Origin of the sequence: Vreelandella nanhaiensis, from assembly GCF_003990185.1 — a bacterium.
Taxonomy (GTDB): Bacteria; Pseudomonadota; Gammaproteobacteria; order Pseudomonadales; family Halomonadaceae; genus Vreelandella; species Vreelandella nanhaiensis.
This window is the reverse complement of record NZ_RZHF01000014.1, coordinates 1-115,343: the sequence shown is the minus strand read 5'-3', so window position 1 is coordinate 115,343 and position 115,343 is coordinate 1. Positions and strand designations below refer to the sequence as shown.

General features: G+C 55.1%; 109 protein-coding genes, 1 tRNA gene and 2 pseudogenes (1 of these 112 running past the window's edge). 40 read left to right on the top strand and 72 right to left on the bottom strand.

What is annotated here, in order from left to right:
* The 7 genes from fdnG to ELY38_RS09470 all read left to right on the top strand — a co-directional run.
* On the top strand, nucleotides 1-1,976 hold the 3' portion of the coding sequence (gene fdnG / locus ELY38_RS09500; RefSeq protein WP_222845137.1) for a formate dehydrogenase-N subunit alpha. The gene continues 487 nt to the left of window position 1, outside the view; 1,976 of the gene's 2,463 nt are visible here — the last part of the coding sequence; the start codon falls outside the window, past its left edge; its stop codon occupies nucleotides 1,974-1,976.
* Nucleotides 1,977-1,985: 9 nt separating this feature from the next.
* Nucleotides 1,986-2,918: a formate dehydrogenase subunit beta gene (fdxH, locus tag ELY38_RS09495; RefSeq protein ID WP_127061672.1), complete on the top strand. Its 933-nt coding sequence runs from the start codon at nucleotides 1,986-1,988 to the stop codon at nucleotides 2,916-2,918.
* Nucleotides 2,915-3,622, top strand: coding sequence for a formate dehydrogenase subunit gamma (locus ELY38_RS09490; protein ID WP_127061670.1), 708 nt, complete (start codon nucleotides 2,915-2,917; stop codon nucleotides 3,620-3,622). The genes fdxH and ELY38_RS09490 overlap by 4 nt, the downstream gene beginning before the upstream one ends.
* Nucleotides 3,619-4,545, top strand: coding sequence for a formate dehydrogenase accessory protein FdhE (gene fdhE / locus ELY38_RS09485; protein ID WP_222845136.1), 927 nt, complete (start codon nucleotides 3,619-3,621; stop codon nucleotides 4,543-4,545). Before ELY38_RS09490 ends, fdhE begins: the two co-directional genes overlap by 4 nt.
* Before the next feature lie 69 nt (nucleotides 4,546-4,614).
* A complete protein-coding gene (gene selA / locus ELY38_RS09480; RefSeq protein WP_246009114.1) occupies nucleotides 4,615-6,096 on the top strand; it encodes an L-seryl-tRNA(Sec) selenium transferase in 1,482 nt (493 codons plus the stop codon).
* Nucleotides 6,093-8,021 (top strand): selenocysteine-specific translation elongation factor, encoded by a 1,929-nt coding sequence (gene selB / locus ELY38_RS09475; RefSeq protein ID WP_127061666.1) that lies wholly within the window; start codon nucleotides 6,093-6,095, stop codon nucleotides 8,019-8,021. Before selA ends, selB begins: the two co-directional genes overlap by 4 nt.
* 22 nt (nucleotides 8,022-8,043) lie before the next feature.
* A tRNA-Sec gene (locus tag ELY38_RS09470) sits at nucleotides 8,044-8,139 on the top strand.
* A 215-nt stretch (nucleotides 8,140-8,354) separates the two neighbouring features.
* Here ELY38_RS09470 and ELY38_RS09465 read toward each other — a convergent pair.
* Both ELY38_RS09465 and ELY38_RS19395 read right to left on the bottom strand, forming a co-directional pair.
* Entirely contained in the window at nucleotides 8,355-8,540 is a 186-nt protein-coding gene (locus ELY38_RS09465; protein ID WP_422822324.1) for a type 2 periplasmic-binding domain-containing protein, read from the bottom strand.
* A 20-nt stretch (nucleotides 8,541-8,560) separates the two neighbouring features.
* Entirely contained in the window at nucleotides 8,561-8,731 is a 171-nt protein-coding gene (locus ELY38_RS19395) for a hypothetical protein (protein WP_246009113.1), read from the bottom strand.
* On the opposite strand from ELY38_RS19395, the gene ELY38_RS19390 reads away from it, so the two are divergent.
* On the top strand, nucleotides 8,730-8,930 hold the full coding sequence (locus ELY38_RS19390; protein ID WP_246009112.1) for an NADPH-dependent FMN reductase family protein: 201 nt from the start codon (nucleotides 8,730-8,732) through the stop codon (nucleotides 8,928-8,930). The two genes, ELY38_RS19395 and ELY38_RS19390, sit on opposite strands and share 2 nt — an antisense overlap.
* 244 nt (nucleotides 8,931-9,174) lie before the next feature.
* Here ELY38_RS19390 and ELY38_RS09455 read toward each other — a convergent pair whose 3' ends face one another.
* Together ELY38_RS09455 and ELY38_RS09450 are read right to left on the bottom strand one after the other, a co-directional pair.
* Nucleotides 9,175-10,485, bottom strand: a complete 1,311-nt coding sequence (locus tag ELY38_RS09455; RefSeq protein ID WP_127061662.1) for a DUF945 family protein — start codon at nucleotides 10,483-10,485, stop codon at nucleotides 9,175-9,177.
* 402 nt (nucleotides 10,486-10,887) lie between these two features.
* Complete coding sequence (locus tag ELY38_RS09450) at nucleotides 10,888-11,406, bottom strand: MgtC/SapB family protein (protein ID WP_127061660.1); 519 nt, start codon at nucleotides 11,404-11,406, stop codon at nucleotides 10,888-10,890.
* A 575-nt stretch (nucleotides 11,407-11,981) separates the two neighbouring features.
* Between ELY38_RS09450 and ELY38_RS09445 the strand changes: the two genes are divergently transcribed.
* From ELY38_RS09445 to ELY38_RS09435, 3 genes are all read left to right on the top strand, one after another.
* Complete coding sequence (locus tag ELY38_RS09445) at nucleotides 11,982-13,154, top strand: alpha/beta hydrolase family protein (RefSeq protein ID WP_127061658.1); 1,173 nt, start codon at nucleotides 11,982-11,984, stop codon at nucleotides 13,152-13,154.
* Between the two features lie 35 nt (nucleotides 13,155-13,189).
* Nucleotides 13,190-14,023, top strand: coding sequence for a penicillin-insensitive murein endopeptidase (gene mepA / locus ELY38_RS09440; protein WP_127061656.1), 834 nt, complete (start codon nucleotides 13,190-13,192; stop codon nucleotides 14,021-14,023).
* A gap of 502 nt (nucleotides 14,024-14,525) precedes the next feature.
* The gene (locus tag ELY38_RS09435; RefSeq protein WP_127061654.1) at nucleotides 14,526-15,956 is read left to right on the top strand and encodes a YfcC family protein; all 1,431 of its coding nucleotides are present in this window, start codon (nucleotides 14,526-14,528) and stop codon (nucleotides 15,954-15,956) included.
* A gap of 4 nt (nucleotides 15,957-15,960) precedes the next feature.
* On the opposite strand, the gene ELY38_RS09430 is transcribed toward ELY38_RS09435, so the two are convergent.
* Complete coding sequence (locus ELY38_RS09430) at nucleotides 15,961-16,863, bottom strand: LysR family transcriptional regulator (RefSeq protein ID WP_127061652.1); 903 nt, start codon at nucleotides 16,861-16,863, stop codon at nucleotides 15,961-15,963.
* Nucleotides 16,864-17,074: 211 nt separating this feature from the next.
* Between ELY38_RS09430 and ELY38_RS09425 the strand changes: the two genes are divergently transcribed.
* The 4 genes from ELY38_RS09425 (at nucleotide 17,075) to ELY38_RS09410 (ending at nucleotide 21,432) form a co-directional block, all read left to right on the top strand.
* Nucleotides 17,075-18,499, top strand: coding sequence for a M20 family metallopeptidase (locus ELY38_RS09425; protein WP_127061650.1), 1,425 nt, complete (start codon nucleotides 17,075-17,077; stop codon nucleotides 18,497-18,499).
* Between the two features lie 2 nt (nucleotides 18,500-18,501).
* Nucleotides 18,502-19,335 (top strand): tryptophan 2,3-dioxygenase, encoded by an 834-nt coding sequence (gene kynA, locus ELY38_RS09420; RefSeq protein ID WP_127061648.1) that lies wholly within the window; start codon nucleotides 18,502-18,504, stop codon nucleotides 19,333-19,335.
* A 76-nt stretch (nucleotides 19,336-19,411) separates the two neighbouring features.
* Nucleotides 19,412-20,656 (top strand): kynureninase, encoded by a 1,245-nt coding sequence (gene kynU / locus ELY38_RS09415; RefSeq protein WP_127061646.1) that lies wholly within the window; start codon nucleotides 19,412-19,414, stop codon nucleotides 20,654-20,656.
* Nucleotides 20,657-20,673: 17 nt separating this feature from the next.
* Entirely contained in the window at nucleotides 20,674-21,432 is a 759-nt protein-coding gene (locus ELY38_RS09410) for an alpha/beta hydrolase (RefSeq protein ID WP_127061644.1), read from the top strand.
* A 6-nt stretch (nucleotides 21,433-21,438) separates the two neighbouring features.
* Here the strand turns inward: ELY38_RS09410 and ELY38_RS09405 are convergent, their stop codons facing one another.
* From ELY38_RS09405 to ELY38_RS09370, 8 genes are all read right to left on the bottom strand, one after another.
* Nucleotides 21,439-21,831 carry a DUF2784 domain-containing protein gene (locus tag ELY38_RS09405; RefSeq protein WP_127061642.1) on the bottom strand — a complete coding sequence of 131 codons (393 nt, stop codon included), beginning with the start codon at nucleotides 21,829-21,831 and terminating at the stop codon, nucleotides 21,439-21,441.
* 30 nt (nucleotides 21,832-21,861) lie between these two features.
* Nucleotides 21,862-22,101, bottom strand: a complete 240-nt coding sequence (locus tag ELY38_RS09400) for a hypothetical protein (protein ID WP_127061640.1) — start codon at nucleotides 22,099-22,101, stop codon at nucleotides 21,862-21,864.
* A gap of 64 nt (nucleotides 22,102-22,165) precedes the next feature.
* A complete protein-coding gene (locus ELY38_RS09395; protein ID WP_127061638.1) occupies nucleotides 22,166-23,482 on the bottom strand; it encodes a S8 family serine peptidase in 1,317 nt (438 codons plus the stop codon).
* A gap of 209 nt (nucleotides 23,483-23,691) precedes the next feature.
* Nucleotides 23,692-24,483, bottom strand: coding sequence for a type I methionyl aminopeptidase (gene map, locus ELY38_RS09390; protein WP_127061636.1), 792 nt, complete (start codon nucleotides 24,481-24,483; stop codon nucleotides 23,692-23,694).
* Nucleotides 24,476-24,682, bottom strand: a complete 207-nt coding sequence (locus tag ELY38_RS09385; protein ID WP_127061634.1) for a ParD-like family protein — start codon at nucleotides 24,680-24,682, stop codon at nucleotides 24,476-24,478. Before ELY38_RS09385 ends, map begins: the two co-directional genes overlap by 8 nt.
* Before the next feature lie 111 nt (nucleotides 24,683-24,793).
* Nucleotides 24,794-25,597, bottom strand: coding sequence for a M48 family metallopeptidase (locus tag ELY38_RS09380; protein WP_127061632.1), 804 nt, complete (start codon nucleotides 25,595-25,597; stop codon nucleotides 24,794-24,796).
* Between the two features lie 19 nt (nucleotides 25,598-25,616).
* Nucleotides 25,617-26,654: a hypothetical protein gene (locus ELY38_RS09375; protein WP_127061630.1), complete on the bottom strand. Its 1,038-nt coding sequence runs from the start codon at nucleotides 26,652-26,654 to the stop codon at nucleotides 25,617-25,619.
* Nucleotides 26,655-26,750: 96 nt separating this feature from the next.
* Nucleotides 26,751-27,641, bottom strand: coding sequence for a LysR family transcriptional regulator (locus ELY38_RS09370; protein WP_127061628.1), 891 nt, complete (start codon nucleotides 27,639-27,641; stop codon nucleotides 26,751-26,753).
* Between the two features lie 119 nt (nucleotides 27,642-27,760).
* On the opposite strand from ELY38_RS09370, the gene ELY38_RS09365 reads away from it, so the two are divergent.
* Nucleotides 27,761-28,507 (top strand): sulfite exporter TauE/SafE family protein, encoded by a 747-nt coding sequence (locus tag ELY38_RS09365; protein WP_127061627.1) that lies wholly within the window; start codon nucleotides 27,761-27,763, stop codon nucleotides 28,505-28,507.
* 223 nt (nucleotides 28,508-28,730) lie between these two features.
* On the opposite strand, the gene ELY38_RS09360 is transcribed toward ELY38_RS09365, so the two are convergent.
* Complete coding sequence (locus ELY38_RS09360) at nucleotides 28,731-29,837, bottom strand: GGDEF domain-containing protein (RefSeq protein ID WP_246009111.1); 1,107 nt, start codon at nucleotides 29,835-29,837, stop codon at nucleotides 28,731-28,733.
* A 533-nt stretch (nucleotides 29,838-30,370) separates the two neighbouring features.
* Here ELY38_RS09360 and ELY38_RS09355 point away from each other — a divergent pair.
* Nucleotides 30,371-30,886 (top strand): tyrosine-type recombinase/integrase, encoded by a 516-nt coding sequence (locus ELY38_RS09355; RefSeq protein WP_246009110.1) that lies wholly within the window; start codon nucleotides 30,371-30,373, stop codon nucleotides 30,884-30,886.
* On the opposite strand, the gene ELY38_RS19385 is transcribed toward ELY38_RS09355, so the two are convergent.
* A complete protein-coding gene (locus ELY38_RS19385; RefSeq protein WP_246009121.1) occupies nucleotides 30,845-31,093 on the bottom strand; it encodes a group II intron maturase-specific domain-containing protein in 249 nt (82 codons plus the stop codon). The genes ELY38_RS09355 and ELY38_RS19385 overlap by 42 nt on opposite strands.
* A 470-nt stretch (nucleotides 31,094-31,563) precedes the next feature.
* Nucleotides 31,564-32,358, bottom strand: coding sequence for a 2OG-Fe dioxygenase family protein (locus ELY38_RS09345; RefSeq protein WP_127061621.1), 795 nt, complete (start codon nucleotides 32,356-32,358; stop codon nucleotides 31,564-31,566).
* A 263-nt stretch (nucleotides 32,359-32,621) separates the two neighbouring features.
* On the opposite strand from ELY38_RS09345, the gene ELY38_RS09340 reads away from it, so the two are divergent.
* Entirely contained in the window at nucleotides 32,622-34,490 is a 1,869-nt protein-coding gene (locus ELY38_RS09340; protein ID WP_246009109.1) for a putative bifunctional diguanylate cyclase/phosphodiesterase, read from the top strand.
* Nucleotides 34,491-34,660: 170 nt separating this feature from the next.
* Here ELY38_RS09340 and ELY38_RS09335 read toward each other — a convergent pair whose 3' ends face one another.
* The 5 genes from ELY38_RS09335 to ELY38_RS19055 form a co-directional block, all read right to left on the bottom strand.
* Nucleotides 34,661-35,188, bottom strand: a complete 528-nt coding sequence (locus tag ELY38_RS09335) for an SLATT domain-containing protein (RefSeq protein ID WP_127061619.1) — start codon at nucleotides 35,186-35,188, stop codon at nucleotides 34,661-34,663.
* A gap of 248 nt (nucleotides 35,189-35,436) precedes the next feature.
* The gene (locus ELY38_RS09330) at nucleotides 35,437-36,183 is read right to left on the bottom strand and encodes a S1 family peptidase (protein ID WP_127061617.1); all 747 of its coding nucleotides are present in this window, start codon (nucleotides 36,181-36,183) and stop codon (nucleotides 35,437-35,439) included.
* A 335-nt stretch (nucleotides 36,184-36,518) separates the two neighbouring features.
* Complete coding sequence (locus ELY38_RS19680; RefSeq protein WP_127061952.1) at nucleotides 36,519-36,596, bottom strand: YHYH domain-containing protein; 78 nt, start codon at nucleotides 36,594-36,596, stop codon at nucleotides 36,519-36,521.
* A 682-nt stretch (nucleotides 36,597-37,278) separates the two neighbouring features.
* Nucleotides 37,279-37,416 carry a hypothetical protein gene (locus tag ELY38_RS19060; protein WP_185858955.1) on the bottom strand — a complete coding sequence of 46 codons (138 nt, stop codon included), beginning with the start codon at nucleotides 37,414-37,416 and terminating at the stop codon, nucleotides 37,279-37,281.
* Between the two features lie 49 nt (nucleotides 37,417-37,465).
* Nucleotides 37,466-37,624: a hypothetical protein gene (locus ELY38_RS19055; RefSeq protein ID WP_185858954.1), complete on the bottom strand. Its 159-nt coding sequence runs from the start codon at nucleotides 37,622-37,624 to the stop codon at nucleotides 37,466-37,468.
* Between the two features lie 210 nt (nucleotides 37,625-37,834).
* On the opposite strand from ELY38_RS19055, the gene ELY38_RS09320 reads away from it, so the two are divergent.
* Complete coding sequence (locus tag ELY38_RS09320) at nucleotides 37,835-38,590, top strand: phosphatase PAP2 family protein (RefSeq protein ID WP_127061615.1); 756 nt, start codon at nucleotides 37,835-37,837, stop codon at nucleotides 38,588-38,590.
* A 116-nt stretch (nucleotides 38,591-38,706) separates the two neighbouring features.
* Here ELY38_RS09320 and ELY38_RS09315 read toward each other — a convergent pair whose 3' ends face one another.
* The 5 genes from ELY38_RS09315 to ELY38_RS09295 all read right to left on the bottom strand — a co-directional run bounded on the left by ELY38_RS09315 (nucleotide 38,707) and on the right by ELY38_RS09295 (nucleotide 43,492).
* Nucleotides 38,707-39,726: an SDR family oxidoreductase gene (locus ELY38_RS09315; protein ID WP_127061613.1), complete on the bottom strand. Its 1,020-nt coding sequence runs from the start codon at nucleotides 39,724-39,726 to the stop codon at nucleotides 38,707-38,709.
* 325 nt (nucleotides 39,727-40,051) lie between these two features.
* Nucleotides 40,052-40,972: a DUF389 domain-containing protein gene (locus tag ELY38_RS09310; protein WP_127061607.1), complete on the bottom strand. Its 921-nt coding sequence runs from the start codon at nucleotides 40,970-40,972 to the stop codon at nucleotides 40,052-40,054.
* Between the two features lie 97 nt (nucleotides 40,973-41,069).
* Complete coding sequence (locus tag ELY38_RS09305) at nucleotides 41,070-41,978, bottom strand: NAD(P)/FAD-dependent oxidoreductase (RefSeq protein WP_127061604.1); 909 nt, start codon at nucleotides 41,976-41,978, stop codon at nucleotides 41,070-41,072.
* Nucleotides 41,979-42,138: 160 nt separating this feature from the next.
* Nucleotides 42,139-42,507 (bottom strand): DUF3703 domain-containing protein, encoded by a 369-nt coding sequence (locus ELY38_RS09300; RefSeq protein ID WP_127061602.1) that lies wholly within the window; start codon nucleotides 42,505-42,507, stop codon nucleotides 42,139-42,141.
* A gap of 499 nt (nucleotides 42,508-43,006) precedes the next feature.
* Nucleotides 43,007-43,492 carry a DUF1440 domain-containing protein gene (locus tag ELY38_RS09295; protein WP_246009108.1) on the bottom strand — a complete coding sequence of 162 codons (486 nt, stop codon included), beginning with the start codon at nucleotides 43,490-43,492 and terminating at the stop codon, nucleotides 43,007-43,009.
* Between the two features lie 532 nt (nucleotides 43,493-44,024).
* Here ELY38_RS09295 and ELY38_RS09290 point away from each other — a divergent pair.
* The gene (locus ELY38_RS09290) at nucleotides 44,025-44,945 is read left to right on the top strand and encodes a ketopantoate reductase family protein (protein ID WP_127061600.1); all 921 of its coding nucleotides are present in this window, start codon (nucleotides 44,025-44,027) and stop codon (nucleotides 44,943-44,945) included.
* A 141-nt stretch (nucleotides 44,946-45,086) separates the two neighbouring features.
* On the opposite strand, the gene ELY38_RS09285 is transcribed toward ELY38_RS09290, so the two are convergent.
* From ELY38_RS09285 to ELY38_RS09245, 9 genes and pseudogenes are all read right to left on the bottom strand, one after another.
* Nucleotides 45,087-45,713 (bottom strand): glutathione S-transferase family protein, encoded by a 627-nt coding sequence (locus ELY38_RS09285; protein WP_127061598.1) that lies wholly within the window; start codon nucleotides 45,711-45,713, stop codon nucleotides 45,087-45,089.
* 155 nt (nucleotides 45,714-45,868) lie between these two features.
* Nucleotides 45,869-46,777 (bottom strand): annotated as a pseudogene (gene mmsB / locus ELY38_RS09280) (3-hydroxyisobutyrate dehydrogenase); the annotation flags it as partial.
* A 57-nt stretch (nucleotides 46,778-46,834) separates the two neighbouring features.
* Nucleotides 46,835-47,950, bottom strand: a complete 1,116-nt coding sequence (locus tag ELY38_RS09275; protein WP_127061594.1) for an enoyl-CoA hydratase/isomerase family protein — start codon at nucleotides 47,948-47,950, stop codon at nucleotides 46,835-46,837.
* A gap of 59 nt (nucleotides 47,951-48,009) precedes the next feature.
* Complete coding sequence (locus ELY38_RS09270; protein ID WP_127061592.1) at nucleotides 48,010-49,164, bottom strand: acyl-CoA dehydrogenase family protein; 1,155 nt, start codon at nucleotides 49,162-49,164, stop codon at nucleotides 48,010-48,012.
* 246 nt (nucleotides 49,165-49,410) lie between these two features.
* The gene (locus ELY38_RS09265) at nucleotides 49,411-50,403 is read right to left on the bottom strand and encodes a branched-chain amino acid ABC transporter permease (protein ID WP_127061590.1); all 993 of its coding nucleotides are present in this window, start codon (nucleotides 50,401-50,403) and stop codon (nucleotides 49,411-49,413) included.
* 2 nt (nucleotides 50,404-50,405) lie between these two features.
* Complete coding sequence (locus ELY38_RS09260) at nucleotides 50,406-51,293, bottom strand: branched-chain amino acid ABC transporter permease (protein WP_127061588.1); 888 nt, start codon at nucleotides 51,291-51,293, stop codon at nucleotides 50,406-50,408.
* 84 nt (nucleotides 51,294-51,377) lie between these two features.
* Nucleotides 51,378-52,592, bottom strand: coding sequence for an ABC transporter substrate-binding protein (locus ELY38_RS09255; RefSeq protein WP_127061586.1), 1,215 nt, complete (start codon nucleotides 52,590-52,592; stop codon nucleotides 51,378-51,380).
* Between the two features lie 137 nt (nucleotides 52,593-52,729).
* Complete coding sequence (locus ELY38_RS09250; protein WP_127061585.1) at nucleotides 52,730-53,479, bottom strand: ABC transporter ATP-binding protein; 750 nt, start codon at nucleotides 53,477-53,479, stop codon at nucleotides 52,730-52,732.
* Nucleotides 53,476-54,264 (bottom strand): ABC transporter ATP-binding protein, encoded by a 789-nt coding sequence (locus ELY38_RS09245; protein WP_127061583.1) that lies wholly within the window; start codon nucleotides 54,262-54,264, stop codon nucleotides 53,476-53,478. Before ELY38_RS09245 ends, ELY38_RS09250 begins: the two co-directional genes overlap by 4 nt.
* Before the next feature lie 373 nt (nucleotides 54,265-54,637).
* Here ELY38_RS09245 and ELY38_RS09240 point away from each other — a divergent pair, with 373 nt between their 5' ends.
* From ELY38_RS09240 to ELY38_RS09200, 9 genes are all read left to right on the top strand, one after another.
* A complete protein-coding gene (locus tag ELY38_RS09240) occupies nucleotides 54,638-55,066 on the top strand; it encodes a MerR family transcriptional regulator (protein ID WP_127061581.1) in 429 nt (142 codons plus the stop codon).
* Nucleotides 55,067-55,193: 127 nt separating this feature from the next.
* On the top strand, nucleotides 55,194-56,363 hold the full coding sequence (locus ELY38_RS09235; protein ID WP_127042620.1) for an isovaleryl-CoA dehydrogenase: 1,170 nt from the start codon (nucleotides 55,194-55,196) through the stop codon (nucleotides 56,361-56,363).
* A gap of 9 nt (nucleotides 56,364-56,372) precedes the next feature.
* Nucleotides 56,373-57,980, top strand: coding sequence for a carboxyl transferase domain-containing protein (locus ELY38_RS09230; RefSeq protein ID WP_127061579.1), 1,608 nt, complete (start codon nucleotides 56,373-56,375; stop codon nucleotides 57,978-57,980).
* Between the two features lie 11 nt (nucleotides 57,981-57,991).
* On the top strand, nucleotides 57,992-58,801 hold the full coding sequence (locus ELY38_RS09225; RefSeq protein ID WP_127061577.1) for an enoyl-CoA hydratase/isomerase family protein: 810 nt from the start codon (nucleotides 57,992-57,994) through the stop codon (nucleotides 58,799-58,801).
* A gap of 18 nt (nucleotides 58,802-58,819) precedes the next feature.
* Nucleotides 58,820-60,862, top strand: coding sequence for an acetyl/propionyl/methylcrotonyl-CoA carboxylase subunit alpha (locus ELY38_RS09220; protein WP_127061575.1), 2,043 nt, complete (start codon nucleotides 58,820-58,822; stop codon nucleotides 60,860-60,862).
* 11 nt (nucleotides 60,863-60,873) lie between these two features.
* Nucleotides 60,874-61,797 (top strand): hydroxymethylglutaryl-CoA lyase, encoded by a 924-nt coding sequence (locus tag ELY38_RS09215; RefSeq protein ID WP_127061573.1) that lies wholly within the window; start codon nucleotides 60,874-60,876, stop codon nucleotides 61,795-61,797.
* Between the two features lie 53 nt (nucleotides 61,798-61,850).
* Entirely contained in the window at nucleotides 61,851-63,590 is a 1,740-nt protein-coding gene (locus ELY38_RS09210) for an AMP-binding protein (protein ID WP_127061571.1), read from the top strand.
* Nucleotides 63,587-64,405, top strand: a complete 819-nt coding sequence (locus tag ELY38_RS09205) for a class I SAM-dependent methyltransferase (RefSeq protein ID WP_127061569.1) — start codon at nucleotides 63,587-63,589, stop codon at nucleotides 64,403-64,405. Before ELY38_RS09210 ends, ELY38_RS09205 begins: the two co-directional genes overlap by 4 nt.
* 42 nt (nucleotides 64,406-64,447) lie before the next feature.
* A complete protein-coding gene (locus ELY38_RS09200) occupies nucleotides 64,448-65,020 on the top strand; it encodes a hypothetical protein (RefSeq protein WP_185858953.1) in 573 nt (190 codons plus the stop codon).
* 17 nt (nucleotides 65,021-65,037) lie between these two features.
* Here ELY38_RS09200 and ELY38_RS09195 read toward each other — a convergent pair whose 3' ends face one another.
* Nucleotides 65,038-66,924 carry a monovalent cation:proton antiporter-2 (CPA2) family protein gene (locus ELY38_RS09195; RefSeq protein WP_127061565.1) on the bottom strand — a complete coding sequence of 629 codons (1,887 nt, stop codon included), beginning with the start codon at nucleotides 66,922-66,924 and terminating at the stop codon, nucleotides 65,038-65,040.
* 132 nt (nucleotides 66,925-67,056) lie between these two features.
* Here ELY38_RS09195 and ELY38_RS09190 point away from each other — a divergent pair, with 132 nt between their 5' ends.
* From ELY38_RS09190 to ELY38_RS09180, 3 genes are read left to right on the top strand one after another with little or no spacing between them, the layout of a single operon-like run.
* Nucleotides 67,057-67,347: a Trp family transcriptional regulator gene (locus tag ELY38_RS09190; RefSeq protein ID WP_127061563.1), complete on the top strand. Its 291-nt coding sequence runs from the start codon at nucleotides 67,057-67,059 to the stop codon at nucleotides 67,345-67,347.
* 6 nt (nucleotides 67,348-67,353) lie between these two features.
* On the top strand, nucleotides 67,354-68,769 hold the full coding sequence (locus ELY38_RS09185) for an anthranilate synthase component I family protein (protein ID WP_127061948.1): 1,416 nt from the start codon (nucleotides 67,354-67,356) through the stop codon (nucleotides 68,767-68,769).
* Nucleotides 68,766-69,428 (top strand): anthranilate synthase component II, encoded by a 663-nt coding sequence (locus ELY38_RS09180; RefSeq protein WP_127061561.1) that lies wholly within the window; start codon nucleotides 68,766-68,768, stop codon nucleotides 69,426-69,428. Before ELY38_RS09185 ends, ELY38_RS09180 begins: the two co-directional genes overlap by 4 nt.
* A gap of 88 nt (nucleotides 69,429-69,516) precedes the next feature.
* Here ELY38_RS09180 and ELY38_RS09175 read toward each other — a convergent pair whose 3' ends face one another.
* The 8 genes from ELY38_RS09175 to cysM all read right to left on the bottom strand — a co-directional run bounded on the left by ELY38_RS09175 (nucleotide 69,517) and on the right by cysM (nucleotide 79,799).
* The gene (locus ELY38_RS09175) at nucleotides 69,517-69,828 is read right to left on the bottom strand and encodes a hypothetical protein (RefSeq protein ID WP_222845134.1); all 312 of its coding nucleotides are present in this window, start codon (nucleotides 69,826-69,828) and stop codon (nucleotides 69,517-69,519) included.
* A gap of 118 nt (nucleotides 69,829-69,946) precedes the next feature.
* On the bottom strand, nucleotides 69,947-70,984 hold the full coding sequence (rluF, locus tag ELY38_RS09170) for a 23S rRNA pseudouridine(2604) synthase RluF (protein ID WP_127061557.1): 1,038 nt from the start codon (nucleotides 70,982-70,984) through the stop codon (nucleotides 69,947-69,949).
* A 36-nt stretch (nucleotides 70,985-71,020) separates the two neighbouring features.
* Nucleotides 71,021-71,566 (bottom strand): DUF924 family protein, encoded by a 546-nt coding sequence (locus ELY38_RS09165; RefSeq protein ID WP_127061555.1) that lies wholly within the window; start codon nucleotides 71,564-71,566, stop codon nucleotides 71,021-71,023.
* 73 nt (nucleotides 71,567-71,639) lie between these two features.
* The gene (ppc, locus tag ELY38_RS09160; RefSeq protein WP_127061553.1) at nucleotides 71,640-74,288 is read right to left on the bottom strand and encodes a phosphoenolpyruvate carboxylase; all 2,649 of its coding nucleotides are present in this window, start codon (nucleotides 74,286-74,288) and stop codon (nucleotides 71,640-71,642) included.
* 52 nt (nucleotides 74,289-74,340) lie between these two features.
* The gene (mazG, locus tag ELY38_RS09155; RefSeq protein WP_127061551.1) at nucleotides 74,341-75,162 is read right to left on the bottom strand and encodes a nucleoside triphosphate pyrophosphohydrolase; all 822 of its coding nucleotides are present in this window, start codon (nucleotides 75,160-75,162) and stop codon (nucleotides 74,341-74,343) included.
* Nucleotides 75,162-77,438: a GTP diphosphokinase gene (relA, locus tag ELY38_RS09150; RefSeq protein WP_127061549.1), complete on the bottom strand. Its 2,277-nt coding sequence runs from the start codon at nucleotides 77,436-77,438 to the stop codon at nucleotides 75,162-75,164. The genes mazG and relA overlap by 1 nt, the downstream gene beginning before the upstream one ends.
* Nucleotides 77,439-77,507: 69 nt before the next feature.
* Entirely contained in the window at nucleotides 77,508-78,902 is a 1,395-nt protein-coding gene (gene rlmD / locus ELY38_RS09145) for a 23S rRNA (uracil(1939)-C(5))-methyltransferase RlmD (protein ID WP_127061547.1), read from the bottom strand.
* Nucleotides 78,903-79,799, bottom strand: coding sequence for a cysteine synthase CysM (gene cysM, locus ELY38_RS09140; protein WP_127061545.1), 897 nt, complete (start codon nucleotides 79,797-79,799; stop codon nucleotides 78,903-78,905).
* Between the two features lie 91 nt (nucleotides 79,800-79,890).
* Between cysM and ELY38_RS09135 the strand changes: the two genes are divergently transcribed.
* Entirely contained in the window at nucleotides 79,891-82,614 is a 2,724-nt protein-coding gene (locus ELY38_RS09135) for an ATP-binding protein (protein ID WP_127061544.1), read from the top strand.
* A 4-nt stretch (nucleotides 82,615-82,618) separates the two neighbouring features.
* Here the strand turns inward: ELY38_RS09135 and acpS are convergent, their stop codons facing one another.
* The 12 genes from acpS to rpoE form a co-directional block, all read right to left on the bottom strand.
* A complete protein-coding gene (acpS, locus tag ELY38_RS09130) occupies nucleotides 82,619-82,996 on the bottom strand; it encodes a holo-ACP synthase (protein ID WP_127061542.1) in 378 nt (125 codons plus the stop codon).
* A gap of 3 nt (nucleotides 82,997-82,999) precedes the next feature.
* Nucleotides 83,000-83,848 carry a pyridoxine 5'-phosphate synthase gene (gene pdxJ, locus ELY38_RS09125; RefSeq protein WP_127061540.1) on the bottom strand — a complete coding sequence of 283 codons (849 nt, stop codon included), beginning with the start codon at nucleotides 83,846-83,848 and terminating at the stop codon, nucleotides 83,000-83,002.
* A 34-nt stretch (nucleotides 83,849-83,882) separates the two neighbouring features.
* Nucleotides 83,883-84,575, bottom strand: coding sequence for a DNA repair protein RecO (gene recO, locus ELY38_RS09120; RefSeq protein ID WP_127061538.1), 693 nt, complete (start codon nucleotides 84,573-84,575; stop codon nucleotides 83,883-83,885).
* Nucleotides 84,576-84,583: 8 nt separating this feature from the next.
* Entirely contained in the window at nucleotides 84,584-85,483 is a 900-nt protein-coding gene (gene era / locus ELY38_RS09115) for a GTPase Era (RefSeq protein WP_127061536.1), read from the bottom strand.
* Nucleotides 85,480-86,172, bottom strand: a complete 693-nt coding sequence (gene rnc / locus ELY38_RS09110; RefSeq protein ID WP_127061535.1) for a ribonuclease III — start codon at nucleotides 86,170-86,172, stop codon at nucleotides 85,480-85,482. The genes era and rnc overlap by 4 nt, the downstream gene beginning before the upstream one ends.
* A gap of 64 nt (nucleotides 86,173-86,236) precedes the next feature.
* Nucleotides 86,237-87,040 (bottom strand): signal peptidase I, encoded by an 804-nt coding sequence (gene lepB, locus ELY38_RS09105; RefSeq protein WP_127061533.1) that lies wholly within the window; start codon nucleotides 87,038-87,040, stop codon nucleotides 86,237-86,239.
* Nucleotides 87,041-87,054: 14 nt separating this feature from the next.
* The gene (gene lepA / locus ELY38_RS09100) at nucleotides 87,055-88,869 is read right to left on the bottom strand and encodes a translation elongation factor 4 (RefSeq protein WP_127061531.1); all 1,815 of its coding nucleotides are present in this window, start codon (nucleotides 88,867-88,869) and stop codon (nucleotides 87,055-87,057) included.
* A gap of 304 nt (nucleotides 88,870-89,173) precedes the next feature.
* Nucleotides 89,174-90,586 carry a DegQ family serine endoprotease gene (locus ELY38_RS09095; RefSeq protein WP_127061529.1) on the bottom strand — a complete coding sequence of 471 codons (1,413 nt, stop codon included), beginning with the start codon at nucleotides 90,584-90,586 and terminating at the stop codon, nucleotides 89,174-89,176.
* A gap of 64 nt (nucleotides 90,587-90,650) precedes the next feature.
* Nucleotides 90,651-91,130, bottom strand: coding sequence for a SoxR reducing system RseC family protein (locus tag ELY38_RS09090; protein ID WP_127061527.1), 480 nt, complete (start codon nucleotides 91,128-91,130; stop codon nucleotides 90,651-90,653).
* Nucleotides 91,131-91,159: 29 nt separating this feature from the next.
* Complete coding sequence (locus ELY38_RS09085; RefSeq protein WP_246009107.1) at nucleotides 91,160-92,074, bottom strand: MucB/RseB C-terminal domain-containing protein; 915 nt, start codon at nucleotides 92,072-92,074, stop codon at nucleotides 91,160-91,162.
* Nucleotides 92,075-92,172: 98 nt separating this feature from the next.
* Nucleotides 92,173-92,904, bottom strand: coding sequence for a sigma-E factor negative regulatory protein (locus ELY38_RS09080; RefSeq protein WP_127061524.1), 732 nt, complete (start codon nucleotides 92,902-92,904; stop codon nucleotides 92,173-92,175).
* A gap of 329 nt (nucleotides 92,905-93,233) precedes the next feature.
* Complete coding sequence (rpoE, locus tag ELY38_RS09075; protein ID WP_127061522.1) at nucleotides 93,234-93,833, bottom strand: RNA polymerase sigma factor RpoE; 600 nt, start codon at nucleotides 93,831-93,833, stop codon at nucleotides 93,234-93,236.
* A 344-nt stretch (nucleotides 93,834-94,177) separates the two neighbouring features.
* Here rpoE and ELY38_RS09070 point away from each other — a divergent pair, with 344 nt between their 5' ends.
* The gene (locus ELY38_RS09070; RefSeq protein WP_127061520.1) at nucleotides 94,178-95,254 is read left to right on the top strand and encodes a 3-deoxy-7-phosphoheptulonate synthase; all 1,077 of its coding nucleotides are present in this window, start codon (nucleotides 94,178-94,180) and stop codon (nucleotides 95,252-95,254) included.
* A 38-nt stretch (nucleotides 95,255-95,292) separates the two neighbouring features.
* Here ELY38_RS09070 and dinG read toward each other — a convergent pair whose 3' ends face one another.
* Complete coding sequence (gene dinG, locus ELY38_RS09065) at nucleotides 95,293-97,419, bottom strand: ATP-dependent DNA helicase DinG (protein ID WP_127061518.1); 2,127 nt, start codon at nucleotides 97,417-97,419, stop codon at nucleotides 95,293-95,295.
* Between the two features lie 5 nt (nucleotides 97,420-97,424).
* Nucleotides 97,425-98,699, bottom strand: a complete 1,275-nt coding sequence (gene rhlB / locus ELY38_RS09060) for an ATP-dependent RNA helicase RhlB (protein WP_127061516.1) — start codon at nucleotides 98,697-98,699, stop codon at nucleotides 97,425-97,427.
* 145 nt (nucleotides 98,700-98,844) lie between these two features.
* On the opposite strand from rhlB, the gene ELY38_RS09055 reads away from it, so the two are divergent.
* Nucleotides 98,845-99,093: a hypothetical protein gene (locus ELY38_RS09055; RefSeq protein ID WP_127061514.1), complete on the top strand. Its 249-nt coding sequence runs from the start codon at nucleotides 98,845-98,847 to the stop codon at nucleotides 99,091-99,093.
* Nucleotides 99,093-99,926: an exodeoxyribonuclease III gene (gene xthA / locus ELY38_RS09050; protein WP_127061512.1), complete on the top strand. Its 834-nt coding sequence runs from the start codon at nucleotides 99,093-99,095 to the stop codon at nucleotides 99,924-99,926. The genes ELY38_RS09055 and xthA overlap by 1 nt, the downstream gene beginning before the upstream one ends.
* 33 nt (nucleotides 99,927-99,959) lie before the next feature.
* Here xthA and ELY38_RS09045 read toward each other — a convergent pair whose 3' ends face one another.
* From ELY38_RS09045 to ELY38_RS08990, 12 genes are all read right to left on the bottom strand, one after another.
* A complete protein-coding gene (locus ELY38_RS09045; protein ID WP_127061510.1) occupies nucleotides 99,960-101,027 on the bottom strand; it encodes a hypothetical protein in 1,068 nt (355 codons plus the stop codon).
* A gap of 4 nt (nucleotides 101,028-101,031) precedes the next feature.
* On the bottom strand, nucleotides 101,032-101,787 hold the full coding sequence (locus tag ELY38_RS09040) for a TonB family protein (protein WP_127061509.1): 756 nt from the start codon (nucleotides 101,785-101,787) through the stop codon (nucleotides 101,032-101,034).
* Entirely contained in the window at nucleotides 101,784-102,191 is a 408-nt protein-coding gene (locus ELY38_RS09035; RefSeq protein WP_126951575.1) for an ExbD/TolR family protein, read from the bottom strand. The genes ELY38_RS09040 and ELY38_RS09035 overlap by 4 nt, the downstream gene beginning before the upstream one ends.
* Nucleotides 102,184-102,726: a MotA/TolQ/ExbB proton channel family protein gene (locus ELY38_RS09030; protein ID WP_127061507.1), complete on the bottom strand. Its 543-nt coding sequence runs from the start codon at nucleotides 102,724-102,726 to the stop codon at nucleotides 102,184-102,186. The genes ELY38_RS09035 and ELY38_RS09030 overlap by 8 nt, the downstream gene beginning before the upstream one ends.
* 1 nt (nucleotide 102,727) lies before the next feature.
* Complete coding sequence (locus ELY38_RS09025; RefSeq protein ID WP_127061505.1) at nucleotides 102,728-104,086, bottom strand: MotA/TolQ/ExbB proton channel family protein; 1,359 nt, start codon at nucleotides 104,084-104,086, stop codon at nucleotides 102,728-102,730.
* Nucleotides 104,083-104,868 (bottom strand): DUF3450 domain-containing protein, encoded by a 786-nt coding sequence (locus tag ELY38_RS09020; protein WP_127061503.1) that lies wholly within the window; start codon nucleotides 104,866-104,868, stop codon nucleotides 104,083-104,085. Before ELY38_RS09020 ends, ELY38_RS09025 begins: the two co-directional genes overlap by 4 nt.
* A gap of 231 nt (nucleotides 104,869-105,099) precedes the next feature.
* Nucleotides 105,100-105,510, bottom strand: a complete 411-nt coding sequence (locus ELY38_RS09015) for an NUDIX hydrolase (protein ID WP_127061502.1) — start codon at nucleotides 105,508-105,510, stop codon at nucleotides 105,100-105,102.
* A gap of 37 nt (nucleotides 105,511-105,547) precedes the next feature.
* The gene (nrdF, locus tag ELY38_RS09010) at nucleotides 105,548-106,519 is read right to left on the bottom strand and encodes a class 1b ribonucleoside-diphosphate reductase subunit beta (RefSeq protein ID WP_126951570.1); all 972 of its coding nucleotides are present in this window, start codon (nucleotides 106,517-106,519) and stop codon (nucleotides 105,548-105,550) included.
* An 87-nt stretch (nucleotides 106,520-106,606) separates the two neighbouring features.
* Nucleotides 106,607-108,790 (bottom strand): class 1b ribonucleoside-diphosphate reductase subunit alpha, encoded by a 2,184-nt coding sequence (gene nrdE, locus ELY38_RS09005; protein WP_246009106.1) that lies wholly within the window; start codon nucleotides 108,788-108,790, stop codon nucleotides 106,607-106,609.
* A complete protein-coding gene (gene nrdI / locus ELY38_RS09000) occupies nucleotides 108,772-109,209 on the bottom strand; it encodes a class Ib ribonucleoside-diphosphate reductase assembly flavoprotein NrdI (RefSeq protein WP_127061500.1) in 438 nt (145 codons plus the stop codon). The genes nrdE and nrdI overlap by 19 nt, the downstream gene beginning before the upstream one ends.
* Before the next feature lie 9 nt (nucleotides 109,210-109,218).
* Entirely contained in the window at nucleotides 109,219-109,440 is a 222-nt protein-coding gene (gene nrdH, locus ELY38_RS08995; protein WP_126951568.1) for a glutaredoxin-like protein NrdH, read from the bottom strand.
* A gap of 228 nt (nucleotides 109,441-109,668) precedes the next feature.
* Complete coding sequence (locus tag ELY38_RS08990; protein ID WP_127061498.1) at nucleotides 109,669-111,858, bottom strand: PhoX family protein; 2,190 nt, start codon at nucleotides 111,856-111,858, stop codon at nucleotides 109,669-109,671.
* 270 nt (nucleotides 111,859-112,128) lie between these two features.
* On the opposite strand from ELY38_RS08990, the gene ELY38_RS19590 reads away from it, so the two are divergent.
* From ELY38_RS19590 to ELY38_RS19670, 4 genes and pseudogenes are all read left to right on the top strand, one after another.
* Entirely contained in the window at nucleotides 112,129-112,296 is a 168-nt protein-coding gene (locus tag ELY38_RS19590; protein WP_340148034.1) for a prepilin-type N-terminal cleavage/methylation domain-containing protein, read from the top strand.
* A pseudogene (gspG, locus tag ELY38_RS19675) lies at nucleotides 112,235-112,569 on the top strand (type II secretion system major pseudopilin GspG). Before ELY38_RS19590 ends, gspG begins: the two are co-directional and overlap by 62 nt.
* Nucleotides 112,566-112,847 carry a pilus assembly FimT family protein gene (locus ELY38_RS08980; protein WP_127061497.1) on the top strand — a complete coding sequence of 94 codons (282 nt, stop codon included), beginning with the start codon at nucleotides 112,566-112,568 and terminating at the stop codon, nucleotides 112,845-112,847. The pseudogene gspG and the gene ELY38_RS08980 overlap by 4 nt, the downstream one beginning before the upstream one ends.
* Before the next feature lie 375 nt (nucleotides 112,848-113,222).
* Nucleotides 113,223-113,360 carry an autotransporter-associated beta strand repeat-containing protein gene (locus ELY38_RS19670; RefSeq protein ID WP_127061944.1) on the top strand — a complete coding sequence of 46 codons (138 nt, stop codon included), beginning with the start codon at nucleotides 113,223-113,225 and terminating at the stop codon, nucleotides 113,358-113,360.
* Nucleotides 113,361-113,787: 427 nt separating this feature from the next.
* Here ELY38_RS19670 and ELY38_RS08970 read toward each other — a convergent pair whose 3' ends face one another.
* Both ELY38_RS08970 and ELY38_RS08965 read right to left on the bottom strand, forming a co-directional pair.
* Nucleotides 113,788-114,399, bottom strand: coding sequence for a superoxide dismutase (locus tag ELY38_RS08970; RefSeq protein ID WP_127061495.1), 612 nt, complete (start codon nucleotides 114,397-114,399; stop codon nucleotides 113,788-113,790).
* A gap of 212 nt (nucleotides 114,400-114,611) precedes the next feature.
* Nucleotides 114,612-115,343 (bottom strand): electron transfer flavoprotein subunit alpha/FixB family protein (locus tag ELY38_RS08965; RefSeq protein WP_127060764.1); only part of this gene is annotated, 732 nt, incomplete at its 5' end.

Genomic DNA, 115,343 nt, shown 5'->3' with positions numbered 1-115,343 from the left:
TGATGCGTGCGCACTTCAGCCGTTACACCCTTGATGTGGTCTCCTCGGTGTGCGGCACGCCCCGTGACAAGATCCAGCACGTCTGGGACATGGTCGCTGCGACCGTTGTGGACGACAAGACCATGACGATTCTCTACGCACTGGGGTGGACGCAGCACTCGATCGGCTCGCAGATCATTCGCACCGCGGCGATGCTCCAGTTGCTGCTTGGCAACATGGGTATGCGCGGGGGCGGCGTCAACGCCTTACGCGGCCACTCCAATATTCAGGGGCTGACCGACCTTGGACTGCTCTCGGATTTGTTACCTGGGTACATGACGCTACCCGAGGCCGATGAGCAGGATTACGAAGCCTATATCCTTGATCGCTCACGCCCGGACCTGCTGCCTGGTGAAGTTTCCTACTGGCGCTATTACGAGCGTTTTCATGTCAGCCTGATGAAAGCTTGGTTCGGCGATGCAGCCACCGAAGCGAACAACTGGTGCTATGACTGGCTGCCCAAGCTAAGCGAGACACTGTATGACGTGATTCATACCTTCGAGCGGATGAGCCATGGCGAAATCACTGGCTACATTTGCCAAGGCTTCAATCCGCTGGCCGCCTTTCCGCACAAGGCCAAGACCAGTGCGGCGCTTTCCCGATTGAAGTATCTGGTGGTCATTGACCCGCTGAGAACAGAGACCGCCGAGTTCTGGAAGAACCATGGCGAATTCAACGACGTGAACACTGCCGAGATCGACACTGAGGTATTCCGGCTGCCCACCACCTGCTTCGCCGAGGAAGACGGTACTATCGTCAACAGCTCGCGCTGGCTGCAGTGGTTCTGGGCAGCGGCACCGCCACCGGGCGAAGCGCTTCCCGATACCGCCATTTTAGCTGGCATCTTCTTGCGGATACAGCAGATGTATCGCAACGAAGGCGGCGCCTTTTCGGATGCACTGCTCAATCTGAGCTGGCCCTATCGCTACCCCGCAGAGCCCAGCCCCAACGAACTGGCCCGGGAGTACAACGGTTGGGCACTTGAGGACGTCTATGACGAGCAGCGCAATCTTGTCTGTCGGGCAGGGGAACAGGTCGAAGATTTCGGCATGCTGCGTGCCGACGGCAGTACGGCGAGCGGTTGCTGGATCTTTGCCGGCTGCTGGACCGACGAAGGCAACCAGATGATCCGCCGCGACAACTCTGACCCCTACGGCGTTGGTCAGACGCTGGGCTGGGCCTGGTCATGGCCGGCCAACCGGCGCATCCTCTACAACCGGGCAAGCGCACGTCCCGACGGCACGCCGTGGTCCGAGCGCAAAGCAGTCGTCTGGTGGAACGGCAATCGCTGGGTGGGTAATGACGTTCCCGACTTCCCGGTGGAATCTGCACCGACGGTAGCTCAGGGTCCCTTCATCATGAACCAGACGGGTCGAGGACAATTCTTTGCCCGTGACCGTATGGTCGAAGGGCCTTTCCCGGAACATTACGAGCCGTTTGAAACACCGATCGCCAATAATCCGATGCACCCCAGCAACCCATTGGCCAAGAACAATCCAGGGGCGCGGGTTTTCGAGCAGGATCGGGCCAATTTCGGCAGCTTCGAGGAGTTTCCGTATGCGGCTACCACCTATCGCCTCACCGAGCATTTCCACTACTGGACGATGCACAACCGCTTGAACGCCATCGCCCAGCCGGAGAAGTTCGTGGAGATTGGCGAAAGCCTGGCCAACGAACTGGGCATTGCCAAGGGCGACCGGGTCCGTGTCAGTTCTAAGCGCGGCTATATCGAAGCGGTAGCGGTGGTGACTAAGCGCATCCGTCCGTTGCAGGTAGCGGGTCGGACGGTGCACCAGATAGGCATCCCGCTTCACTGGGGCTACCTGGGGGAAACCAAACGGGCTCACCTGACCAATACCTTGACGCCATCCGTGGGTGACGCCAATACCCAGACGCCGGAGTTCAAGTCGTTCCTGGTGCGTGTGGACAAGCTTTAAGGAGGCGAGATGAGAGGCGATCAGATCAATCTGCAGAATATAGTCAAACGCTCAGCAACTCAGGTGCCATCGCCCCAGGAGCGTGACGATGGGGTCGAAACGGTCACCAAGCTGATCGACGTATCCCGCTGCATCGGTTGCAAGGCATGCCAAGTTGCATGCTCCGAGTGGAATAACTTGCGTGACGAGGTGGGTGAATGCGTGGGTGAATACGACAACCCGACCGACCTGACGCCCAATACCTGGCAAGTGATGCGCTTCAACGAGCACGAGAACGAACAAGGCAACCTGGAGTGGCTGATCCGCAAGGACAACTGCATGCACTGCGCCGAACCGGGCTGCCTTGAGGCGTGCCCCGCGCCCGGCGCTATTGTCCAGTACGCCAACGGCATCGTTGACTTCAACTCCGAGCACTGCATCGGTTGCGGCTACTGTGTCGCTGGCTGTCCTTTCGATGTTCCGCGGATTTCGAAAAAGGATTCCAAGGCTTATAAATGCACACTGTGTTCCGATCGTGTCTATCATGGCCTGGAGCCGGCCTGTGTAAAATCGTGCCCCACCGGGTCGATCATGTTCGGCACCAGGGAGGACATGCTCGATCTCGCTGAGACGCGCACCGACTTTCTCAAGGAACGCGGCTTTGAAAATGCCGGTATTTACAACCCTCAAGGAGTCGGTGGCACCCATGTGATCTATGTGCTGCAACATGCCGACGAACCGGAGATCTACAACGATTTGCCCAAGGACCCGCGCATCAGCCCGCTGGTCGAGGCCTGGAAAGGTATACCCAAGCCGCTGGCCTCGGTGGCTATCGGGCTTGCGGCATTTGCGGGGTTCTTCCACTACCTCACCGCTGGTCCCAAGGAGACATCAGAAGAGGAGGAGGAAGAAGTGCACGCAGACGAGGAGCGTGACCAACAGTCCGAGGAGAAACGGCCATGAGCAAGCCGAAGCCACATGCCAAATCCGATCCGGGCATCCTGCGATATGACGCACTATCGCGCATCAATCACTGGCTCATTGCGATCAGCTTCGTGATGCTGGTGCTCAGTGGGCTGCCCTTATTTCACCCCTTTTTCTGGTCGTTGACCGGCCTGTTCGGCGGCCCGACGATGACGCGTATTCTACATCCGTATATTGGGTTGTTCATGACGCTATTTTTCGTGATCATGGCGATCCGCTTCTTCAAGGTGAGCCTGATCAAGCGTCATGACATTCAGTGGCTCAAGCAGATCAAGGATGTGCTGAGCAATCATGACGAGCGCCTACCGCCGGTGGGCAAGAACAATGCTGGGCAAAAGCTGGTCTACTGGATCATGGTGCTCTGCGTGCCACTTTTGCTGGTGACTGGCCTGCTCATCTGGCAGCCCTACTTCGCCGATGCCATCCCTATCACTCTACGTCGGCTGGCCGCCTTTGGGCACGCTTATGTGGCTTTCCTGGCGATCATTACCCTGATCATCCACATCTACTCGGGTATCTGGGTGAAGGGTTCGTTCACCGCCATGATCCGTGGCCGGGTCAGCAAACCGTGGGCGAAACATCATCATGATTTATGGTACGAGGAGGAAATGGAGAAGGAGCGCAAGGAGCGAGAGATGTCCAAGCCGCAGCACCAAATCATGACAGGAGAGGAGCCCAAGTGAACCACGCATATGGCAATGCCCCGATGGGCGTCATGGATCCCCCTTCCGTGGTGCTGCCCAAGCAAGAGCACTTTGCACAGCGCGCACAGCGCCTGTGCGACCTTTCCGAGCGTATCGAGCCGCTACGCGATTTTTTGGCCTTCATGGCACAACTCTCCCGGGCACAGCAGCGGGCTCTAGAGCGCAACACTCCGGCGTGGCTGCCCGAGCCAGATGCCTTTGTGCTGGCACTGGAGCACGGCATGCCGCCGCTGGGTACTCAGGCGCTTTGCCGCGACATCGATTTTCATAGTGAACTTACGGCGCTTCTCGATGGCCTCGACTTGCATATTGGCGAGGCGCAACGGCCGTTGCTCGACACCCTGCGTAAGTTGCCCAAGGAAGAGATCGACCGCCTCGCCCAAGAAGTGCTCGAGGCGCGCCCCGGCCCCGAAGCTAGCCGGGGGCTGATGCCTTTGATAGCGGCAGCGTTGCAGGTGGCCTGGCTGCGCCTGGTGCGTACTCTGCCCCATCCACCAAAACGTCCCACCGCCGAGGCCCGTTCGCTCTGCCCCTGTTGCGGCTCGCTGCCAGTGGCAAGCGTCATCCAGATTGATTCTAAACGCAGTGGGGTACGTTACCTGCAGTGCGGGTTATGCGCAACACAGTGGTATCTGGAGCGCTCCAAGTGCAGTGTCTGCGATCAGAGCGGCAAGCTTGACTACCTGAGTCTTGAGGACGAGGCCGGTGAGCGCCTGCTCCCCACCCAGGCCGAGACGTGTGGCGACTGTCACTCTTACCTTAAAATCATGCCATGTGAATTCGACGCGCATGCTGAACCCCTCGCCGACGACCTCGCCAGCCTAGCGCTGGATCTACTGCTCGCCGAGGAAAAACAGTATCGTCGCAGCGGCTTCAACCCATTGCTGATTGTTGGTGAATGAGGCCATCCCCGAGCGGCCATGGACGACCCGCTCCCGGCCATGCTATACCTTAGGAACTTAAAACTCGGCATGGATTTGAAGACGACAATGGACGTTCGACGCAGTCTGCCCGCCGTAGACACCCTGCTGGCACATCCCACCCTGCAGAAAGCCCAACTGCGTCACGGTTGGCGCCTAGTCAGAGAGGCTATTCGCCTAACCCTGGAGAGCGAGCGCTCGCGCCTCGCCAACACGACAGGGCGTACCGAGCATCAGCACGCTAACATCTCTCTCGAAACACTCACTGCCCGAGCGCTTGAACGCCTGGAACAGCTGGCACGACCCAACAGTCGCAGCGTCTTCAACCTGACCGGCACGGTGATCCATACCAACCTCGGCCGCTCGTTACTTGCCGAGCCTGCTATCGAAGCCATGGCCCAGGCCGCCCGTCATCCCACGGCGCTCGAGTACGACCTTGATAGCGGCGGCCGCGGCGACCGGGACCGGCTGGTGGAGCCGCTGCTCTGCGAACTTACCGGCGCCGAGGCAGCCACCGTGGTCAACAACAACGCCGGTGCGGTGCTGCTAGCACTGAGCGCCCTGGCCTGCGGTCGCGAGGCAGTCATCTCACGAGGCGAGCTGATTGAGATAGGCGGTGCCTTCCGCATGCCCGACATCATGGTCTCGGCCGGCTGCCGACTGCATGAGGTAGGCGCCACCAATCGCACCCATGTGCGGGATTTCCAGGCTGCACTGAATGAGAACACGGGTCTGATCGTCAAGGCACACACTTCTAACTACGCCATCACCGGTTTCACCAAGAGCGTGCCTGAGAGCGAACTGGCGCGCATTGCACACGCTCATGGCGTCCCCTTCCTGGTCGACCTGGGCAGCGGCGCACTGACCGACTTCTCTGCGCTTGGCCTGCCTCATGAGTCGCAACCTCGCGAGGCTATCGCCGCCGGTGCCGACGTCGTTACCTTCAGCGGCGACAAACTGCTGGGCGGCCCACAAGCGGGAGTGATCGTCGGTCGTCGTGAACTTATCGACACTATCAAGCGCCATCCCCTCAAGCGTGCCCTGCGCCTCGACAAGCTGACCTTAGCCGCTCTGGAAGCCACCCTGCGCCTCTACCGCGACAGCGACGCACCACAGCGGGACATTCCCACACTGGCAATGTTGACGCGACCAGAAACCGACATCGCGGCGACTGGCGAACGTCTGCTTGACTCCGCCCAGGCCCTGCTCGATGACATCGACGTCTCCCTAGCTCCCTGTTCAAGTCAGCTTGGCAGCGGCTCGCTGCCCGTCGACCGATTACCGAGCTACGCTCTGGTCTGGCGCCCAGTAAGCGGTGACCGCCACGCCAGGGAGAGGTGTCTCAGACGCATTGAGGCAGCGTTTCGTCAACTGCCCCGCCCGGTCATCGGCCGTCTTCACGATGGCGCCCTCTATCTCGACCTGCGCTGTCTACACCACCCTACGGACGAAGACGCTTTCGTTGCTCAGTTCACGGCGTTGAAGCAGCGCTATGAGAGCCTTCTCGATATGCCCCTGGGTGGCCAGCCATGATCGTCGGCACTGCCGGCCATGTCGACCATGGTAAGACCGCCCTGATCCAGCGGCTGACAGGTATCGATACCGATCGTCTTAAAGAGGAGAAGGCACGCGGGCTGACCATCGAAGCTGGTTTCGCTTACCCCGAGGTCGAGACGGGCATTGAGCTCGGCTTCGTCGACGTGCCCGGGCATCATCGGTTCCTGCATAACATGCTCGCGGGTAGTGCTGGCATCGATACGGCCTTGCTGGTGGTGGCCGCCGACGATGGTGTGATGCCCCAGACGATAGAACATGTCCAGATCCTTGACCTTCTCGGTGTCGACCGCGGTGTGGTAGCGCTGACCAAGATTGATCGAGTCGACGAAACACGGCGCCAGGAAGTCAGGCGAGAGATCATCAACCTGCTGGCAGGGACACGGCTCGCCAAGGCGCCGCTGCATGACGTCTCTAGCCATAGTGGTGAAGGCGTGGCGGCACTGCGCGACACGCTATGGACCCAGGCGGCCCAACAGCAGGCGTCCTCTCCTTATGGGTATTTCCGCCTTAGTGTGGATCGCGTTTTCGCCCTGCCAGGTGCAGGCTTGGTAGTGACCGGTACCGCACTCAGCGGCTGCATCGCCAAAGGTGACATGGTGCGCCTGGTACCCAACGGACATAAGGCCAGAGTCCGCCAGCTGCGTCGTCAAAACCACGAGAGCGAGCAGGCACGCCAGGGCGACCGGGTAGCGCTCAACCTTGCAGGAGCTGGCGTAGAACGGGATCGCATCAACCGTGGCGACTGGGTCGTCGCCGACACGCTGGAAACACCACCCATTAAGCGACTTGATATCCAGCTAAGGCTGCTCGACTCCGCCCCACCGCTCAAGCACTGGGCGCCAATCCATATACACCTAGGGGCAGCCCATCTCATGGGGCGGGTCTCGCTCCTCGAAGGGCAACGGCTCGAACCAGGCAAAAGCATGCTTGGCCAACTGGTCTGTGACAGCCCGGTACACGCCTGCCTGGGGGATCGCTTCGTCATCCGTGATCATGGCGGGCATATTACCCTCGGCGGAGGGATCGCACTGGACGGCGAACCACCCCGCCGCGGCCAGCGCGCCCCCGGGCGTCTGGCCTGGCTGGCGGCACTCGCTGAATGCGCAAGCGTCAACCCACCTTACGACCTTCATGAACCGCTGCGTGCCGCACTCGATCTCCACCCCGAAGGCCAGAACCTTAATAGCATGGCGCGCAACCTTAATATCAGCGTTCACGAGCTAACGCCGCTGGTCGAGGCATCCGCAGGCCAAGTCCTCGCTGCCGAGGGCGAGGTTAGAGCTTTCTCCCGAAAAGCCATTGAATCGCTTAGAGAGCGGATTATCCAAGTAGTCGCCGAAAACCACCAGGTCGAGCCCGCCATGCTGGGTACCGAGCGCGAGCGACTGAATCGCCAGGCCGCTCCCCGACTACCTGCTCCCCTCTTCCGTTGCCTGATCAAGCAACTGATCGAGACGGGTCAGCTTGATAGCAATGGCCCCTTCATTTCTCTGCCCGGCCATCGCGCAGCACTCAAGGAGCCCGACGAGGCGCTCTGGCAACGGCTTGAGCCCCTGCTGGCTGAAGCCCCCTTCCAGCCGCCCCGAGTTCGCGACCTGGCAGCAAACAGCGGGCTCGACGAACAGCGTGTTCGCCAGGTACTGACAGCCTGTGCTCGCCTTGGCAGACTCTATCAGGTACGTAAGGATCACTTCTACCTCGCCTCTGCGACACATGAAATGGCAGGCGTCGCGCGGGAAGTGATGGACGAACACGGCACCATTCGCGTCGCAGAATTTCGCAACCGCATCGGTACCGGACGCAAATTGGCCATCCACATTCTCGAATTCTTTGATAGGATAGGTTTTACGCGCCGAGTGCAGGATGAACGCTGCATTCGCCGCACCGCCCTGTGGAGCTAGGTAACGCACGGGATACGCTCAAGGAAGAGGATCGACCCCCGGTGGGGCGGCCAGACTTCAAATCTGGCAGGGGCTGCCAGCAGTCCTTGGTGGGTTCGACTCCCACGCTCTTCCGCCACCCTTCTTGCCCCTTCGCCCAGCCCCAGCCCCAGCCCCAGCCTCGCTATTTGAGCCGAATCAGACTCCGCCATGGAACACACGTCGACGGAGCATCAGGTCACGCAAGACATTAATTAGCGGTTTTGTGGACAACATTTGCTTGATAGCTATAAGCAAGCACAGCGGTGCTCCTCTGAAAGCTCAATAAAGATAACGGTATAAAATATAGAATTATTAAGATGAAGACTCCGATAGCCTCCTAGGCAGTTCCATTACCCAGTCCCGAAGTGGCAAAATTGTTGGATCGCTGCGGCAGCTTTCCGGGTAGGCCAAAAAGAATGCGCCGTCTGCCAGCTCGGGGCCAAAGGGTTGTAGCAGACGCCCTTCGGCCAATTCATCTTCAATCAGATGACGGCTCATCAGCATAACGCCCTGGCCACTCACAGGCGTGGGTAGATCAGATCATCAGGGCCGAGCGAACGGTCGGTATCGATAAGACCAACCCGCACAACCCTTACACTCCCAAGCTTACTGATCGAGAAAGGCACGCGGTCGTACTCACCGCTAGAAGGTGGCGTGAATATGTCGCCAGGCGAAGAGATGGCCCACATGAATTATCTGGAGCCAAGCCTTACTTTCGCACTGGAGTTTGTTGGTATTACTCGTATTCACTACACCGCTATCGAAGGCCAGGAAGCAGGTGGGGAAGTATTGACTAAGTCGATTGCGAAAGCGCGGCGTAATGTCGAACGGCTCGTTGGTGAGTTGCAGGTGGCGTTGCGAGACACAACAATACCTGAACCGGCTTAAATACGGGGAGCGGCATTCTGATTATCAAAGACAGAGTGTTATGTGCGGGTACCGCTAACTCAGGATATCCGCGCCTTTATGCTCCTCTGTCACGCTTTGAGCTAACAACATATCGCCCTCAGTATGTTGAGTACGGAATGGACGAATCTCCTTATTGTTTTTATACCTTATAATAACAACTCAGCATTTCAGGTAGTGCTTGATATGCTGAGTTGTGACAAGCAATTAATTTCTCTTAACCTATTTATATCACCTCTTCACCATTAACGGTAAGGCTGCCGTCTTGCCAGATCAACGTTTGCTCTTCCAGGTCCGAATCGATTAACAAGGAAAATGGCATGGGTATAAGCGAAAGAACCATCGGCGGAGGCGTTGTTACACTGATATCCAAGCTCAAGCGGTTTTGAAGATACTCTTGTGCCTCAGGTGTGCTCATAACGCCTTGCGATGCCTTAAGCTGATCGGGTAACGGCAAACGGCTATCCCACAAAGCGCTGTATAGCGCGTCCTTGGAAAGCTCTTTACCGTCAAAGCGAATATCCGCCGTAATGCGCGGATTGAAGTCAAGACCCAGCATGGGCAGAGTGACGTGTGCTTCCAGCGGCTGAAACGCTATTGAGGGGCTCGCAATCAAAACATCATATCCACTTTCGATAGCCTGGATCAGCAGTTCACGCTCTTCCTGCTCATCACCCCGTACTCTGGTCTCTTCGTACTCTGCACGCATGGCTTCCAGCGGTGCATAGGCTTCCTGGAGCGCCTGGAATGCTGGCATATCCCAGTTCTTCGCATCCATATCAAGTGACAGGCTGCCCATTGAGGTGCCGTCGGCGCCGATATCGGCCACCTTGAAACGGCCGCCTGAATTAACGATCTGGCTATCACCGACGGATTTAGACTTGGCTTCAAGCTCAACGCCGTCCATGTACACACTGATGCCCTGCGCCAAAAACTCAACTCTGGGTATTTCCAGGTATTGATGTATCAGGCTGGACGCTTCTTGTGAGCGGTTTTCAAAGCGCGGCGATACAACCCGCACCGAATTATTCTCGTTATTGATGACAATCTCTCGGGCCTGGCCGTCTACTTTCCAAACATCTCGATTTTCAAGATCAAGATCAACGACCAGATCCTGAAGGTTACCGTCGAGTTCAACACCACTTAACGAACCAGCCGTCAGTTGCCCAGTGATGGAGCTGCGAGAAGCAACCAGGTCAATGTTTATGTCCCCGCGTAGAAACTGCTCGTTGGGGTGAATCGTGCCAGTAACTGGGCTATTGATAACGCCGTGGTCCACTAGCAGGTTTACTTGGGCGTTGGCATTATCGACTCCTTCCATGCCGATCGTGGCGCTCGCCGTTGTCTTGAACAGCGATTTATCAATCGTTACATCGCTTGCGTACCAGGAAAGCGAGTCATCTAGTTGCGTAAAGGTTTGGAAAAGTGATTTTTCAACTTCATTACCTACTACCGCCTGTGCCCCTATATATCCCCCCACGCCGAGCACAACAACGCCAGTGGCAGTCAAGATTAACGTCTTAGTGGTTGCGGGCATGTCAATATCCTTTAATAACAATAATTGTTAATTATCCTTTATTTAAAAATAAAAACCACTGCTAACTCAGCCTTCTGGTAAGCACCAAGAGAATAAAACGATCACGGAGGAAGCTAACGTTTGTAATAAACAAAGCTTCTAGCAATACGATAAAGCGCTGTTGCGGCGGTTGTTGGAAAGAAGCCTTTTCTTAGCGACTAAGCCAAGCATTAAAACATGGAAAGGCTCTACTTAATGAATCGCTCATTACAAGAGCTCCGTTTAAACCAGGGCTTCGTAACTCTTTCCATGAAAACTGCTACTAAGTTATGTTGATTTTCGCTTTGGTGGATTACCCAATGAGTAACAGTGCCTGGATATAAGCTTTGGAACGCTACCCACCTACTTGGCAGAAAACCAACTTCATTTCAGACCAGAACTATCTTTACTCGATTCTGGGCGTACAGGCTTTTTCTTGGTTATTGAGCGTGAGAAGAAAGGCACCACGTAAAGCACCACCCAAGCCAGCAATGCACACACTACCGCTGTTTGCTCACGCCCAAGGCCAACGGCCATCCCTATAGCCGCTGTAAACCAAATGCCAGCCGCAGTGGTAAGTCCTGTAGCAAACAGGTCATTCTGCCGGGTGATGATACTGCCGGCACCTAGAAAACCAATCCCGCTAACAACCCCTTGAATGACCCGACTCATATCCGCATCAGAAATGCCCGCTTGCTGGGGAATTAATACAAATACCGCTGCCCCCATACAAACAAGCATGTGGGTACGTATTCCAGCCGGCTTACCGCTTTGTTCACGCTCAAATCCCAACAAGCCACCGAGCAGGGCCGCCATCAGCAACCGAATGATCACAACAATAAACTCACTCAAGTCATTAAAATCGGAAAATTCAGAAATAATGACACTGCGGATCACGTCCATTGTATCGGTCCTACTGGCGTAGTCATGACACTCCTCCAATGAAACTGGAACTTATGCTACTCGGTATGAAATCACGGTGCTTGGCATTAATGGCATAACCTCACTCACAAGCGTTGCAATAAGCATTTTCCTGTTTTAGTTCAATAAAAGATTAGTCGCGGCGTTTGATCATTGCCAACGGGAAGACAGAGCTACCCGTTACAAGCACTGCCTTTTGAAGCTTTACTCTAAAATCGTGCTAACCCAAACAGAAATTTTGCAAGGTTATCCTTAGGACGTTTAAGCCCATTTTGGAGCTAATACGCGAGACTTGAAATCGCAATTATCCCCAGCACCATCTTCGCCATTGACCGTACCTTTGACGTCAATTCACTAGGCAGCCCACATTAAGGCTCCTGAACTAATCCAGCCCCTAACTGAGAATCAGGAAATGGAAGCGGTAGGCCAATCCTCGCGTTTTCTACTACCTTGTTAGCAAAGTGTTGAATATACGTTTTAACGGGGGCGCAAAACGTCATGCCATCGGTGCATATGATGACAGGACAAACAATAAAGCCATAGTCAGGAGAAGCAGCATGAAGACGACAAAGAAAACCATTTCACCTTGCTACCCATTAGTTGTCACTGGTCAGCTGCTCAGACGCACTTATTGGCAAGCGCCGCTAGTACTGGCGTTTGGTGTTTCTGTCATTAGCTCCAATCCTGCTCAGGCTGAACAACTAGAGTCAAGCAGCTTGGCTGGCGCTGAAGATTCTGCGGAGGTGGCGCTCGAACACCCAAGCGAGCACCTCCTCGTCAGCGATTTTCCTGGCACCTCCAGGGATGCCGATCTGGCGGTTTGGCAGGAATATATTCCAGATATTCAGGATATCGAGATCACCTCATCGGCAGATGAGGCTAGTCAGCCAGCACTCTACTATGACTCTGGTTCTGACGAAGAGAAGCCACTTTTGATGGTGTTGCATAGCTGGAGCACCAATTATCTGCAGAACATTGACATTCCCTTGGGGGAGTTCGCCGTAGCCAATGATTGGGTTTTCATACACCCCGATTTCCGTGGACAGAATGATGGTCGCCCCGAATCGACGGCCTCTGAATTGGTTATGTCTGACATGGAAGATGCGCTTGAATACGCACGCGAAAATGCCAACATCGACGAGTCGCGAATTTACCTACTCGGCTACTCGGGTGGCGCCATGAATGCTCTGCACTTTGCCAGTCGTAACCCAGAGGTATTTGCCGGTGTCGCCGCATGGGTGCCTGTCTATGACCTATTAACGTGGTATCACTGGAATGCCGAGCGCGGTGAGAAGTATGCAGATGAGATCGCCGGTGCTTGTGGTGGAGAGCCCACTGAGGGCAGCGAAGCCAGGGATGAGTGTGTTCAGCGCAGTGTCAGTGCCCATCTGCCAGATGTAGAGGGCGAGCTTCGAGTGCTTTTGGCTCATGGCATCAATGATACGACCGTGCCGCCGGAACAGGCACTGCATGCTTTTAACGACTTGGCCGCCGAAGAGGACCGGATCTCACAGGATCTGATCGATCAGCTTGAAGAGAACCGCGAAGTGCCTGAAAAACTGGCCGAGCGTTCGACTCATGAGGAGCGCAATTTTAGGTACTTTGATGAAGCCGATGCAGCGGTGCTGCTCTATCTTCAATCGGGCCCTGCCGAGCTTGTACTCTTTGATGGCGAACATGAAATGCTTTACCGCCCTGGCCTTGAGTGGCTTGCTCGTCAACAACGTTAAGTGAGAAAACTTCATTAACAAGGATGCTTTTAGCTATGCCCTATTTTCGCTCTCCGCGACGTCTTTCAAGTGTGCCAGCTAGGCTCTTTGCCTTTATCGCCGCTTGTGGCTTATGGAATGTCAGTGCCATCGCTGCAGACGACTGGGCTGATATTACTGAACCGTTGTCCGGCGAGCCTCGCGTCATCGGGCATCATGGAGGGGGCTGTTTGGTCGGTGCCGAGCAGCTTCCCCCAGAAGGAAACGGCTACCAAGCGGTGGATCTGGACCGCAATCGTCACTATGGCCATCCAACCCTGATCGACTATATCCAAAGGCTCGGTGAGCGTGTCGATGAAGCCGGCTTTGGCCCTATACTGGTGGGTGACATGGCGCAACCGCGCGGCGGCCCGATGCCGTATGGGCATGTGAGCCATCAAAATGGGCTGGACGTGGATATCTGGTTTCGGCTTGACCTGCCTCTGCTGGAACTCAGCGAGCGTGAAGGGCTCGAACAGCCGATTCTAGTCGACTCAGCCATTAGTCGGGTTGACGAGCGTTGGGATAACCGTCATGCCACGCTGATTCGCCTTGCTGCGGAGGATCAGCGGGTGGCGCGCATCTTTGTTGATAGCGCGGTCAAGCGCGATCTCTGCGAGCGAGAATGGGACGATCGTTCCTGGTTACGCCGGGTCCGCCCTTGGCACTCTCATGATGAGCATTTACATGTGCGCTTGCGCTGTCCGCCTGGTGCCTCCGAATGTGTTGATCAGCCCGAACCACCGGCAGGAGAAGGTTGCGATACATTCTCGCCAACACCGCGCCCTGAGGTTTATCCAAGCCCAGGACGCACCCTGCCATCGGCTTGTGCTGCAGTTTTGACCCCCTAGCCTTGGCATATCTATAAAGCCCGCATCGCGGATGATGAACACAACCTGTATTTTATTGCCTTGCCTACATACACCTTGCATATCGAAAGTGTAGTGTAGGCAAGCTTTTCTAAGGGTTACTATTCTTCAGGAACCCAGCGGGATGGCATAGTGCCGCCCTCTTTTTCAACGCGACCATGTAGCCGTTGTGAACCGACTAGAAACGGCTTTCTTTCATCGTTCGTAGCCACCTTTTTATTGAAACGATTCTTATTGAACTGTCGTCCTCCAGCGCCCTATTGCTTGCCGAAAATAGAAAGCACGTTTGTTTTATTTACAATTGTTCGCCTTTAGCTTCCTTGGTAGGTTGATTTTCAAACAACGACACGATGGCAAAGCGGTTAACGACGCATGTTCACGACGCAATATCTGGCAACATAACCGGCCAAGACGCGCCCTAAGTACGCCTCTCTACGCAAGCCTTAACCATTAAAACGACAATCCTCTGAAAGTGGAGATCCTCATGTTCTCAAAGACCACACCAGGCGAGGCAGGCGCTGCGCGAGTCAAGAAAAAGCTGCCAATGCCGGATGTATTCATCATCCTGTTCAGCTTCATGATCCTGGTTTTGCTGGCCTCCTATATCATTCCTGCCGGTACCTATGATCGCAGTACCGCCAACGGCCTCACCCAGGTGGCCACCGACAGCTTTCGCTATATCGATGCTGAGCCGCTCAACGTCATGGACCTGTTTACCGCCATCCACAATGGGCTGGTGGCCGCGTCAACGCTAATCTTCCTTATCCTGATTGTTGGTGGCGTGCTGAAGGTCATTGAGTCTACCGGAGCGATCAGTGCCGGTATTTATCGCCTGCTCAGCTTGGCGAAAGGTCGCCAGAACGTGCTTATCTTTATTTTCTGCGCTACCTTCGCAACGCTTGCTTCCGTCGGTGTTGGTGCCAACCTAGCAATTGCCTTTATTCCTATCGGCCTGTTTCTCGCCCGCTCCATGAAGCTGGACCCTATCGTCGGGGTCGCCATTATCTTTTTAGGTTCTTACGCCGGTTTTGGCGCTGGCGTGTTCGATCCCACCGTGACAGTCACGGGGCAAACCATTGCTGAGCTTCCGTTGTTTTCCGGCTTTATGTTTCGCGGAGCGATTTTTGTGGTCTTTTTGGCCATCACCGCCGCTTACATTTGCCGCTACGCCAAACGTATCAAGCAAGACCCCGCCTTAAGCGTCATGGGGGCCGAGGTATTCGAAAGCGCTACCAACGACAACCGGCCGGACACCGAAACCACCTTTACCCTTACTCATAAGCTCGTATTGGCCCTGTTCGCCCTGTCGATTGGCTTTTTTCTCTTCGGTGCCTTCAACATAGACTGGGGCATTCCTCAGCTTTCTGCCACCTTTATCATGCTGGGCGTGGCAACAGCCGCCATCGGCCGGATTTCTCCCAATGCCTTTATCAAACGCCTGATGAGTGGCGCGGGCGAAGTCATGTATGGCGCCCTGGTGATAGGCGTGGCGGCGGCCGTTATTGTGCTGTTGAAACAGGCTCAGCTCATCGACACCCTGGTACATAGCGTGGCCACGTCGCTGGATGGGCACGGCAAGATTGTGGCGATGGAGCTTCTGTACCTGTTCAATTTAGTCTTCAACGGCCTGATCACTTCCGGCACCGGCCAGGCAGCGATCGTTATGCCGATCATGGTGCCCATCGGCGACATGCTCGAAGTCACGCGCCAATCGACCTTTATCACTTTCAAGCTGGGCGATGCAGTCACCAATATCATTACCCCGCTTTCCGGTACGCTGATGGCTTGCCTGGCCATCGCGCGTATCTCCTACGTTGAATGGTTCAAGTTCGCGCTGCCGCTGTTGGCTATGTGGGTCGTGGCGGGCGGCGTATTTGTAGCAATTGCCGTGGGCATTAACTACGGCCCATTTTGAGGTTCTACATACAGGCCGCCTTCAGCCGCTCTTCAAGAAAGGTTAAAAAAGCGTCGATATGCTCAGGCATATGGCGCTCTGCCATGACCTGAACCTGAAGACTACGCAGCGATAGCTGCGGCTCCTGAAGCGGTTTTAAAACCAGGCCCTCTTGCCGGGTCTTGCCGCTAACAGCCACGGCACTGCACAGGCCGATCATATTGGGGTGCTCACACACCATGGTGTAGGTGGCGCCCAATGAATCACAGGAAAAACTGGGCCGCACTTTGATGCCCGAAAGGCTGCACGCCACATCGAATAAATACCGCATGGTCGAGCCGTTCAGCGACATGGTCAGCGGGTAGTGGCTTAAATCTTCTACATACAGCGTCGCCTTATTTGCTAGTGGGTGATCCTGAGACATCAGCGCGCTGATGGCTGCGCTATGGCTCGAGATAATCTTGATGCCAATATCCGGCGAAAGGCTGAAGGTCAGGGCAATATCCGCCTCCCCCGTTTTGACCAGCTCTGAGGCGCGCCCGGAATCAACCACGTGTAGATCAAAATGGGTATCGGGATATTGGCTGATAAAGCTGGATATCACGCTGGGTAGAAAGTGCCAGGCCATCCCATCTGGGCAGGCCACGGTAATTTTCTGCTGTTGGCGTGTCATCACCTCCTGCATCTGGGCAATAACGTTACCCACTTCAAGCTGATTACGCAGCGCATAGGCTTGAAGCAGCTTACCCGCCTCTGTTAACTGCATGCCACGGGGCTGACGGTTGAACAGCTTGATACCCAGGCGCTGTTCAAGATTGGTCACCTGGCGGCTGACTGCCGAGACGGCCACGTGCAGCTCTTCAGCGGCAGCGGAAAGCGAACCCGTTTTCGCCACGCTGTGAAAGTAGCGCAAGTTCAGTTCCTGCATAGAGCCTCCAGGTTTATCTGCAACCGGCAGGCTTGTATAGAAAACCTAGCATTACCGTAAATGAAATCGCTGCAGAATATTTCTAACAATTAGAAAGATTAATTGAAATATTAATGATAGTCGCAAAGACAGGCAAGAATTACTCTCTAGGTACGTATTGACCACTACCCATTTTGCATTTCTCTAAAAATCACAACGCCAGAGGCAGCCCATGGAGTCATCGCAACATTCAGGACGAGAAGCCGCCCTACAGCTGGCGATTAACGCCCTGTCCGACGGCACTTTTTATGACACGCTGGCACGACGCGTGGCGCTTAAAACGATTAGCCAGGACCCTGCCTGCCGCGATACCCTGCTTGAGTACCTGACTCAGGAGATGTCGCCGCTGCTGGAGACGCTTGGGTTTACCTGCCAGATAATCAACAATCCCAAGCCTGGCCTTCCCCCCCTGTTGATCGGCCAGCGCATCGAGGACCCGGCGTTGCCTACCCTGCTGCTTTACGGTCATGGCGATGTGACCGATGGCCAGGACGACAAGTGGGCCAATAACCTCAACCCATGGGCGCTGACGTTTGTGGATGGACGCGTCTACGGGCGCGGCACGGCCGACAACAAGGGCCAGCACAGTATCAATCTCACTGCGCTTGAGGCCGTCATCAAGGCGCGCCAGGGTACGCTTGGGTATAACGTCAAAATTCTATTTGAGATGAGCGAAGAGATTGGCTCGCCGGGGCTGGAAGAAGCCTGCATAGCCCACAAAGAAGCGCTTGAAGCCGACCTGTTCCTGGCCTCAGACGGCCCGCGAATTCGCCACGATATGCCCACGCTTTTTCTAGGTTCGCGCGGCGTCGTGCAATTGAAGCTTACTCTTAACACCGGCAACGGCGGCCGCCACTCAGGCAACTGGGGTGGCGTTATTACCAACCCTGCAGTCGTACTGAGTAACGCCATCGCCACGCTGATCTCGCTTGAAGGCAGAATTCAGGTCGATTTTCTTAAAGCACCCGCTATTTCTGAGGACGTCTCCCGGCTGATTCGCGACCTGCCGGTAGGTGGTGGCAATACCGACCCAACCCTCAATCCCAACTGGGGCGAAAGGGAGTTGACTTCCGGCGAGCGCCTGTACGGTTCTAATACGCTAGAAGTGCTGGCCATGAGCGCCGGCAGTACGGAAAAGCCGGTCGGCGCGATTCCGGAAAACGCTGTCGCGGTGCTACAGCTACGGTTTGTGATAGGCACCGACTGGCAGGCAATACAAAGCAACCTGCGCCAGCACCTGGATGCCCACGGCTTTACAGATATACAGATCGACATGCTGGGCGGCTACGCAGCCACAAGGCTTGACCCTAACCACCCTTGGGTCAGCTTTGTGGCGGATTCGGTGGAAGAGAGCCTGAAGGAAGCGGCGTACATTCTGCCCAACCTGGGCGGTACTATTCCCAATCATTGTTTTTCCGAGGCGCTCAACCTGCCTACGGTCTGGCTGCCCCACTCCTACCCATCATGCAATCAGCACGCGCCCAACGAGCATCTACTTGAGAGTATTGTTGAGCAGGGACTTAAACTTGCCACTGGCGTATTCTGGGATTTAGGCGAACCACGGGCGCAAACACTAACAACCAACAAGGCTTGCTAACAATGACGACTCCCAACAATACCGTCGACAACGAAGCCATCCATTGGGACCAGGACATCAGCTACGGTCAGTATCTGGATCTGGAACCCTTGCTTGCCTGCCAGAACCCGGTATCAAAAGAGCACGACGAGCTATTGTTTATCGTCATCCATCAGGTGTCAGAGCTATGGATTAAGCTCTGCCTGCACGAGGCCCACGGAGCGGCCGCGAATATCCAGCAGGATAACCTCCCCCCGGCCTTCAAGATGCTCAGCCGGGTGGCCCGGATTCAGGAGCAGTTAATCAAGGCTTGGGAAGTGCTGGTGACCATGACCCCGGCAGACTACGCCAGCTTCCGGGATAGCCTGGGCCAAAGCTCCGGGTTCCAGTCTTACCAATACAGGGAGATTGAGTTTCTACTGGGCAACAAGAACGCCAAGCTGATCGAAGCGCACCGCGCAAAGCCCAAGCACTACCAGAAGCTGCAGGAATGCCTCAACGCACCCAGCATCTACGACATCGTGCTACAACTGCTCGCCCGCCGTGGGTTTGCAATCCCCCAGGATAAAATCGAGCGCGACTGGAGCATTCCGTATACGGCAAGCCCCGAGGTGGAAGCGGCCTGGGCCGAAATTTACCGCAACAGCGCCAAACACTGGGATCTCTACGAGCTTGCCGAGAAACTGGTGGATGTCGAATTCAACTTCCAACGCTGGCGTTTCAATCACATGAAAACCGTGGAACGCATTATTGGCTACCGGCGCGGCACCGGCGGAACGGCAGGGGTCAACTACCTGGTCAAGGCGCTTGACCTGCAATTCTTCCCGGAGCTTTGGAGCGTTAGAACAACCATTTAACGCCTAGTGCTTGTGCGGGCCCTATTTCATTAGCCCGTTTTGAAAGTGATGATCTTCGATTTTCTGGAGTAATGATATGAGCGCAAGCCTTAACGGTGTCAGCCTAACCAGCGTTCGTGAACGCGACCAAAAAGACCCGCTGGCTAACTTTAAACGCCGCTTCGCCCTGCCGGAGGGCGTGCTCTACTTGGATGGCAACTCCCTGGGCGCCCAACCTAGCACTGTCAAACAGGCCGTTGATGACACACTGAACCAGTGGCGCGATGAGCTGATCAAAGGCTGGAATCAGGGCTGGTTCGATGCCCCAGAACGTCTTGGCAATCTACTGGCCCCGGTGATTGGCGCACAAAGCGGCGAAGTCTGCGTAACCGACAATATCACCCTGAATATTTTCAAGCTTCTGGGATATATTCTGGGTCAGTGCCAGGATGACCGCCGAGCCGTGCTTTCCGAAGGTGGCAACTTCCCGACCGATGGCTACATTGCCCAAGGATTTTGCCGCGTAAGTGGCACCGAGCACCGTTTTCTGCCTGAAGGCGCAAACCTTGCAGAGCATCTGGAAGGCGTTGCGGTTGTCGTGCTTAGCCAAGTGAACTATCGCACCGGCAAGTTGCGCGATATGGCCGAAACCACCAAGCTGGTACATGCCCACGGCGCCGAGGTGATCTGGGATCTGGCTCATTCAGCAGGCGCCCTGCCCATCGACTTGAACGGAAGCGGCGCACGCTATGCGGTGGGCTGCACCTACAAGTACCTGAACGGCGGCCCCGGCGCTCCAGCCTTTCTGTATGTGCATAGAGACTATCAGGACGGTGGCTGGCAGCCCCTTTCTGGCTGGCACGGCCATACGTCACCCTTTGCGTTTGATGCCAACTATACCCCGGCAGGCGATATTTCCCGCTTTCGTACCGGCACGCACTCGGCGCTTATCTACTCGGCCCTAGAAGCTTCGCTTACCATGTGGGCTGAGGTAGACATGCAGGCCCTGCGTGAGAAAAGCCTGGCCATGAGCGACCTGTTCCGTGAATGCTTGAGCGATCTTTTTGACTCCCACGGCATCAAGGATATTACGCCTGCTGCCAGCGAGCGTGGCAGCCAGGTATCGCTGATAGACAAACAAAACGGTTACGCCATCGTTCAGGCGCTGATTGCTCGTGGCGTGATTGGCGACTACCGGGAGCCTGGGTTGATGCGCTTTGGCTTTACGCCGCTCTATCTGAGCTTTGAAGACGTATGGCAGGCCGCCAAGCATTTTCGTGAGGTGGTGGAAAGCGGCGAGTATCAAGACGCGCAGTTTCATGTCCGCGGTGCCGTGACCTAACCTAAGGAGCTAACCGCATGGAAACAAGCCAGGATATCGCCTACTCCCCCAGCCACTTCGCTCGGGACTTTGAAGCCACACTCACCCGTCAGGCCGCTGCCGGACGGGAGCTGGCTAAACGCTACTCGCCGATAGCACTGAGAGCAGGCGACGACCCGGCAGCTTGTTTCAACCTGTTTATACCTAAAGGCGAAGGCCCATGGCCGCTAATGGTGTTTATCCACGGCGGCTATTGGCAGGAGCTTTCTAACACCGCCACCGACTTTCTAGCCGAGCGCTATCTGGCACGCGGTATGGCCTTTGCCTCATTAGGCTACGGCCTGGCCCCAAAAACCTCTATTGAAACCATGGTGGCTCAGTGTATTCAGGGGCTTGAAGCAGCCTATCACGCGCTTACGGAAAGCGGCGGGGCATGGCCGATACTACTAGGTGGCCATAGCGCGGGCGCACAGCTGGCCTACTGGGTAGCCGCCAACGGCAACGTGCCAATTGATAAACTGGTGCTGGTTAGCGGTGTTTATGACCTAACGCCATTAGTAGGCACCTACGTTAACAAGCCGCTAGGCCTTGACCGGGAAAACGCACGCGCCCTGAGTCCGCAGTTTGCAGCGCTAGCCCAACTGCCGCCCTGCCAGGTGGTAATTGCTGAAAACGACCCGCCCGCCTTTCGCCAGCAGGGGCACGACTTTGTCGCCGCCCTTCGTGCTGCCAGCGTGCAGGCAAAGCTGCTTGATTTGCCTGCGTGCGATCACTTTGACGTGCTGGATTATCTATAGGCAGCTTTAACGGCCAGGCCGCACCACCCACCAGCTGGCCAGCACCAAGCTACCAAACACCGTATACAGTGCGATAAACACCCACTCCGGCGCGCTGTAGTAAAGCAGCCCCTGCAGCCAGTGCTGAATAAAAGAGCCTGAATAGGTAGCCCCCCCGGCCTGCTCACGCAGCGCCATTTCCCAGGTGGTCAAAGGGCAAATTGCCCCAAGCCACGCCTGCCCTATCACATAGCCAATGGCACCTAGGTGAATAACGCGAAAGGCTTTATTGCGCACCCACTGCCACTTCAGAAAATAACCCACGTAAATGAAAAGCAGGCCAAGCACGACAAAGGCCACGAAGAGCACGTGAATAACCAAAATGGTGTCGGCTAATAACAGTAGCGACTGCGCGGACATGGAAATTTACCTAACCCTCAAGCGTGGCGCTTACCAAGTCTCATTTGAACCGGGCTGGCCTATCTCGATCTGCATATCAGGGGCGATATCCACGACACCTTCAATGTGCTTCAACCGCTCGGCCGTGGCGTTATCCGCCGCACCGGTAATGCAGCCGATATCTTCAAGTAGATCCCTGATTGTCAAACCTTCAGCCTTTAGGCGTGCCGCTATATCGGTGATCGACTGATCGCTTGAGATGGTGATAATCCACAACTCGATCTTCTGCATCGTTATGTCTCCGAGGTGAGTTCCCTGGGCAGCCAACCGCCGCTACCCAGAGATTATCAGCGCATCAGGGCGCCTGTACCAGCCCCGCTCCTACGCGGGCCTCGGGAAAGGACAGGCTCTGTGCCGAGCCCACCAACCGCCGCCAGAGGTTCATACCACGAAGCGATGCATCCGACTGCGCCCAGAGAGCCGCACACCCCGCCACATGGGGCGTTGCCATGCTGGTACCGCTGATCGTCCGGTAGTTAATGGGCCGCGGCCATGATGAAAAGACATCGCGCCCAGGTGCGGCTATCTCAACCTTGCCATAGTTCGAAAAGCTCGAAGGTCGCAAGTTGGGGTCAAGCGAGGCCACCGACAGCATGGTGGGTGAATTGGCAGGCGAGCCGGTATTCAACCCCTCATTGCCTGCTGCGGCAACCACCAGGCAACCGTTGCGCAGCGCGGCCGCCCCCGCGTTGGTAAACGCCGCCTGCACCGGGCTTTGGCTGCCCAGGGACATCGAGATCACTTCGCAGCGGTTGGCTACAGCCCAATTTAGCCCGGCCAGTACGCTTGCCCCGGTACTGCTTCCGGAATTGGTCAGCACTTTACCCACCAGCACTTCGGCATCAAACGCGACGCCATAACCCGGGGTACTTCCGGACGCCACTCGGGGGCCACAGGCTGTGCCGATGCAGTGGGTGCCGTGCCCGTTGATATCCTGAACCGGCTGCCCGACAAATGAGCGGCTATCAAATGGCCTGCCTGCAAAATCGGGATGCCCCAAATCCATGCCCGAATCCAGCACGGCGACCTTGATACCGGCGCCGCTCCAGCGGCTTTGCGGCACCTTGCACCGGGCCAGCCCCCAGGTAACGCCAGTGGCATCGACCAGACTCTCCTCTTCGCTCTCTTCCAAGCCCCGGTCAACGCCAAGATCCTGTGCGATGGTACTCGCCGCGCGCAAGAAGCCCCGCAGGTATTCCGAGTTTTCCGCGAAGGCAAAATACTCGGGCTCGATGATTTCAACTGGGCTTTGCGCAAATACCTCGTCGTAAATGCTCATTCCATGCTGCTGCAAGGCATCGCCCCCTACAAGCGCAACACCCAATTCCGGAAACACCATGGCCTCAGCATCACCGGCATCTTCAAGGCTCACCGCCTGGTCTGCAAAATCACGTGCATCTGCTACCCGAAACTTGCGATCCTTTAGGGATTTAATCCCCTCCTCCAACAAGCCTTCCCGATAGCTGATCAGAAAGCGCCCGGTTTCTAGGCAGTGGCTACCTCGCTCCAGCGCCGTCAAAAGAAGCTGTTCAGCCCCGCACGAGACTGAATTGATCGACTTACCCGCATCAGAAGACTTGCCGCCGCCGTTACCTTTCGGTTTTGTCGCCATCCTGGTTCCTCTTTTGGTTCTTAAGTGGTACCGGCCGCCAGCGTGTGAACGCATCAGGCGACCAAAGAAGCAATGTATGGGTCCTATCAGGGGCCAGCACAGGTTAGTTGCATCCATGCACAAACAGGATGTTTTCAGCGTAACGTACTCAGTCAACTTCGCCAGAGTGATTTAGGCTTTTGTGATATGAGACAAGAAGAAGGGGCTAGTTACTGATTAGCTTCAGATTGGATACGCTCTTCATCGCGGAGTGTTAGCACCTCAACACCATTAGCAGTCACCGCTACCGTATGCTCCCACTGCGCGGATAATGTCTTGTCGCTGGTCACCACCGTCCAGCCATCTTTTTTGGTTTTTATCTTAGCCTTGCCCTGGTTAACCATGGGCTCAATGGTAAACACCATGCCTTCTTTTAGTACCAACCCTTTCCCCGGCTTGCCGTAGTGGAGCACTTCAGGTTCCTCATGCATTTCCCGGCCAATGCCGTGGCCGCAATACTCACGTACTACCGAGTAACCGTTCTGTTCAGCATGCCGTTGGACCGCATGGCCTACATCGCCTAGCGTTGCGCCTGGCTTAACGGCGCGGATGCCTTTCCACATGGCCTCATAGGTTTTATCGACCAAGCGTTTTGCAATGGGTTTTACATCACCTACCAGATACATCTTGCTCGAATCGGCAATAAATCCATTCTTCTCAAGCGTGATATCGACATTAACGATATCGCCTAATTTAAGCGCTTGCGTCTCAGACGGAATGCCATGGCACACCACGTGATTCACAGATGCATTCAGCACATACTGATAATCGTATTGCCCTTTACTGGCCGGGCGGGCTTTTAACTCATCAACGATATACCGCTCAGCCCAATCATTGATCTGCATGGTAGAAATACCCGGCACGATCAGCGTATCCAGATAGCTGAATACTGACGCGAGCAAGCGCCCGGCTTCGCGCATCAACTGCAACTCTTCTTCACTTTTAAGCACTACGTTAGCCACTGATTACCTTCCTTACCTCAACGTCCGCCTGCTTCATCTGTTCGCGCATGATGTCAGAGAAGGTCATGCCCGGGTTGGCCTCCGCCAGCATGCCGATTTTAATCCAATATTCCGCCTGCGCGTTGATCGAGCGCACCATGACCGAGCTGGCTTTACGAATGTCTTCGTGGAGCTGGTCGTTGATTTTGACGATGCCCATGGAATGCCTTTGATATATGAAACGTATATGGATCATATATCGACACATAGATAGGCGGCAAGCTGCCAGAATTTCACCAGGCGGTGTAAATTTTAATTAACGGGCCTTCAACTAAGCTGAACAGCTAGCGGGGGCGACCGTGCGATAAGTGGCCATGGCCTCTTCCAAGCCTTGCTGTAATGCCTTGATGCGAGATTCATGGGCGGGGTGAGTAGATAGGAATTCAGGTGGCTGACCACTTCCGGCCGCGGCCATGTTGCGCCATAGTGCTACACTCTGTTGCGGATCGAACCCGGCACGGGCCATGATGGCTAAGCCCATCAAATCGGCCTCTTCCTCATGGGTGCGGCTAAACGGCAGACTGATGCCGAGCTGGACACCGATGCCCAACGCCTGCATCAATTGCTGATGCCCCATATCCCCTTCTCCCATCAACCCCACGAGCATTAATACGGCTTTAATGCCGAGCTGTTGGGTAAGCCGTTCATTGCCGTGGTCAGCCAGCACATGGCTTACCTCATGCCCGATCACCGCCGCTAGCTGGGCGGGCGTCTCGGCCACATCCAATAAACCGCTATGCACACCGATGCGCCCGCCCGGCAGCGCGAAGGCATTGGGGGAAGGCTCTTCAAACACGACGACTTCCCATATCTCAGGAAAATCGAGGTCGGGATAGCTTACTTCAGCGGCGGATACCACTCTTTGGGCCACGCACTGTACCAAGCCATTAACGGCCGCATCGCGTGATATCGGCTGGTTGTCTAAAAGCTGCTCGAAGGCATCTTCACCCATTTGCGCCATCATGTTGTGAGGCACTAGCGCCAACTGGGAGCGCCCAGTTGGCGTCTTATCACAGCCTGCCAGGAATACCAGCTGCACTATAACCAACAGGCGTAACAGGTAACGTGTAGGCATCGGTGGTTCCACTTAAGGGTCAGGAAACGTGCAGCAAGCTATAAGGCGCTTCGCAGGCGTGTCGCTCATCGCGCTCATCAACGCTGCCAAGACCCAGGTGCCGATCATTATCATAAGCCACAAACAAGCGATCATGATCCAGTACCGCAAGCCCTTCGGCCTTATGCTCAAACTCCAGCGGCAGCCCCGCGGGCGTAGTCACCAGTGTGGGGCCGCGGCCCGCTCGAAAATCGCCCAGGCTGACTTCCCATAAGTACCCACCGATGCGCTCTTCCCCGGCTCTTTCAACCTCGAAGCTGTTCAGTAAGTAAAGGCGCCCATGATAGCGGTCATACTCCAGGCTCGACAGACCACAATCAAAACGAACCTCGGGATGGCTACATGGGTCGAAGGCGTAGTACTCGCGCATTTCATCAACGAACACCAAGTTGCCACTTTCGCTAATCTCGTAATGGGCACCCACGATACGGCTTACATAGGTGAATTCATCATGGGACTGCCCCTGCTCACGGATACCAAACAGCAGCAACCCATCGCCGCGTTCACCGGGAACCGCGGCCAGCCCTTCAATCTTGTAGTAGGGAAAACCAATCGCCTGATTGAGCTTGATACGAAGCTCCAGGGAACCCTCTACGCCATCGCGCGGGTCGGGGTCGACCACTTGCACCTTTTCAGGCTCGCCCAGCGGCCAGATCAGCAAGTGGTTGTAGTCATTAAGGGCATGGCTTTCAGTGTCGATACGATCAAAGCCGGTAGTGGCCAGAACATGGCGACCATCCGCCGTGAGCGATAGATCTTCATACTTGATGGCCTGCTTGATCAGTGGCGTGGTGAAGTACTCAAGCTGACAGTCATCCGGCCCCTGCTCGGCCATCGGCATGGCAAACATCGCCGAGCGCTCCTCCCCTGGGATCGGCTTATCACTGGCTAAAATGAGCCGCTTGCCGTCATAAAGCACCGCGGATACCTCAGCATTAACCAGCTTGCCTTGCTCATCGCGCAGCCCAGCGGGAAAACAATGAATCGTGCCTTGCTGCAGAATGGTCGCGTGCGTCATGGTGGAAGCTCCTCCCGACTGCTGAAAGTAAGAATCAGCTTACTAGAGCTTTGTATCAGGCGTCGAACGTTCCGAACACTGAGGGCGTCAGAGTGACTATTCGCCGCTGGCTCCCAAATGCGCCAGCAGACTTTGCATAGGCGCAGACAGCGCTTTCCAATTTCTGAAACACAGGCATAGCTGCCGACGCGCCCAAGCGTCGGTTAGCACGAGCGTTTCATAGGCGTGCCTTCGGCTGTAATGTCTGGCGACGCTCTGCGGCAAAATTCCGATGCCTATCCCGTGAGAGACCATCTCGCACACACCTTCGTATGTTTTCATGCGAATTCGAAAATCAAGAAGGCGACCTGCTGCACGTGCTTGGTCGTTAATATGATCCTGTAACGCGCTCCCCTGGGCCAAGCCTACGAAGGGTTGTTCAAGGACATCCATAAAACGGACCTTCGGGTATTGGGTTAGCGCGTGCTTCGGAGGGACGATTAAAGCCAAGTGATCCTTCATTACAGGTTGTAGCTGCAGGCCTTGCGCTTTAATAGCATCGGAAACAATACCCGCCTCTGCCAACCCGGAAGCAACGGCTCGGATAATATCAGCACTGGTACGTTCCTTGAGCTCAATTCGCAGACGAGGACGTTCGGCCAACCAGGGCGCAAGCCTGCTTGGCAGGAACTCGGTGAGTGCTACGGTATTGGCATAGAGGTGAAGGGTCCCACGTGCGCCAACGGCGAAGTCGTGCAGCTCGCCTTTCAGCATTGCCTGCTGGCGGAGGATCAAGCGCGCATGGTGCGCCAGCGCCTCCCCAGCTTCTGTGGTTACCACGCCCCTTGGCTGCCGTTCCATCAAAGCGACGCCAGCATCGCTCTCAATCTTACGAACCCGCTCACTGGCTGATGCTAACGCCAGACTGGCACGCTTGGCCCCAGCGGTAATGCTGCCTGCATCCACGATACACAGGAATAAGTTCAGATCCACCAAGTCGAGTCGCATGGACGTTCCTCACGCCAGCCTTCGGATTATCCGAAGGCTGGGCTGATAATTCCGCATTGTGCCGGGTATTATCCTGAGCTTCAATTCAGCTCTCAGTCGTTCCCCAACACGAGCCTTCTATGCACGATTCCATGATGTATCCTCTGTTTTTGGTGGGCACCTTCCTGGTAGCGGGCATGGTGAAAGGCGTCACTGGAATGGGGCTGCCTACCGTCGCGATGGGGTTACTGGGTATGGCAATACCACCGGCGAGCGCCGCTGCCCTTCTCGTTCTGCCCTCTTTAGTGACCAATGTCTGGCAGTTGTTTTCTGGCCCACCGGTAACGCAACTGGTACGCCGACTTTGGCCAATGTTGTTGTGTATCTGTCTGGGTACCATCGCTGGTTCCGCGTTACTGGTGCGCGTAGATCCACTCTGGTCCGGTTTTGGGCTCGGCGTTGCTTTGATGGTTTACGCGGGCTATGCGCTTATCGCCCCCGCCTTCTCCGTTTCCACGTTCTTAGAGCGGTGGCTTTCTCCGGCTATCGGATTGATAACGGGAGTCGTCACTGGCGCCACAGGTGTATTCGTGATGCCAGCAGTGCCGTACCTCGCCTCTCTGAATATGAACAGGGAAGAATTTGTACAAGCCTTGGGTTTGTCATTCACTACTTCCACGCTCGCACTAGCATTCGGGCTGTTCGCTTATGATGCTTTCCAAGTCTCACAACTAGGCACGTCCGCCCTGGCGATTATTCCTGCGCTGATCGGAATGTGGGCGGGTCAATATGTGCGGATGCGGATTAGCCCTAAACGGTTTCGTCAGTGCTTTTTGCTTTTCTTGATATTGTTGGGTCTTGAACTTGCTAGTCGTCCGCTTCTGTGAGCCGTAGCGGTATATATTAATTGGCGAGTTTACCTTACTCAGACCTGGTTAATTCTGCCAAGTAATAACACGCTCTAAGCTATAGGCGTATAGCAATTTTGATTAAGCTAAAGGCTTTTCCAGCTCATTCGCCATCAGGCTTAATCATGTCACCTAAACAGGCCGAGGCTCTGTAACGGCCATGAGCGGACACTAATAGATAGAAGCCAAATTTTTCTCCTGTTTATCCATCATCCATCCCTTTGCGACACATCACTACCCGGTTCCTGCCATCTCGCTTGCCAACGTAAAGCGCCTGGTCTGCTCGCATGATCAAGGCCTTTAAGTCGACATCTTCACTGTGTGCTATAGCGATACCGATGGTCACGCTTAGACACAACTCACTCATTTCTTCCTTTATCGGCAGCTCGGAGACCTTCGTCCTTAAGCGCTCCGCCACGATTAGAGCGTCGCCAAGGCCGGTGTCAGGCAGAGCAACCACGAACTCCTCACCACCGAAACGGCCTATCACATCCTTAGGACGAAGAGAGAGTGTACAAACCTCAGAGATTTCGGTCAGAACCCAGTCTCCATGACTGTGGCCCCAGGTATCGTTAATACTCTTGAAATGATCCACATCAATCATTAATAGGCAGAACGGCGCCTTTTCCAATCGCGAACTCTGCAATAGTGCCTCGGCACGCTTCATGAAATGGCTCCGACTATTTAGTCCCGTCAGAGCATCCCGCTCAGCGACCATGCGCAGCTGTTCTTCCAGCGATTTTCGATGGGCTATCTCCTTGAGCAGTTGGTGATTTCGATCACGCTCTTCGTGTAGAAGAGAAAATTGCTTGCGCTGCAAGCCCTCTAAACGCAGTAAGGTACAAAAGCCCACTACATTGGTCATAACCAACAACAACGCTAGGCGAAGCGTCTCCACCGGTGCAATCTCAGCAAACAGTACCGCAGATACCAGAAAGCCGGTGCTTAAATAGAAGCTGGCGAACGTTACCACTGTTAGCAAATTTGGGATTAGGAGATAGAAAGCCATGATAGCTACTACCACCGCCGTTACTTGCGTAGAGAGGCTTTCGGGGCGTAAAGGAACAATCAAAATGATGCCCGTCGCAAATATCCAGAGCGGCATAGCATGCAACCAGGCCTTGTGGGAATAGCCACCCCAGCGGGCAATAATGAACGCTAAGAGAAGGCAGAGACTAACCACCACGATGCGCATGGTGATTAATAGATAATATTCTCTAGTTAAGCCTAAGAGGTAAAAGTCCGAAATGGCAAACATGCCAAAGATCAAGGCCGCCAGAACCAACGAAAGCAAGGATTCAAATCGCACCCTCGCCTCGATGGACCTTCGATACATTGTTTCCCTACTAGCATCACTGAGCTGACCCGTCAGCCAATGTACTTGATACTGCTTTTCTATTGATGACAAGGCCTCAAACCTCTGTGTGAATCGGCGTTTTTATGTATTTCGTCAACGAAGCCTCTCAGTGTAACCTTGGCTGAAGAAGAGACTCTTGGGTAATCCACCACATTGTACGTTTTTATTCGTTATCTCTTTAGCACTTTGGAGCTCCAGATCGCTGAAGGCAATGCCAGATTCCGCAGTAGATACTGATCAGACTGAGGGGGCGGAAGTACGCGGCCCTCGTGCATCCATTTTATGATTGTCTGCTATAGGTCACACATTGACCGTAAATTAGCCTTATTACATGACGAGCGTGAATTGAGCCATTCTTTGGCCTCTACCCGATGGAGGATCATGCCATGAACGTTTCGACTGAAATCTCCTTTATACCTTAGAATAAACGAAAATAGATTAGGCAGAAGGCACCTCTGCGTTTACGCGATATCTGGGCCATACGTGTGCGCCTACAGCTTGCCAAAAAGACGAGAGACCTCGCCCTCTTCAATTTAGCCATTGATAGCAAATTACGGGGCTGCGACCTCGTCAATTTACGAATACGGGATATAGCCCATGGTACGTGTATATCCCCACGAGCCATTGTGATGCAGCAAAAGACACATCGACCTGTCCAGTTCGAAATTACTGAGCAAACTCGTATCGCTATTATCGACTGGATACAGCTTGCTCAGCTCCGAAGCGAAGACTTCTTGTTTCCCAGCCGAATCAATAGCGCAAAGCATCTCTCAACGCGCCAATATGCCCGTATTGTCAAATCTTGGGTTACCGAAATAGGTCTAGATGCGTCGTACAAAAGCTTCGCTGATATACCGACGTACGAAAAACTTAAGGGCAGTACAACTGCTCCTGGGTCACACAAAGCTGGAAAGGTTCTGGAGGTTCTGGAGGTTCTGGAGGTTCTGGAGGGGCAATCTTCATGCGTAAAGAAAACGACCGAATGGTATTTCTTCAGATAGCGGCCAAGAGCGGTCTTTTAGGCGACACTGATATAATGCGGAGCGCTGCGGTGGCCGGGCCCAGCCGCCCAGTACTTCCAGGGAACGTTTCACATCCACGAGGCTGAAGTAGCTGGCCCAGCCACGCAGAACCGGAACCAGTTCTTCGAGCACTCGTCGGAAGTTGCGCCCTCTGCCACCCTTGAGGATCTCGCGGACACGCTGCATAAGGTGTTGCAGGCGGGCCATCACGCGCTCGCCGACTCCTGACGTACACCTGCACGTTATCGGCGCAGCGGCAGAAGCGGTGGCCCCGGCACTCCAGTTCCTTGTCCTCGTCGTCCTGCAGGATATTGGCCAGCAGCGGGCTGACGGGGCAGGCTCGGCTTTCGTCCTCGATGACGACGCCGGGACCGTCTCGACGCTCACCGACCGGGGCTCAGGGTATTGCCCCTGCCCCTCTGGGTGAGTGACGGTATTAGCGCCAGGGTCTGTCTTCATGATCGATCCTCAAGACGTCATCGCCTACTCGCGGGAGACACCCTTGTCGTTGGCTAGCACTTCCCCTTGCCGGGCGTGCAGGGGACTTTCACCCCCAGCATCACCCTCAGGAACAGCGCCATGTCTGGCGCACAACCAAGACGCCCCCGGAGTTCCGGGGGCGTTGGTATTGCTAGGTTCTCAATTTACCGAGAGTGTTAGTCGCTCTCATTGAGGACCGCTTCCGGGAAGTGGCGACGCAATATCCGGTTCTGGAAGTCGTCCACGAAGCGGCTGTTGATGATGATAATGAACCGCTCGAAGGGTGCCTCGCTGTCGAGCTGTTCGATCCCGTCGACACTGTGGAATAGCCGGTCATCGCTCAGGTGAAGGATATCACCCGGATCGAGGGTGATATCGACCAAGGGTTGCGTGCCAGCCTTGTCTGCGTAGAGGTGGTTTTCACCTCCTGCCACGTTTTCTCGATTGAGGACCAGAATGCTCAGGGCCTTGCAGCCATCGGCATGAATCCCCTGACCCTGAAGGGGGTCGATGCTACCTTCCCCTCGAACCCCGGTGATCTGCATCAGAATGGGTTCGTGCGCACCGATACTCCACAGCTTTGCCCAGGCGCGAACGAAGGCCTTCACATCGGGGCGTGCCATGAATTCCCGAGTCAGCGGATCATAGTACCGCAGACGATCCGCCATGCTTTCCGCGTCGTTGAAGGCTCCCCCCTGGGCCATGGGGCATTGGCCCATATCCTCGACATCTCCCTGATCATTCAGGGCGAGCCATGACATCCGCTTCCATCGCTGGTTAACATAGGGATCGCGCGGCAGGTCAGCGGTAAACCCCTGCCAGGCGGTCAGATCGACTCGCTCCCGAATATCGGTTTTCGCCCAATCCTGATGCATGAGCGCCTCGGTCACTCCCGGATTCCAATAATCGACGAGTGAATCGGCAGGCATGGAGGTGAGGTCGAAACCGTGCTTGAGGGTATCGAGTTTCATGATGGTATTCTCCTGTCAACTGGGTGGAATTGCCTTGTGTTGCCGGTGTAAGAACGCGGTCAACAGGAGAGAAATGAAAAGAGTTGCAAAGGTATGTCAAAGAAATGTACTGAAAAAGAGTGTTTTTTTGAAAACAGGACCAGACCGTTGATGGCGTATATGTGTAGGTTATCTCCTACAAATAGATGTAGGATAATCACAATAAAATCCTTATTGTTGCCATTATAAGGCTCTTGACAGTGTTTTATCTTTAAGTGGATCCCATGACTGCCAGCGATTCCCGACATCACAGAGATCCGGAACGCCTGAAGGAGAACCGCAGGGAGTTTTCCGGTGCGCTCGTATTGAAGGTGTCAAAGACACCTTCCACTGATGGCATCGATTCGCATGATGCCGGCAAAGAAGAAGTAGAGTTAGTACGCCGCCAGTATCTGGAGAGTGAGCAGCGATTCCGCGCCCTGCTGGAGAGCCTGCCGAAGGTGGCGGTTCAGGGGTATGATCGCGATCGGCGAGTGGTTTACTGGAATGAGGGTAGCACTCGTCTCTATGGCTATACCGCTGAGGAAGCCCAGGGACAGTTACTGGAAGATCTGATCATCCCTGCCTTCATGCGTGACGGGGTGATCCAGGCGCATTGTGCCTGGATCAAGGAAGGGGTCGATATGCCCGCCGATGAACTCGAGCTCAAGCACAAAACCGGTGAACTGGTATCGGTCTTTTCGCAGCATCTGATGCTCAATGAGCATACCGACTCCCCCTTGATGTTCTGCGTGGATGTCGATCTTTCCGACCAAAAGCGCGCCCACCGTGACCTGGAATTCGCCACCCGTTTCGACAGGCTCACCCATCTCCCTAACCGCCAGACCTTCGAGGTCGACTTGGACAGTCTGTTGGATTCCTGTCGACGCCAGGGCAATGGCCTGGTAACCATCTACCTGGACATCGATCACTTCGTCGAGATCAATGATGCCCTTGGCTATGATCAGGGCGATCGCCTGCTCATTGAGCTGACACGGCGACTAAGAGAGTGCCAGCAAGTCACTGATCTGGTGTCCCGTGTCTCTAGCGATGAATTCGTGCTGGCCTTTCCCGATGTCCACTTGGCCCCCGATGTCAGACGGGTCGTTCATCATGTCCAGAATGTCTTTCGGGAACCTTTCGTCCTGGATGGTCGGGAGCGTCAGGTCACGGCCTGCCTGGGTGTGGCGCTCTTTCCCGAGAATGGTGAATCGTCACGTGAATTGATCCGTAATGCCGATGTTGCCAAGAATCGTGCCAAACTGGATGGTCGGGGTGCTGTACGTTTCTTCCAACAGAAGCTCCATGATGAGCTGGTTCGCCAGCACTATCTCTCGGCGCGACTCGAGGAAGCCCTGGATAACGGTGAATTCTCCCTCCACTACCAGCCCCTAGTCTCGGCGGCCAGTGGGCGAATAGAGCATCTTGAGGCCTTGATACGCTGGGAGCCTGCCGAGGGCCCTCCGATCTCGCCTGCCGAGTTTATCCCGCTGGCCGAGCGTTCCGGTGTGATCCATCGTCTGGGCGACTGGGTCATCGAAGAGGCTTGCCGCCAGCAGGTGGAATGGCGTGCCAAGGGATTTCACGAACACCGCATCGACATCAATGTCTCGGGTCGTCAACTGGTGCGTCCCGATGCCCTCAAGAGCTTCGAGGAGTCGCTGCAGCGTCACGGCTTAGGCCCGCGGGATATCGGCATCGAATTGACCGAGAATGTCCTGATCGAAGCCGAAGAGACCGTCCTCGAGGACCTGCGGCGCTTCTATCATCGCGGTTTTCGCATTGCTATCGACGACTTCGGGACCGGCTATTCCTCCCTGAGCTATCTCAAGCACTTTCCAGTCACCGCCCTGAAGATCGATCGATCCTTCATCCGCGACGCTCCCACACAGCCGAAGGATAGGGCCATCATGGAGGGTGCCATCTTCATCGGTCATCGGTTGGGATTGGAGGTGGTGGCCGAGGGCGTCGAGAACGCCGAACAGTTGTCATTGCTTCGCGAAATGCATTGCGACCTCGTCCAGGGGTTCTTCTTCTACCGTCCGATGCCTGCCAAGGAAATCGACCGCCTGCTGGGCGGTTTCGTGCCTGGTCACGAAGGGCTGTCTAGCTGAGCCTCGTCGTGATTTGACGTACAATCCCCGGGGTTGCCATACCCTGAGACCTTGTGAACGACCCCGATGCCCCTTGATAGCTGGGACTGACCCTGTGGCTCTGGCTGAATCGCCGTTATCGGCCAAAAGGAGACGTTCATGTAAACCCAATTAATCCAGAATAAAATACCTCAAGAAACAGCATCACCTGAGTCGTCCGCCTTATTTGCCATACACAAAGTTGAGAATTTTTTTCTACCTTGGATTAATGCTGATTCTGATAATGGGCACTCCTGCGCTTTTTTATTAGCTTCACTGTATTTTAATTCTAATTTAGTTATAACCTCCCAAGCTAACTCGTCACTCAATACACTTGCTTGATATTTACCTTTTGCCACCCGACATTCTCTTTCTATCTCTGAATACATATTGCCCACTTCAATATGAAGAGTCGATTTTTTCTGATAACTTAAATAAGTCTGAACACCTGCCAAAGTGGCTGCTAATAGTGATAACAGTGAAATTATTGCAGTTGAATAATCGCCAAATGAATCAATAAACGTTGAACTAATAAAAACATTTATCACAACTACTGGGATGCCTAGAATTAGGGTTAGACTTTCTTTTGAATTAGATGATTTGAAATGAGCGAATTTGCATGTTGCAGAATTCATCTCAATCCTTTCAAGCTCTTCTAAAACAGTATTTTTATTTTCCATGCCCCATCTCCATCTGTCTAACGGCTTATTAGGCGGCGTGCTCGACTCGATTCGTGGGAAATATACAATGGTTATTAGGAATTTTTTGGGAAGGCCGCGGTGGGTCGTGTGCCGTCGATTCCATTTATCAAAATAGCCTAAATTTCACCATTCGGCCAGAAGCGGACGTTGAGGCAATGCTGATATAACGCCCGCATTTGCGGCTGGTTTGGAGCGCAGTGGAAAACCAGTCCGGCAACATGCGCTTGTTATGTTTTATCATTCCAATGGTCTGCCCCTTCAAGTAGGACCTCGATTGTTTCTTTGTTCTTACCGGGATAAACCCCGTTTTCTTGTAGCAGAACCAATAATGGCTCAATTGACAATGCTGATGAGTAGCCTAGTTCTTCTGATTGATTATTCATAACTAAGGACTCAGTAAGTACGCCTAGTAAAAAACCATATTCGCTTATTACTGGCCCTCCACTATAACCACCTCGGCCCATGTTAGATATTATGAAGTGAGGGTGTGGGCCATTATACTTATCCACAACTGCATTTACCTCACCCTCCGATGCGAGTAAAACCGGTCTATTAGAAAAGGGAATAGGAGGGAACCCCATCAGTAAAACCTTAGAGAGCACCAATTCATCACCAATCCAGTCATCTAGATGTCCACCAATCTCTATATGATCAGTTTGCTCAAACCCTTCGGGTGAGCCCACAATGGTTGTTTTAATAAGGTAGTGGGAAAGGTCCAAGTTGGTTTTTATTATTGCTAAATCAATTTTTTCATCGCTGTGACAAATGACTTTTTCTATCTCCAGATTCTGGCCGCAATATTCTGAAACTATCTCTTCGATTTCACCGTCATTGATAACATGCGCTGCCGTAGCAAGCCATCCATCACCAATATGAAACGCTGACCCATTACTCAAGTCACCTGCTTCTGTCCTCACAGTAATTCGAACCATTGAGTATTTATAGGTTTGAAATAAGTGTCTGAAGTTGCTCACGATACTTCCTTAAAACATAACAGTGATTATACATCCTTCTACATAACCTGAATGAACCCGACGGCGCGTTCATTCAGGTTATGCCGCCTTTCATTCACGATCTATCCCATTTAAATTAAAAGAAATTAAGTATAAATAGGCAGCGTAACATAGATTATCGTGCCGGCTGCATAACACGGCTGAATCAGCATGCCGCTTTCGCCGGGAGGGCCGCTTTGGGTCGTTTTCGGACAATCGGGATTTCGCACATTCTTAAGATGCCAGTATTCCAAGATGGAAGTTAAGTGCAACGCGTGCGGCATGCCTAAGGCGATGTTTATGGCGTTGCAAAACATTTAGTGGCAGTGACGCGTGCCAGCTTTAGTGTCCCGATGGCAACCATTCTTATCGGTACCACCGCTGTGCGATACCACATCACCGCTATATGCAGCAGTGGACGCTGAAAGCTTATAGCTGCCTGTCGCCCTTTTCACTCACTTCTTGTGCACCTGCGCTCGTTCTATAGATAACGGCGAGTGCGCGTTAGAGGTTGCATCAGTGCTAAATGCTGAGACCTTCCGCGTTTAGATTAACGCATGGCCAGCCATCGTAGACGATCATATGCCTGCGCGCATCGCAGATATTCAGGCAGCAATACACCGAAACCAACGATATGCGGCATACGACAAAGTGGTTGAGCTGGCTTGAGCAAAAATATTGAGACGCCTTCCTTGGCCTTTCTGATTCCCTTCTCTTTACAAATCACATCCATGTCGTGACGCGTCCGTCATACTATTTAACGGCGATCCTAGCGTCACACCTACAGCGTAGTAATCGGAATAGATTATTTATGTAGGAAATCACTGACAGGTTTTGAAAGCATTTTCTTACAGCAGGCACAAAAAGCCCCGGTAAAGGGGCGTTTGCATATTCGTGTTATTACCTTCAGGTATTCCAGTCGCTGCCAGTCAGTAGCCAACGGCATGCCACTGTTTGCTTCTTCGATGAAATGCCATGGCACCCCACAGGATACATGGGCGCGTTGAGCACATACTGATAATCGAACTGTCTTTACTGGCCGGGAGCTTTTAACTCATCACGATATAGCGCTCGGCGCTAATCATTGATCCGCATGGTGAAAGTACCCGGCACAACTAATGTGTCGCGGTAGCTAATCACTGAGGCGAGCAGTTGACCGGTTTCGCGAATCACGCTCAGCTCTTCTTCACTTTTCCGAATTGGCTTACCTACCAATCACCTGCCTTACTTCAAGGTGTGCCAGCTACATTTGCTCGCGCATGATTTACAGGAAATCATGGTGCGCCTTGACATAGAAACCATCGATGAATAGCCACTCAACATCAAGATCATCCGTGAGTGCACGGAAAGCAGCTATCAGTTTGCCGGCCGTTGTCTTGATAAAGAATGCTTTCAACAGTGGTTCGCTGTTCGGTTTTGTCATGGATACTCTGTTGAAGCAGCATTAGTCTTAGCTTTGGCCTGTATTCATCCGTAAGCATTTATTAGGGGATGGCAGGGTCGCCGTTTGTTGGCGTCGGAATCTCTATTCTGTGAGGCAGTAAGCGGTTTTCCGTGCTGCTTGATAACATCGTCACAACAGGACCTGCTAAATCGACATTGCGCGTGACGTATCAAAGCAAAGGAGTTGCAAATGAAACACCATGAAAAAATTGGACGCGTTGGGCGCCAAAGCCTTTCCATACTGGCTCGGCTCGGCCGCCAAGAACTAGCAACGCTGCTAGGCATTGCGGTACTTTCAGGTGGAATTTGGGGGTTCATCGCGCTGGCTGATGAGGTCATCGAGGGTGGTACCCAGAGCATCGATGAGAGCCTGCTGCTCGCCCTTCGCAACCCCGCCGATCTTAGCGACCCGATCGGGCCAGGCTGGGTCGAGGAAATGGGGCGGGACTTTACCGCGCTTGGCGGTGTCGGCGTACTGGTACTTATCATGTTGGGCGCTCTGGGTTACCTGTTACTCGCCAGACGCTATCGCGCGGCACTCTTTGCCTCGATTGCGGTGCCTGGAGGCATACTGCTCAGCACGGTGATGAAGATGGGCTTTGACCGCCCTCGCCCGGACCTCGTGCCTCATGAAGCCATGGTCTATACGGCGAGCTTTCCCAGCGGTCACTCCATGATGTCTGCCGTGACCTACCTCACCCTGGCCGCGCTGCTCATCCGCGTACAGCCCGCGCTGAGGCTGAAGGCTTACCTTCTGATACTGGCGATATTGCTGACGCTGCTAGTGGGCATGAGCCGCGTCTATCTCGGTGTCCATTGGCCGACCGATGTACTTGCGGGCTGGACGGCCGGGGCGAGCTGGGCAGCGCTGTGCTGGATAGTGATGCGCTGGATGCAGCGGCGCGGGCAGGTAGAGTCAGAAGAGAGCTGGTCGGGCACCGAATAACCTAGCTTAAGCAGAGGCTGGGCAACACTAATACGTGTTGCCCAACCACCTGCAGGCTATGCAGCGTCATTTCCTGCTTGAGTAGCGCTACATTATGAGCGAAGCGCTATCAGGCGTCAGTTCTTCGAGCGCCGCTCGGCCAGGGCAACGATACCGATCAATGCGCCGGCCAGTACGGTCGTGGTCAGTACCGGGTGCATCGAGGCATTGGTGTACAGGCTAGTCTTGGCAACGTGGCGGGAGTATGGAGCGCGTTCGCGCATATCGGTAGCCGGTTCTTGCAGCGCAAAGTGGCGGCGATGCTCCGGCTTGTTGGTCTGCTGCTGTTCGATGATCTTCGCCGACATGATCTTGTCCATCAACCGTGGTGCGCAGTGTCCCAGCGCGGCCATGAGCCGTCCGCCGCCACCGACGTACATGTCACGGCGGGGATGCTCGGCGCAGTAAAGGATGCTGCGCGCGACGATGCGGGGTTCGTAAAGGGGTGGTGGCAAGGTCGGCTCCGTGTCCATGACGTTGCCGGCGTGTTCGGGGAAAGGCGTGGCGATGGTAGCCGGCTTGATCAACGTGACCGAAATGGGCGCGCCGACATGTTCGAGTTCCATGCGCAGGGCGTCGGTGAAGCCCTTGACGGCATGCTTGGCGGCTGAATACATGCCCTGATAGGGGATGGCTTGATCCGAGGCGACCGAGCCAAGGTTGATAATCGCACCGGCGTAGCCGTCTCGGCGCTTGCCCAGGTGACGTGCCGCCTCCAGCGAACCGTACACAACGCCCCAGTAAGTCGTGTCGAAGAGGCGGTGGTAATCTTGCTCGTCGATATCGAGCAGGTTGCCGAAAAGGGATACACCGGCATTATTGATCCAAGTATCGAAGCCGCCAAAAGTATCAATGGCGGTTTGCGTTATCCTTTGAACTTGCGCTTTATCGCCGACATCCACCGCGACGTGGACGGCCTCGCCACCGGCGAGGTTGATTTCGTCACAGAGCTTGCGCAATGTATTCTCGTCACGTGCTGCCAGGACCAGGCGTGCGCCATGCTCGGCGGCCATGCGCGCAGTTGCCAGACCGATGCCCGTGGTTGCGCCTGTGATGATCACTGTCTGGTTTTCCAAGCCTTTCAAATGCAGTGCCATTTCGCGCTCCTTGCTTGTATATGCGGTTTTCGGGAAGGGGCTGATGAAACCTGATTGCCAATTCGAACCGTTCTCTCAGGATAGTAGCTCTGCAAGAATTGCAAAATGCTGTGGCGCAATGGGCATGAGTCTCTCTTCAGTGCGAAAGAAGTGGAACGCAGCTATCAACTTTAGGCATATCCGTTACTACATTCGAACCTCAGGTAGGTGGTGATATTAGCCGCTGCCTGGTCGATGGCTAACATAGCCCCATGTTTTTAAGTTAATAAAGAGTGACTTTCTTTATACGTAGAGGCCAAACTGTGAGGCTGTGCCCGTTTGACCATTAACTCAAAGCGTGCAGACGATAGTGTAGAAAACGTTTTTTGAGCCCGAACACTATCGCACTCATGGTCGTTACAAGAGCGGCATCCACGCACCACCGCATAAAGCCTTGCCCAGCTAGAGCTAAATCGCCAATAACCAACCCCATACCCACTATTCCCATGCTTGGAATCAGGGCGAGCGTAATCATCACCCCCACCGTCATTACCGAGCGCTGGGCAGTGACGATAATGGGCCCAGCGATTGCACCGAAGCAGGAGATAAGCACCCCGGAAAAACTCAGCGAAGTCCAGTAATTAATCCATTGCTGATCGGCTAGGCCCGGCTTCTCTCCAGATTCCCAGAGCATGAGTATCATTGTGGCAAACGCTGCCCCCATGGCTAGCGCGAGATAACCGGCACCCGTCGAAATCAAACCGCTGGGGATTAGTTCCTTGGCGCGCGTGATCAGACCTAGCGGTAGCCGTAGCAGGGGTTCAAAAGCCGGAGCAATGATCATGGATCCCACAATAAGGTGTAGCGTATCGGACCATAGGCCTGCTGCTGTAATCGCCCCAGCCAGCGCCATTAGCATGAGGTAATTGACCGACAGGTTGGTATCCCTGCGCAGAAGGAAAGCCATGTCGTCCCAGATCGTTTCATTCGACTCTTTATTGATCAGCCGCTGATGTTCTGAAGAGAGCAGACTGGTGGGTTCGCTCAGACTGATCGTTCCGTCCACCGAGGCGTTGAGATCCGTCAGTGTGCCCAATAGTAAACGGGTTGCCTCGTCCGTGGCTTGAATGGTCAGTACGTCCCCAGGCGGAGACAGGGAAGCGCCCTTTTGCAAGGATATACTCACGACACCCTGCACTAGCTCGATCCGCTCAAGGATAGCGTCGATGGTTTTCGTTGGAGCGCTGACTTCAATGGTACGTGGCATCCCTGCCTCCTGTGATATCAATACTCTTGGAGTATAGGTATCCCCTTTAAACTCGCCACTCTTGCTTGGCACGCATTCGTCTAGGGCTACAACGAACTCAGCGACCCTGAAGCCGATTATGAATAGCGGTAGCAGCAATAGAGGCCTGCCCGGTGGCCACGGTAATCTGACTCAGATGATTGGTTATATCGCCTGCGGCGTACAATCCTTCAATTCCAGTTTGCATGTGTGGATTCACCACAAGATACCCCTGTGGATTTCTCAACGCCCCCATATTCGTACCTAGTTCACTGCGCACTTCGGTACCTAGCGCGCAATAAATCGCTGCGAACGAATGCTCTGTGCCGTCATCCATGCGCAAGTGGATGCGTTTGCTTTCATCGGTGTACATAGCGCTTACTTTTCCCTGCACTAGTGCAATGTCCGAGTGTGCCAGCCGCTCCATCGACACTTTATTCAGATAAGCACCGTCTTCGATGTCGATCAGCGTTAAGTCGGCGCTAAATCGCTTGATGAATATAGCTTCGTCAACGCCATGCTCTTCTCGGGCGATCACTCCGATACGCTCGTTGGTGAATTCAAAGCCATCACAGATGGGACAATAGTGAATCAGCCCCTCCTGCTTTACTGCCTGGAAGCCTTCGATCTCAGGATCGACATCAACTACACCCGTGGCAAGCAGTACCGTCCGTGATCGGAGTATTTCCGATTCGGTCACGACGTTGAACAGGTCATCTTCGGTGCGCTCAATTCGCGCTACCCGCCCAGGCATCACCCACCCTCCGTTTGCCTGCAGCTGCGCCCTGAGCTGCTCCAACAGGGCATTACCACTAATGCCTTCTCCGAAGCCGGGATAGTTGAAGGTGCGAGGAATAAGCGTGGCACGACTGGCCCCTGCATCGATAATGCGAATGTCTCGCAGGAAACGCTGTAGATTGATACCAGCAGCCAACCCAGCGGGGCCAGCACCGATGATCACGCAATCTAACGTGGCAGACTCTTCCATTTCAGTTTTCCCTGTATGCGATGAAGCCAAAATCCATTTAAGACCAGTCCGGTAGTCTCTCAGAAGCGGTGTTTTAGGTGGTTCTAATTTAACGCAGAGCGCACCGATGCCTTTACAAAACGGTGCGGCGTAGTAAAGGGCGTCCGTGTGACGAGCCTGGTTATACACTAGACTTGGCCTTTTCAATCAAAGTGGCCAACTCCGGCGAAATTGGCATTTTCTTGAACGGGCTGACATTGGCGCCACCCGTATTACCTTGTGGCACTAATCCAAATGCTGTTTTAGTCGCAGCGCCTACAATTCGGAAAACCTGACCTAATATTTCTTTGAGCGAGTTATTACGTGAGGCCCAGAGCAGCATCAATACATGGACCTTTACATGCCAGTACGTCGATTCCTGCCCAATGACGTGAGCCCGCTCCAAATAAAAAAATTCTTGCTGAATATTACCAATTGATCTTGCCCACGTGGCATTCGCCAACTCGGCCTCAACGTAGGGAGCTATTCGCTGTGAAAAACTGCGTTGCATAAAGGCCTCTTCGTAGGGGTATAACAGGTATTAGACTGCCCGCCCTATGATTGGATGAACGCGACAGACACCATTGCCCAACAAATGCAACCTACCAGTATTTTTTCAATCTTATGATACTGAGCATAAAAATTTATATTAGATTATTTATCCAAAATTCGCGCTCTTTTTGCGTTTCCCGGCACATCTGCTTTGGGTCCTGGCAGGGTGAAACTGAAAATTTCAGGCTAATCCACGTGTACTCCCCGTGTCACTCTAGGAGCCTAGAGATTCTGCTCCGCTGATTGCCAACTGTTACTGATATGTCATTTGGACTATAAAGCATCAAAGAGCGCCTATTGAATTCTTATAGCTTTGAAACAAATGAACACAGGGCCTTTATGCGCTTGTAGCCCTTATCAATTTATTCACTTCAGGGTATCGACCCCATCAACTGGTACAGCGAGCGGATGCAGGAGAACCAGGGGCATAGTGCCCCAAACCTGCAAGTGGTGCGTGGCTAATCCAGCCGTTGCCGAGGGGGGGCGTCCCGTCGGTTTGCCAGACACTCGCCGATCCATACGGTGCCGGCCCCCCACACCAGATGAACGGCAATCATTAGCCGGCGACGATTGGCCGGGTGACGGTTGGGCGGCGGGAGGATATGCAGCGCCGGAATCCAGCCGAAATAGCTCGCTGCCCATATCGCCACGCCGTAGCCGCTGCCGTAGACCAAAGGATGCGCGACTCGTTGACATGCGGCGGGGTACAGCGCCCCTGCGAAGGCACCATAGCCAAAGTGGCTGACAAGGCTTAGCTCGACGCGCTGCTCTTCATCCAATAGCGCATCCGCCTCCACTTTCTGCAGAAGGTTCTGGGTGATCTCACGCGGCGGCAACGGGTAGCGCTCTTCCCGAGGAAGCCGCCGATATAGCGCCTCCATGGCAAGGGTCATGGGAACGGTGGCGAGCAGGCCGCCGATGGCACCGGCCAAGTAGCGATTCATAGCTTCCTCCTTGAGACATATGTCGGCTTACATGGCTCACCATAGTCGCAAATGTAGCCCAGCGCCCGGCACAATGTGAAGCAGATGCCAGTACGGCCCTCCTTGCAGTTGCGTTAGCGACCACAGGCGATGTTGAACGGCACCGAAGCCAGATTGTCCGGCTTGATGAATTCGACGATGCTGAGGATAGGGGCAACAATCAATCACTACTATTTTGTAAACACCCTTTCAGGGAACCTTGGTAAAGTATAGCGGCCACATCGTTTTCACACAGCCTCGGTCGAAAGCGGGCACTGAGCTCAGCACCTTACGATTCTATTCTACTAACTGCTCGTATCTTCCACTTTGGTAGACGCTGTAACTCAAACGCTCACTAAAGTTTACTAAATATGATTACCCCTAACGCTAATAGAAGATATTTATTGTAGTTATTAGGAGTTAGTCCCTTATTACGATTCTCCTCACCGCCTTCATATCTTTGTAGAGAACAAGGTAAGCTGATCGGCAACTCCGCTTGCTGAGTAACGTTTCGATGACCTCACATTGGATTTTAGGCCCTGGCGCCATCGGCCGTTTATTGGCCCACTCGCTCTCCTCTCTAGCTGGCGTCACATTAATCGGCCGCCGCACACTGCCTGAGCAGCAAACAATAACGCCCCCCGAAGGCGAGCCACGTATCAAGCACTTAAACGTGATAACCACATCGCAATTGTTAGCCAATGCGCCAGCGCCGCCCGCTTTTGTGCATATCACCACCAAGGCGATGGCTGCTGAAGCGGCATTGGAAAGCGTGGCGGACGTTATTTCTTCGACTACCCCACTGGTGCTGTGGCAGAACGGTTTTTTGGCTCAGCCAAGGCTGACTGAACTCTGGCCGGGGCCAGTGCTGTGCGCTACCACCACAGAAGGTGCTTATTTAACAGGTGATGATGGCGTAGTACATGCAGGGCGTGGGCATACATTTGCGGGGGATTTGAATAACCGGCATGGGGAGTTGGCGCAGGTAGTGGTGGCAACGTTAACTCAGGCGGGACTTGCCGCTACAGCGGTGGATGATATTCGTAGCCGCCTATGGCAGAAGCTGGCGGTGAATGCGGCGATTAATCCGTTAGTAGCGCTGCATGGCGTGCGTAACGGTGAGCTGCATGACGCTGCTTACGCAGGCCGCGTTGAGGCGGTAGTTGAGGAAGTGGCGGCGATTATGCTGGCCGAGGGTATTCAAGCGCCCAACGGTGGCAGCGGCTTGGATGCTTGGCTGGCATTGGTTTGGGACGTTATTGAGAAGACAGCGAATAATAAAGCTTCAATGTTGCAGGATGTTGAGACCAAGCGGCTTACCGAGCGTGGAGCGATCTTGGGGCCGTTGATTGAGAGTGCTGAGCGGCATGGGGTGGGTTGTGAGGTGTTACGGGGGTTGGATGGTGAGCTGGCTGAGCTGGAGGCGGGTTTTTAGTTTTTAGTTTTTAAGTTTTATCGGGCTTGGGGCAGCTGGGCGCTGCCCTTTCGCGGGTGCCTCGCGGTGCTCGTTACCGCGCGCTACTTGTTCGTGCCTACCTTTAAACTTGAGCGGCTCGTAAGTGTACCCACCGCTAGATCAGGTAACGGGGATCATCACGATTTTTTTGAAGCTGGGGCGCTCGGTTAGCTGTTGATACCAGCGCTCCAGATTGGGGCGGGGTTGCCAGGTCAGGCCGATGTTCCATAGGTTGTAGACGAAGGGGGCCACGGCAATATCGCCCAGGCCAAAGACGTCGCCTGAAAGCCATACCTGTTTGGCGAGTGCGTTATCCAGCAGTTCAAACAGTTTTTCACAGGCTTGCATGCCTGCTTCAATCGCGGCGTGGTCGCGTTGTTCTTCAGGCGTTCTTACATAGCCCATCAAAATCACCCGGTGCGCGGGGGAAAGCGTGCTGTTGGCCCAGTCTATCCACTTTTCCGCCTGGGCACGCCTGGCAGGTTCTTCAATCCACAGTTTGCCTTGGCCATATTGGGCGGCCAGGTAGCGGATGATGGTGTTGGATTCCCACAATACACTTTCGGTGGCGTCGTCTTTGAGTAGCGGCACCAACCCGTTGGGGTTCATGGCCAGGTATTCGGGCGTGTTATTTACGCCGTGCTGAAGCCCTGCCTGGATCTGCTCAAAGGGTACATTCAGCTCGTCCAGCACCCAACGTACTTTTTTAACATTGGTGGAGTTATCGCGGCCCCAGAGGGTAATCATGGCGATCCTTATTGTTGGTGAATTTCAAGGACATAAAGTGTGCCTCGCGCCGGGTTGGGTGGCAAGTTGAGGCAGCCAGCGTCTGGCGCGGTGCATGTCGCGGGTGCCTCATTTGCTCATTCTTCAAGATTCGTTACCATGCGCTACAACACCATTCACGCCCTACCTTCTTTATCCTGATAGAACTGCATCAGGCTTGAGAAATCGAGGCGGCCATTGCCGTTCGCCTTGTGCTGGGTAAACAGCGCGCGCGCGGCCGAGCCCATGGGCACGGGGGATGCGCTTTGCTGGCTGACATCCATGGCAAGCCCCAGGTCCTTGACCATTAAATCAACCAGGAAACCGCCCTGATACCCCTTGGAGGCCGGGGCGTTTTCCATAACACCTGGGTAGGGGTTATACACGTTAAGCGCCCAGTTGCCGCCGGAGCTCTGCTTCATGATGTCGGAAAGCACGGCGGGGTCGAGACCGTTCTTTACGCCCATGTTGATCGCTTCACACGTACCCGCCATCAGAATGGAAAGCAGCATGTTGTTGCACGCTTTGGCCACCTGCCCCGCCCCGTGGTCGCCTGCATGGAAGATGTTCTTGCCCATCACATCGAGCAAGGGCCTCGCCTGTTCAAACTGCGCCTCACTACCGCCCACGATAAAGGTCAGCGTGCCCGCCTGGGCACCGCCTACCCCACCGGATACCGGCGCATCAATAAAGCCAATGCCCTTTTCAGCCCCAGCGGCGGCCACTTGGCGCGCGGTGTCGGCATCGATGGTCGATGAATCGATCACTAGCGCGCCCTGCTTGATCACATCGAAAAGCGGCGTATCGCCATCCATAAAAAGCCCGCGAACGTGCTGACCGGCGGGCAGCATGGAAATAACAAAATCGGCACCCTTGGCGGCTTCAGAAGCCGATGCCACCATTTCACAGCCGTGTGACCTGGCGGCCTCCAGAGCATCCTTGGAGAGATCAAAGGCGCGTACGCTAAAGCCCGCTTTTGCCAGATTAGCCGCCATGGGGCCACCCATATTGCCTAAACCAATAAACGCAACGGTCGTCATCTTTTTATCCTTATTAGTAGCTCGTTGGAAACAGGAGTCGTTGAAATAATCGTCCGTGGAACGTTATCTGAGATCGGAAAGCGGATTTTTCTCCCAGGGCGACGCCAGCAGTTCGTCTATAAAGGAGTGTTCTACCGAGGCCACATCCGGGTAGGTCCAGGCGGGCTGGCCATCTTTATCGACCAGCAGCGCGCGCACGCCTTCAGGAAATTCCCGGTGACGGCAGCACTGAACTGAAAGTGCCAGCTCTGCCTGGAACACCTCGGCAAGCGACATATACTTGGCGCGGGCTAACTGCTCATCGATTAATTTGATGGAAACCGGGCTGCCGTGGGCCAGCGTTTTCTGCGCTTTGCTAAACCATTTATCCTCGCTTTCAACCGCGAGGATAGCAGCCACCATTTGCTCAACGGTGTCGTGGTCGATCAGTTCGCGAATCTGTGGCAGGAAGTCATGCACGGGAGTTTCCAGTGCTTCGAAATCAGCCTTGGAGGCCTGCTCAAGCTCACGTAACGTGCGATTAACCACGCCGTGGGCATCGGTGTTTTCTCCCGTCCCCCAGGCGGCCTGGTGTAGCTTTTGCAGAAGCTCATCACGGCGGTGGCTGGCAATCGCACGGTCGGCCAGGCCTAGATGCAGCGCATCCAGCGCGTTGATCTGGCTACCTGTGACGGCCAGAAAACGCCCCGTGCCACCCGGCAGACGGTTTAGAAACCAGCTGGCGCCTACATCTGGGTAAAGGCCGATAGTGACTTCCGGCATGGCCAGCCGTGAGGTTTCGGTTACCACACGGTGGCTGCTGGCGCTTAAAAGCCCCATGCCGCCCCCCATGACGATCCCGCTGCCCCAGCAAATAACCGGCTTTGAATAGGTGTGCAGCCGGTAGTCCAGGCGGTACTCGGTTTCGAAAAAACGCTCAGGGAAGCTCGGGTCGCCCTGGCCGGTGATCGCCTTGTAGAGATTGACCACATCGCCACCGGCACAAAAGGCCTTGTCGCCTGCGCTATCCAGCAATATCGCGACAATGCGCTCGTCCGCTTCCCAGGCGTCTATTTGCGGCAATATGGCCTCGATCATTTCCAGGGTTAGCGCGTTGAGCGAGCGCTCGGCGTTGAGCTTGATCTCGCCAATGGCGTGGCCATCCTGGGTGGCGTGCTCGTTAAACAGTACGCTACTCATTCCATTATCCTTTATGCACGATATGTGATGACTCTAGGTGGCTATCACTATAGTTCGCACTATAGTTCGGCGGCGCCATCGGCAAGCACGCGGCGCGATATGATCAGGCGCATGATCTCGTTGGTACCTTCCAAGATACGGTGTACCCGGGTGTCGCGCACGTAGCGCTCCATGGGGTACTCCTTGATATAGCCATTGCCGCCGTAAAGTTGAAGCGCCTCGTCGCATACCTTGAAGCCTACATCGGTGGCAAAGCGCTTCGCCATGGCGCAGTAAGTCGTGGCATCGGCGTGACCGGCATCCAGCTTGGTAGCGGCCATCCTGACCAATTGGCGGGCGGCCACTAGCTCGGTCACCATATCAGCCAAGCGAAACTGCAGGGCCTGGAAATCCGCCAGGCGCTTGCCGAACTGCTTGCGCTCCAGCATATATTCCCGGGCTTTGTTGATCGCTTGCTGGGCCGTGCCGATAGAACAGGTGGCAATATTGATGCGCCCACCGTCCAGCCCCTTCATAGCAATCTTGAAGCCATCGCCCTCAACGCCCAGCAAATGATTGGCGGGTACACGTACGTCTTCAAAAGTAATCGTGCGGGTGGGCTGGCTGTTCCAGCCCATTTTGTCTTCCTTGCGTCCATAGCTGATGCCTTCTGCCTTGGCATCCACCGCAAACGCAGAGACGCCGCCTGCGCCTTCGCTCCCGGTGCGCGCCATCACCACTAGAAAGTCGGTGCTGCCTGCCCCGGAAATAAACATCTTGCTGCCGTTGAGCACGTAATATTCGCCATCACGCTTGGCGGTGGTTTTAAGCGACGCGGCGTCTGAACCTGCCCCCGGCTCGGTCAGGCAGTAAGAACCCAGCAGCTCACCGGTGGCGAGCCTGGCGCCCCACTTTTCGACCGCATCAGGCTTGCCAAAATCGGCCAGCATCCAGGTCACCATATTGTGAATGGTGAGATAGGCCGTCGTGGAGGTGCAACCCATGGAAAGCTGCTCGAAGATGATGCTGGCATCCAGCCGGGAAAGACCAAGACCACCCACGCTTTCCGGCGCGTAGAGCGAACAGAATCCCAATTCACCCGCTTTTTTAATCACCTCCACCGGAAAGAAGGCCTCGGCGTCCCACTGGGCCGCATGGGGTTCAAGCTCGTTTTGGGCAAAGGCTTTTGCCATATCGGCAAAGGCCACCTGGTCTTCACTCAGCTCAAAATTCATGATGAATCTCCGCGAAAAGCATGAGCACTTAGCGCTTGGGTAACACGTACCGTGCGGGCGCTCGCTATTGTCGTTATTAGTGGTCAATCAATGCCGTGCAAGTCGCAGCAGGCTAATTGACGTTTACGTTAACTTATCGCCTAAACCTCCACCACGCAACGTATTACCCCCTCTACCTTGGGCGTAGATACCCACCTCCGTCATAAAAAAGGCGCCCAAGGGCGCCTAGCAAGGAAAGCACTCAGCCTATTTGAAATTTTTGCGGTATATAGCGCCCAGTTCGCCCACAATACCGCTTCGAAAACTCAGCACGCAGACCACAAAGATAAGCCCCAACATCACACTGACCCAGTTGCCTAGAGGCGACTGCGAGAGGATGTGCTGAAGGCTGACCACCAGCCCTGCGCCCATAATCGGCCCTAAAAGCGTGCCCACACCGCCCAGTAGCGTCATCAGGATCACCTCACCCGACATATGCCAATGCGCATCTGTGAGGGAGGCCAGCTGAAACACCACGGTCTTGGTGGAACCGGCAAGCCCGGCCAGCGCCGCCGAGATTACAAACGCCACCAGCTTGTAGGCATCCACGTTGTAGCCCAGCGAAATCGCCCTTGGCTCGTTTTCTCGGATGGCTTTAAGCACCTGACCAAAGGGTGAATGCACGGTGCGCTGAATAAGCGCATAGCCGAATAGAAAAATCGCAAACACAAAGTAGTACATGGCCATATTGCTGCGCAGGCTGATGAACCCAAGGAGCTCACCTCTTGGCACGCCGTGCAAGCCATCTTCTCCGCCGGTAAACGGCGACTGAATAAACACGAAGAACATCAGCTGCGCCAGCGCCAGCGTGACCATGGCAAAGTAGATCCCTTGGCGTCGGATAGAGAGCACGCCGAACAGCACGCCAAGCAGCGTAGCCATCAGCGTACCCGCGATAATCCCCAGCTCGGGTGTAAGCCCCGGATAGCTTGCCAGCAGGTAACCGGTTGTATATCCACCGGTGGCCAGAAACGCTGCATGACCAAACGACAGCAGCCCGGCATAGCCCAGCAGCAGGTTGAAGGCGCAGGCAAATAACGCAAAGCAAAGTATCTTCATTAAAAACACGGGGTAGGCAATAAACGGAGCTACCAACCCCAGAACAATCAGCGCCAAATAGAACGCGTTGCGGCGCAGGTTGGCTCGGCGTTGACGCTTGGCCACTACCGAGGGCGCCTTGAGTACATGAGATTCTGTCATGACTATGCCTCCTTCCCGAACAGCCCTGCGGGGCGCAACATGAGTACCAAAATCATGACCAGAAAGATCACCGTATTGGCTGCTTCTGGGTAGTACACTTTGGTCAGCCCTTCAATAACGCCCATTCCCAGACCGGTAAGAATGGCGCCAAGAATCGACCCCATCCCGCCAATGACTACCACCGCAAACACCACGATCAGAAGGCTTGAGCCCATGGTGGGCGATACAGGGTATAGCGGCGCGGCCAACACACCCGCAAAAGCCGCAAGCCCCACCCCAAAGCCATAGGTCAGGGTAATCAACAGCGGTACGTTTACCCCAAACGCCTGCATAAGCTGAGAGTTTTCAGTACCCGCGCGTAGATATGCCCCCAAGCGGGTGCGCTCGATCATGAACCAGGTAAACAGGCACATGGCAAGGGCCGCTACCAGTACCCAGGCCCGGTACGTGGGCAAGAACATAAAGCCCAGATTCAGCCCACCCTGCAGAACTTCAGGGGTGGCGTAACGCGCCCCGGAAACGCCGAAAAGATTGACCAGCGTGCCTTCGAAAATAAGCGCTAGCCCAAAGGTCAATAAAAGCCCATAGAGGTGATCCAGATGGGCAATCCGGCGCAGCAGAAAACGCTCGACCAGCATACCCAGCCCGCCAATTACCAGTGGCACCAGCACCAGCGCCAGCCAGTAGTTGATGCCCAGATAGCGAAAACCTAAGAGCGCTGCAAAAGCGCCCAGCATGTACTGGGCACCGTGGGCAAAATTGACGATTTTCAAAAGGCCAAAGATGACCGCAAGCCCCAGGCTCAACAGCGCGTAGAACGCACCGTTGACCAGCCCCAGCGTCAGCTGGCCCATGAACACGGCCATGGGTACCCCGAATATCATCGTCATGCTACGACACTCCTTGCCGCTGGCTGGGCAGCCACCTTACGGCCACTGCCCGAGCGGTAATACGTGATAAAAGCCAGGGATCGCCTAGTTTTGCACCAGTTTGCACTGGCTCTCGGAGAGCGGACGATAGGCTTCTTCAGCAGGAATCGTGCTCAGGATTTCATAGAGATCCCACTCGCCAGTGGACTCTTCCGGGGTTTTCACCTGCGCCAAGTACATATCGTGAACCATGCGGCCATCTTCACGAATGCGACCGTTGCGGGCAAAGAAGTCATTAATGGGCTCTTCAGCCATCTGGGCACGCACGGTTTCAGGGTTGTCGGTACCCGCCGCTTCAACCGCTTTCAAGTAATGCATGGTGCTTGAATAGATACCTGCCTGCACCATGGTGGGCATGCGGCCAACCTCTTCAAAGTAACGCTCAGACCACTCGCGGGACTGCTCGTCCATATCCCAGTACCAACCGGTAGTGAGCAGCAGGTTCTGGGTGGCTTCAAGGCCAAGCGCGTGTACGTCGTTCAAGAAAATCAGCAAGCCCGCCAACTGCTGGCCAGACTGGGTGAGCCCGAACTGGCTGGCGGTGGTAATCGCATTCACCGTATCGGCCCCGGCATTGGCCAGGCCCACAATCTTGGCACCAGAGCCTTGCGCCTGAAGAATATAAGAGGAGAAGTCGCTGGTCGGGAACGGGTGGCGAACATTGCCGAGAATTTCACCACCGCTGGCTTCCACTACGCTGGTCACGTCGGCTTCAAGCGCATGGCCGAAGGCGTAATCGGCGGTCAGCAGGAACCAACTGTCGCCGCCCTGCTCAACCACCGCCTTGGCGGTGCCGTTGGCGAGTGGATAGGTATCGTATACCCAGTGAATATGGTTGGGGGTGCAGTGCTCGTTGGTCACACTTGACGCCGCCGACCCTGATACCAGGCCCAGGCTGTTGTTCTCTTCAAGCACCTTGGTCACCGCGATAGTCACCGATGACGCCACCAGGCCTGCGACCATATCCACATTGCGCTGGTCGATCCACTCGCGCACCGTATTGGCACCCACGTCGGCGCTATTTCTATCGTCGGCGCTAAACACTACGATAGGCGAACCATTCACGCTGCCGCCGAAATCGGCAATGGCCATTTCAAGCGCGGTCAGGCCGCCGGGGCCGGCCAGGTCGCGGTATGTGCCAGACATATCCGCCAGATAGCCAATGCGTACCTCGTTATCGCTTATCTCGGCATGAGCCGACATGCTGACGGCGGCTGCCATGGCAATACTTGCCGTGAGTGTTTTCTTGATTAACGTCATGTTCGTCTCCTGGCGCGATGGCCTTTGTTGTTGTGGTGCGACGTTGTAGTGCTGTGATCTGATCTTTTGGCGACCTAGATGTGTAGCGACCTGGCTTTGTGCCGATTTAATTTGTAGAAATATCGCGGTGTGGTGCGTTAAACCCCCAGCATGGAATTGAGATGCTCGCGCCGCGCAGGCAGCTGTACGGCGCTAATTTCCTCGACGATCTGCCCGTGATCCATCACGAAATGGCGGTCAGCCAAGGGCGCTGCAAAGCGGAAGTTCTGCTCTACCAGCACGATGGTCATGCCGCGTGCCTTCAACTGCATCAGCACCTCGCCCAGCTTCTGCACGATAACCGGCGCCAGCCCTTCGGTTATCTCATCAAGCAGCAATATGCGCGCTCCGGTACGCAGAATGCGCGCCATGGCCAGCATCTGCTGCTCACCGCCGGAAAGCCGCGTGCCCTGGCTTTTTCGTCGTTCATACAGGTTGGGGAACATGGCGTAAATCTCATCCAGACTCATCCCGCCGGAGCTCACCGTGGGCGGTAGCAGCAAGTTCTCATGCACATCCAGGCTTGCGAAAATGCCGCGCTCTTCGGGACAGTAGCCTATTCCCAGCCGTGGAATATGGTGCGGCTTCATGGAAAGCGTTTCCTGGCCGCTGATGACAATGGAGCCGGTGCGCCGCCCCACCATGTTCATCATGGCTTTCAGGGTAGTGCTGCGCCCTGCGCCATTACGGCCCAGCAGCGTCACCAACTCGCCCTGCTTTACATCAAAATTGACCCCATGAAGAATGTGCGACTCGCCATAAAAGGCGTGCAGGTCTTTGACTCTGAGCATTTCTCGGGCTTGATATTGGGCGTTTGGTTCAGTGGTCACGGCATTAGCAGTCATCATGCGCGCGCCCTCTCTTCAGCGGCGTCGCTGCCCATATAGGCCTCACGCACCAGCGGGTTATTCGAAACGCTCTGATAGTCGCCTTCTGCCAACACAGCGCCACGGGCAAGCACGGTGATCTGATCACACAGACGGCTCACCACGCTCAGGTTGTGCTCCACCATCAGGACCGTACGCCCGACGGACACCCGCTTGATCAGCGCCACAATGCGATCAACATCTTCCGCGCCCATCCCCTGGGTGGGCTCATCGAGCAGCATCATCACCGGGTCCAGCGCCAGCGTCGTGGCCACTTCCAGTGCGCGCTTGCGGCCATAGGGCATTTCAACGGTCAGTGTGTCGGCGTACTCTCGCAGACCCACCTCTTCAAGCAGCGCCAGGGCACGCTCATTAAGATGATCAAGCGACTTTTCCGATTTCCAAAAGTGAAAGGAAGTGCCCAACTGGCGCTGCAGGGCGACGCGGACGTTTTCAAGCGCGGTCATATGGGCAAACACGGCGGAGATCTGAAACGAGCGCACCAGGCCAAGACGGGCAATCTGATTGGATTTAAGCGAAGTGATCGGTTTGCCGCGATACAGAATTTCGCCCCGCGTAGGGGGAAGAAACTTGGTGAGTAAATTGAATACCGTCGTTTTACCGGCACCGTTGGGGCCAATCAGGGCATGGATATGCCCTTCCTGCACGCTTAGATTGACATTATCCACTGCCGTAAAGCCGCGGAACTCTTTGGTCAACCCTCGCGTTTCGAGAACTGGCCCGGGAGAGGTAGTGGGTCCACTCATTTAATGACAGGCCTCTTATTGTTTTTATCTTTTTGCTGCTGATCGTTAGTGGGCTGACGTTTTCCCAACCCTAGCTGCTTTTACAAAACCGTGGAGCAACGCTTTAATTATTGTTAGCTGGCAACCTATCTTTACCTTTACGTAAAGCTTAAGTGCAAACTAGCAATCTCTAGCGGGCAATTACAATTACAACTTTGGTCTACAAGATGTAACATTCAACTCAAATATTTCCTAAATATTATATTTAACAGTATTTTACCGATGAACAGATTTAGAATGTGCGAAACAATGATATCTTTACGTTAACGTCAACTTGTTTTAGCCTCATGGGTAGTGTTCCATGAAACTGCCCCTTTTCAAGAGAATCAGGCTAATGAGCAAAACCTACTCGATCAGCGAACTGGCCAGCGAGTTTGACGTCACCACGCGCAGCATCCGTTTTTACGAAGATCAGGAGCTGCTGCATCCGGCTCGCCGGGGCCAAACGCGTATTTACAGCAGCAAGGATCGTGTACGGCTAAAGCTCACCCTGCGCGGCAAGCGACTGGGCCTGTCGCTTGCAGAAATTCGCGAACTCTTTGAACTTTGGGATGAAACCAGAAGCGGCAGCGAAAAGCAGCTACATCTCATGCTCAGCAAAATTACTGAGCGCCGGGCAGCCCTTGAACAGCAAATGAAAGATATCACCATGGTGCAGCTGGAGCTGGAAAGCGCCGAGATTCGCTGCCGCCAAGCGCTTGAAGAGCTACACGAAAAACATAATGACGAAGAGCGCGCCAAGACGCCTTCGTCTGCCCCTTAATATTTCAGACGCGCATTAGCTATCCCGTTAACTATTTCATTAACCGTCTCATTAACTGTCTTACTGACTATTTAACTAACGTTCTTATTACCTCTCTAACAATGTCTCAATAAACAGGTGATTGATCATGTTTTCTCTCTACTCAGAACTCAATTTCGGCTTGGATGACGAAATGAACATGCTGCGCGAGCAGGTCAACGCCTTTGCCGCCAGCGAAATTGCCCCGCGTGCCGCAGAAATCGACCGAAACAATGAGTTTCCCAACGACCTCTGGCGCAAGTTTGGCGATATGGGGCTTCTGGGGATTACCGTTTCTGAAGAGGATGGCGGCAGCGGTATGGGCTATCTTGCCCACTGCATCGCCATGGAAGAAATCTCCCGGGCCAGCGCGTCTGTGGCGCTCTCTTACGGTGCCCACTCCAATCTGTGTGTGAACCAGATCAAGCGCAACGCTTCCCCCGAGCAGAAAGCCAAATACTTGCCCAAACTGATCAGCGGCGAGCACGTGGGTGCGCTTGCAATGTCCGAACCCGGCGCAGGCTCGGATGTGGTCTCCATGCAGCTGCGCGCAAAAAAAGCGGGCGACAAATACATTCTCAACGGCAACAAGATGTGGATCACCAACGGCCCTGATGCGGATGTGCTGGTGGTCTACGCCAAGACCGACCCGGAAGCGGGTTCCAAAGGCATTACCACCTTTTTAATCGAAAAAGGCATGCCGGGCTTCTCCACAGCGCAGAAGCTCGACAAGCTGGGCATGCGTGGCTCCAACACCTGCGAACTGGTATTTCAGGATTGCGAAGTGCCTGCTGAGAACGTGCTGGGCGAGGAAGGCAAAGGCGTGCGCGTATTGATGAGCGGCCTGGATTACGAACGCACCGTATTGGCCGCCGGGCCAGTCGGCATCATGCAGGCTGCCATGGATGTCGTGATGCCTTATATCCATGAACGCAAACAGTTCAATCAGTCGATTGGCGAGTTCCAGCTGGTGCAGGGCAAGGTCGCGGATATGTACACCACGCTCAACGCCTGCCGCGCCTACCTGTATGCCGTGGCTGCCGCCTGCGACCGCGACCAGACCTCACGCAAGGATGCCGCGGGCGTCATCCTTTACTGCGCTGAAAAAGCCACCCAGGTAGCGCTAGACTCAATCCAGCTGCTTGGCGGTAACGGGTATATCAACGAATACCCCACCGGGCGCCTGTTGCGCGATGCCAAGCTGTACGAAATTGGCGCGGGTACCAGCGAGATTCGGCGGATGTTGATTGGCCGTGAACTTTTCACCGAAAGCAAGTAGGGGCGCGCCATGAGCATGATTAACAGCCAGGTTAATCCCAGAAGCGATCTATTTCAGGCCAACGCGGCTGCGATGCTTCATGAGGTGAGCAAGCTGCGCGAGCTAAATGCCGCGATCGCCCAGGGCGGCGGCGCCAAGGCCCGCGAGCGCCATGAGAGCCGGGGCAAGCTGTTTGCCCGTGACCGAATCGACCACTTGCTGGATGAAGGTTCGCCCTTTCTGGAGTTTTCAGCGCTTGCCGCCCATCGGGTATATGAAACCGACGTACCGGCGGCGGGCGTGATTACCGGTATTGGCCGGGTATCAGGCATTGAGTGCGTGATTGTTGCCAACGATGCCACGGTCAAAGGAGGGACCTACTTCCCCCTTACCGTTAAAAAGCATATTCGCGCGCAGGAGATCGCTCGCAAGCACCGTTTGCCGTGTATTTATCTGGTTGATTCAGGCGGCGCCTTCCTCCCCCGTCAGGATGAAGTCTTCCCTGACCGCGACCACTTCGGGCGTATCTTCTACAACCAGGCCACGATGTCTGCCGAGGGCATCCCGCAAATTGCCGTGGTAATGGGCTCGTGCACCGCAGGCGGTGCCTATGTGCCGGCCATGGCTGACGAATCGATCATCGTTAAGGAACAGGGCACCATCTTTCTGGGCGGCCCGCCGCTGGTTAAAGCGGCCACTGGTGAAAGCATCAGCGCAGAGGCCTTGGGTGGTGCCGATGTGCATGCCAAAGTCAGCGGCGTGGCGGACCATTATGCCGAAAACGATATGCATGCCCTGCAGCTTGCCCGCGGCTGTGTCTCGCGCCTGAACTGGCAAAAGCGCGGCAAACTTGCCATGCAGGCGCCAGAGCCACCCAAGCTCGACCCCGCTGAGCTTTACGGCATTGTGGGCACCGACCTTAAAAAGCCCTTTGATGTTCGTGAAGTGATTGGCCGGATTGTCGATGGCTCAAACTTTGACGAATTTAAACGCTATTACGGTGACACCCTGGTCACCGGCTTTGCCCATATCCACGGCCACCCGGTAGGAATCGTTGCCAATAACGGGGTGCTGTTTTCGGAAAGCGCGGTAAAGGGCGCCCACTTTATTGAGCTGTGTGCTCAGCGCAAGATTCCTTTGGTCTTTTTGCAGAACATTACCGGCTTTATGGTGGGTTCCAAGTACGAGCACGAAGGTATAGCCAAGCATGGCGCTAAGCTGGTGACTGCAGTGGCGTGCGCCAAAGTGCCCAAGTTCACCGTACTGATTGGCGGAAGCTTCGGAGCGGGCAACTATGGCATGTGCGGCCGCGCTTATGACCCTAATCTTCTCTTCATGTGGCCCAACGCGCGCATTTCCGTGATGGGCGGCGAGCAGGCTGCGGGCGTCCTCGCCCAAGTCAAACGCGAGCAGTATGAGCGCGAAGGCCGTGAGTGGACTATTGATGACGAAGAGGCTTTCAAGCAGCCTACTCGGGAGCAGTACGAGCACCAGGGCCACCCCTACTACGCCAGCGCTCGGCTATGGGACGACGGCGTGATTGACCCGCTGCAAACCCGCGATGTACTGGGTCTTTCATTAGCTGCGGCGATGAATGCCGAGATTGAAGAGACGCGCTTTGGCGTGTTCCGGATGTAAGGGGTACCACCATGACGTGTTCGACACTGATGATCAAGAACGGCGTTGCGCGGCTCACGCTCAACCGCCCGGAGGTTCATAACGCTTTTGACGACAACTTGATTGCTGAACTAAACGAGCATTTAACAAAGCTACATCCGCTTGCTGACACGGGCGATGTACGGGTCGTCGTATTGGGCTCTGAGGGCAAAAGCTTTTCAGCTGGCGCGGATTTGAACTGGATGAAGCGCATGGTCGATTATGACCTGGAAGATAACCTTGCCGACTCGCGCAAGCTTGCTGAATTGATGCATCGCCTAGATACGCTGCCCTGCCCCACGCTCTGCCGAGTGCAGGGCGCGGCGTTTGGCGGCGCCGTGGGGCTTGCCACCTGCTGCGATATTGTCATTGCCTCCCAGCAGGCTAAGTTCTGCCTCTCGGAAGTTAAAATCGGGCTTTCGCCTGCCGTCATCAGCCCTTATGTACAGCGCGCACTGGGCGCACGCCAGATGCGCCGTTATGCACTAAGCGCTGAAGTCATGGATGCCCCAACGGCGCTTGAGCTGGGTCTGGCTCATCAGGTCGTGGAGCACGACGCACTCGACAGCGCCGTGAAGGCAATGCTCGACACTCTGCTGGCAGGCTCTCCCCAGGCGCAGCGGGCAACCAAAGCACTATTGGCGACCGTTAGCCAGTCTCCGGATAGTGACACCACGCGGGAACAAACCTGTCAGGTGATCGCCAAGCTGCGGGTGAGTCAGGAGGGCCAGGAAGGGTTGGCAAGCTTTTTTGAAAAACGCCGTCCTGCCTGGGACCAGCGTTCCGATACCCAACAACAATAGTGCTGCGGAGCCCCGTTTATGATTTCTGAAGTGAACAAGTTCGACACTCTACTGGTGGCTAACCGCGGCGAGATTGCCTGCCGAGTAATGCGCACCGCCCGCCGGATGGGGCTTAAAACCGTCGCGGTCTACTCCGACGCCGATGCCAATGCCCGCCACGTACGCGAAGCCGATGAAGCCATTCGCCTAGGGCCTGCCGCCGCGCGAGAAAGCTATTTGAATATCGACGCGGTCATTGAGGCCGCTAAACGTACCGGCAGTGGCGCTATCCACCCAGGCTACGGCTTTCTCTCCGAGAATGGCAGCTTCGTTAGCGCTCTGGAACAAGCGGGCATTATCTTTGTCGGCCCGCCCGCCTCGGCCATTGCCGCCATGGGCGATAAATCCGCGGCCAAGGCACGCATGGCCAATGCGGATGTGCCGCTAGTACCGGGCTACCACGGCGATAACCAGGATGATGCTCTGCTTTTTGAGGAGGCCGACAAGATTGGCTACCCGGTAATGCTGAAAGCCAGCGCTGGGGGCGGCGGTAAAGGGATGCGCGTCGTCGAGAAAAGCGAGGCCTTTCAAGCCGCACTCGAAGGCTGCCGTCGTGAATCCAGGGCGGCGTTCAGCGATGACCGAATGCTGATTGAAAAATATCTAGTGCAACCCCGCCATGTGGAGGTACAGGTATTTTGCGACTCCCACGGCAACGGTGTTTACCTGTTCGAGCGCGACTGCAGCGTTCAGCGCCGCCATCAAAAGGTTCTCGAAGAAGCCCCCGCTCCTGGCATGACACCTGAACTCCGCCAAGCCATGGGTAATGCGGCCGTGCGTGCCGCCCAGGAGATCGGCTATGTAGGCGCGGGTACTGTCGAGTTTCTTCTCGACGCTGACGGTTCGTTCTACTTTATGGAGATGAACACCCGCCTACAGGTCGAGCATCCGGTTACCGAAATGATCACAGGACAGGACTTGGTCGAATGGCAGCTACGGGTGGCCATGAATGAGCCACTACCCTGCACCCAGGACGAGCTGACGATTACCGGGCACAGCTTTGAGGCTCGGATTTATGCCGAAGATCCCGATCAGGATTTCTTGCCCGCCACCGGAAAGCTCACCCGCTTTACGCTGGATCTAGCAGGGGCAGGCTTACAGGCTGATCAGGTACGCCTGGATAGCGGCGTTGAGAGTGGTGATACGGTTTCCATGCACTACGACCCGATGCTCGCCAAGCTGATCGTACACGGCGTGGATCGCAACGCAGCGCTTGCCACCCTTAACCGCGCGTTGGCAGCGCTGGATGTTCAGGGCGTGGTTACCAACCGGGCCTTTTTGCAGCGCCTTGCCACCCACCCGGCCTTCAAGAACCTGGAGCTGGATACGCGGTTTATCGAGCGCCATGAGGCAACACTATTTGCTCCGCGAGATTACTCGCCAGAGGATTACGCCAGCGCCGCGCTGGTAGGCCTGCACCAGCTTACTCAAGAACGTGAAAGCGCCTCCCCCTGGGATCGCCACGACGGCTTTCGCCTCAATGCCCCCCATACGGTGCGTATTGCGTTGAATGACCCCAAGCTTTCTCAGTCGACCTCCGAGACTGAGTCCTCGTTGGTAATCGTAGAAGGTCGGCGTAACGCCGGTGAGCAGAATTGGCATTTAACCGTTAATGAGCAAACCTTTCGTGCCAGCCTGATTCCCTTAACCGGTGATGCGGTGGCCATCACACTTGACGGTCAACGCCGCCGTTTGCAGGCTCAGCAGGATGGCAATGCACTAATACTGGCTGACCCGAATGGTGAAATACGCCTGCTCTGGCAGCGCATGGATGCCGTTGACCACGGCCAGCATGAGGTTCAGGCAAGCTTTACCGCGCCGATGCACGGCACCGTGGTAGCACTACTGGTTGAAGCCGGGGCAAGCGTTGAAAAAGGTATGCCGCTAATGGTGATGGAGGCCATGAAAATGGAGCACACCATGTCCGCCCCAGCCAATGGCCAGGTGGAAAACTTTCACTTCAAGGCAGGCGACACTGTCAGCCAGGGTGATGTGCTGCTCGACTTTGCCCCCAGCGAATAAGGAGCTTAACCATGCCACTGCGCCAATCCAGCCTACCCCAGCGCATACGCCTGTTTGAAATGGCCCCCAGAGACGGCTTGCAGAACGAACCGGGGGCTATGGTGCCTACCGAAACCAAGATCGAGCTGATCCATCGGCTCGCAAAAGCCGGCATTCGCCATATCGAGGCGGCAAGCTTCGTCTCGCCCAAATGGGTACCGCAAATGGGGGACGCCGTTGAGGTCATGCGCGGCATCAGGCGCGAGCCCGGCGTGGTGTATTCAGCACTGACGCCTAATCTTCAAGGGCTTGAAAACGCCCTGGCCGCAGGCATTGATGAAGTCGCGGTGTTTGGCGCCGCCTCGGAATCCTTCTCGCAAAAGAACATCAATTGTTCAATTGCTGAATCTCTCAAGCGCTTTGAGCCGGTACTCAGCCGCGCCCAGGAAGCGGACGTGCGCGTACGCGGCTACGTTTCCTGCGTGCTGGGCTGCCCGTATGAAGGCGATATTGCCCCCCAAAGCGTAGCCCAGGTAGCCCGTGCCCTGCATGACATGGGCTGCTATGAAATATCGCTGGGTGACACGATTGGCGTGGGCACGCCGCTGGCCGCCAAGCGGATGATTGAAGCGGTTGGCCACGAGGTACCCGTTGATCAATTGGCCGCACACTTTCACGATACCTACGGCATGGCTATCGCCAATCTTTACGCGGTGATGGAAGAAGGCGTTAGCGTGATTGATGCGGCGACCGCAGGCTTGGGTGGCTGCCCCTATGCCAAGGGCGCCTCGGGTAATGTCGCCACCGAAGACGTGCTCTATCTTCTTGAAGGGCTGGGTATTGAAACGGGCATCAACCTTGAGGCTGTGCTGGAAACCGGCTATTGGATTACTAGTCAGCTAGGCCGCAAACCCGGCTCGAAAGTTGCCCTGGCCAGAGGCGGCTGCCCGAAATGAATCCCTAAATGCAGTCCATTCGATCAGACAATAAAAACATTCGGAGAGACATCATGGCACTACAGGCACCCACCCTATCTACCCAAGCACTATCTACTCAACCCTTGCCCAGCTATACCAGCAGCACGGCGGACAAACCGCTTCTTGGTATGACCATTGGCGATAAATTTGACCAGATTGCCGCCCAGTATCCTGATAACGATGCGCTGATTGTGCTGCATCAAAATATCCATTGGAGCTACCGCGAGCTTCATGAAGAGGTAAACCGCTGCGCGCGTGCCCTGCTGGCCATTGGCGTACAGCGTGGCGATCGGGTCGGCATGTGGGCGCCTAACTGCGCAGAGTGGACATTGACCCAGTTCGCAACGGCAAAAATCGGCGCTATTCTGGTCAATATCAATCCGGCCTACCGCACCCACGAGCTTGAGTACGCGCTCAACCAGTCCGGGGCGCGCTTTTTAGTATGCGCGGATAAATTCAAGAGTTCAGACTACCGCAGCATGCTTTATGAGCTGGCACCTGAGCTTCAAACCAGCACCGAAGGTCAGCTCAAATCACAGAAACTTCCCAAGCTTGAGTGCGTGATTAACCTGAGCGCTGAAAAACACAGCGGCATGTGGCGCTGGAGCGATCTGATGCAGGAGGCAAGCCGGGTTAGCCAAACCGATGTCAACGACCTGCAGGCCACACTTCAGTTTGATGACCCAATCAATATTCAGTACACCTCCGGCACCACCGGCTTCCCCAAGGGGGCAACGCTTTCTCATCATAACATTCTCAATAACGGCTTTTTTGTCGCCGAGAGCATGGGGTTTACCAGCCAGGATCGCTTGGTCATCCCAGTGCCGCTTTACCACTGCTTTGGCATGGTGATGGGCAACCTGGGTTGTATGACCCACGGGGCAGCGATAATTTACCCCGACGAAGGCTTCGACCCAGGTAAAGTGCTCAAGGCGGTACATGAACAGAAAGCCACCGCGCTCTACGGCGTGCCTACCATGTTTATCGCCGAGCTGGATCACCCTGACTTTGCCGCAACCGATCTCTCCACGCTGCGCACCGGCATCATGGCAGGCTCCATTTGCCCGGCAGAAATCATGAAGCAGGTCATTAGCAAGATGAACATGAAAGGGGTGCAGATCGCCTACGGCATGACCGAAACCAGCCCGGTTTCCACGCAAACCGGCGCAGATGACAGCATTGAAAAACGTGTTTCTACTGTAGGCCGCACTCAGCCGCACCTGGAAACCAAGATTGTTGACCCCGGCAATGGCGGTATTCTACCCCGTGGCGAGATTGGAGAGCTGTGCACCCGGGGTTACAGCGTAATGCTTAAATACTGGAATAATGAGCAGGCGACATTAGATGCCATTGATAACGCAGGCTGGATGCATACCGGCGACCTGGCCACTATGGATGACGAAGGCTACGTGCAGATTGTCGGACGTATCAAGGATATGGTGATTCGCGGAGGCGAGAACGTCTATCCCAAGGAAATCGAGGAGTTCCTGTATACCCACCCGGCAATTTCCGATGTTCAGGTAACCGGCGTACCTGACAAGAAATATGGCGAAGAGCTGGTGGCCTGGGTCAAGCTGAACAGCACGGCGGACGAGATCACCGGCGAAGATCTGCGCGAGTTCTGTAAAGGCAAGATCACCCACTTCAAGATTCCGCGCTATTTTAAATTCGTCGATGAATTTCCCATGACCGTGACCGGCAAGATTCAGAAATTCAAGATGCGTGAAATCTCGATTCAGGAATTGGGCCTGGGCCAAGAGTCCTCTTCATGAAGGCAGCACACCTGGCAGCACATTACCAACTGGGGCTTCGCGATGCTGAGGTGCTAGCGCAAATTCACGCCCACTACCCCGCGGGGCCCACGCTGCACCAACTTGCCCCGCTGGACCAACTGCATATTGGCGGGGTAAGCGCATCCAAACGGTTACTTGGCTTGCTGGACCCGGCGACTCACCCGTGCGTGCTGGATATTGGCGCAGGCCTTGGGGGGCTAATGCGCCAGGGCGCAGCGCTCGGCTTTCAGATGACCGGCCTGGATATCACCCATCGTTTTAGCGCGCTTAACAAGGCGCTAAGCGCACTGGCCGCACCCACGGGCTCGCCGCTTTATTGGTTAACCGGCGATGCCTGCGCTATGCCGTTTGCCGATAACAGTTTCGATGCACTGCTTTTTCAGCACAGCCTTTTGAATATGCCTAACGCGCACAGAGTACTGAACGAAAGTCGCCGGGTATTGCGTCCCGGCGGGAAACTTGCAATGCATGAAGTAGTGAGTGGGCCTAACCCAGGCACGCTGCGCTACCCGGTCCCCTGGGCGGCAACGCCTGAGCATTCCCACCTGAACGGCCATTCAGTCTTGAAAGTGCTATTGGAAGAGAGCGGATTTACTCTGGAGCATGACGTGAATTGGAGCGACATCGCCCTTGAATGGCGCGAGCGCCAGCGGGGCAAGGAGCAAACCACCCAGGCGCCCATACTCTCCCCACAGTGGGTATTTGGCGACCGTTTTCAGGAAATGGGGAGAAACCTGCTACTTAATCTCAAATCAGGTGCAATTAACTTGGTAGAAATACGCGCCTGTTGCTAAGCTTGTGGGGATAATAATTAAGGCCAAGGATGAGGAATACCCATGAAACGCTTGGCTGGCGTTATACTGTACGGCGCTATTGGCTCTCCTTTACTTCTCGCCAATGCTATCGCCAACGACACGCTACCCGTAGTGGCTTACGCTGCGCCCGATAGCGAACTCATGCAGCTGGAAAACGGCGTGGTGCTGGAAGGCAGCGACTTGAGCAGCCTGGATAGCTACACCTCGGGTTTTCGATTAACAGCAGGCTACAGCCCCTGGCAGCTTCCTCGCCTGGATATCGGTGCTGAGATTGCCTATCGCGAAAGCGAAGAAGTCCCGATTGCCTCCAGCATGTCCCCCCTGATCATGGATACTCTGAGCTTGGGTGGCGCCATCGTCGCCGGGATTCGTCTAGGCGCCTTTAGCATATACGCCAAATCGGGCCTGACGGAATGGCGTAGCGATACCGATCAACCGCAGGGTGCAAATGAAGGCGGCACTGCCTGGCTGCAAGGTTTTGGTGCCACTGTCACCATCAACCGCCTGATCACCCGCCTGGAGTACGAACGCGTTGATGCGCCAACATTGAGTCACCTCAACCATTTAAGCGCATCGCTGCATCTGCCGTTTTAGTTTGATTTCTACACCCTTTACCGTTGGCCTTCTTCAGGCGGCGTCCAGGTCGGCACATCCTCGCGACTGGGTTCTTGCCAGTCTTGATGCATGGCGGTGTTCAGCGACTCTTCAAGCTTCATGAACAGCTCGCCATAGCGTGGGCTAAAGCTGATACCGCCTTCGATCTCTTTCCAAGCCTCAAACAGCTCATCCTCATGGGCTTCTTCATTTTGCACAAACGACCAGGTCATCTGTTTTGCCCGCATGGGATGCACACCCATGGCAGTTAGCGCGTGACCGCCAAGCTCCAGCGCGGAGTGATAGGTTTCGCTGACCACGTCATCGGCCCCGGCTTCGCGTAGCTGATAACCATGGCCACGGTCAAAGGCGCGGGCTAGTATCCACACATTGGGATAGTAGTGTTTTACATGTCGGATCATCTGTACCGCGCGCTCACGATCATCAATGGCAACTACCAGCAGCCGGGCATTCTCAATACCTGCCCGCTCTAGAAGATCCGAGCGGCTGGCATCGCCAAAGTAGCTTTTGATATTGATGCGCCGGGAGTTCTCGATCTGCTCAAGCTCAAGGTCCAGCACGACCATCGGGATGTTATTAGCCCGTAGCAGGCGGCAGACAATTTGCCCAAACCGCCCGACCCCGGCCACGATAACCGGTGCCTGTTCTTCAATATCATCGGCATCACGGTCATTCTCTTTATCGCTACGATAACGTGGCAGCACCAGGCGGTCATAAGCGATAAATAAAAGCGGCGTTAAAAACATCGAAAGCGCCACTACCAGTGAGAGAATCTGCGCGGTTTCAGGCGGAATAACGCTGTTTTGTACACTGTAGGTCAGCAGCACAAACCCAAACTCGCCCGCCTGCGCCAGGCTCAGCGCAAACAGCCAGAAATTGCTTCCCTTGATTCTAAACAGCAAAGCCAGCGCTAATAAAACGACGGCCTTGACCACGATAACGGCGACCCCAAGGGCCAGTACGGTACCCCACTCGGCAGCCAATACCTCAAAGTCTATCCCCGCACCCACGGTAATAAAGAAAAGCCCCAATAACAGCCCCTTGAATGGCTCGATATTGGCCTCCAGCTCATGCTTGAACTCGCTATTGGCAAGTACCACACCAGCTAAAAACGCCCCTAATGCAGGTGAAAGATTCACCAGGCTCATCAATGCGGCAATGCCGATCACCACCATAAGCGCGGTAGCGGTAAATATTTCCCGCAGCCCAGCCCCAACCACATAGCGAAAAAGCGGCGGCCCGAGGTAATAGCCACCGGCAATAACGGCCGCAACGGCACCGATCACAACCGAGGCATGGGCCCAGCCGGGCAGGTGTGACACCAGATTGAAGCTACTATGGTCATCTCCGCCGCCAGCCCCCATTAATTCAGGCAGCGCCAGCAGCGGAATCAGTGCCAGCATGGGAATAACGGCAATATCCTGAAATAGCAGGACGGAAAAGGCGCTGCGTCCACCTTCAGTCTTGGCGAGGCCCTTCTCATTGAGGGTTTGCAGCACAATCGCGGTAGAGGAAAGCGCAAAGATCAGCCCTACCGCTAACGCCGTCTGCCAGACCAGACCCAGCCAGAAGGCGATAAGGGAACCGGCGACGGCGGTAATGACCACCTGCAGGCCACCAAGCCCGACCAACCGCACCCGCATGGCCCATAGACTTTTGGGATCAAGCTCCATACCCACCAAAAAGAGCATCATCACCACACCGAATTCAGCAAAGTGCTGAATGGTATTGGTCTCTTGCCCTACCAAGCCAAATACCGGGCCGATGGCAACGCCTGCCACTAGATAGCCCAACACCGACCCCAGCCCAAAGCGCTTGGCCAGTGGCACTGCAATGACTGCCGCCAAAAGGTAGATAAACGCTTGAATAAAATAGGCCGTCATGCAGCGCTCCTTGAATCAACGTAGCGGTATAGTAATCGATTAAACCGTTTGAATAACCCTTTGCTTGACTTCCCTGTCAATCTGGATATTGTACTAGTATGCTAGTACAAATCATTTTCTATCGGTACGCCTATGCCCCAGCATGACTCCTCTTTACACGACCCGGCTTCCCAGAATGACTACCGGGACGCGCTGATAGACTACCTGTTGAAGGTAGATAGCCCAGAGGCCATGAATGAGGCGCTTGAGCGCCTTCTGACCCCTGCGGAGTACCAGGAAATCAGCAAACGGCTGCAAATTTTCAACCTGCTAAGTGACGGCGTACCTCACCGCCAGATTGCCCAGATGCTGGGTGTTGGCATTGCCACCGTCTCCCGGGGCTCGCGCGCGCTAGGTACTTCACACTCAACACTGGACCGCTGAATCATGATGAACCAAGCAACAACCCAATCAGCTACCGGACCGCGCCCTTTTACCCTGCCGCGTAAGCCCCACTATGCCACACTGGCTGCAGACTGCGATTTTTTTGCGCTGTTCAAGAAAATAGAGAGGCAGTTCGACACCTGCTACATGCTGGAGTCGCTTGGCGAGGATAGCCATATTGCCCGTCACTCCATTATTGGCTTTGACCCTGAATACACGATTTATGCCAACGGCCAGACGTTGAGTATTGAAGACCGCTCAGGCAACGTCGAACACTATCCAAGCGATAACCCCTACGCGCTGCTTCGCAGCCTGATACCTCAAAATATCATTTCACGAAAATATGCGGGTGGGTTAAGCGGCTACCTTGGCTACGACGCAATGCAGTACTTCGAACCTACGCTTTCGTTAAAAGCCAGCGATGACTTCGATACGTTCCGCTTTGGGCTCTATAAAGACGGCCTTATTCTCGACAAGATGACCGGTGAGGTAACCTACTTTTATTACGACCATAGCCGCTTTGACTTCCTTCAGGCGCTTATCGATGCCGAAGATATCGAGAGCAACGATCTGAAAATTACCGCGCTTGGCGATACCATGAGTCAGACAGAGCACGCCGCGGCGGTCGCGAAGGTCAAGCAGGATATTATTGACGGCAAGGTGTTTCAGTGTGAGGTTGGCTTTAAAAAGCGCTTTCGTGTTGAGGGCGATACGGTTGCTCTGTATGACCAGCTGCGAACAATTAACCCTTCACCCCAGATGTACTACATGAAGTTTGGTGAACAGAAGCTGATCGGCGCAAGCCCTGAGCTTCTTTTTCGGCTACGCCAGGGTGAAATGGAGACCTTTCCTCTGGCTGGCACCACCACGCGTGGCCGTGATGCTCAAGAAGACACCCAATTGGCCAGGGCATTGTTGAACGATCCTAAAGAGATTGCCGAGCACAACATGATCGTTGACCTGCATCGCAATGATATTGGCCGGGTTGCCCAGTTTGGCACGGTAAAGGTGCGCAGCCTAATGGATATCAAGCGCTTTAGCCACGTTCAGCATATCTCCAGCGAAATTGTGGGCATTATCGCCGAAGGCGAAGATATGTTTAGTGCCCTTGCCAGCAATTTCCCGGCTGGAACGTTAACCGGCGCGCCCAAGATTGAAGCCATGAAAATTATTGATGATCTGGAAACCGATGGGCGTGGCCCTTATGGCGGAGCGGTGGGCCAGTTCTCGTTTAACGGTGACTGCACCTTTGCCATCCCTATCCGTACCGTGTTTGTGAACGGCGAGCGGGCTTATGTACAAACCTGCGGCGGCAACGTGTTTGATAGTAACGCGGCGGATGAGTACGAAGAGATTCGGCGTAAATTTGCCGGTACGCGCAAAGCCTTAGCCCCCTTTATGGAATCGGAGAGCCCGGCATGAAAGTGTTGATCATTGATAACTACGATTCGTTTACCTATAACCTTTATCAGTTTATTGGCGAGATTCTCACCACGGAAAAAAATCGCGGCTCGCTGGGTAGCTTTGAGATTGTGGTAAAGCGCAATGACCAGATTGAATTTGCCGATATTGTCGACATGGCGCCGGACCGCATCATTATCTCCCCTGGCCCCGGCTCGCCGGACGACCCGCGCTACTTTGGCATATGTGCCGAGGTCATTAAAGAGCTCGGCAAGACCACGCCATTGCTGGGCGTCTGTCTGGGCATGCAAGGAATTGTGCATGTGTTTGGTGGTCAGGTCGTCAAGGCGCCGTTACCCATGCACGGTAAGATCAGCCCGGTGGCCCACAATCAGCAGTCCGTATTCAAGGGCGTGCCCGACCAGCTTGAGGTTATGCGCTACCACTCGCTCATTGCTCACGCCGACTCATTGCCCGACTGTCTGCAGGTTACCGCCGCTGTGGGCAATTTGAACGCAGATGCGTTCGAGCAGCGCAGCTTTTGGAGTACTGCAGGCGAGTTTGAATTGATGGGGATCAAGCACCGCGACTATCCGATTCATGGCATTCAGTTTCATCCTGAATCGTTTGCGACGGAAGGGGGCAAAGAGCTTATCGCCAACTTCCTGCTAGCAGCCTAAAGAAGAATGGCAGTCTGGTTACCCTCACTATAAAAAATGCTGGGTATCACCGCCAAGTGATATCCAGCATTCCAAGGCAACCCATTCACTAGCTCTTTTTACCTTCTTCGCCTAATGTGAACGAGGGCGGATCGCTGGCGGGAAACGTATCATCAATGGTGTCATCCACCTCACTTTCCGTCCACCCATCGCTCATTCTATCGGCTGAGTAAACCGTATAATTGTCTGCAACGCTCCACTGCCCATCGGTATTTTTCAGATCGTGTCGTTCGATCCAGATACGGCTACCGTCTGACTTGAGTATCTCGACTTTTGTTTCTGCGCTTGCATCTGAAACGGTGCCTAATGCGCTTCCATCCTGCGTATAAACGGTGACATCTTGAAGCTCGCTTTGTGCCATCACAAGATCCTCTATTGATATCCAAGTATCAATACCTTAGTTGGCATCTTCCGGATAGAGCAAGGCCGTTGAGATAAATTTACCTTATCGCAACGTTCTAATTAAATATACGTTTCACTTAGCGCTTCGTCTTGGGCCTGGAAGCATTGCCACGGGCAGACGGTTTGCCTGACCCAGGCCGCCCTTTACCCGCTGGCTTGCTGCCGCGTTTGCTCTGATTGGCGGGCTTCCCGTTCGGTGCGGTTTTCGTCTTGGGAGGAGTCTTACCTGAAATGGCCAGTTTGCCTTTGCCACCTGCACGCGGTTTACCAGAAGCTGCCTTACCCGAGCCACTGGATTTCGCATTCCCACCTGAGGTGCCCTTACGCGCGTTCTGGCCGCTTTGAACACGCGGCTTGGCTTTCTGCCTGGAGGGCTTTTGCGCTACAGGAGCTGCCTCCGAGCTTTCGGTCAGCGCGACAATCGTATCAATCTCTTTGGGGGTTAAGTCCCGCCAGTCACCCAACGCTAGTCCCTTAAGGCTTACATTCATGATTCGGGTACGAATCAATTGGGTAACCTCGTAACCAAAGTACTCGCACATGCGGCGAATCTGTCGATTCAGGCCCTGCACCAGAGTGATCGTAAATACAAAGGTGGATACCTTTTCTACTTTGCACTTTTTGGTGACTTGACCCAGAATCGGCACACCCTTCTGCATCCCCTCGACAAACTCATCGGTGACCGGCTTGTTCACCGTCACCTGATACTCTTTTTCATGATTGTTATTGGCGCGCAGAATCTTGTTAACCAGGTCACCGTTATTGGTTAAAAAGATCAGCCCCTGGGAGTCTTTGTCCAACCGGCCAATGGGAAAAATGCGCGCGCCGTGCTCGACGAACTCGACAATATTATCTTTTTCGCTGGATTCCGTGGTACTCACAATGCCCACAGGCTTATTGAGCGCAATCAGGATGAGATCTTCTTCTTCCTGAGGCTCAATTTCCTGTCCGTTTACCTTTACCCGATCACCAGCAACGACCTGGTCACCTGTGGTTGCCCGGCGGCCATTAATCCAGACATTGCCCTGCTCCACAAACCGGTCGGCCTCCCGGCGCGAGCACAGGCCACTTTCACTAATGTATTTATTGATTCGGGTCGATTTTCGTAATGACATAACTCGCCGTAAGGCTAAAAGTGGTTAAAGGTACCGTTAAAAAGAGGAGCCCGGCTGTTTTAAAAAGGCGATTTCTTCGTCGGTTGATGTTCGCCCCAGCAGCGCATTGCGATGTGGGTAGCGGCCAAAGCGATCGATAATCGCCTTATGGCGAATTTCAAACGTCAGGTTGTTTTCCAATCCTGGCTGGTCAAACAGCTCAAGCGCTATGGCATGTATCGCCTTTGATTCGCTGTGCATATAGGGCATATACAAAAAGTTGCGCTCTTCGGGGCTTAGCGCTGTATCTGCTTTTGCAGCAAGCGCTTCCTGGGCTAACCCAAGCGCCAGCGCATCCCAGGCAAAAGCGCGCGCTTCACCGCGGTACATGTTGCGCGAAAATTGATCGAGCACAATCACCTCAGCCAGGCGCCCCTTTGCCGTATCACGCCAATGATAGCACTCACACTGAGCAACCTGGGCATGAAGTGCTCCAAAACGTGACACAATAGTACGGTCCATCTCGGGGTCTTTCTTGAACCACTGAGCAGGGGTTAGTTCGTTAAACCAGAAGTTCAGTACTGCTTGGGCATCTGGGTGCATAAGCCAGCTCCTTGCGCGTGAATGGATACTGCCAGCAGTGGCTGGCAGTATCATAACTTCAATGGCTAGGCATTTAGCCTGTATTGCGTAGTCCGGCGGCAATGCCCGCCATTGTTACCATTAACGCTCGGGAAAGATCGGCGCTAATCGCCCCGTCAGCATCGCGGTTACGCTGTAAAAGCTCGGCCTGTAGGCCGTGCAGCGGATCAATGTAGGGGTTGCGCACATCAATGGCTTGGCGAATCAGGGGCGTATTTTCCAGCAGCTCTTCCTGCTGGAGAATATCCAAAAGTACGCTTTCCAACCGCGCGAAGCGCTCGCGCAGTTCCTTGCCCAGCGCCTTTAACGAAGGCTCATCCACCAAGCGGTGCTCATAGTAAGCGGCAATCGCAGTATCGGCTTTGGCAAGCAGCATCTCCAGCATATCCAGATAGGTGCCGAAAAACGGCCAACAATTGCGCATTTCCTGCAGGACTTCCAGGCCGCCCGGTTCTTCCAGGCGGCGGGCAAACGCTTCACCGCTGCCTAGCCACGCGGGAAGCATCAGGCGAATCTGTGTCCAGGCAAAAATCCAGGGGATGGCACGTAGCGTTTCCACGCCGCCGTCCTGCCGCCGCTTGGCAGGTCGTGAGCCCAGCGGCAGACGTCCAAGCGCACCCTCTGGCGTTACCGCTCGAAAATAGGGCACGAAATCGGGGTTTTCGCGTACCACGCCCACATACCCTGCGTGGGCAATACTGGCAAGCTTGTCCATCTCTTCGCGCCAACGCGGCTCCGGTGCAGGAGGCGGCAATAGAGTTGCTTCCAGAACAGCGCAGGCGTAAATCTCCATGGAGCGCAGCGCAATATCCGGCTGGCCAAACTTGAAGCGTATCATCTCTCCCTGTTCGGTTACCCTGAGGCTTCCGTTCACCGAGCCTGGCGGCTGGGACAGGATAGCGGCATGAGCCGGACCGCCACCACGACCAACGGTACCACCACGACCGTGAAACAGGGTTAAATCAACCCCATGCTGCTCACATACGTTCACCAGCGCTTCTTGTGCCCGATACTGCGCCCAGGCAGCGGCCAGCTGACCGGCGTCCTTGGCGGAATCCGAGTAACCGATCATGACTTCCTGACGGTCATGAATCAGCGCGCGATACCCCGGCAACGACAGCAACTGTTCAATAACGTTGCCTGCGTGATCAAGATCATTAAGCGTTTCAAACAGCGGCGCAATGGGTAACGTGGCCTGGCCGCCCACCTCTTTCATAAGCAGCGCCACGGTCAATACATCCGAAGGTTCTGAGGCCATGGAAATAATATAGGTCCCTAATGCCTCTGCATGCTCCTGGGCAATCACCTTGAAGGTATCCAGCACCTCACGAGATTCAGCGGAGCACTCCCAGCGGCGGGGAATCAGCGGACGGTGTGAGGCCAGCTCTTCAAGCAAAAATGCCTGACGCTGGGCTTCGTCCCATTCCTCATAATGGCCAAGATCCAACGCGCTGGTCAGCTCTTCGATGACCTGAGCATGACGGCTGGCCTCTTGACGCAGGTCCAGTTTGGTCAGCGTAACGCCAAACACTGCCACACGGCGCAACGTGTCCAACAACGAGCCGTTAGCGATGGTATCCAACCCCATATCGCACAAGGAGCGGTAGCAGGCCAGCAGCGGCGCATAGAGCTGGTCGCGGGTTTCAATAATGGGCCCGCCATCGTAATTGCGGCCATCCAGTGCTGCCTTGGCCCAGTCGCGGGTCGCTTCCATCTTGAGCAACAGGCGTTTAAGCAGCTCACGGTACGGCTCGGCCACATCGCCCACTTCGGCTTTCAATGCGCTGTTAGCCTTCCACATGGAAAGCTCGGTTTTCAGCTGATCAAGATCACGCAGGTAAAGGTCAGCCGCCATCCAGCGCCCTAACAGCAGCACTTCCCGGGTCACTTTTGCCGTGACGTTGGGGTTGCCGTCCCGGTCGCCGCCCATCCAAGAGGCATAGCGAATAGGCGCGGCATCCAGCGGCAGGCGCTCGCCGGCGGTCTCCAACAATAGGTTATCCAAGTCGCGGTGGAAGTCGGGTACTGCCTGCCAGAGCGAGTTTTCAATCACCGCGAAGCCCCATTTGGCTTCATCCACCGGCGTTGGCCGTTCATGGCGAATTTCATCAGTGTGCCAGGCTTGGCTAATCAGCTCTTCTAACCGGCCCTGGGCACGCATGCCCCGCTCCGGGTAGTCACTGGAACCTTCAATAGCGGTCAGGCATTCATCAATGGCATCGTATTTTTGAATCAGCGTGCGGCGAATAACTTCCGTGGGGTGCGCCGTCAGCACCAGCTCGACACGCATGTTTGCCAGTGTTTCGACCAGCTTGCGCGGCGAATTACCCGCCTGCTGGGCACGCACCAGAAGCTCCCCCAAAGCTGGCTGGGAGCCAGGCTTGTAATCTTCTACTCGACGAAACCGCGCCCGATAGTGCTGCTCGGCGATATTGGCAAGGTTCAGGAACTGGTTGAAAGCGCGGGTAACGGGCAGCAGGTCCCGCTCAGGTAATTTGCGTAAATACTCGATCAGTTCACGCTGTTGAAGTGAATCCCCTTGACGCCCCCGCTTGGCGTGCGCACGAATTGTTTCAATTTTATCGACAAATGCCTGGCCCAAGTCGTCCGCAATCGTGCGGCCCAGGTTATCACCCAAAATACGTACATTATCGCGCAGCGATTCGTGCAGATCGTGACTCATCAGCATGGCCTCCTAGCGGGGTTGCATCTTTGTTAGGTTAATATCAGAACTATTATTCTTGGTCTTTAGCCGCCTGCCAGTGAGTTTCCATTTCATCCAGTGAGGCATCTTCCAGCGAGCGGCAGGCCGTATTTAACGCATGCTCTACATAACGAAAGCGACGCTCAAACTTGGCATTGGTGCCACGCAGGCACTGTTCCGGGTCAGCTCCCAGCGTACGGGCCAAATTGGTCACCGCAAACAGCAGATCGCCCACTTCTTCCTGGGCATGGCGCGTATCACCGGCTGCCAGGGCTTGCTCTACTTCGGCAAGCTCTTCACGAATTTTATCTACAACGCCCTGAGCATCGGGCCAGTCAAAACCGACCCGAGCGGCACGTTTGGAAAGCTTGGCGGCACGGCTAAGAGCGGGCAGCGTACGAGGCACGTCATCCAGCACGGAAGGCGCATCATCGGCACGCTTAGCGCGCTCTTCCGCCTTCAGTGATTCCCAGCGACGGTTAACCTGCTGGGTTTGTAGTTCTTCAGCGCTAACCCCCGGTGGCCTGCGCGAGTCAAGCGTGCCCTTGGGAAACACATGGGGATGGCGACGCAGCATTTTGGCCGTCAGCGTATGAACGATATCGTGAAAATCGAACCGCTGCTCTTCTGCGCCAAACTGGGCGTAATACACCACTTGAAAAAGCAGGTCGCCAAGCTCTCCGGGCAGCTCGTCGAAGGCACGTCGCTCAATGGCATCGGCTACCTCATAGGCCTCTTCCAGGGTATGCGGCACAATGCTTTCCCAGCCTTGCTGGATATCCCACGGGCAGCCCTGCCCGGGGTCGCGCAATACCTGCATCAGGGTCAGAAGGTCATCCAACTCATAGCGCATCAGGCGCCTCCATGGCGAGTATCTTTTTCTGGGTCTGCGTTTCGCAGGCGGCGCACCTCGGTCACGTTCGGCAGCTGCTGAATACGCGAGAAGAGCCGTCCCAGTGATTCAAGGCCGTCCACTTCCAGGGTAATCCGCAAACGGGCGATGCCCTCGTTTGTGTCGGTGAGGGTATTCACCGCGAGAACGTTTACCTTCTCATTGCCCAGAAGCCCCGTTACGTCACGCAGTAGCCCCGAACGGTCCCAGGCTTGAATCTCGATAGTCACCGGGTAGCGTGTATACGCCCGTTCGCCCCACTCCACTTCAATGATGCGTTGGGGTTCTTCCATGCGCAGCTGAAGAATATTGCTGCAATCCTGACGGTGTACGGTCACACCACGCCCTTGGGTAATAAAACCCACAATCGGCTCGCCTGGCACCGGCCGACAGCAGTTGGCCATGCTGGTTTTCAGATTGCCCACGCCCAGAACAGTAATATCGCTTTTAGGCGTTTTGCTGGGTAACCGTCGAGGTTTGGCAAGCAGCCGCTCCAACTGCTCCTGATCGTCGGTTTCCCCAAACAGCTGCTGCGCCTGGTGAAGCACCTGGCCGATACGTAAATCACCCGCTCCAATCGCGGCGTACATGTCATCGGCATTCTGGTAATTGACCGCCGCCGCCAGCTTGGGAAGATCCAACCCATCAACATCAAGACGGCGCATTTCACGTTCGAAAAGCGCGCGGCCCTCTTCCAGATTCTGATCCCGCGCCTGGTGCTTGAACCACGCCTGAATCTTGGCGCGTGCTCGAGAAGTACGCACATAACCAAGGCTTGGGTTCAACCAGTCGCGGCTTGGCCCACCTTTGGTGGCAGTCAGTATTTCCACCTGCTGGCCGGTCTTAAGCTTGTAGGTCAACGGAACGATACGCCCGTTGATCTTGGCGCCACGGCAACGATGGCCTATTTCAGTATGTACCCGGTACGCGAAATCGATGGGGGTGGCGACACGTGGCAGGTCGATCACGTGACCATCCGGAGTAAAGACATAGATACGGTCCGGGGCCACATCGCTTGAAAGGCCCTCGCGCAGGTCGCCAAAGCCACCCACTTCGTCCTGCCACTCAAGCACCTGACGCAGCCAGGCAATTTTCTCTTCGTAGCTGCGGCTTTTGGCGTTGGTGTCATGGCCTTTGTAACGCCAGTGCGCGCATACCCCAAGCTCGGCGTCATCGTGCATCGCAAAGGTGCGAATCTGAATTTCGAGCACCTTGTTTTCCGGCCCGACAACCGCTGTATGCAGCGACTGATAGCCGTTTTTCTTGGGGTTGGCGATGTAGTCGTCAAATTCGTCTGGCACGTGATGCCAGCGCGAGTGAACAATACCCAAAACGGTATAGCAGTCGGTGACTTCCGGCACCAGGATGCGCACCGCGCGGACGTCGTGAACTTCAGAGAAGTCGATTCCCTTTCGCTTCATCTTGCGCCAGATCGAGTAGATATGCTTGGCCCGCCCACTCACATCATGATGGGTAATATGCTGGGCTTCCATCAACGCTTTGAGCGTTTCCACAACATCATGGATATAGCGCTCGCGGTCGAGGCGTTTCTCGGCGAGTAGCTTGGCAATCGCCTTGTACTCATTTTCATGGAGGTAGCGAAACGACAGGTCCTCAAGTTCCCACTTGATTTGACCAATACCCAGGCGGTGAGCAAGCGGTGCATAAATATCGGCCACTTCCCGGGCGACCTGGAGGCATTTTTCAAGCGGTGCGTCTTTGACCTGACGCAGCGCACAGGTGCGTTCAGCAATCTTGATCAGCGCAACACGAACGTCGCCCACCATATTGACCAGCATCTTGCGCAGGTTTTCCTGCTGATTGTGCTGAGCCATGCCATGATTGGGGGCCAGGGGGTAGCTGATGGCGGCCATTTGCAGAACGCCATCAATCAAGTTGGCCACTTCGCTACCAAAACGTTTGCTCACAGCCTCAAGGCTTAACAGCCCTTCGCGTACGGCACGGTAGAGTACCGCCGCTTCCATGGTGGGCTGGTCAAGCTTCAGCTCGGCCAGAATGTCCGCCATTTCAAGCCCCATACGAAAGCTTGCTCCTGGCAATAGCCACACACGATGCGTTCGAGGGGCCTCTCGCTCCAGCCGTCTAGCCAGCTCGCAAGCTTCGATTAGACGCTCGGGCTCGCGTAAGCGCACATCTTCCTGCAGGCGCGTTAACCATTGTTGTATGTCTACCTCGCCGCCGTCCGTCAGCGGTTGGTCTTCACGCACTTTCACCATGACTATAACTCATCCGTTCAAGGTGTTAGCCCGTTACGACCAACACCGTGGCTTGATGCGATGGGCAGGCTAGCCCTCGTACTCGAACAGCATCAGCGTTTCCATATGTGCAGTGTGCAGGAACATATCAGCAACCGCCACTTGCTTGATACGATACCCTGCATTCACAAGATGCGCTGCGTCCCGGGCAAGCGTTGCAGGATCGCAGGATACATAAGCAAGCCGGGGCACCGGATAACGGCCAAGCGTCTGACAGACAATCTCGGCGCCGTTTCTGGGCGGATCAAGCACCAGTGCATCAAACGGGGCCTTCACATTCAGCAGCGCCTTGACCGTATCATTATCGCTCAAATCGGCCTGTTGAGCGCTGACCTCCACTTGATTACGCGTAGCGTTAGTCTTGATGCGCGCGACCATTGATGAGCTACCTTCAACGGCATGCACCCTGGCCCCTTTGCTTGCCAGTGGCAGGCTGAAATTCCCCATCCCGGCAAACAGATCCAGAACATGCTGGCCAGGTTCGGGCGCCAGCCATTCAACAACCCTGGCCACCATTAGTTGGTTGACCTCAGCGTTTACCTGTAAGAAGTCGCCGGGGGCAAAGGTAAGAGCGAGCGGCGCCTGCCCTTCTATTCGCAGCGTTTCCTGCAAAACTGGCGCAGCGCTGTACCAGTGCAGCTCAGCGGTTTCACGCCCCACCCAGGCACCCAGGCAGATTGACAGCCGCTCGGCAAAAGCCTGCCAACGCTTGGCATCCCCGGCATGCTCTTTTAGCTGGCGCACCAGCAGCACACTTTCAGAATCGGTGGCCAATAGCTCAATATGACCGACAAGCTTCGGTGCCTCAAGGGTAGTTATAAACGCCCGTAAAAGTGGCAAAAGCCTTTGTAACGGCGGGACCAGTACATGGCACTGCTCAATATCGACCAGTCGATGGCTATGGGCGGCGCGAAAACCCAGCAGTACGCTGCCCTGCCCATCAACTTTGACGCCCAGCCGTGCCCGGCGCCGATAGTGCTCGGTGCTACCCGCCAGCAAACCGATGGTATCCAAATGAAGGCCCTGACGGACAAACAGCTCGCGCAGTACTTCCTGCTTGTGGGCACGCTGGGCGTCAATATTCATATGTTGTAGCTGACAGCCACCGCATTGGCCAAAATAACCGCAGGGTGGTTCAACACGCTGCGCTGAACGGTCTAGCAGCGTTTTTACGTGGGCTTCATCAAAGCGCTTGCGATTAACATGTACGGCAACCTCAACGCGCTCACCGGGAAGTGCCCGATCAATAAACACTGTCTTGCCTGCCGCGTCATGGGAAACACCTCGGCCATCGTGGGCCAATCGTTCAATCACCAGCGCATCGCTCTGTTCTACAGCGAATGTTGATTTTGCGGTCGGCTTGCGCGTCAGTCCCGATTTGCCTGATGCAGCGCGCGAAGGGCGCCGTTTACCCAGCATGGCCATTTATAGCTCCGGGCCAAACAGGCCCATTGAGAGGTAGCGATCACCCCGGTCACAGACAATAAACACGATCACAGCGTTTTCGACTTGCTCGGCAATACGCAGTGCGCCCGCCAGGCTGCCACCCGACGATACCCCGGCAAGAATGCCTTCTTCACGGGCCAGACGGCGCATGTTGTCTTCCGCCTCTTGCTGGCCAATATCCAGCGTGACATCCACACGCGGGGCCTCAAAAATAGCGGGCAGGTACTCTTGAGGCCAGCGACGGATCCCCGGAATGCTGGCGCCATCGGTAGGCTGCAGGCCGACGATCTGAATAGCGGCATTCTGTTCCTTGAGGTAGCGCGAAACGCCCATAATGGTGCCCGTGGTACCCATGGAGCTTACAAAATGCGTCACTTCACCATTGGTTTGCCGCCATATTTCAGGCCCGGTGGTGCGGTAGTGCGCCAAGGGGTTATCCGGGTTGGAAAACTGGTTCAGTGGCTTGCCTTCGCCCTTGGCAATCATGGCATCGGCAATATCGCGCGCTTCTTCCATGCCGCCGGCCTTACTGGCTGAAATCAGCGTGGCACCGTAAGCCACCATCGCCTGCTTACGCTCTTCAGAGGCATTTTCCGGCATCACCAATACCATTTTGTAGCCTTTGATGGCCGCAGCCATGGCAAGTGCAATGCCCGTATTTCCCGATGTTGCTTCGATCAGCGTATCGCCTGGCTTGATATCGCCACGCGCTTCGGCTTCGTTGAGCATGGAAAGCGCGGGACGATCCTTTACCGAACCGGCAGGGTTGTTGCCTTCGAGCTTAGCGAGCAGCGTGTTGTTACGCCCGGCCGTAATCCGCTTCAAGCGCACCAGCGGCGTATTACCAACCACATCCTCTAGCATGGGATAATTCATCATACGTTCCTTATCGTTACCGTTATGCTGCATTATATCGGTGCTGCCTTACGCTGGACAGGCAACCACTTTGAATCAACGAGCTTCTTTCATGTCTTTAAACACGCGTTTGCTATTCGCGCTACTCGGCTTTCCGCTTTTGGTATACGCCATGATGGCTATCTTACTGATGGTTCAAAGCGCGTCCGCCGAGCGAGACGCCCTAAAAGAGCGCCTTGAGGATGCGGGCCAGCTATTGGCGCCAAGCCTTCAGATTGCCATGGCCGATGCCAACCCGCAGCGCCTGGAAAGACTTGCCCGCGAGCTACTTGATCACCACGGACTCAACGCGGTGAGCCTGTTCGACGAACAGGGCAACCGTTTGCTGGTATTGGGTCGCGCTGGCGCGCCTTCACAACGCCTGGCGCCCCCCCTTTCATCGTATGTGGAAGAAGAAGGCAACCTGTGGCGGCTGCTGGTGCCGCTCAATAGTGTTCTGATCGAAACCCCAAGCGCTTCCGGCACGGGCTGGCTGGAGGCTGAGGTAGACACCCGCCAGCTAACGCTTGAGCGTTATAAACTGCTTGCCAGCCTGAGCCTGGGCGGCATGCTGCTGGGACTGCTGCTCTTTCTTGTGGCGTTTGCCGTAAGCCGCTATATCACACGGCCAATTGAGGATGCCAACCAAGCTCTGTACCGTTTGTCCCGTGGCGACTATCGGCTTCATTTGACACCAGCCAAGCCGACCGAGCTTCGCCAGCTGGCGGTGCATGTCAATAGCCTTGCTGAGCATTTTCAACAGGCCCAGCACGATATGCAAAACCAGATTGAGCAGGCAACCAGTGAACTGCAGGAATCAATGGAAACCATTGAGGAGCAAAATATCAAGCTGGACTTGGCTCACCGCAGTGCTCTGCGCGCCAACGCCGTCAAATCGGAATTTTTGGCCAATATGAGCCATGAGATTCGCACACCGCTTAACGGCATTATCGGTTTTTGCCGCCTTTTGGGCCGTTCAGCGCTGAATACTCGCCAGCAGGAGTGGCTAGAGCACGTCCACCGCGCTTGCGATAACCTGTTAATGCTGGTCAATGATGTCCTTGATTTTTCAAAATTGGAGGCGAACCGCCTCACTCTTGAAGAAGTGGATATCGATATTGTATCGCTACTGGATGAAGTGATCGGCCTGCACGCGCCCGAGGCTCAGCGCAAACGCCTGCATCTGCTCGCCATGGTTTACGATGACGTCCCCACGCCTCTGACCGGTGACCCGCTGCGTATTCATCAGGTCCTGAGCAATCTAGTGGGCAACGCTCTGAAATTCACCCACGCGGGGGAAGTCATTGTCCGCGTGATGCTGGACACCCAGGAAGGCCAACACGTTGTGCTACGTATCAGTGTCAGCGATACGGGTATTGGCTTGAGCAAGGAACAGCAAAAGCAGTTATTCAGCGCCTTTACCCAGGCCGAACCCAGCCATTCGCGCCAGTTTGGCGGTAGTGGACTGGGGCTGACTATCTGTCGTCAGTTGATTGAGCGCATGGGCGGGGAAATTGGCGTGGAGAGTGAGCTTAGCCAGGGCTCGACGTTCTCCTTCACTCTACCTCTTCTGGCAAGCCAGAGCGGAGAGCGGCTCCCCGAGCTTACCTTGGAAAACCCCTTGATCCGTTTATACGAACAGCATATCCCTACCCGGCATGCGTTGGAGTATTTATTAGAGCGCTGGGGCGCCACCCCCATTTCTTTTACTGCCGAGGACCAGGAAGACCTGCTGGTGTTGGGCCTGGAGGAAGAGGAGTTTGCAGAAGAGCAACGCGCCTATTGGCAGCAGCTGATCGAACAGGCTGGCTGCCCCACCCTGATACTGGCCAATACAACTAGTTATGATTTGCCCCCCTGGAAACTGCCTTATGGCGGAGAAATGCTATGTAAACCCTTCACCCGTGTTCAGCTGGCCACCGCATTGCGCCATCTGTTTCAGCCAGTGCAAAAAGAGCCAGTTCCCATGGATGCGCCCTCATCCAAACCAGCCATTGCTGACGTCGTCAATATCCTGATTGTGGATGACAATGCCTCGAACCGTGAACTACTCAAGGCTATGCTTGAAACGGAGCAGCTTCGCATTACCTTGGCAGACAGTGGCCAGGAGGCGCTGACATTTGCGATGAACCATACGGCAGATATCGTGCTAATGGATATTCGCATGCCAGGTATGGACGGCGTTGAAACGACTCAGGCGCTTCGGCGTATTAATAACCAATGGTCACGCTGCCCGATTATTGCCGTCACCGCCCATGCATTAAGCAATGAACGCCAGCAGTGGCTGGCCGCTGGGCTGGATGACGTACTCATCAAACCGATCGATGAAGGCCAGCTTCAACAGCTGCTGCAGCGCTTTTTAGGCGTAGTTGCTTCACCCGGGCCCCACGCAGCTCTTCAAGTTCAAAAGCCTTCAAACGCACTACCTGCCACTGAAGCACTGCTCACCATTGATCTGGCATTGGGCACACGACTTGCCGGAGGCAAGGAAAGCCTGGCGTACCAGCAGCTTCTACGTCTGATTGATAGCCTGGATGAAACGGAGCAGAAAATAGCTTCGGCTTTTGATGAACAGAACCTGGAGGTGCTGATTGACGAGGTACATGGGCTGAATGGGGCGAGCCGCTACTGTGGCGCACCTGAACTTGCCTTGCTGGTGGAAGCACTTGAAACCCGGCTACGCACCAGCGATCTGAACCACGTCACCAGCCTGCTTGAAGAACTTTATAGCGCCATGCAGCGCCTGCGCGCCGAGCGCTCAAGGCTGCTTGATGGCCTTGGCAAGCAAACGTCCTAAGCACTTAGCGCTCTAGAACGACAAAGGCGACGGCATACTCAGCTTCATCACTTAGCGTGATATGACTAGCAGTGGCGCCGGATGCCTGCATTAGCCGCTCAGCTTCCTGGCTTAGCTTCAGGTAGGGTTTGCCGAGCGTATCATTGAGCACTTGAATATCGCCCCACTGCATTCCACCGCGAAGACCAAGCCCCAATGCTTTGACAAAGGCTTCTTTGGCCGCAAAGCGCTTTGCCAAGTAAGCCGTAGGCTCGCCTTTTAGCTGCCATACGGCATACTCATCGGCACCCAGAATACGTTTGGCAAAGCGAGGACCATGGCGCTCAACCGCTTGGGCAAAACGTACAACCCGGGCGATATCCGATCCGATTCCTACAATCACTGCTTAGTGGCCGCAGCAGTTGTGGTGATAATGACTATGATCGTGATCGTGATCGTGATCGTGATCGTGATCGTGTTCATGGTCGTGAGCATCCAGCGCGGCCATCAACCCGGCTTCCTGGCCGGCAATAATCAGGCTCTTCATCTCTCGCACGGCTTCTTTAAGGCCCACAAACAGCGCACGCGCGATAATCGCATGGCCAATGTTCAATTCGTTAACACCGGGCAGTGCCGCGATGGCTTCCACATTATGGTAGTGAAGCCCATGGCCTGCATTAACCACCAACCCAAGCGATACGGCCTGGGTGGCAGCCGCCGTCAGGCGTTCGTACTCGGCGTTGGCAGCCTGGCTACCCGGCTTTGCTTCGGCATAGGCGCCCGTATGAAGCTCAATGGTAGGGGCGCCCGCACGCTTGGCAGCCTCAATTTGCGCTTCATCAGGATCAATAAACAGTGACACGTCACAACCAGCGTTCCTGAGCCGCTCACATGCCTTGGCAATGTCTGTAAAGCCGCTTACGACGTCCAGACCACCTTCGGTAGTCAACTCCTCACGCTTTTCAGGTACCAAGCAAACATGAGCTGGGCGGATTTCTTCGGCCAGCGCCAGCATTTCCTCGGTCACCGCCATTTCAAGATTCATACGCGTATTGAGCACTTCCGCGAGCAACCGCACATCCCGGGGCTGAATATGACGACGGTCTTCTCGCAGATGTACGGTAATACCGTCAGCACCCGCCTCTTCTGCAACCAGCGCCGCCTGTACGGGGTCTGGATAACGGGTGCCACGGGCTTGGCGCAGGGTAGCAATGTGGTCGATATTAACGCCAAGTAAAATACGAGGAGGATGCATAGCGGTCTCCAATCCAAAAAGTCGTAAACATAAACTATGACTGACGCCGACGGGCCATGGCCAGCATGAGCTCCCGGGAACGCAGAGCATTAGACCCTAAATGCGGCGCCAGTGCGGCCCGCATAACGGATTTCAGCGCGTTCGCCAAGCCCACGTGCTCCCAATCACCTTGTTCAATATAACGCAGCGTACGCCCCTCAAGCCCTTGGGCTGAAGGTAAAAAGGCGCGGCTCTGGGAATCGAATCGGTAGCGGGTCTGTGGGTCAAGCACATGACCATCGGGCGTGCAAAAACGGGGGGTGGCTTCAAGCGCTTCAAGCAGTGCCCATTCATAACGACGCAGGCCCAAGGCACGCTCGGAAGGCTTAGGCAACGCTTCCAGAAGTACTGTATAAAAGGCAAAAACATCCGCCACAGGGAGCTCCAGCGGCAGTAGCCGTGTGGCAATTTCATTGGCGTAAAGACCGCACAGCAACCCTTCACCCGCCAAAAGCGCCGTTTGCCCGCGTGACTCCATCAGGGTAAGCCGCTTCAACTCACGCTCACCTCGCCAGCTGACAAACAGCGGTGTAAACGGCTGCAAACGTTGCCGCGACTTGGATCCCGGCCGCTGCCCGCCATGGGCAACAGCACGTATACGGCCATTATTGAGCGTTAACAGATCCACTAACGCGCTGGTTTCACGGTAAGGCTTGCGGTGTAGCAGGAATGCCGGCTCCGCTGACATGGCGGTGCTCAATCGAGATCGTAACCCAGGCTTTTTAAGGCGCGCTCGTCATCCGACCAGCCGCGCTTCACCTTGACCCACAGATTAAGCATTACCTTGGTGCCCAGCGCACGCTCCATATCCAGACGCGCTTCGCGACCAATGCTCTTGATCCGATCACCGTTCTCACCAATCAGAATCACCTTCTGCCCTTGGCGCTCTACCAAAATCAACGCGCTGATATGGGTGACTCGTTCGGTCTCGCGAAACTCTTCAATTTCTACCGTCATCTGGTACGGCAGCTCGTCACCCAACTGACGCATGACTTTTTCACGCACCAGCTCAGCGGCCATGAAGCGCAGGCTCTTGTCAGTAATCTGATCTTCCGGGAAGAAGTGAACGCTTTCCGGTAGGTACTTGGCGACCTCTTCTTCCAGCACCTCGACCTGAGTGCCGTGCTTGGCTGAAATAGGTACAACGGCTGCAAATTCACGCCGTGCACCTACTTCAGCAAGCCAGGGCAGTAAATCGCCTTTATCCTGCAGTCGGTCTACTTTGTTGACGGCAAGAATGACCGGCGCCTTTACATGCTCTAGGCGCTTGAGTACGGCCTGATCTTCATCGGTCCAGCGAGTGCGGTCGATAATGAAGACCACGCAGTCAACATCGCGCAGCGCCTGTGTAGCCGCCTGATTCATAAAGCGATTGATCGCTTTGTTGCGGTCTTTCGACATGATATGCATGCCGGGCGTATCCACGTAGATAAACTGCGTGTCATCGACCGTTTTAATACCCATTACCTGATGGCGCGTTGTTTGCGGGCGCCGCGAGGTAATTGAGATTTTCTGCCCCAGAATTCGATTCATGAGGGTTGATTTGCCTACGTTTGGCCGTCCGACGATGGCCACAAAGCCGCAGGATTGGCTCATGATTTGTCTCCTGGTTTTCTCTCAAGGTACGAAAGCGCTTCTTCGGCCGCCTGCTGCTCAGCATGGCGGCGGCTAGGGCCTTTACCGGTGGTATGCTCGCTTAGTAGATCAATGTAGCACTCCACGGTAAAGGTCTGGGCATGCGCCTCACCCTTTACAGAGACCACTTCATAACGCGGCAGCGCCGCCTGACGTGATTGCAAAAACTCTTGTAAGCGTGTTTTAGGGTCTTTTTGTGTATCTTGTAGCGAAATATTCTCAAGCCGTTCTGCATACCAGGACAGCACCCTTTCCCGGACAACATCCATACCAGCGTCCAAATAAATCGCGCCGATAATCGCCTCGACTGCATCCGCCAGGATCGACTCGCGGCGGTGGCCGCCGCTTTTCATTTCCCCAGACCCTAGGCGCAGGCATTCGCCAAAGGTCATTTCCCGGGCAAGCTCAGCTAGCGTCTGGCCTTTCACCAACCGCGCCCGGAGGCGTGACAGCTGACCTTCTCGCGCCTGAGGAAAACGCTGAAACAGGGCTTCTGCGATAACGAAATTAACAATCGAGTCACCTAGAAATTCCAGGCGCTCATTGTTGCGACCACCGTAGCTTCGGTGCGTCATGGCCAGTTCCAAGAGCGACTCGTCGCCAAAGGTGTGGCCGATTCGTCGGCAAAAAGCGTTTAAGGAATTACTCACAGGGCTCCTACGTCATTGACGTTAACTAAAGTGACATGACTAACCAGAACTAACTTATAGCAACTCATTCAATCCGCCGCACGCTGGCAAAGCTTGGCAGCCCGCCATCCCAGTGCATCCAGACAGCAAAGGCTCGGCCCACAATATTTTCTTCGGGCACAAAGCCCCAGTAACGGCTGTCGTTGGAGTGATCGCGGTTATCGCCCATCATGAAGTAGTGACCTTCAGGGACTTCCACTTCACCCATTTGCGGGCCAGGCGCACGCGGGTTGTTGTAAATGGCATGATTCGCGCTGCCCAGCCGCTCTTGCAATAATAGCTCTTGCGGCGCCGTTTCCGGCCCCTCTTCCACCAGCGTCTTGGCGACCGGCTCACCGTTGATATAAAGCTGCTTATCCTCGTAACGAATACGATCACCCGGCAGGCCTACCACGCGCTTGATAAAGTTGACCGAGGGCTCATCAGGAAAGCGAAACACCATTACGTCCCCGCGCTTGGGGTCATCGACTTCGAGAATACGATCATGCACAACCGGCAGGCGCAGCCCATAGGCAAACTTGTTCACCAGTATGAAATCGCCCACTTCTAGGGTAGGCCGCATTGAACCTGATGGAATCTGAAACGGCTCGACGATAAAGCTGCGCACGACCAGTACCACCAGCAGTACAGGAAAGAACGAACGGGCGTAGTCGACCGGCCAAGGCTCTTTCATAAGCCTTTCCCGCGTAGGCACACTCAATCCTTCTGTGGTAGCCGCTTCTGCATCGGCCAGGCGCTTGCGCCGTTTAGGCCGTAACCAGATTGCATCAATTAAATAGATGACCCCTGAAACAACAACGGCCAGTACCAGCAGTAATGAAAAATCCATGGAGGATAGCTTCCCTAGTCGTTAACCTTGAGCACAGCAAGGAAGGCATCCTGGGGAATTTCAACCCGCCCCACCTGCTTCATCCGTTTCTTACCGGCCTTTTGTTTCTCGAGCAGTTTCTTCTTACGACTCACGTCACCGCCATAACACTTCGCGGTCACGTTCTTGCGCAGTGCTTTTACCGTCGAACGTGCCACTACCTGACCACCAATGGCCGCCTGGATGGCCACGTCAAACATCTGGCGCGGAATCAGCTCTTTCATTTTCTCAACGAGCAACCGGCCACGGCTATGGGCATGATCACGGTGAATAATCACGGCCAACGCATCAACCTTATCGCCGTTGATCAGTACGTCCAGGCGAACCAGCTTGGCCATTTCAAAACGTTCGAAGTTATATTCCAGTGAAGCGTAACCCCGGGAAATGGATTTCAAGCGGTCGAAGAAGTCCATGACCACTTCCGACATTGGAAGCTCATAGGCCAGCTGAATCTGGTTGCCCAGGAACTGCATGTCCTTTTGGGTGCCGCGGCGCTGTTCACACTCAGTGATCACGTTGCCCACGAATTCCTGAGGCACCAAGATACTGGCCCGCACGATGGGCTCGCGCATTTCGTCCACGTCCGCCATATCCGGCAGTTTGGAGGGGTTGGAGACGTAGTTGACGTCACCATTCTTCATGGCGAGTTCGTATACCACCGTAGGTGCAGTGGTTATTAGGTCAATATCGTATTCGCGCTCAAGCCGCTCCTGGATGATTTCCATATGCAGCGTGCCCAGGAAACCAACGCGGAAACCAAAACCCAAGGCATCAGAGTTTTCCGGCTCATACTCAAGGGAAGCATCGTTAAGCGCGAGCTTCTCAAGAGCATCCCGAAAGTCTTCGTAATCATCGGCACTGACCGGGAACATCCCGGCATACACCTGAGGCTTAACCTTCTGGAAGCCGGGCAGACGGGGCACATCGGGCGTTTTGGTATGGGTGATGGTGTCACCCACGGGCGCGCCGTGAATCTCTTTGATCCCTGCAACAATAAAGCCGACTTCACCGGCGCGCAGGATGTTGGTCTCTTTACGCAGCGGGGTAAAAATGCCCACCTCGGTGGTGTTCCAGTCACGGCCCGTCGACTTGATACGGATCTTGTCGCCTTTACGCAGCGTACCGTCAAACAAGCGCACCAACGAAACAACACCCAGGTAGTTGTCAAACCAAGAGTCAATGATTAGCGCTTGAAGGGGTGCATCCGGATCGCCTTTGGGCGGCGGAATATCACGCACTAAACGCTCAAGCAGCGCATCAATACCGATACCGCTTTTCGCTGACACTTGGCAGGCGTCTGTGGCGTCCAGGCCGATAATTTCTTCAATCTCTTGCGCCACCTTGTCCGGGTCGGCCTGAGGTAAATCGATTTTATTAAGGACAGGCAATACTTCCAGGCCCTGTTCAATGGCGGTATAGCAGTTAGCTACCGATTGCGCCTCGACCCCTTGGGCCGCATCCACGACCAGCAGTGCCCCTTCGCAGGCATACAAAGAGCGCGATACTTCGTAGGAGAAATCCACGTGCCCAGGCGTATCGATAAAATTGAGCTGATAAACCTCGCCATCGGCCGCCGTGTAATCGAGCGTCACCGATTGCGCTTTAATGGTAATACCGCGCTCGCGCTCAATGTCCATGGAGTCGAGCACTTGCTCTTTAAGCTCACGCTGGGTCAGGCCACCGCAGGTTTGGATCAAACGATCAGAGAGCGTTGATTTCCCATGATCGATGTGCGCAATGATTGAGAAATTACGTATCTTACTGAGTTTACTAGGCTTTTCGGTGGTCATTAGATGGCTTATTCCGGGGTATGTACGCAGCCACGTACGTTGAATGATGTTGCATGGCTGCGCTCAATGGCAATTTTCGACCATTGTACCGTTCAATGTTGTCGCGTGCTATCGAACACGACGCACCTAACATCAAGCAGTTAATTCCGCTCCTCCCAAGCCTGCATATCGCTTTCACGCCAGCGCGATCTAGCGTCGTGGCCGCCCTGGCTATTTTCATTAAAAAGATAACGGATATTGTATAGGCGCGGGATAGAAACAGCAGTCCGGCGAGAACCGCCGGACTGGATAGGCACAGAGAGGATTATTCGAGGCGCAGAGCAATAAAAAGTGAGCGACCGCCGCGGTAAATTCGCAGTGGAATAGCACGGTCGCTGGGCAAGCCTTCCACGATGCTCAAAAGCTCATCCGCCGAGGAGACGCCGCGATGGTCAATACTCACCAACACATCACCTGCCAGCAAACCGGCCTTCGCTGCCACGCTATCGGGCTCGACTTGACGCACTACAACACCACCGTCGATATTCAAGCGCTCACGGGTAGCGTCATCTAACTCAGCGACTGAAATGCCCAGACGCACCTGTTTATTGCCGCCTTCGCCCTGCTTTGCAGTCTCTGAGTCCGGCCAGTGGCCAAGTTCAACTGTTTCAGTTACCTGTTCGCCATCGCGCATCAGGGTAAGCTCGACATCGCTACCTGGCGCCACACGGCCAATCAGGCGCGGCAGTGTGCTTGAACGATCAACTTCGTCGCCATTAACTTTAATAATCACGTCACCAGCGCGAAGCCCCCCTTGAGCTGCCGGGCCTTCAGGATCAAGGTCAGCGATCAGTGCCCCACCAGCGTTGTCCATTCCAAACGATTCGGCCAGATCACGAGATACCGGCTGAATCATCACGCCAAGCCAGCCACGATTAACATGCCCCTCTTCGCGCAGCTGGTCGGCAACGTCCATGGCCACATTAATCGGAATCGCAAACGAAAGCCCCATAAAGCCGCCACTGCGGGTAAAGATTTGCGAGTTAATTCCGACCACTTCGCCATTCAGGTTAAAAAGCGGACCACCCGAGTTACCGGGGTTAATCGCGACATCTGTTTGAATAAACGGAACGTAAGCATCACGCGGCAGCGTCCGGTTAATCGCACTCACGATGCCAGCGGTGACTGAATGGTCGAAACCAAACGGAGAACCAATCGCGGCGACCCACTCGCCCACTTTCAAGTTATCGGAGTTACCCAGATTCAAAACAGGTAGGTCAGTAGCATCAATCTTTAACAGAGCAACATCTGTTTGGGCATCGCTGCCAATCAGTTCTGCAGGCAGCTCCCGCCGGTCGTTCAAACGCACCAAAATTTCATCGGCGTCTTGCACCACATGCGCGTTTGTCATGATGTAGCCGTCATCACTGATCACGAAACCGGAACCCAGCGACTGGCGCTCCTCACTACGCCCTGGCCCTCGTCCAGGCGGCGTGGGGAAACTGTCACCAAAGAAGTGCCGAAAGATTTCCGGAATCTCCTGGCCACCAAACCCGCCCATGGAAGGTGCGCTGCTGCGCTGAATGGTACGACTGGTAGAGATATTGACAACCCCCGGGGCCGCCTCTTCAACCAGCTCAGTAAAATCTGGCAAATTATAAGCATGGGCTGTGTGCCCGACGAGTAATAGCGCCGTTAAACATAGCCAGAGTGTGGAAGGAAGAACCAAGCGCTTCATGCTAGAGCTCCTAGTAAAGCAGACATCAAACGAAGAAATGCAACTCATGCAAGCTGCAGGGCAATTAACTGACCAATCGAGGGCGAAAGCGTTCCGTTCGCCCTCTAAGCAAAAGTCTCAAGCCTATCAAACCGAATAACAGCACTGCAAAAAAGCTGACCGGCGCAAGCCAGGGGGCGACGCTCAACATCGTCACACCACCGGATAACAGAAGCGCCAACAGCAGCGGAAAAGCGTAGACAAGAAGTGCCAGCAGGGTTATTTCCGAGCGCTCCAGCGCCAAGGCGACGCTAGAACCCAGCGGGTATCGCTCACGACATTGGGAAGAATTATAAGAAGTACTGACTTCAACACGCTGCCGAGATTTTCGAGCCAGCACACCCATACCGCAACCGCGGCCTTGGGCGCACTGCTGACAAGCCTCTTTGACGGATACATCAACCAGCAATCCATCAGCGGTATAGCCCACCACATAACCCACACGCTGAATGGCATCACAGCGAGGACGCGCATCCGTGGTATTGTCTTGAGTTGATTGAGTCATTATCAGGTATCTTTGGATACTGGCGACGTTTATTCAAACTCAACCGAGTGAATAATACGCTGCAACATTGAGGGCGGAAGCTCGCCAATGCCGACCAGTTGCCAGCGCTGATCGTTTTCAACATGCTCTTCAACGGCGATGGATGAAACGCCAATTTGATGAACGCCACTCTTCAGCCCCTGCTCAGGCACCAGCGCGCTGCCTTGAGGCTCAGCAAATATACTGATGGTTGCCAAGCCATCGCTGTACAGACGCTGACGGGACTTGCCATCCGGGGAGGCAACTGGCTGGGGCATAAACCCTTCAGGTAACCAAGTAGCATGCCATTCGGGATCAGGGCCGCTGGGTATGGCATCTACCGTAATTTCGCCTGTATAGCGCTCAGGCTCATTTATCTGAGTAACCTGAAACGTTTCCAGAATACGGCCTACAGGATCACTTAACACATGTTTGAGTAAGAGCCCTGTCGTATTATCCAGCCACCACTCGTGGGTATACCGCTGCTGATCCTTGGGCTCAAAACGCAGCTTGATTGCATCGCGCCCGGCGACGCGCGCACCCTCTTCCAAAGCAATACCATAAACCCGGGAAGCATGCTCAGCCCAACCTTTCATTGAAGGAAAGATACCGCTCTCATCTGTTGCCCCCCATGCCAACTGACCTACTCTAGAGCGGCGTTCAACGCTGACCGAAGGGCCATCCAACTGTTGTACTACCTGTTGGCGAACGCCTTCTTGAATGCGGTGGGAAAGCGCCAGCGTGCGTACATCAACAGAATTGATAACTACTGCCCTGGCTTGAAAGGTATAGCAGTGGCTGGCCTGCAAACTAAGCTCTAACCATTGCTGTGGACTTTGAGGCGCCTCGACAGAAGCGCCTTCCTGACACATGTTATAGGTAGCGCTTTGTGCATATACGCTTAAAGGCAGCAGGCTAACGCTCATTACTGCGGCACATGCGATTAGCCTGTTTCGCCAAGTCACCATCATGCTGTTCATTCCTTCACTCAGCGATACCGTTTTATAATTCTGGACAATCGCGCTTAGCGCTGGCCCAACGGTTCAGTGACTGAAGACGAGCGCATCAAGGGCATCCAGCTGTCCCCATTACCGTAAGCAGCCGCTTGGGAGTGCTGCTCAAGATACGATTGAAGAAGCCTTATTTGGTCAACGTCAATAGTATTGTTCTGTTGCATGGTAGCACTTTGCGGGATGGTCACCGAGGAGAAACCTGGCTCGCTGACGTTCATTAGCCCGTTCTGCGCCTGCCCATTGAGACGGAAAGGGGTCGGCTCAAACATGGGCATACCGGAAGATGCCAGAGAAGCTGGCTGAGCCCCAAGACTTACCGGCTGCACCTGACCTGACGAAGCACTACCCTGCGTCGTCGCGGCCAGATCACTGCCCGGCTGCGAGGTTGAACCGCTGCTGCCAAAGAACTGCACGCCGGTTATCACCATCAGTGATACCGCTGCTGCAACTCCAGCCCCCCGTGCAAAGGAAATATGATTGGTACGTGGTGTAGCGTTCTCCTGGCTCTCAAAGGAGATTGGCGCAGGCTCATTTTGCAAGCGTGCCATGATACCAGCAGACAGATCGACGCTAACATCGACACTCTGTTCACGCTGCATCATGCTGCGCGCCAAGTGATAACGTCGCCACCTATCTGCCGCATCAGCGTCATTTGGTAGTGCCTTCAACACTCGGCGTAATTCCAGCTCATCGCTTTCGCCATCCATTAATGCTGAAAGCGATTCCCGTGTGTTTTGACTCATACTTCACACCCTCACACTGTGTTAAATGAAGTCCTACCGCAGTACAGCATATAAGCAGTGACCACTGTAATACTTCACAGGCTAAGACCTGATGACAACGCACCTTGTGCAGCGTCAATACTTGAGCAAATTACTCTTTAATAAGCGCTGTACATCCTATGGCGTTGTACATTGCGTCACGGCTGACAACTTGTTTCCACTCACCGGAAACATCCAAGCTGTATGACGCTTTACTTCCCAGACAGTTCACAAAAAATGCAAAAAGGTAATGATTTATGACCAGTCTTAGGTGCTGCTACAGAACAATCCTTGGCTCAAGCTATCGACCATTATTCATCACGACTGTTCCGCGCGGTGGTAACCAGAGGCCGGATATGTTCATCCACGGCTTCACGTGCACGGAAGATTCGTGAACGCACCGTACCCACAGGACACTGCATGACTTGAGCAATATCTTCATAAGCGAGCCCGTCGAGTTCGCGCAGCGTAATCGCTGTCCGCAGGTCGTCCGGCAGCCTTTCAATCGCTTCAAACACGGCGGCTTCAAGCTGGTCGCGGGCGATAGCAGCTTCCGGTGACTCTGCATCGGCCAATCGACCGCTTTGATCGACAATTTCAGCATCAACAATATCCAGATCACTACCCGGCGGCCGACGGCCCCGAGATACCAGATGATTTTTTGCTGTGTTGATGGCAATACGATACATCCAGGTATAAAAAGCGCTTTCCGCACGGAATTTACCCAATGCACGATAGGCTTTAATAAACGCTTCCTGCGCCACGTCCTGTACCTCAGAGTGGTCATGCACGTAGCGGCCAATCAAACCGATAATTTTATGCTGGTATTTTTTTACCAGCAGGTCAAAAGCGCGTGTATCGCCTTTCTGGGCACGTTCGACAAGCTGTTGGTCCGTTTCACGAGTGCCCATTCACACGCTCCTCCAGCTCAATCGACTGGCGTTGAGCTCAATTCCTATTAGCCCTTTTAAGCGGGCCTTAACAGCAAGCAGCATAGCGTCCCTTGGGCATAATTAATGACATTGATGACTGGGGCTACGAACACGCCGCCCCGTTAAAAAAGTTCAGAACACTAAGTGTTACGCGTTCTGTGTGACGCATCAAGCGCTTAGCCTGCACTTGATAAAGCGTACTTGCAAAACCCAGGGGCTGACACTATTTAACGCCTCCAAGTTCCTCAATAATTGATTTTTAGTGCCGGGTCACGCCATAGTAGGTGCCAATTTTCGCTCATCGCGCAAGCATAGGTAGCAAGATGTCAGAACAGCAGGTCCATAATCTTAACGTCCTGGCTCAGGATGTACTTACCACCCCCGAGGCTCTCAAACAGGCGGTCCCTCTGACCGACGACGCCGAGCGCACAGTCATCGAAGGGCGTAGCACTATCCAGAACATTCTGGATGGCAAGGATCCGCGCCTGCTAGTCGTGGTGGGCCCCTGCTCCATCCACGATGTAGAAGCCGCCCTGGACTATGCTCGTCGCCTACGCACCCTGGCCGACCAGGTTAGCGACAGCCTGTATATCGTGATGCGTGTTTACTTTGAAAAGCCGCGCACAACCGTTGGCTGGAAAGGACTTATCAACGACCCGCACCTTAACGACTCTTTTGAGATTGAGGAAGGCCTGCATATCGCCCGCAAGCTGCTGGTTGATCTGGCTGAGCTTGGCCTGCCGCTGGCCACAGAAGCTCTCGATCCCATCTCACCGCAGTACATCCAGGACTGCATCAGCTGGTCAGCCATTGGAGCGCGTACTACCGAGTCCCAGACTCACCGCGAGATGGCCTCGGGCCTCTCATCGCCCGTTGGTTTCAAAAACGGCACCGACGGCAGCCTGGACGTGGCGATCAACGCTCTCCAATCCGTCGCCAACCCACACAATTTCCTGGGCATTAACCAAGCAGGCCAGGTGGCGATCATTCGCACCCGTGGCAACGCCTATGGCCATGTGGTGCTGCGCGGCGGCAACGGCAAGCCCAACTATGACAGCGTAAGCGTTACGCTGGCCGAGAAAGAGCTCAAGAAAGCCAACCTCTCCGCCAACATCATGATCGACTGTTCACATGCCAACTCCAACAAAGATCCTGCGTTACAGCCGCTGGTACTGGAAAATGTGACCAACCAGATTCTGGAAGGCAATACGTCCATTATCGGTCTGATGGTTGAATCCAATATTGGCTGGGGCAGCCAGAAAGTACCGGCCGACCTTAGCCAGCTGCAGTACGGCGTTTCGATTACCGATGCGTGCATCGATTGGGATACCACGGTAGAAGCCTTTCATCGCATGAACGATAAGCTAGCGCCCGTACTGGCCAAGCGTATCGCCAACTAATGGAAAGCCCCCATGGCAGCTCTGCCATGGGGGTAAGCTTACTGAATTTCTCTTCGAAATGGCGGCAGCGCATCCAGCAGTGCCTGGCCGTAGCGCCGGGTAATCACGCGCCTATCGAGCAGCGTAATGGTCCCCCGGTCACTCTCCTTGCGAATCAACCGCCCACAAGCCTGCACCAGTTTGATGGAGGCATCGGGCACGCTGATACGCATGAAGGGGTTGCCTCCCTGGCTTTCGATCCATTCAGCAAGCGTGGCACCCACCGGGTCATCAGGCACCGCGAACGGCAGCCGGGTAATCACCACGTGGGTTAAATAGTCGCCGGGGAGATCAATGCCCTCGGCAAAGCTTGCCAACCCGAAAATGATACTGCCCTTACCTTTATCTACCGCTGCACGATGTCGCTCGATCAGCTCACGCTTGGGTAGCGCATCCTGAGCGAGCACGCGCTCCTTGATGGCGGCAGGCAGACTTTTTTCCACGGCACGCAATTGTGCGCGCGACGAGAAAAGCACCAGCGCGGCCTCTTTATCGGACAACTGGGTCACAAACTGCGCTATCGCATTTTCATGGGCATCGCGGTCACTGGGGTCGGTAGCCTCTTTGGGCACGCGCAGCACCGCATTAGCATAATCAAACGGGCTGGGCAGCGCCTGGTAGCGGTAGCGATTAGCAAGCCCCGCGCGCTCTTGAATCCGCTCGAAGCGGCCCAACGCAGTTAACGTGGCCGAAGTCACCACCGCGCCATAGCAGCGTCCCCATAAGTGCTTGGCTAGGGTGTGCGCCGCCGATACCGGGCTTGCCGAGAACTCGATTTCAGGCTCGCCGCCCACTCGGCTCAGGGTTAACCAGCGAGCGCTGGGCGGGTTATTAGCCGCATCCTGCTCACTAAACGCCTGCCATAGCGCGTGAGCTTCAAGCGCCCGGCCGTGCAATAGCGCGACAAGCGGTAGCCATGTCTCAGCCTGCTCGCGATCAAGCCCGGTCTGCTTATCAGGGTCGAGGCTTTCACGCAGAATCTCGCTGATGCTCTCCAGACAGCGGGAAAGCGTGGCAAACATGACCAACAATTGCTGGGCCTGCTCACACAGCGCATCAGGCACCTGACCTTTTTCAAAGCGCGACTGCAGCGTACTCTCTTCATCAGCCAGACCGTTTGGGCGCCCTGCTATCTGATGCCCCACGCTAAACACATCACCCAGCACCGGCTCCAAGGTCTGGATCACCTCAGGCAGGCTGGCCAGCAGCCGCGCAATCGTAGGCTGTACGGCCAGTGCCTGATGCAGGTCCGTCAAACTGCTTTTGAGAGTTTTAAGCCAGCGCAAGCAACCGTGTACGGCAAACCGATGGGCAAAGTGCGAAAGCGCCTTGTCAGGCAGGTGATGACCTTCATCAAATACGAAAATGCAATCTGCCGGATCAGGCAGGATGGCTCCACCGCCCAAGGCCAGATCCGCCAGCACCAGATCGTGGTTGGCGACGATAATGTCGGCATTTTCAAGCTCGCGGCGCGAGCGGAAAAAGGCGCAGGCACCAAAGTGGCCGCAGCGCCTGCCAGTGCACTGGCGATGGTCCACGGTCAGCCGTCGCCAATGGGCATCATCAATCGCAACAGGCCAGTTATCGCGATCGCCCTGCCACTCGCCCTGCCCATAGGCTTCAGCCATGTCGGTGGCCAGCACATTGAAATCACTGCTTTGAGTGTGCAACGACTGCTCAAATAGCGAAAACGTCGGGTTGGGTTCAGCACCTTCCAGTACCTGATCCAGCTTGGCCACGCACACGTAGCGCCCGCGCCCTTTGGCCAGGGCATAACGAAAGGCAATACCGCTATGGCTGGCCAGGGCCGGTAGATCCTGATTAAGCACCTGCTCCTGTAGTGCGACCGTCGCCGTCGAGATGACCAGCCGTTTGCCGCGCGCCTTGGCGATCGGCAGCGCGGCAATCAAGTAGGCTAACGTCTTCCCCGTACCCGTCCCCGCCTCAAGCACGCACACATGGCTATCGCTTGTGCGCTTGCCTTCGCTATCGCTCTCGATATCGCCAAGCGTGCGGGCGATTTCGGCAATCATCAGGCGCTGCCCGTAACGCGGCGTCAGCTCAAGCTTCTCCACCACGCGACGGTAGGCGTCCTGTATATCGCTTTTCAGGGCATTATCCAGCATGCGCTTTACAGCATGCCTTCAGGCGGGTGTTCGCAGGGCAGCTTGTCGTTGATATAGCGCTCAATTTCCGGCAGTGAGAACGCATCTTCTTCGCCCACAAAGCTGATTGAAACACCTTTCGCGCCTGCTCGGCCGGTACGACCGATACGATGAACGTAATCTTCCGGGTCTTCCGGCAGCGTGTAGTTGATTACGTGACTGACATCTTCAATGTGAATTCCACGTCCGGCCACATCGGTTGCCACCAGCACCTGGATCTCGCCTTCACGGAAACGCTCAAGCGTAGTGATACGCTGGTTCTGTGGCACGTCACCAGAGAGCATCGCGGCACTGATACCGGCTTTCTTGAGCAACTCATCGAGCTTGCGCACCAAGTCACGACGGTTTCCAAACACCATTACGCGCTCAAAGCTTTCCTGCTCTAACAGATTGACCAGTAAACGCGGCTTGTCGTCATCGGAAACAAGGTAGACGCGCTGGTCGATATCGGCTTGGTTTTCAACCGTTACTTCGATCTCAACATGCGCCGGGTTCAGCGTCCATTGGCTAGCCAGGCTGAGGATATCGTCAGTAAAGGTAGCCGAGAACAGGAAAGTTTGGCGCTCTTCTTTCTTCGGCGTGTAGCGAATGATGCGCTTCACATCAGGAATGAAGCCCATCGACAACATGCGGTCGGCTTCATCGAGCACCAGCACTTCCACTTCGGAAAGGTCGATATCGCGCTTTTGATGAAAGTCCAAAAGGCGCCCTGGCGTTGCCACCAAAATATCGATCTTCTTACCCAGGCTTTCGCGCTGCTTCTGATAGTCCATTCCACCGACAACGCTTGCCACATTCAGCTGCGTGAAGCGAGCAAGCGCCTTGGCGTCTTTTTCGATCTGTAAGGCGAGCTCGCGGGTAGGCGCAATAATCAGCGCGCGCGGCGCCCCCGGCTTTTGACCGTCAGGTGCAGGTTCTTCTATGAAGTAGGCCAATACCGAGATCAAAAAGGCGGCGGTTTTACCAGTACCCGTTTGTGCCTTACCGACGATATCGCCACCCAGCAGGGTCTGGCGTAGCGCTTCAGCCTGAATAGGCGTGCAGTATTCAAACCCTTGGGCATGAATGGCGCGCATCAGCGGTAGCGGCAGATCAAAGTCATGAAAGCGCCATTTGCCGGCCACGGCTGGCACCTGAAACTGACGAAGATCCCAGTTCGACTGACGACGACGCGGTTTCCGACGGCGGCGTTTCGGCTTGCGATTCTGGGCCGATGCTATGGTCTGTTCCGACTCGCTCATAGGCTATGTATCTGTCCATTGCTGTGAATATTAGGCATCACGAAGTGCGTATTGTATCAGGGGTTGGCGTTAAGAGCGCGTCCTGCTGTCGAAGCGATGCCAGAGCCTGTTAGAATGTGGCTTAAATCGACGTAAGGAGCGCGACATGACGCGTAAGAAAAAGACACGTTCGCTGGCCGACAAGGTGACGATCCGCACGGGGCGACGCAAGGATTACAAAAAGTGGCGCCACGATAACCCCGATCAGGTAGCGCCGTCACGCCGCTTTGTAGCGAAAAAGCAGCAGCAGCGTAAATTGCAGGCGGTTAAAAAGCTGGCTCGTCAACAAAGTGGTCAGAACATCACTATTCATACCGGCAAAGAGGCTGATCAAAAACCAGAGGATCACTCGTAATGCGTCTGGTTTCATTCAACATCAATGGCATTCGCGCTCGGCTTCACCAGCTACAGGCCTTGATTGATACCCAGCAGCCCGATGTTATTGGCCTGCAGGAAACCAAAGTGCAGGACAGTGAGTTCCCTCTGGCCGAAGTACAGACTATGGGTTACCACGTGTATTACCATGGTCAGAAAGGTCATTACGGCGTGGCACTGATGTGCCGCCAGGAACCTCAGGAAGTTTTTTACGGCTTCTCTGACGATGACGAAGACGCCCAGCGGCGCATGATCGGGGTACGTCTGCTGGCCGATGACGGCGAGCCGGTCACCATCTGGAACGGCTATTTCCCCCAGGGTGAAAATGTTGGGCACCCGACCAAATTCCCGCACAAGGCGCAGTTCTATCGCCAGCTGAAGCGACTACTTGACGAACAGCACCGCCCTGACGAGCGCCTGGCAGTAATGGGTGATTTTAACATTTCACCTGAAGACCAGGATATCGGCATCGGCGAGCCAAGCCGAAAGCGCTGGCTGCGCGAAGGTAAAACAAGCTTCCAGCCGATTGAGCGTGAATGGCTTGCCGGTATTAAAGCCTGGGGATTGACCGATAGTTATCGCCTCTGCCACCCCGATAACAGTGAGTGGTTTAGCTGGTTTGATTACCGCTCCAAGGGCTTTGACCGTGAGCCCAAACGTGGCCTGCGCATTGACTATATTCTGGTGACGCAGCCACTTGCCCAGTGCGTAAAGGCTGCTGGTATTGATTATGACCTACGCGGTATGGAACGCCCTTCCGATCACGCGCCTGTGTGGAGCGATTTTGAGCTGACCTTAAAGGCGCCTGCATAACCCTATTAGTACTTACTGGCCTGCTTGAATCTACTAGAAATTGGCCAGCCACTGGCTGGCCTCTTTATCTCCCAACCGGGCTGCCTGGGTAAGCGCTTGCTCGGCCTGTGCTTCATCTCCCCAGGCGTAGGCCAGCTGGCCATATTGCCGCCAGTCTGCCGCTTTTTGCGATTGCGTCGCCAATGCCTGCCAGGCGCTCAGGGCGTTTTCGATATGCCGGGCCTGCTGCCAGGAGGTAGCCAACAGCCTTAACACTTCCTCATCGCGCTCAATATCGCCACGCTCCAAGGCCTGCTCCAGACGCTCGGCGGCTCTTGCGGGCGTGCCTCCAGCACGATGCAGCTCAATCAATAGCCAAAAATCCTCAGGCTCTTCAAGTTTGCCCAGCTGCCAGGCCATGTCCCACAAGCCTGCCGCCATACCCGCTTGCCCCGCCTGCTGTGCAAGCCCCGCTGCCTGTCGCCAAGCCTCGACATCACTGTCAGAGTTCAGGCCTTCTATCAGCCAACTCAACGTCTGTTCGTTTTGCCCCGAATGGCGCAGTATGGCAAGCGCCAGAGCCTGCTGATCGTCATTCAGATTTTCGGTTTGTGCGATCGCCTGCTCCAGACGCTCGGCGGCTGCCTCCCACTGCGCTTCTTGCGCCATCAGACGGACTAACTGCCATAGCACATTGGTGTCTTGCTCGCTATCAAGCCATTCATTTAACAACCTGATGGCTTGCTCATTCTGGCCTGCCGCGCGACGTAGCGCAGCCTCTTCGCGCAGCCACCTTGCGGCCTGCTCGGCGCCAACGCCACGGGTTTGGCGCGCCTGAGCCAGATGATCAGCAGCCTTTTCCGGCTGCTCCATTCGCGCCAGCGCGCCTGCCGCCAGCTGGTGATAAAGCGCGCTTGCCCAGCGGTCAGAAGCATTGCCATCTGCCAGACGCTCAGCCTGGGCGGCGCCGCGCTCGGCGACGGTATTGTACGAACCTTCCGCCAACTGCTCCTGCAACGCTGTCAAATCACGAATAATATCCCCGGGCAGCGGCGCGTTGGCCTGAGCCACTGAGACTGAGGCCCACAGGCTGAACAATAAAATTCCTCCTAAACGCTGCATACCGCTACCTCAACTGGAACTCGATGCGTTGTGTGGCGCGCCGTACCTGCTGGCTGCTGGCAAACTGCCATTGCGCGATGGCCTGCTGCGCGGCATCTTCGAACACGCGCCGTGGCTGGGCGTTGATGACCCGAATGGACGAACGATCGACACTGCCATCACGGCGAATAATAAACTCCACCTCCACAAACCCCTCCATGCCCCGGCGCTGAGCACGAGATGGATAGGTGGGGTTAACCCGGTTAGCGGGTGCCACCTGCCCTACGCTTACCGGCTCCTCATTTGAAGGCGGCGCCTCGGCAACCGGTGCGGCCTGACGTTCAGCCGGAGCCTCAGTTGGTGTCTGCTCAGGTGCTGGTTGTGGCGAAGGCGCCGGTGCCGGCTCTGGCTGCGGTGTTAGTTCGGGCTGCGGCTCTGGGGTTATTTCGGTTAGCTCAGGCAGCTCGCTATCCATCTCGACCGGCTCGACAGGTGTGTCCGGCAGCTCAACATCGGGCAGGCTAATCGCGCTATCCGTGACCGGTGGCGGCTCTGGCGCAGGCATCGGGGGCGGTGTCTGCTGTGGCACCGCCTGCGCAGCCGGCGGCGTGACCGTTTCCTGCTCAGGGGCGACTTCGGGTGCCTCGATCATGTTCAGTGCCATAGGCCTCTCCAGTGCTTCAGGCTCCCTTTCGGGCGGCGCGACAAGCAACGCCAACAGCCAGAACAGGCCAATCGCCAGCGTGCTTCCGACCAGCAACGACACGGCATGACGTATCATGGGGCACTCCGGCTCGCCGCCACGGCTACCTGCTCTACACCGGCCTCCTGCAGACGGTCCATGACCTCAATCAAAAGCCCTGTCGTGGAGTTGCGATCTGCCTGGATAACGGCCGAGCCCTGCTCAGTTAACATGCCTGCCACTTCCTGACCGACCTGATGCACATCGACAGGCTTGCCATCGACCCATACAGCGCCTTCCGGAGTAATAGCTACCAGCACCTGAGCCTCTGGACGCGGGCTTGCTGCACTCGACTCCGGACGCTCGATCTCAATCCCGCTTTCCTTGATAAAGCTGGTCGTGACAATAAAGAAGATCAGCATAATGAACACCACATCCAGCATGGGTGTCAGGTTGACCTCATTGTTCTCGGCAGTCGCATCCATCGAACGGCGTCTACGCATCATTCTCCTCCAAGGCACGCGCCAGGCGATCGTGCAAGCGTTGATCTTCGCGACGAATCACGTGCTCCAAACGACTAATAAACAATAGCCCCACCACTGCAATCGCCATGCCGGTTAACGTGGGCAGTGTCGCGCGTGCCACGCCATCGGCCATGGCACGCGCCTGATGTGTTTCACTCATCGAAAGACTATCGAATACGGTTATCATGCCGGTGACGGTCCCCAGCAGGCCCAGTAGCGGGCAGAGTGCCACCAGCAATTTTAACCAGGGCAGTGGACGACGCAGCCTTGCGACCAGTGCTTCTGTCCATACATGGCGCAGCGTGCGTGCACTCCAGCTGCGGTGGTCGCGGCGATTTGTCCAGCGATGAATCAGCTGCCGACGGGCGGACCGCCAGGTAATGCGGTAGTACCACCAACGCTCTATTGCCATGCCAAATACCAGCACAGCAACAAATGCAAGCACGACCAGCACCGGACCACCTGCGTCAACCAGCCGCTCAACCGGCTCTAGCCAAAGAGGTAGAGTGGGCATGTCAGTTCACCGATGCGGCATGCGCAGTGGATTGAGCCTCAAGGTGGTCTGCGAGCGTAGCGCTTGCCTCACCCTCAATTACCTGGCTTAAGTGACGACTGCGGCTGGTCAGAAGCGTCTGGGCAAACAGCAGCGGCACTGCCGTAATAAGCCCCAGCACGGTGGTGACCAATGCCTGGCTAATACCGCCAGCCATTAATTGCGGGTCACCGGTCCCGAAGACGGTAATTGCCTGGAAAGTAACAATCATGCCCGTTACCGTACCCAGCAGGCCAAGCAGCGGCGCAATCGCAGCCAGCAGCTTCACGATGGGCTGTCCCCGTTCGATACGCGGCAATTCAGCCAGCACCGCTTCATCAAGGCGGGCCTCCAGCGCTTCTGGCGTTTGATGCTTGTCCATTTCCTTGAAGCGCAGCAATACACGCCCGAGCGGGTTATGTGTGTGCAAGTGATCCAACGACTGGCGCTGGCGACGCACGCGCATGCTTACCAACACGAGATAGGCATACTGAACCAGCGCCACCAGCAGACCCAATACCCCCAGCGCCACAATGACGTAGCCGACATAGCCACCCTGCTGGAAGCGCTCCCAAAGGCTGGGCCGCTGGGAAAGTGCTTCTAAAACACGCCCCTGGGTAGGGTCGATAATAAATTCGCGGCTTTCGCCCTGATGGTAGTCATGCAGGACACCTTGAATATCAGCGGGCGTACGCGGTATCTCGGCCAGCTGATCGCTGCCTTCTCCCTGACGTAGCAGCGCCGACTCGGTAAAGGCGACAAAGTCACCCAGACGAATTACCTCGCGCGGTTCGATATTGCCGCTGATGTCCGCCACGGGTAGCGTTAGCCGTTCGGCCTGCCCCGTTTGAGCCGTCAATGCCGCCAAGCTATCCACCACCTCTTCCAGCTGGGTTCTTTCCAGCACTTCTGCGTTATCCAAGCGTGGCGGCAGCGCGTCTTCATGCAGAGTTAACCAGCTATTTTCACCCAGCGCGTTGCGTACTTCGGTGCTGTGCCTTGCAAGGTTGGCCAAGAGCTCGGTAAGGGCCTCGCCCTGCTCACCCTGGCGCTCAGCCAGCTCGCTTGCCTGTTCGGCCTGGGCTTCCTGCTGTGCTTGTAGCGCCTCGCGCTGCTCCTCGGCAGCTTGATGGGCTGCACGGGCTTCTTCAAGGGCTGCCGATAGCGCCTGCTGGTCGTCCAGAAAACTTTCCAGGCGCTGCTGATCTCGTGCTTCAGCTGCCTGGCGCGCTTCACGTAGCGATGACACGCTATCATTTTGAGCAAAGGCTGATGAATTTGTCGCGATGATACCTATCAACAGGCAAGCGCCACCCAGACGCTGTAAACGATTCAGGCTCATGGCTGACCTCCCTGTTGATCAGGCGCGGTAATCGAAAGCGGCAACTGCAGCAAATCTGGTGTGCGCTGGTCAGCGGCAATACGCAGGCCGTTACGCACTTCACGCCGCGCTCTTTCATCCAGCAGCTGCCATTCATTACTGTCCGCGTCCCAGACACCCCCTTCCCTTTCATCTGGCGTCAGGTAATAAAAACCGATGCGCCCAACGCGCAGGTAGTCAACTTCACGGGCACTACCTTCAGCGCCCTGCAGGCGGCCACGCCAATGGTCGATGTCACGACCGTAATCAAGCTCAACTCGCCACGTTTCCAGCAAATTATTGATCCGCTCGACGCTGCCAGCACCGGCCTGCTCATCAGCGCGCGCTACCCGCGCCAGACGCTCATCGCGTAAAAACGGTAGGTCCTGTTCAATCCAGCGAGTTAGCTGGGTAGTCATGTCCTGCTCGATTATCGGCAATGCAGCGCGCGTTTCTTCTAGCGTGTCGAGCGCCGTGCTCAAGCGCTGCTGACGTTCGGCCTCTTCTGCCAGACGCACACTCAGGGCCGCGTTGCCTGCGTTCATCTGGCGAGTCTCGCGCTCCAAACGGCGCAGCTCTTCCAGTGCTTCCCGGGTTTCTTCATCGGCTGCGTCAATTTGCTGCTGCAGGGCCGCTTGGGTTCGCTGGGCTTCTACACTCTGGGCCGCCTGACCCGCTGTTTCATCACTTGCCATTAGCGTACCGCTGACTAGCACGCAGGCTAGGCAGCCCCCACGCAAGATAAAGAAAGGCCTGTTCAGCACGTCGACTCTCCGTTACTGCCTAGCGGGCTTTCAACATGACCGCGCTAGAAACTAATTAAGTATAAGAACGATTTGCGTTTAAATCCTGCGTGCCTAGCCTACCACCATCATAATAAATGACAATATTTATCATTCACATCAAGGCGCTTTTAGCTTTCTTTTAGGCATAAAAAAGGGCGCCGACTGGCGCCCTGGTTATAATGCTGAGTTAACGACTGATGTTTAGTGCCTTTAAATTTTCAGCATTACATAATCTTTGGTTAGCGGAGCCAGAGGAAGCTCCCACGCCTGCTCACGGCTTACCCATCTGGCTTCCGCTATTTCAGCTGCAGCTTCCACTGGCTCATCAATCACCAGCCCATAAAGCTGTGCTTCAATAGTCACGCCGGGCTCATTCGCCGCCGGCGCCATGTGTACGCCCAAAGGAAGCAGCCGGCCCTCAGTGATATGCAAACCCAGCTCTTCTTGAAGCTCACGACACAGTGCCGTCAACGCCGTTTCACCCGGATCGATCTTACCGCCCGGCTGCATAAAGAAAGCCGTATTCTGTTTACGTACCAAAAGCAGGCGACCGTCGGGGTCACTCACAACGGCCGCTACAATTTTCAGTACGCTGGCTGTGTTCGGCGTCATATCTGACATGCTCCCTCCCTTGCCTGACACTTACTGACTAACGCTATCAAAACGCCCAGTCATCGTCTTCTGTGGCAATAGCTTTACCAATAACATACGAGGAGCCAGAGCCGGAGAAGAAGTCATGGTTTTCATTTGCACTCGGTGATAGCGCCGCCATAATCGTCGGATCAACGTCAGTAACACTGCTTGGAAACAATGGCTCATAGCCTAGGTTCATCAGCGCCTTGTTGGCATTGTAGTGAAGGAATTTCTTCACATCTTCAGATAGGCCCACTTCGTCATACAGGGACTCAGTGTAGCGTACTTCGTTATCGTAGAGCTCAAGTAGCAGCTCATACGCATAATCTTTGACTTCTTGCTGGCGCTCAGGCGTGGCTTCCGCTAGGGCCTGCTGGAATTTATAACCAATGTAGTAGCCGTGCACCGCCTCATCGCGAATGATCAGACGAATAAGGTCAGCGGTATTGGTCAGCTTGGCATGGCTTGACCAGTACATGGGCAGATAAAAGCCAGAGTAGAACAGGAATGATTCCAGGAAAACGCTGGCCACTTTACGCATCAGCGGATCATCAGAGCGGTAGCGCTCCAGAATCAGCTCTGACTTGGCCTGGAGCGTGGGGTTTTCTTCACTCCAGCGAAACGCATCGTCCACATCGCGCGTGGCGCACAGCGTTGAGAAAATCGAGCTGTACGAACGCGCATGCACCGATTCCATAAATGCGATATTGGTATATACCGCTTCTTCATGAGGAGTGCGGGCATCTTCCATCAGCACCGGCGCGCCAACACTACTCTGAATGGTGTCCAGCAGCGTCAACCCTGTAAATACGCGAATGGTCAACTGTTTTTCCTGTTGAGTCAGCGTATTCCACGATTGAATATCGTTGGACAGCGGCACTTTCTCCGGCAGCCAGAAATTGCTGGTCAGGCGGTTCCACACTTCAAGATCCTTGTCATCCTGAAGGCGGTTCCAGTTAATCGCATTAACCCGCGATAAGCGTTGCGTGGTGGTCATGACATAATTCTCATCAAAAGCGCCGTATTATCTACGGCGCATAAAATACGGGATATTAGCTGTTGGCAGTCTTTTCAGGCACGAGGATCAGAGCGTGCAAGAAACACAGCCTTCAATTTCCGTACCTTCCAATGCGCTTTGGCGCAAGCGAATGTAGTAGAGCGTTTTAATGCCTTTGCGCCAGGCGTAAATTTGCGCCTTATTGATATCACGCGTGGTAGCGGTATCCGGGAAGAACAGGGTTAATGACAGGCCCTGGTCAACGTGCTTGGACGCCTCGGCGTAGGTATCAATAATTTTCTCAGGGCCAATTTCGTAGGCATCCTGGAAGTAGTCAAAATTCTCTTCGTTCAAAAATGGCGCCGGGTAGTAGACACGCCCCAGTTTGCCCTCTTTACGAATCTCGATCCTGGCCGCTACCGGGTGGATGCTCGACGTCGAGTGGTTAATGTAGGAAATAGATCCTGTAGGCGGCACTGCCTGCAGGTTACGGTTGTAAAGACCGTGTGCCATTACCGACGCCTTGAGTTCCTGCCAATCCTGCTGGGTAGGCAGTTCAATACCGCTACGCTCAAACAGTCCACGTACTTTCTCGGTACGCGGCAGCCACTCTTGTTCAAGATACTTGTCGAAAAACTCACCCGTTGCGTACTTGGAGTCTTCAAAGCCCGCAAAGGTGTTGTTGTTCTCAATCGCTAGGCGATTGGAGGCACGAAGCGCATGAAACGCGACACAGTAGAAGTAGAGGTTGGTGAAGTCCAACCCTTCCTCAGAGCCGTAGTAGATATGCTCACGTGCCAGGTAACCGTGCAGGTTCATCTGCCCCAGGCCAATGGCCCGCGACTTGGCGTTACCTTCAGCAATAGAGGGCACGCTGCTCAGGTTACTCATCTCGGAAACCGCGGTCAGGCCACGAATGGCGATCTCGACGCTGGTACCGATATTGCCCGCATCCATTACCTTGGCGATATTCATTGAGCCCAGGTTGCAGGAAATATCCTGTCCCATCTCACGGTAGCCAAGATCATCGTTGTATTCTGTCGGCGTATTGACCTGCAGAATTTCCGAGCAGAGGTTGCTCATGTTGATACGTCCGGCAATCGGGTTCGCCCGGTTGACCGTATCTTCAAACATGATGTACGGGTAGCCCGATTCAAACTGCAGCTCAGCAAGCGTTTGGAAGAAGGCACGCGCGTTGATCTTCTGCTTGCGAATGCGCGCATCCGCGACCATTTCGTGATACTTCTCCGTCACGCTGATATCGCCAAACGGCACGCCATACACACGCTCGACGTCGTAGGGCGAGAACAGGTACATATCGTCGTTACGCTTGGCAAGCTCAAACGTGATATCCGGAATGGTTACACCCAGCGAAAGCGTCTTGATCCGGATTTTCTCGTCCGCGTTTTCGCGCTTGGTATCTAGGAAGCTCAGGATATCCGGGTGGTGGGCATTGAGATAAACCGCACCTGCGCCCTGACGAGCACCCAGCTGGTTGGCGTAGGAGAAAGCGTCTTCCAGCAGCTTCATGATCGGGATAATGCCCGATGACTGATTCTCGATACGCTTGATAGGCGCGCCTGACTCGCGAATATTGGTCAACAGGAAGGCAACTCCGCCGCCGCGCTTGGAGAGCTGGAGTGCCGAGTTGATCGAGCGACCAATCGATTCCATGTTGTCTTCAATACGTAGCAAGAAGCATGAAACCAACTCACCACGCTGCTGCTTACCGCAGTTAAGAAAGGTTGGTGTTGCAGGCTGGAACCGGCCGCTAATGATTTCATCAACAAGCGACTTGGCAAGCGCTTCGTCACCACGCGCCAGAGTCAGCGCTACCATGCACACACGGTCTTCGTAGCGTTCCAGGTAGCGTTTGCCGTCAAATGTTTTCAGCGTATAGCTGGTGTAGTACTTGAAAGCGCCCAGAAAGCTTGGAAAGCGAAACTTGTAAGCGTAGGCCTGTTCAAACAGCGCCTTCACAAAGGCAAAGCTGTACTGATCCAGCACTTTTGCTTCGTAGTAGCTCTCTTCAACCAGATAGTCGAGTTTCTCTTCCAGCGAGTGGAAGAAAACCGTGTTCTGGTTGACGTGCTGCAGGAAGTATTGGCGCGCCGCTTCGCGGTCTTTGTCCAGCTGTAGCTCACCATTGGCACCGTACAGGTTAAGCATGGCGTTCAGTGCATGGTAGTCCAGCGTGCGCGTCTCGGTCGCCCCCGAAGCAGGTCGTTTTGCTTCAGCCAAGTTTTTCGTGACTAGATTTGTCGTTTCCAAAACTCTTCTACTCCTTTGCGGACCTTGGCCACGTCATCGTCGGTGCCAAATAATTCAAATCGATATAGCAGTGGCACACGACACTTTTCTGAAATGACGCGACCAGCGAGGCCATACGCATCACCAAAATTGGTGTTACCAGCAGCAATGACGCCACGAATAAGGCGTCTATTGTGCTCATCGTTCAAAAACCGAATGACCTGTGCTGGCACTGCGCCCTTTGCTTCACCGCCCCCATAAGTGGGCGTAATCAATATATAGGGTGTAGTGGCTTGCAGCATCGGTTCGTCGCGCCCAAGCGGAAGGCGTTGGGCAGTCAGACCAAGCTTTTGTACAAAACGATGAGTGTTACCTGATTTGGTGGAAAAATAGATAATGCTGCCAGCGGTTAATGTTTCAGCGGCGGCGTCCACCAACATAAATATGTCTTATGCCAGTGCTTGAATGCGATCTGGACGAAAACCTGACCAGTGATCGTCGCCTGCTACCACGACGGGAAGCTGACGGTAGCCCAAGGCTTCTACTTCTTGCTGGGCACCCGATTCGGCGGTGATATCGATAACGGTATACTCTAAACCTTGCTTATCCAAGGCACGGTAGGTAGCGGTGCACTGAACACAAGCGGGCTTACTATAAATTTGAATTTCCATGGCTATTTTCCCCTTTTCATAGCAGCATTTTTGAGGTAGTGGATATCTAGTACCCTACCCCCTCTGAAGACACCACGCATACTATATATAGCCCATGAGAAAATCAATTCAAGCATATGTGGTATTTTTTCATCCACAGGTTATTTACAGTTAGTGCCCAACTCTATCCGTGGAAATAACAAAACCGCCTCCTGTTCAGGAGGCGGATGGTAGCGGCTAAAACGCGGGTCAAACCGCGATTTTGCCCCCGTCCAATTTCTGAATTACCACCGTAGCGGCACGAGGCCGCACCGTACCATTGGTGTTAATAGTGGCGTCCTGTACGTTCTGGCCTGGATCGGCAGGCCAGTTGCCTGGATGCTGAATATTGATAAACAGCGCCGTCTTATCCGGGGTTGCAAAAATACCGGTTACTTCACAGCCGTTGGGACCCACTGCAAAACGTTTTAATTGCGCCTGATCCGATGGATCAATCACCGCCACATCACCGGGGCCAATGCTAACCGACGCTGGCACTACCGCTAGTACTTGGTCATTTGTATAATCGCCGACAGGGTCGTAACCATTATCGGTCTCGATCCACAAAATGCCCTCCCCATCCCCGCGGTCGTCGTACCACAGACCATCCGGGCTTGCGAACTGGTTGAGCTCAGTCAGACCGGATATGTTATCCGCATCCCCCTCAGCAGCACCGAAAACAAATATCTCCCAGTTGAAGGTAGTGGCACCAACGCTCGGCTCGCGCCAGCGGATGACCTGACCAGCCCCATTATCTGGCCGCGGGTTGGGCCCATTAACCGGTGCAGTATCGAAGGCCGCGCCAAGCGCTTCGACGCTGCCCGCGCCGTTGGCATAGGTAGCCGCGGTGCCTTCAGCGGTACGATCGCTGTTGTTGGTCAGCGTCATGTAAACATCACCACTGGCGGGATCTACAGCGCCCCACTCAGGTCGGTCCATCGGCGTAGAGCCCATTAGGTCAGCAGCGTCGCAGGTATTGATAATCACTCCAGCGACATCCTGAGCGTTGGCTAGCCCCAGCGCCTGCCATAACGGTTGACCGTTACGGGCAGTGGCCGTGGGCGTCAGCGGCAGCCATTCACCGCTACCGTCGGCATCGAAGCGAGCCACATAGAGGGTACCTTCATCCATGTACTTTGAGCCGATCGCCAAGCGGTCGTAATTCTCTCCTGGACGGTTGGCGTCAGAAGGATCCCAGTTGGCGTCCGAGACAAACTTGTAGATGTACTCGTTTCGAGAATCGTGGCCTGAGTAGAATACCACCGGCTGGCCAGCAACCAGCTTGCCGGGCCAGGCACCCTCATGACGAAAGCGCCCCAGGTAAGAACGTTTTAGCGCAGCAGCTTCGGTGCCCACGCTGCTGGTATTGCCGTAAGGGTCAATCTCGACAATATAGCCAAAGGTTCGTGGCTCGTTGCGATAGTCGCCGCTGGCACTGGCGGCGCTAGGGGTAGCGTTAAATCGGGCGAATTCACTGTTTACCTCGTCGACAGCTCCGGCGGCCGTTTCCCAGGCGTAACGACTGCGCCCGTCAGGTATGCCCAAGCGATCGTCATCAATGGTGCGTCCGCTGGCTTTGGTGAAGACATTAGGCCAGTTCTCTTCACAGGTAAGATAGGTTCCCCACGGCGTATACCCACTGCCGCAGTTGTTGTTGGTACCCCGGGAAAGGGTACCGTTGGGTGAATAAGCGGTGATGACATAGTCGCTGCCACGCACCGGGCCGGAAAGTTCGATGGGAGTAGCGGAGGTATAACGGAAGTTGTAAGGGGATGCAGTATCCGACGACCAGACGTTTTCACTATTTTTGCTCAGCTTAACAATGGTCACACCATGAGCGTTAATCTCGGTACGCACCTCATTAGCCGGACGGTTACCGCTTGATGGATTAGTGGGGCCATCTTGCGGTGCCCATAGCGCACTCTGGTCGATGTACTCATTGTTGAGTGCCATCAAAAACTCACGGGAAGCGCTCTCTTCGCTGAGCGGAAAGTGATACATACCATCGTGATGCATACCTACACTGTTAGCCTGAAACTCAGGCGTCACAGCAAGGTCGGCATTCCACTGGCCAACGCTATTGTTCAGCGGCGTACCCCATGGAATCAGGACCTGAGCGCTATAGCCCTCAGGTACAAAAATACGGTCTGCGCCATCCCCTGTCCGCCCCATGATCGAATCAAACGCCAACGACAGAGGGCTCTTCTCGCCTGGAGCGTTCGGCTTGACAACATCATCGCTACAGCCAGCCAGACCGAAGCTGCCCAGCACCGACATGGCAGCCAACCCCATTCCGCCCCGCATAATACCCCTGCGCGAGACATGCCGGTCCAGAATGGATGAAAAAGGCTCATTACTACTACGATTCAACAAACGATGATCTTCAATTTCTTGGCTCACATGTATCTCCTTTTATCGCCAGCCACGGCAGACTTCGGTGTTCATGCTCTTGTTGTACGCCCCTCTTGACGCTTTCTTCGCTTACGCTAGGGAAATCCAGGTAACTTTTGTCACGCCTTTCTTTAAAACAACGTAACGCTAGCCTGCAAAGATGAAGATAATGTGAAGGTTACTTTCTGGGCGGCGTGGTGCTCACCATCGTGTTCTCTATTCTGCTTCCTGTTATGCGGTTGAAACCGCTATTGCTATGTAATCAACCCAGAGCCCGCCATGCAGAACCAACGTCACTCCTCGCGCAGTCAATCCGATTTCACGTTACTCGAAATCATGGTGGTCATTTTTATTATTGGCCTACTGGTGGTTATCGTAATCCCCAATGTGCTTAGTAATCAGGACGATGCCATGCAACAGAAGGTGCGACGATATCGCCACCATTGAGCAGGCGCTGGATATGTATCGTTTGGATAACTATCGTTACCCCACGACCGAGCAGGGCCTTGCGGCGCTTACGTCGCCCTCCACTCAGGCGCCACTGGCAGATAACTATCGCCAAGACGGCTATGTGCGTCGTCTTCCCAAAGCCCCATGGGGAAATCCTTACCAGTACCGCAGCCCCGGTGGACACGGCAGTGTTGCATTTATACCTTAGGCGCCGACGCGAGACCCGGCGGTGAAGGGCTGGATGCAGATATCGGCAACTGGATGCTATGAGCTCACCCTACTCCCGAGGTAGCCAGCGATCGGTACAGGGCTTTTCGTTAATGGAGCTACTGGTGGTCGTAGCTATTATCGGGCTTGGCAGCATGCTAAGCGTGGCGTGGCTAGACGGTGGTGATAGCGATAACCGGCGGTGTGGCGTCGCCCAGCAGTTGGCCGGCGATCTAGAACGCTCACCTTCAGCGAACAGCGAGACTGCCCTCCCTTGGCTGGTGTTGGGCCTTTACGACTATGCCACCAAGACGCCGAAAATGAGCGCGGGCTTTCGGTAAACGGTAACGTCACAATTGAAGTATTTAACAACAACTGATTCAGTGATCGTGAGGCCAACCGTGCAAACTATCGCGAGCGTATGACTCATGGGCTTCCTTAGGACCTGAGTCAAACGGGTAAGCTGGTGGTCGTTCCTGTTGATGCCGAATCCCTGCTGCGCTCTCGTCTGCCCTACCTGAGCGATAATCAACGTCGTGCGGTGCTTTATACTACGGCGTTCGATCTAGCTGCCCGCTACTCGACAAGACTAATGGCTGGGGACGTTTGGATTTAGTGACCCCCGCAGAGAGCTTTGCGGCCTTCGAAGGAGATGTCCTGATTACCATGGAGGCGGATAAGGGCGGCTTTATGCCCGAGACTGGTGGTATAACGATATCTCTGGCGAGGGGCGTCTTACCAAAGCCGGGAGTGGTGAGCTGACCCTGGCGGGCAATAATGCTTATAGCGCCCCCCTGGGCACTCTAGCAGCAGCTTCTCAGACTGCCTTTAGTGGCGGTGACATCTATGTTTAAAGCGGTACCGTGCGTATAACACCAACCAATTCAGAGAGCGTGAGAATAAACGGTAACTTTACTCTTGAAGCAGGTACTCTGAAAACCGATCTGGGCGGCGGTCCTAAAACCGTTGTTATTGATCGCCTAGCCTACATCGATGGCGGTACGCTAATCTTGATTTCGAAGATCAAAAGCCCGAGGCTGGAACTCATTATACCTTGATTGATGCCAGCACCCTATCGGGCAGCTTTGACCAAGTGATCGCAGATAGTGTTGATGTTGAGCTGGAATATACCGGTGGTGCCGTAGTGGCTACCGTTTTGTAAGGCAAAGCAGAAAAAACAAGCCCGGACTTTAGTCCGGGCTTGTTTTATAGAGAGAACTGGCTTAATGACTCTTTCATCAAGCGATGATGGTGCCTGAAAAGCACCACCAACTTTATCTATTAAGCGATAGCTGCCTGGTAACGACGCTCTACGTCTTCCCAGTTTACAACGTTGAAAAACGCTGAAATGTAATCAGGACGCTTGTTTTGATATTTCAGGTAATAAGCGTGTTCCCAAACATCTAGTCCCAGCAGCGGCGTATTGCCGTGCATTAGCGGATTATCCTGGTTGAGGGTATTTTCTACGACCAGCTTTTTCTCGGGTGTGACGCTTAGCCACGCCCAACCGCTGCCAAAACGGCCAACAGCGGCTTTCTTGAACTCTTCTTGGAAGGCTTCAAAGCCACCCAGCTCGCTTTCAATGGCGTTTGCCACATCACCCTGGGGCTTACCACCGCCGTTTGGCGACATCATCTGCCAGAACATGGAGTGGTTGGCATGGCCGCCACCATTGTTGATAACCGCTTGACGCTTGGCTTCTGGCACGCGGTCCAGGTTGGAAACCAGCTCTTCAATGGCTACATCTTCAAGGCCAGTGCCTTCAAGTGCTGCATTAAGATTATTGACGTAAGTCTGATGGTGACGTGAATGGTGAATTTCCATCGTCATCGCATCAATATTCGGCTCGAGAGCCTCATATGCGTACGGCAGCTCGGGAAGTGTATGTGCCATATTATCATCTCCTTGAGTGGCTTTTGTTGCGTTCACTATATTAGGTGCGGCCAGCCGACACCTATTTCAACCGCCTAAGCGGCTTTTTCTCATATTGTGCCCGTACTTTAGCTAACAACGGCGTGTTTATCTAATGCACATGCACGAAAAAGCCGGCTCACAAGCGAGCCGACTTAAAATCACTGCCTTATAGTGCAATCAGGCGAGTCGATTTACAGCTTGCTCTCAAGCTCGGGCAGGATCTCGAACAGATCGCCGACCAGGCCGTAGTCGGCCACCTGGAAGATCGGCGCTTCGTCGTCCTTGTTGATCGCCACGATCACTTTGGAGTCCTTCATGCCCGCCAGGTGCTGGATGGCACCGGAGATCCCTACCGCAATGTACAGATCCGGGGCGACGATCTTGCCCGTCTGGCCAACCTGCATGTCATTGGGCACAAAACCTGCGTCCACCGCGGCACGCGAGGCACCTACGGCCGCGCCCAGCTTGTCGGCAATGCCGTTGAGCAGCTTGAAGTTGTCGCCGTTGCCCATGCCACGGCCACCGGAGATCACCACCTTGGCACCGCCCAGTTCCGGGCGATCTGACTGCGCCAGCTCTTGTTTTACAAAGCGCGACTGGGTGTTCTCGACCACCACGTCCACGGCTTCCACCGTGGCGCTGCCCGTGTCGCTGACCGCATCAAACGCGGTGGTACGGACCGTCAGTACCTTGAGGGTGTCGTCGCTCTTCACCGTGGCGATGGCGTTGCCCGCGTAGATGGAGCGCTTGAACGTATCCGCGCTTTCCACCGCGATAACGTCAGACAGCTGGCTGACATCTTTCAGCGCCGCCAACCGCGGCAGCACGTTTTTACCCGTGGTGGAGGCGCTGGCCAGCACATGGGTGTAATCCCCCGCCAACTCAACCAGCAAGGCGCCCAGGGGCTCGGCGAGCTGGTGGGC

Coding starts and splice junctions, on each gene's coding strand:
- fdxH (WP_127061672.1), top strand. CDS start 1,986: ATGAGAGGCGATCAGATCAATCTGCAGAATATAGTCAAACGCTCAGCA.
- ELY38_RS09490 (WP_127061670.1), top strand. CDS start 2,915: ATGAGCAAGCCGAAGCCACATGCCAAATCCGATCCGGGCATCCTGCGA.
- selA (WP_246009114.1), top strand. CDS start 4,615: ATGGATTTGAAGACGACAATGGACGTTCGACGCAGTCTGCCCGCCGTA.
- selB (WP_127061666.1), top strand. CDS start 6,093: ATGATCGTCGGCACTGCCGGCCATGTCGACCATGGTAAGACCGCCCTG.
- ELY38_RS09465 (WP_422822324.1), bottom strand. CDS start 8,540: ATGAGCCGTCATCTGATTGAAGATGAATTGGCCGAAGGGCGTCTGCTA.
- ELY38_RS19390 (WP_246009112.1), top strand. CDS start 8,730: ATGAATTATCTGGAGCCAAGCCTTACTTTCGCACTGGAGTTTGTTGGT.
- ELY38_RS19395 (WP_246009113.1), bottom strand. CDS start 8,731: ATGTGGGCCATCTCTTCGCCTGGCGACATATTCACGCCACCTTCTAGC.
- ELY38_RS09455 (WP_127061662.1), bottom strand. CDS start 10,485: ATGCCCGCAACCACTAAGACGTTAATCTTGACTGCCACTGGCGTTGTT.
- ELY38_RS09450 (WP_127061660.1), bottom strand. CDS start 11,406: ATGGACGTGATCCGCAGTGTCATTATTTCTGAATTTTCCGATTTTAAT.
- ELY38_RS09445 (WP_127061658.1), top strand. CDS start 11,982: ATGAAGACGACAAAGAAAACCATTTCACCTTGCTACCCATTAGTTGTC.
- mepA (WP_127061656.1), top strand. CDS start 13,190: ATGCCCTATTTTCGCTCTCCGCGACGTCTTTCAAGTGTGCCAGCTAGG.
- ELY38_RS09435 (WP_127061654.1), top strand. CDS start 14,526: ATGTTCTCAAAGACCACACCAGGCGAGGCAGGCGCTGCGCGAGTCAAG.
- ELY38_RS09430 (WP_127061652.1), bottom strand. CDS start 16,863: ATGCAGGAACTGAACTTGCGCTACTTTCACAGCGTGGCGAAAACGGGT.
- ELY38_RS09425 (WP_127061650.1), top strand. CDS start 17,075: ATGGAGTCATCGCAACATTCAGGACGAGAAGCCGCCCTACAGCTGGCG.
- kynA (WP_127061648.1), top strand. CDS start 18,502: ATGACGACTCCCAACAATACCGTCGACAACGAAGCCATCCATTGGGAC.
- kynU (WP_127061646.1), top strand. CDS start 19,412: ATGAGCGCAAGCCTTAACGGTGTCAGCCTAACCAGCGTTCGTGAACGC.
- ELY38_RS09410 (WP_127061644.1), top strand. CDS start 20,674: ATGGAAACAAGCCAGGATATCGCCTACTCCCCCAGCCACTTCGCTCGG.
- ELY38_RS09405 (WP_127061642.1), bottom strand. CDS start 21,831: ATGTCCGCGCAGTCGCTACTGTTATTAGCCGACACCATTTTGGTTATT.
- ELY38_RS09400 (WP_127061640.1), bottom strand. CDS start 22,101: ATGCAGAAGATCGAGTTGTGGATTATCACCATCTCAAGCGATCAGTCG.
- ELY38_RS09395 (WP_127061638.1), bottom strand. CDS start 23,482: ATGGCGACAAAACCGAAAGGTAACGGCGGCGGCAAGTCTTCTGATGCG.
- ELY38_RS09385 (WP_127061634.1), bottom strand. CDS start 24,682: ATGGGCATCGTCAAAATCAACGACCAGCTCCACGAAGACATTCGTAAA.
- ELY38_RS09380 (WP_127061632.1), bottom strand. CDS start 25,597: ATGCCTACACGTTACCTGTTACGCCTGTTGGTTATAGTGCAGCTGGTA.
- ELY38_RS09375 (WP_127061630.1), bottom strand. CDS start 26,654: ATGACGCACGCGACCATTCTGCAGCAAGGCACGATTCATTGTTTTCCC.
- ELY38_RS09370 (WP_127061628.1), bottom strand. CDS start 27,641: ATGCGACTCGACTTGGTGGATCTGAACTTATTCCTGTGTATCGTGGAT.
- ELY38_RS09365 (WP_127061627.1), top strand. CDS start 27,761: ATGCACGATTCCATGATGTATCCTCTGTTTTTGGTGGGCACCTTCCTG.
- ELY38_RS19385 (WP_246009121.1), bottom strand. CDS start 31,093: ATGCAGCGTGTCCGCGAGATCCTCAAGGGTGGCAGAGGGCGCAACTTC.
- ELY38_RS09345 (WP_127061621.1), bottom strand. CDS start 32,358: ATGAAACTCGATACCCTCAAGCACGGTTTCGACCTCACCTCCATGCCT.
- ELY38_RS09340 (WP_246009109.1), top strand. CDS start 32,622: ATGACTGCCAGCGATTCCCGACATCACAGAGATCCGGAACGCCTGAAG.
- ELY38_RS09335 (WP_127061619.1), bottom strand. CDS start 35,188: ATGGAAAATAAAAATACTGTTTTAGAAGAGCTTGAAAGGATTGAGATG.
- ELY38_RS19055 (WP_185858954.1), bottom strand. CDS start 37,624: ATGACAAAACCGAACAGCGAACCACTGTTGAAAGCATTCTTTATCAAG.
- ELY38_RS09320 (WP_127061615.1), top strand. CDS start 37,835: ATGAAACACCATGAAAAAATTGGACGCGTTGGGCGCCAAAGCCTTTCC.
- ELY38_RS09315 (WP_127061613.1), bottom strand. CDS start 39,726: ATGGCACTGCATTTGAAAGGCTTGGAAAACCAGACAGTGATCATCACA.
- ELY38_RS09310 (WP_127061607.1), bottom strand. CDS start 40,972: ATGCCACGTACCATTGAAGTCAGCGCTCCAACGAAAACCATCGACGCT.
- ELY38_RS09305 (WP_127061604.1), bottom strand. CDS start 41,978: ATGGAAGAGTCTGCCACGTTAGATTGCGTGATCATCGGTGCTGGCCCC.
- ELY38_RS09300 (WP_127061602.1), bottom strand. CDS start 42,507: ATGCAACGCAGTTTTTCACAGCGAATAGCTCCCTACGTTGAGGCCGAG.
- ELY38_RS09295 (WP_246009108.1), bottom strand. CDS start 43,492: ATGAATCGCTACTTGGCCGGTGCCATCGGCGGCCTGCTCGCCACCGTT.
- ELY38_RS09290 (WP_127061600.1), top strand. CDS start 44,025: ATGACCTCACATTGGATTTTAGGCCCTGGCGCCATCGGCCGTTTATTG.
- ELY38_RS09285 (WP_127061598.1), bottom strand. CDS start 45,713: ATGATTACCCTCTGGGGCCGCGATAACTCCACCAATGTTAAAAAAGTA.
- ELY38_RS09275 (WP_127061594.1), bottom strand. CDS start 47,950: ATGAGTAGCGTACTGTTTAACGAGCACGCCACCCAGGATGGCCACGCC.
- ELY38_RS09270 (WP_127061592.1), bottom strand. CDS start 49,164: ATGAATTTTGAGCTGAGTGAAGACCAGGTGGCCTTTGCCGATATGGCA.
- ELY38_RS09265 (WP_127061590.1), bottom strand. CDS start 50,403: ATGACAGAATCTCATGTACTCAAGGCGCCCTCGGTAGTGGCCAAGCGT.
- ELY38_RS09260 (WP_127061588.1), bottom strand. CDS start 51,293: ATGACGATGATATTCGGGGTACCCATGGCCGTGTTCATGGGCCAGCTG.
- ELY38_RS09255 (WP_127061586.1), bottom strand. CDS start 52,592: ATGACGTTAATCAAGAAAACACTCACGGCAAGTATTGCCATGGCAGCC.
- ELY38_RS09250 (WP_127061585.1), bottom strand. CDS start 53,479: ATGATGACTGCTAATGCCGTGACCACTGAACCAAACGCCCAATATCAA.
- ELY38_RS09245 (WP_127061583.1), bottom strand. CDS start 54,264: ATGAGTGGACCCACTACCTCTCCCGGGCCAGTTCTCGAAACGCGAGGG.
- ELY38_RS09240 (WP_127061581.1), top strand. CDS start 54,638: ATGAGCAAAACCTACTCGATCAGCGAACTGGCCAGCGAGTTTGACGTC.
- ELY38_RS09235 (WP_127042620.1), top strand. CDS start 55,194: ATGTTTTCTCTCTACTCAGAACTCAATTTCGGCTTGGATGACGAAATG.
- ELY38_RS09230 (WP_127061579.1), top strand. CDS start 56,373: ATGAGCATGATTAACAGCCAGGTTAATCCCAGAAGCGATCTATTTCAG.
- ELY38_RS09225 (WP_127061577.1), top strand. CDS start 57,992: ATGACGTGTTCGACACTGATGATCAAGAACGGCGTTGCGCGGCTCACG.
- ELY38_RS09220 (WP_127061575.1), top strand. CDS start 58,820: ATGATTTCTGAAGTGAACAAGTTCGACACTCTACTGGTGGCTAACCGC.
- ELY38_RS09215 (WP_127061573.1), top strand. CDS start 60,874: ATGCCACTGCGCCAATCCAGCCTACCCCAGCGCATACGCCTGTTTGAA.
- ELY38_RS09210 (WP_127061571.1), top strand. CDS start 61,851: ATGGCACTACAGGCACCCACCCTATCTACCCAAGCACTATCTACTCAA.
- ELY38_RS09205 (WP_127061569.1), top strand. CDS start 63,587: ATGAAGGCAGCACACCTGGCAGCACATTACCAACTGGGGCTTCGCGAT.
- ELY38_RS09200 (WP_185858953.1), top strand. CDS start 64,448: ATGAAACGCTTGGCTGGCGTTATACTGTACGGCGCTATTGGCTCTCCT.
- ELY38_RS09195 (WP_127061565.1), bottom strand. CDS start 66,924: ATGACGGCCTATTTTATTCAAGCGTTTATCTACCTTTTGGCGGCAGTC.
- ELY38_RS09190 (WP_127061563.1), top strand. CDS start 67,057: ATGCCCCAGCATGACTCCTCTTTACACGACCCGGCTTCCCAGAATGAC.
- ELY38_RS09185 (WP_127061948.1), top strand. CDS start 67,354: ATGAACCAAGCAACAACCCAATCAGCTACCGGACCGCGCCCTTTTACC.
- ELY38_RS09180 (WP_127061561.1), top strand. CDS start 68,766: ATGAAAGTGTTGATCATTGATAACTACGATTCGTTTACCTATAACCTT.
- ELY38_RS09175 (WP_222845134.1), bottom strand. CDS start 69,828: ATGGCACAAAGCGAGCTTCAAGATGTCACCGTTTATACGCAGGATGGA.
- rluF (WP_127061557.1), bottom strand. CDS start 70,984: ATGTCATTACGAAAATCGACCCGAATCAATAAATACATTAGTGAAAGT.
- ELY38_RS09165 (WP_127061555.1), bottom strand. CDS start 71,566: ATGCACCCAGATGCCCAAGCAGTACTGAACTTCTGGTTTAACGAACTA.
- ppc (WP_127061553.1), bottom strand. CDS start 74,288: ATGAGTCACGATCTGCACGAATCGCTGCGCGATAATGTACGTATTTTG.
- mazG (WP_127061551.1), bottom strand. CDS start 75,162: ATGCGCTATGAGTTGGATGACCTTCTGACCCTGATGCAGGTATTGCGC.
- relA (WP_127061549.1), bottom strand. CDS start 77,438: ATGGTGAAAGTGCGTGAAGACCAACCGCTGACGGACGGCGGCGAGGTA.
- rlmD (WP_127061547.1), bottom strand. CDS start 78,902: ATGGCCATGCTGGGTAAACGGCGCCCTTCGCGCGCTGCATCAGGCAAA.
- cysM (WP_127061545.1), bottom strand. CDS start 79,799: ATGAATTATCCCATGCTAGAGGATGTGGTTGGTAATACGCCGCTGGTG.
- ELY38_RS09135 (WP_127061544.1), top strand. CDS start 79,891: ATGTCTTTAAACACGCGTTTGCTATTCGCGCTACTCGGCTTTCCGCTT.
- pdxJ (WP_127061540.1), bottom strand. CDS start 83,848: ATGCATCCTCCTCGTATTTTACTTGGCGTTAATATCGACCACATTGCT.
- recO (WP_127061538.1), bottom strand. CDS start 84,575: ATGTCAGCGGAGCCGGCATTCCTGCTACACCGCAAGCCTTACCGTGAA.
- era (WP_127061536.1), bottom strand. CDS start 85,483: ATGAGCCAATCCTGCGGCTTTGTGGCCATCGTCGGACGGCCAAACGTA.
- lepB (WP_127061533.1), bottom strand. CDS start 87,040: ATGGATTTTTCATTACTGCTGGTACTGGCCGTTGTTGTTTCAGGGGTC.
- lepA (WP_127061531.1), bottom strand. CDS start 88,869: ATGACCACCGAAAAGCCTAGTAAACTCAGTAAGATACGTAATTTCTCA.
- ELY38_RS09095 (WP_127061529.1), bottom strand. CDS start 90,586: ATGAAGCGCTTGGTTCTTCCTTCCACACTCTGGCTATGTTTAACGGCG.
- ELY38_RS09090 (WP_127061527.1), bottom strand. CDS start 91,130: ATGACTCAATCAACTCAAGACAATACCACGGATGCGCGTCCTCGCTGT.
- ELY38_RS09085 (WP_246009107.1), bottom strand. CDS start 92,074: ATGAGCGTTAGCCTGCTGCCTTTAAGCGTATATGCACAAAGCGCTACC.
- ELY38_RS09080 (WP_127061524.1), bottom strand. CDS start 92,904: ATGAGTCAAAACACACGGGAATCGCTTTCAGCATTAATGGATGGCGAA.
- rpoE (WP_127061522.1), bottom strand. CDS start 93,833: ATGGGCACTCGTGAAACGGACCAACAGCTTGTCGAACGTGCCCAGAAA.
- ELY38_RS09070 (WP_127061520.1), top strand. CDS start 94,178: ATGTCAGAACAGCAGGTCCATAATCTTAACGTCCTGGCTCAGGATGTA.
- dinG (WP_127061518.1), bottom strand. CDS start 97,419: ATGCTGGATAATGCCCTGAAAAGCGATATACAGGACGCCTACCGTCGC.
- rhlB (WP_127061516.1), bottom strand. CDS start 98,699: ATGAGCGAGTCGGAACAGACCATAGCATCGGCCCAGAATCGCAAGCCG.
- ELY38_RS09055 (WP_127061514.1), top strand. CDS start 98,845: ATGACGCGTAAGAAAAAGACACGTTCGCTGGCCGACAAGGTGACGATC.
- xthA (WP_127061512.1), top strand. CDS start 99,093: ATGCGTCTGGTTTCATTCAACATCAATGGCATTCGCGCTCGGCTTCAC.
- ELY38_RS09045 (WP_127061510.1), bottom strand. CDS start 101,027: ATGCAGCGTTTAGGAGGAATTTTATTGTTCAGCCTGTGGGCCTCAGTC.
- ELY38_RS09040 (WP_127061509.1), bottom strand. CDS start 101,787: ATGATACGTCATGCCGTGTCGTTGCTGGTCGGAAGCACGCTGGCGATT.
- ELY38_RS09035 (WP_126951575.1), bottom strand. CDS start 102,191: ATGCGTAGACGCCGTTCGATGGATGCGACTGCCGAGAACAATGAGGTC.
- ELY38_RS09030 (WP_127061507.1), bottom strand. CDS start 102,726: ATGCCCACTCTACCTCTTTGGCTAGAGCCGGTTGAGCGGCTGGTTGAC.
- ELY38_RS09025 (WP_127061505.1), bottom strand. CDS start 104,086: ATGAGCCTGAATCGTTTACAGCGTCTGGGTGGCGCTTGCCTGTTGATA.
- ELY38_RS09015 (WP_127061502.1), bottom strand. CDS start 105,510: ATGTCAGATATGACGCCGAACACAGCCAGCGTACTGAAAATTGTAGCG.
- nrdF (WP_126951570.1), bottom strand. CDS start 106,519: ATGACCACCACGCAACGCTTATCGCGGGTTAATGCGATTAACTGGAAC.
- nrdI (WP_127061500.1), bottom strand. CDS start 109,209: ATGTTGGTGGACGCCGCCGCTGAAACATTAACCGCTGGCAGCATTATC.
- nrdH (WP_126951568.1), bottom strand. CDS start 109,440: ATGGAAATTCAAATTTATAGTAAGCCCGCTTGTGTTCAGTGCACCGCT.
- ELY38_RS19590 (WP_340148034.1), top strand. CDS start 112,129: ATGCAGAACCAACGTCACTCCTCGCGCAGTCAATCCGATTTCACGTTA.
- ELY38_RS08980 (WP_127061497.1), top strand. CDS start 112,566: ATGAGCTCACCCTACTCCCGAGGTAGCCAGCGATCGGTACAGGGCTTT.
- ELY38_RS08970 (WP_127061495.1), bottom strand. CDS start 114,399: ATGGCACATACACTTCCCGAGCTGCCGTACGCATATGAGGCTCTCGAG.